Source organism: Pseudomonas sp. NFX5, from assembly GCF_049132125.1.
In the GTDB taxonomy this organism is placed as follows: Bacteria; Pseudomonadota; Gammaproteobacteria; order Pseudomonadales; family Pseudomonadaceae; genus Aquipseudomonas; species Aquipseudomonas marginalis.
Genome location: NZ_JAFMZG010000030.1, coordinates 1 through 109223, shown reverse-complemented (window position 1 = coordinate 109223; position 109223 = coordinate 1). Strand labels below are relative to the sequence as shown.

At 59.4% G+C, this 109223-nt stretch carries 133 protein-coding genes (1 of these 133 running past the window's edge); 57 read left to right on the top strand and 76 right to left on the bottom strand.

The window, feature by feature from the left end:
* Positions 1 to 320, bottom strand: the beginning of a protein-coding gene (locus J1N02_RS19975; RefSeq protein ID WP_027604535.1) for a potassium transporter Kup. It extends 1582 nt beyond the left edge of the window; only the first 320 of its 1902 coding nucleotides appear in the window; its start codon is at positions 318 to 320; the stop codon falls past the left edge of the window.
* 413 nt (positions 321 to 733) lie between these two features.
* On the opposite strand from J1N02_RS19975, the gene J1N02_RS19970 reads away from it, so the two are divergent.
* From J1N02_RS19970 to tsaA, 7 genes are all read left to right on the top strand, one after another.
* The gene (locus J1N02_RS19970; RefSeq protein ID WP_027604536.1) at positions 734 to 1057 is read left to right on the top strand and encodes a type II toxin-antitoxin system RelE/ParE family toxin; all 324 of its coding nucleotides are present in this window, start codon (positions 734 to 736) and stop codon (positions 1055 to 1057) included.
* Entirely contained in the window at positions 1054 to 1389 is a 336-nt protein-coding gene (locus J1N02_RS19965) for an addiction module antidote protein (protein ID WP_043293399.1), read from the top strand. Before J1N02_RS19970 ends, J1N02_RS19965 begins: the two co-directional genes overlap by 4 nt.
* Positions 1390 to 1569: 180 nt before the next feature.
* On the top strand, positions 1570 to 2910 hold the full coding sequence (rimO, locus tag J1N02_RS19960) for a 30S ribosomal protein S12 methylthiotransferase RimO (protein WP_005785474.1): 1341 nt from the start codon (positions 1570 to 1572) through the stop codon (positions 2908 to 2910).
* Between the two features lie 99 nt (positions 2911 to 3009).
* Positions 3010 to 3483 carry a GNAT family N-acetyltransferase gene (locus J1N02_RS19955; RefSeq protein ID WP_027604538.1) on the top strand — a complete coding sequence of 158 codons (474 nt, stop codon included), beginning with the start codon at positions 3010 to 3012 and terminating at the stop codon, positions 3481 to 3483.
* Positions 3484 to 3554: 71 nt separating this feature from the next.
* Entirely contained in the window at positions 3555 to 4265 is a 711-nt protein-coding gene (locus tag J1N02_RS19950; RefSeq protein ID WP_092356391.1) for an rRNA pseudouridine synthase, read from the top strand.
* Between the two features lie 69 nt (positions 4266 to 4334).
* A complete protein-coding gene (locus J1N02_RS19945) occupies positions 4335 to 4796 on the top strand; it encodes a DUF1456 family protein (RefSeq protein WP_027604540.1) in 462 nt (153 codons plus the stop codon).
* Between the two features lie 3 nt (positions 4797 to 4799).
* Entirely contained in the window at positions 4800 to 5495 is a 696-nt protein-coding gene (gene tsaA / locus J1N02_RS19940) for a tRNA (N6-threonylcarbamoyladenosine(37)-N6)-methyltransferase TrmO (RefSeq protein WP_098480292.1), read from the top strand.
* 117 nt (positions 5496 to 5612) lie between these two features.
* Here tsaA and fpr read toward each other — a convergent pair whose 3' ends face one another.
* Complete coding sequence (fpr, locus tag J1N02_RS19935) at positions 5613 to 6392, bottom strand: ferredoxin-NADP reductase (protein ID WP_003172178.1); 780 nt, start codon at positions 6390 to 6392, stop codon at positions 5613 to 5615.
* Positions 6393 to 6516: 124 nt separating this feature from the next.
* On the opposite strand from fpr, the gene J1N02_RS19930 reads away from it, so the two are divergent.
* Positions 6517 to 7443: a LysR family transcriptional regulator gene (locus J1N02_RS19930; RefSeq protein WP_027604543.1), complete on the top strand. Its 927-nt coding sequence runs from the start codon at positions 6517 to 6519 to the stop codon at positions 7441 to 7443.
* Positions 7444 to 7446: 3 nt separating this feature from the next.
* Here the strand turns inward: J1N02_RS19930 and J1N02_RS19925 are convergent, their stop codons facing one another.
* The 3 genes from J1N02_RS19925 to J1N02_RS19915 all read right to left on the bottom strand — a co-directional run bounded on the left by J1N02_RS19925 (position 7447) and on the right by J1N02_RS19915 (position 9507).
* Positions 7447 to 7809 carry a diacylglycerol kinase gene (locus tag J1N02_RS19925; RefSeq protein WP_065938722.1) on the bottom strand — a complete coding sequence of 121 codons (363 nt, stop codon included), beginning with the start codon at positions 7807 to 7809 and terminating at the stop codon, positions 7447 to 7449.
* Positions 7810 to 7884: 75 nt separating this feature from the next.
* Complete coding sequence (erdR, locus tag J1N02_RS19920) at positions 7885 to 8535, bottom strand: response regulator transcription factor ErdR (protein ID WP_027604545.1); 651 nt, start codon at positions 8533 to 8535, stop codon at positions 7885 to 7887.
* Between the two features lie 252 nt (positions 8536 to 8787).
* Positions 8788 to 9507, bottom strand: coding sequence for a tRNA-uridine aminocarboxypropyltransferase (locus J1N02_RS19915; RefSeq protein ID WP_421147652.1), 720 nt, complete (start codon positions 9505 to 9507; stop codon positions 8788 to 8790).
* A gap of 179 nt (positions 9508 to 9686) precedes the next feature.
* Here J1N02_RS19915 and J1N02_RS19910 point away from each other — a divergent pair, with 179 nt between their 5' ends.
* Both J1N02_RS19910 and J1N02_RS19905 read left to right on the top strand, forming a co-directional pair.
* Positions 9687 to 10127: a PA3611 family quorum-sensing-regulated virulence factor gene (locus J1N02_RS19910; protein WP_027604548.1), complete on the top strand. Its 441-nt coding sequence runs from the start codon at positions 9687 to 9689 to the stop codon at positions 10125 to 10127.
* Positions 10128 to 10504: 377 nt separating this feature from the next.
* Positions 10505 to 11617, top strand: a complete 1113-nt coding sequence (locus J1N02_RS19905; protein WP_368962209.1) for a TIGR00730 family Rossman fold protein — start codon at positions 10505 to 10507, stop codon at positions 11615 to 11617.
* 202 nt (positions 11618 to 11819) lie between these two features.
* Here J1N02_RS19905 and recX read toward each other — a convergent pair whose 3' ends face one another.
* From recX to J1N02_RS19795, 22 genes are all read right to left on the bottom strand, one after another.
* Positions 11820 to 12287 carry a recombination regulator RecX gene (gene recX, locus J1N02_RS19900; RefSeq protein WP_016977936.1) on the bottom strand — a complete coding sequence of 156 codons (468 nt, stop codon included), beginning with the start codon at positions 12285 to 12287 and terminating at the stop codon, positions 11820 to 11822.
* A gap of 8 nt (positions 12288 to 12295) precedes the next feature.
* The gene (recA, locus tag J1N02_RS19895) at positions 12296 to 13354 is read right to left on the bottom strand and encodes a recombinase RecA (protein ID WP_003189042.1); all 1059 of its coding nucleotides are present in this window, start codon (positions 13352 to 13354) and stop codon (positions 12296 to 12298) included.
* An 83-nt stretch (positions 13355 to 13437) separates the two neighbouring features.
* Positions 13438 to 13938, bottom strand: coding sequence for a CinA family protein (locus J1N02_RS19890; protein WP_027604550.1), 501 nt, complete (start codon positions 13936 to 13938; stop codon positions 13438 to 13440).
* An 81-nt stretch (positions 13939 to 14019) separates the two neighbouring features.
* Positions 14020 to 14520, bottom strand: a complete 501-nt coding sequence (locus J1N02_RS19885; RefSeq protein ID WP_043293401.1) for a lysis system i-spanin subunit Rz — start codon at positions 14518 to 14520, stop codon at positions 14020 to 14022.
* Positions 14508 to 15065: a glycoside hydrolase family 19 protein gene (locus J1N02_RS19880; protein WP_098480294.1), complete on the bottom strand. Its 558-nt coding sequence runs from the start codon at positions 15063 to 15065 to the stop codon at positions 14508 to 14510. Before J1N02_RS19880 ends, J1N02_RS19885 begins: the two co-directional genes overlap by 13 nt.
* A gap of 22 nt (positions 15066 to 15087) precedes the next feature.
* Entirely contained in the window at positions 15088 to 16098 is a 1011-nt protein-coding gene (locus tag J1N02_RS19875) for a phage late control D family protein (RefSeq protein WP_421147651.1), read from the bottom strand.
* 9 nt (positions 16099 to 16107) lie between these two features.
* The gene (locus J1N02_RS19870; RefSeq protein WP_027604555.1) at positions 16108 to 16320 is read right to left on the bottom strand and encodes a tail protein X; all 213 of its coding nucleotides are present in this window, start codon (positions 16318 to 16320) and stop codon (positions 16108 to 16110) included.
* Positions 16313 to 16696, bottom strand: a complete 384-nt coding sequence (locus tag J1N02_RS19865; protein WP_027604556.1) for a phage tail protein — start codon at positions 16694 to 16696, stop codon at positions 16313 to 16315. The genes J1N02_RS19870 and J1N02_RS19865 overlap by 8 nt, the downstream gene beginning before the upstream one ends.
* Positions 16696 to 17835 carry a hypothetical protein gene (locus J1N02_RS19860; protein WP_098480296.1) on the bottom strand — a complete coding sequence of 380 codons (1140 nt, stop codon included), beginning with the start codon at positions 17833 to 17835 and terminating at the stop codon, positions 16696 to 16698. The genes J1N02_RS19865 and J1N02_RS19860 overlap by 1 nt, the downstream gene beginning before the upstream one ends.
* A 128-nt stretch (positions 17836 to 17963) precedes the next feature.
* Entirely contained in the window at positions 17964 to 18536 is a 573-nt protein-coding gene (locus tag J1N02_RS19855) for a phage tail assembly protein (RefSeq protein ID WP_421147650.1), read from the bottom strand.
* Between the two features lie 50 nt (positions 18537 to 18586).
* The gene (locus J1N02_RS19850; RefSeq protein WP_027604559.1) at positions 18587 to 19093 is read right to left on the bottom strand and encodes a phage major tail tube protein; all 507 of its coding nucleotides are present in this window, start codon (positions 19091 to 19093) and stop codon (positions 18587 to 18589) included.
* Positions 19093 to 20259, bottom strand: coding sequence for a tail protein (locus tag J1N02_RS19845; protein ID WP_027604560.1), 1167 nt, complete (start codon positions 20257 to 20259; stop codon positions 19093 to 19095). Before J1N02_RS19845 ends, J1N02_RS19850 begins: the two co-directional genes overlap by 1 nt.
* A gap of 2 nt (positions 20260 to 20261) precedes the next feature.
* On the bottom strand, positions 20262 to 20453 hold the full coding sequence (locus J1N02_RS19840; protein ID WP_092356365.1) for a hypothetical protein: 192 nt from the start codon (positions 20451 to 20453) through the stop codon (positions 20262 to 20264).
* Positions 20454 to 20538: 85 nt separating this feature from the next.
* Entirely contained in the window at positions 20539 to 20967 is a 429-nt protein-coding gene (locus J1N02_RS19835; protein ID WP_175472303.1) for a phage tail assembly chaperone, read from the bottom strand.
* Between the two features lie 9 nt (positions 20968 to 20976).
* The gene (locus J1N02_RS19830; protein ID WP_092356362.1) at positions 20977 to 22398 is read right to left on the bottom strand and encodes a phage tail protein; all 1422 of its coding nucleotides are present in this window, start codon (positions 22396 to 22398) and stop codon (positions 20977 to 20979) included.
* The gene (locus tag J1N02_RS19825; protein WP_092356359.1) at positions 22399 to 23028 is read right to left on the bottom strand and encodes a phage tail protein I; all 630 of its coding nucleotides are present in this window, start codon (positions 23026 to 23028) and stop codon (positions 22399 to 22401) included. It abuts the gene before it with no gap.
* Positions 23025 to 24020 carry a baseplate J/gp47 family protein gene (locus tag J1N02_RS19820; protein WP_421147649.1) on the bottom strand — a complete coding sequence of 332 codons (996 nt, stop codon included), beginning with the start codon at positions 24018 to 24020 and terminating at the stop codon, positions 23025 to 23027. Before J1N02_RS19820 ends, J1N02_RS19825 begins: the two co-directional genes overlap by 4 nt.
* On the bottom strand, positions 24017 to 24349 hold the full coding sequence (locus tag J1N02_RS19815; protein ID WP_421147648.1) for a phage baseplate protein: 333 nt from the start codon (positions 24347 to 24349) through the stop codon (positions 24017 to 24019). Before J1N02_RS19815 ends, J1N02_RS19820 begins: the two co-directional genes overlap by 4 nt.
* Positions 24350 to 24358: 9 nt before the next feature.
* Complete coding sequence (locus tag J1N02_RS19810; RefSeq protein WP_281112294.1) at positions 24359 to 24970, bottom strand: phage baseplate assembly protein V; 612 nt, start codon at positions 24968 to 24970, stop codon at positions 24359 to 24361.
* 3 nt (positions 24971 to 24973) lie between these two features.
* Positions 24974 to 25489, bottom strand: coding sequence for a hypothetical protein (locus J1N02_RS19805; RefSeq protein ID WP_027604568.1), 516 nt, complete (start codon positions 25487 to 25489; stop codon positions 24974 to 24976).
* Positions 25490 to 25509: 20 nt separating this feature from the next.
* Positions 25510 to 25854, bottom strand: coding sequence for a phage holin family protein (locus tag J1N02_RS19800; protein WP_027604569.1), 345 nt, complete (start codon positions 25852 to 25854; stop codon positions 25510 to 25512).
* 594 nt (positions 25855 to 26448) lie between these two features.
* The gene (locus J1N02_RS19795; RefSeq protein ID WP_169899530.1) at positions 26449 to 27192 is read right to left on the bottom strand and encodes a LexA family transcriptional regulator; all 744 of its coding nucleotides are present in this window, start codon (positions 27190 to 27192) and stop codon (positions 26449 to 26451) included.
* A 164-nt stretch (positions 27193 to 27356) separates the two neighbouring features.
* Between J1N02_RS19795 and J1N02_RS19790 the strand changes: the two genes are divergently transcribed.
* The 4 genes from J1N02_RS19790 (at position 27357) to J1N02_RS19775 (ending at position 29212) form a co-directional block, all read left to right on the top strand.
* Positions 27357 to 27533: a hypothetical protein gene (locus J1N02_RS19790; RefSeq protein WP_421147671.1), complete on the top strand. Its 177-nt coding sequence runs from the start codon at positions 27357 to 27359 to the stop codon at positions 27531 to 27533.
* Between the two features lie 152 nt (positions 27534 to 27685).
* Positions 27686 to 27901 carry a hypothetical protein gene (locus J1N02_RS19785; protein ID WP_421147647.1) on the top strand — a complete coding sequence of 72 codons (216 nt, stop codon included), beginning with the start codon at positions 27686 to 27688 and terminating at the stop codon, positions 27899 to 27901.
* A gap of 135 nt (positions 27902 to 28036) precedes the next feature.
* Positions 28037 to 28363: a DUF2388 domain-containing protein gene (locus tag J1N02_RS19780; RefSeq protein WP_027604572.1), complete on the top strand. Its 327-nt coding sequence runs from the start codon at positions 28037 to 28039 to the stop codon at positions 28361 to 28363.
* A 489-nt stretch (positions 28364 to 28852) separates the two neighbouring features.
* The gene (locus J1N02_RS19775) at positions 28853 to 29212 is read left to right on the top strand and encodes a hypothetical protein (RefSeq protein ID WP_421147646.1); all 360 of its coding nucleotides are present in this window, start codon (positions 28853 to 28855) and stop codon (positions 29210 to 29212) included.
* 11 nt (positions 29213 to 29223) lie between these two features.
* Here the strand turns inward: J1N02_RS19775 and J1N02_RS19770 are convergent, their stop codons facing one another.
* Positions 29224 to 29649 carry a cell wall hydrolase gene (locus tag J1N02_RS19770; RefSeq protein ID WP_421147645.1) on the bottom strand — a complete coding sequence of 142 codons (426 nt, stop codon included), beginning with the start codon at positions 29647 to 29649 and terminating at the stop codon, positions 29224 to 29226.
* A gap of 102 nt (positions 29650 to 29751) precedes the next feature.
* Positions 29752 to 30402: a hypothetical protein gene (locus J1N02_RS19765; RefSeq protein ID WP_421147644.1), complete on the bottom strand. Its 651-nt coding sequence runs from the start codon at positions 30400 to 30402 to the stop codon at positions 29752 to 29754.
* 380 nt (positions 30403 to 30782) lie between these two features.
* On the opposite strand from J1N02_RS19765, the gene J1N02_RS19760 reads away from it, so the two are divergent.
* Positions 30783 to 31685, top strand: coding sequence for a hypothetical protein (locus J1N02_RS19760; protein ID WP_421147643.1), 903 nt, complete (start codon positions 30783 to 30785; stop codon positions 31683 to 31685).
* Between the two features lie 24 nt (positions 31686 to 31709).
* Here J1N02_RS19760 and J1N02_RS19755 read toward each other — a convergent pair whose 3' ends face one another.
* The 35 genes from J1N02_RS19755 to J1N02_RS19585 all read right to left on the bottom strand — a co-directional run bounded on the left by J1N02_RS19755 (position 31710) and on the right by J1N02_RS19585 (position 57716).
* On the bottom strand, positions 31710 to 31982 hold the full coding sequence (locus J1N02_RS19755; RefSeq protein ID WP_421147670.1) for a tail fiber assembly protein: 273 nt from the start codon (positions 31980 to 31982) through the stop codon (positions 31710 to 31712).
* Between the two features lie 80 nt (positions 31983 to 32062).
* On the bottom strand, positions 32063 to 33319 hold the full coding sequence (locus J1N02_RS19750) for a hypothetical protein (RefSeq protein ID WP_421147642.1): 1257 nt from the start codon (positions 33317 to 33319) through the stop codon (positions 32063 to 32065).
* 3 nt (positions 33320 to 33322) lie between these two features.
* Positions 33323 to 33913: a YmfQ family protein gene (locus J1N02_RS19745; protein WP_421147641.1), complete on the bottom strand. Its 591-nt coding sequence runs from the start codon at positions 33911 to 33913 to the stop codon at positions 33323 to 33325.
* A 9-nt stretch (positions 33914 to 33922) separates the two neighbouring features.
* Positions 33923 to 34981, bottom strand: a complete 1059-nt coding sequence (locus J1N02_RS19740) for a baseplate J/gp47 family protein (protein WP_025858876.1) — start codon at positions 34979 to 34981, stop codon at positions 33923 to 33925.
* Positions 34981 to 35448, bottom strand: coding sequence for a phage GP46 family protein (locus tag J1N02_RS19735; protein ID WP_421147640.1), 468 nt, complete (start codon positions 35446 to 35448; stop codon positions 34981 to 34983). The genes J1N02_RS19740 and J1N02_RS19735 overlap by 1 nt, the downstream gene beginning before the upstream one ends.
* Entirely contained in the window at positions 35448 to 35981 is a 534-nt protein-coding gene (locus tag J1N02_RS19730) for a phage baseplate assembly protein V (protein WP_421147639.1), read from the bottom strand. Before J1N02_RS19730 ends, J1N02_RS19735 begins: the two co-directional genes overlap by 1 nt.
* Complete coding sequence (locus tag J1N02_RS19725) at positions 35974 to 37092, bottom strand: phage baseplate assembly protein (protein ID WP_421147638.1); 1119 nt, start codon at positions 37090 to 37092, stop codon at positions 35974 to 35976. The genes J1N02_RS19730 and J1N02_RS19725 overlap by 8 nt, the downstream gene beginning before the upstream one ends.
* Entirely contained in the window at positions 37085 to 38335 is a 1251-nt protein-coding gene (locus J1N02_RS19720) for a DNA circularization protein (RefSeq protein ID WP_421147637.1), read from the bottom strand. The genes J1N02_RS19725 and J1N02_RS19720 overlap by 8 nt, the downstream gene beginning before the upstream one ends.
* Before the next feature lie 12 nt (positions 38336 to 38347).
* The gene (locus tag J1N02_RS19715) at positions 38348 to 40033 is read right to left on the bottom strand and encodes a hypothetical protein (RefSeq protein ID WP_421147636.1); all 1686 of its coding nucleotides are present in this window, start codon (positions 40031 to 40033) and stop codon (positions 38348 to 38350) included.
* Positions 40034 to 40133: 100 nt separating this feature from the next.
* On the bottom strand, positions 40134 to 40436 hold the full coding sequence (locus J1N02_RS19710; protein WP_025858882.1) for a hypothetical protein: 303 nt from the start codon (positions 40434 to 40436) through the stop codon (positions 40134 to 40136).
* A complete protein-coding gene (locus J1N02_RS19705) occupies positions 40436 to 40804 on the bottom strand; it encodes a phage tail tube protein (protein WP_033901755.1) in 369 nt (122 codons plus the stop codon). Before J1N02_RS19705 ends, J1N02_RS19710 begins: the two co-directional genes overlap by 1 nt.
* A gap of 23 nt (positions 40805 to 40827) precedes the next feature.
* Positions 40828 to 42300, bottom strand: coding sequence for a phage tail sheath subtilisin-like domain-containing protein (locus J1N02_RS19700; RefSeq protein ID WP_421147635.1), 1473 nt, complete (start codon positions 42298 to 42300; stop codon positions 40828 to 40830).
* Positions 42297 to 42485 carry a DUF2635 domain-containing protein gene (locus J1N02_RS19695; RefSeq protein WP_025858885.1) on the bottom strand — a complete coding sequence of 63 codons (189 nt, stop codon included), beginning with the start codon at positions 42483 to 42485 and terminating at the stop codon, positions 42297 to 42299. Before J1N02_RS19695 ends, J1N02_RS19700 begins: the two co-directional genes overlap by 4 nt.
* Positions 42482 to 43036, bottom strand: a complete 555-nt coding sequence (locus J1N02_RS19690) for a hypothetical protein (protein ID WP_033901757.1) — start codon at positions 43034 to 43036, stop codon at positions 42482 to 42484. Before J1N02_RS19690 ends, J1N02_RS19695 begins: the two co-directional genes overlap by 4 nt.
* 2 nt (positions 43037 to 43038) lie before the next feature.
* On the bottom strand, positions 43039 to 43371 hold the full coding sequence (locus J1N02_RS19685; RefSeq protein WP_421147634.1) for a head-tail joining protein: 333 nt from the start codon (positions 43369 to 43371) through the stop codon (positions 43039 to 43041).
* Positions 43372 to 43386: 15 nt separating this feature from the next.
* A complete protein-coding gene (locus tag J1N02_RS19680) occupies positions 43387 to 43740 on the bottom strand; it encodes a DUF2190 family protein (RefSeq protein WP_213553101.1) in 354 nt (117 codons plus the stop codon).
* 83 nt (positions 43741 to 43823) lie between these two features.
* A complete protein-coding gene (locus tag J1N02_RS19675; protein ID WP_421147633.1) occupies positions 43824 to 45806 on the bottom strand; it encodes a prohead protease/major capsid protein fusion protein in 1983 nt (660 codons plus the stop codon).
* A gap of 7 nt (positions 45807 to 45813) precedes the next feature.
* Positions 45814 to 47334, bottom strand: coding sequence for a phage portal protein (locus tag J1N02_RS19670; RefSeq protein WP_421147632.1), 1521 nt, complete (start codon positions 47332 to 47334; stop codon positions 45814 to 45816).
* Positions 47331 to 47540, bottom strand: coding sequence for a phage head-tail joining protein (locus J1N02_RS19665; RefSeq protein WP_421147631.1), 210 nt, complete (start codon positions 47538 to 47540; stop codon positions 47331 to 47333). The genes J1N02_RS19670 and J1N02_RS19665 overlap by 4 nt, the downstream gene beginning before the upstream one ends.
* Entirely contained in the window at positions 47540 to 49486 is a 1947-nt protein-coding gene (locus J1N02_RS19660) for a phage terminase large subunit family protein (RefSeq protein WP_421147630.1), read from the bottom strand. The genes J1N02_RS19665 and J1N02_RS19660 overlap by 1 nt, the downstream gene beginning before the upstream one ends.
* Positions 49458 to 50003 (bottom strand): terminase small subunit, encoded by a 546-nt coding sequence (locus J1N02_RS19655; protein ID WP_065890650.1) that lies wholly within the window; start codon positions 50001 to 50003, stop codon positions 49458 to 49460. The genes J1N02_RS19660 and J1N02_RS19655 overlap by 29 nt, the downstream gene beginning before the upstream one ends.
* 152 nt (positions 50004 to 50155) lie before the next feature.
* Entirely contained in the window at positions 50156 to 50896 is a 741-nt protein-coding gene (locus J1N02_RS19650; RefSeq protein ID WP_033901763.1) for a hypothetical protein, read from the bottom strand.
* A gap of 17 nt (positions 50897 to 50913) precedes the next feature.
* The gene (locus J1N02_RS19645; protein ID WP_033901764.1) at positions 50914 to 51144 is read right to left on the bottom strand and encodes a DUF7681 family protein; all 231 of its coding nucleotides are present in this window, start codon (positions 51142 to 51144) and stop codon (positions 50914 to 50916) included.
* A 56-nt stretch (positions 51145 to 51200) separates the two neighbouring features.
* Positions 51201 to 51386, bottom strand: a complete 186-nt coding sequence (locus J1N02_RS19640; protein WP_033901765.1) for a hypothetical protein — start codon at positions 51384 to 51386, stop codon at positions 51201 to 51203.
* Positions 51349 to 51735, bottom strand: coding sequence for a hypothetical protein (locus tag J1N02_RS19635; protein WP_421147629.1), 387 nt, complete (start codon positions 51733 to 51735; stop codon positions 51349 to 51351). Before J1N02_RS19635 ends, J1N02_RS19640 begins: the two co-directional genes overlap by 38 nt.
* Positions 51732 to 52055, bottom strand: a complete 324-nt coding sequence (locus tag J1N02_RS19630; RefSeq protein WP_421147628.1) for a phage holin, lambda family — start codon at positions 52053 to 52055, stop codon at positions 51732 to 51734. Before J1N02_RS19630 ends, J1N02_RS19635 begins: the two co-directional genes overlap by 4 nt.
* 226 nt (positions 52056 to 52281) lie before the next feature.
* Positions 52282 to 52845 (bottom strand): hypothetical protein, encoded by a 564-nt coding sequence (locus J1N02_RS19625; RefSeq protein WP_421147627.1) that lies wholly within the window; start codon positions 52843 to 52845, stop codon positions 52282 to 52284.
* A 3-nt stretch (positions 52846 to 52848) separates the two neighbouring features.
* The gene (locus J1N02_RS19620) at positions 52849 to 53172 is read right to left on the bottom strand and encodes a hypothetical protein (RefSeq protein ID WP_421147626.1); all 324 of its coding nucleotides are present in this window, start codon (positions 53170 to 53172) and stop codon (positions 52849 to 52851) included.
* A 2-nt stretch (positions 53173 to 53174) separates the two neighbouring features.
* The gene (locus J1N02_RS19615) at positions 53175 to 54470 is read right to left on the bottom strand and encodes a tyrosine-type recombinase/integrase (RefSeq protein WP_421147625.1); all 1296 of its coding nucleotides are present in this window, start codon (positions 54468 to 54470) and stop codon (positions 53175 to 53177) included.
* Positions 54467 to 54676: a hypothetical protein gene (locus J1N02_RS19610; RefSeq protein ID WP_421147624.1), complete on the bottom strand. Its 210-nt coding sequence runs from the start codon at positions 54674 to 54676 to the stop codon at positions 54467 to 54469. The genes J1N02_RS19615 and J1N02_RS19610 overlap by 4 nt, the downstream gene beginning before the upstream one ends.
* The gene (gene dnaB, locus J1N02_RS19605) at positions 54676 to 56046 is read right to left on the bottom strand and encodes a replicative DNA helicase (protein ID WP_421147623.1); all 1371 of its coding nucleotides are present in this window, start codon (positions 56044 to 56046) and stop codon (positions 54676 to 54678) included. The genes J1N02_RS19610 and dnaB overlap by 1 nt, the downstream gene beginning before the upstream one ends.
* Positions 56039 to 56746: a helix-turn-helix domain-containing protein gene (locus J1N02_RS19600; RefSeq protein WP_421147622.1), complete on the bottom strand. Its 708-nt coding sequence runs from the start codon at positions 56744 to 56746 to the stop codon at positions 56039 to 56041. The genes dnaB and J1N02_RS19600 overlap by 8 nt, the downstream gene beginning before the upstream one ends.
* Positions 56743 to 56967 (bottom strand): hypothetical protein, encoded by a 225-nt coding sequence (locus J1N02_RS19595; RefSeq protein WP_421147621.1) that lies wholly within the window; start codon positions 56965 to 56967, stop codon positions 56743 to 56745. Before J1N02_RS19595 ends, J1N02_RS19600 begins: the two co-directional genes overlap by 4 nt.
* A 63-nt stretch (positions 56968 to 57030) precedes the next feature.
* A complete protein-coding gene (locus tag J1N02_RS19590) occupies positions 57031 to 57453 on the bottom strand; it encodes a phage regulatory CII family protein (RefSeq protein ID WP_421147620.1) in 423 nt (140 codons plus the stop codon).
* Positions 57454 to 57536: 83 nt separating this feature from the next.
* Positions 57537 to 57716 (bottom strand): Cro/CI family transcriptional regulator, encoded by a 180-nt coding sequence (locus J1N02_RS19585; RefSeq protein ID WP_421147619.1) that lies wholly within the window; start codon positions 57714 to 57716, stop codon positions 57537 to 57539.
* Positions 57717 to 57804: 88 nt separating this feature from the next.
* On the opposite strand from J1N02_RS19585, the gene J1N02_RS19580 reads away from it, so the two are divergent.
* A complete protein-coding gene (locus J1N02_RS19580) occupies positions 57805 to 58653 on the top strand; it encodes an XRE family transcriptional regulator (protein ID WP_421147618.1) in 849 nt (282 codons plus the stop codon).
* A gap of 50 nt (positions 58654 to 58703) precedes the next feature.
* Here the strand turns inward: J1N02_RS19580 and J1N02_RS19575 are convergent, their stop codons facing one another.
* Positions 58704 to 59021, bottom strand: coding sequence for a DUF1654 domain-containing protein (locus tag J1N02_RS19575; protein ID WP_421147617.1), 318 nt, complete (start codon positions 59019 to 59021; stop codon positions 58704 to 58706).
* Between the two features lie 384 nt (positions 59022 to 59405).
* Between J1N02_RS19575 and J1N02_RS19570 the strand changes: the two genes are divergently transcribed.
* From J1N02_RS19570 to fdxA, 20 genes are all read left to right on the top strand, one after another.
* On the top strand, positions 59406 to 59894 hold the full coding sequence (locus J1N02_RS19570) for a DUF1566 domain-containing protein (RefSeq protein WP_421147616.1): 489 nt from the start codon (positions 59406 to 59408) through the stop codon (positions 59892 to 59894).
* 527 nt (positions 59895 to 60421) lie between these two features.
* Entirely contained in the window at positions 60422 to 60784 is a 363-nt protein-coding gene (locus J1N02_RS19565; protein ID WP_421147615.1) for a hypothetical protein, read from the top strand.
* Positions 60781 to 61095 (top strand): hypothetical protein, encoded by a 315-nt coding sequence (locus tag J1N02_RS19560; protein ID WP_421147614.1) that lies wholly within the window; start codon positions 60781 to 60783, stop codon positions 61093 to 61095. The genes J1N02_RS19565 and J1N02_RS19560 overlap by 4 nt, the downstream gene beginning before the upstream one ends.
* 81 nt (positions 61096 to 61176) lie before the next feature.
* Positions 61177 to 61542: a hypothetical protein gene (locus J1N02_RS19555; protein WP_421147613.1), complete on the top strand. Its 366-nt coding sequence runs from the start codon at positions 61177 to 61179 to the stop codon at positions 61540 to 61542.
* 56 nt (positions 61543 to 61598) lie between these two features.
* Positions 61599 to 62075, top strand: coding sequence for a hypothetical protein (locus tag J1N02_RS19550; RefSeq protein ID WP_421147612.1), 477 nt, complete (start codon positions 61599 to 61601; stop codon positions 62073 to 62075).
* Positions 62076 to 62194: 119 nt separating this feature from the next.
* Positions 62195 to 62782 (top strand): DUF1566 domain-containing protein, encoded by a 588-nt coding sequence (locus tag J1N02_RS19545; protein ID WP_421147611.1) that lies wholly within the window; start codon positions 62195 to 62197, stop codon positions 62780 to 62782.
* A 57-nt stretch (positions 62783 to 62839) separates the two neighbouring features.
* Positions 62840 to 63193, top strand: a complete 354-nt coding sequence (locus J1N02_RS19540) for a four helix bundle protein (protein WP_421147610.1) — start codon at positions 62840 to 62842, stop codon at positions 63191 to 63193.
* 212 nt (positions 63194 to 63405) lie between these two features.
* Positions 63406 to 64563, top strand: coding sequence for an RNA-directed DNA polymerase (locus tag J1N02_RS19535; RefSeq protein ID WP_421147609.1), 1158 nt, complete (start codon positions 63406 to 63408; stop codon positions 64561 to 64563).
* Between the two features lie 64 nt (positions 64564 to 64627).
* Positions 64628 to 64885: a hypothetical protein gene (locus J1N02_RS19530; RefSeq protein WP_421147608.1), complete on the top strand. Its 258-nt coding sequence runs from the start codon at positions 64628 to 64630 to the stop codon at positions 64883 to 64885.
* Positions 64882 to 65127: a hypothetical protein gene (locus tag J1N02_RS19525; RefSeq protein WP_421147607.1), complete on the top strand. Its 246-nt coding sequence runs from the start codon at positions 64882 to 64884 to the stop codon at positions 65125 to 65127. Before J1N02_RS19530 ends, J1N02_RS19525 begins: the two co-directional genes overlap by 4 nt.
* Complete coding sequence (locus J1N02_RS19520; RefSeq protein ID WP_421147606.1) at positions 65124 to 65849, top strand: hypothetical protein; 726 nt, start codon at positions 65124 to 65126, stop codon at positions 65847 to 65849. Before J1N02_RS19525 ends, J1N02_RS19520 begins: the two co-directional genes overlap by 4 nt.
* 44 nt (positions 65850 to 65893) lie before the next feature.
* The gene (locus J1N02_RS19515; protein ID WP_421147605.1) at positions 65894 to 66421 is read left to right on the top strand and encodes a hypothetical protein; all 528 of its coding nucleotides are present in this window, start codon (positions 65894 to 65896) and stop codon (positions 66419 to 66421) included.
* 10 nt (positions 66422 to 66431) lie between these two features.
* Positions 66432 to 66947: a hypothetical protein gene (locus J1N02_RS19510; protein ID WP_421147604.1), complete on the top strand. Its 516-nt coding sequence runs from the start codon at positions 66432 to 66434 to the stop codon at positions 66945 to 66947.
* Between the two features lie 80 nt (positions 66948 to 67027).
* Positions 67028 to 67615, top strand: a complete 588-nt coding sequence (locus J1N02_RS19505) for a hypothetical protein (RefSeq protein ID WP_421147603.1) — start codon at positions 67028 to 67030, stop codon at positions 67613 to 67615.
* Between the two features lie 49 nt (positions 67616 to 67664).
* Positions 67665 to 68534, top strand: coding sequence for a hypothetical protein (locus J1N02_RS19500; protein ID WP_421147602.1), 870 nt, complete (start codon positions 67665 to 67667; stop codon positions 68532 to 68534).
* Between the two features lie 49 nt (positions 68535 to 68583).
* Positions 68584 to 68964, top strand: a complete 381-nt coding sequence (locus tag J1N02_RS19495; RefSeq protein ID WP_122426058.1) for a hypothetical protein — start codon at positions 68584 to 68586, stop codon at positions 68962 to 68964.
* 86 nt (positions 68965 to 69050) lie between these two features.
* A complete protein-coding gene (locus J1N02_RS19490) occupies positions 69051 to 69245 on the top strand; it encodes a DUF4224 domain-containing protein (RefSeq protein ID WP_005785292.1) in 195 nt (64 codons plus the stop codon).
* 10 nt (positions 69246 to 69255) lie between these two features.
* Positions 69256 to 70245, top strand: coding sequence for a tyrosine-type recombinase/integrase (locus tag J1N02_RS19485; RefSeq protein WP_421147601.1), 990 nt, complete (start codon positions 69256 to 69258; stop codon positions 70243 to 70245).
* 51 nt (positions 70246 to 70296) lie between these two features.
* The gene (mutS, locus tag J1N02_RS19480; RefSeq protein ID WP_421147600.1) at positions 70297 to 72876 is read left to right on the top strand and encodes a DNA mismatch repair protein MutS; all 2580 of its coding nucleotides are present in this window, start codon (positions 70297 to 70299) and stop codon (positions 72874 to 72876) included.
* A 142-nt stretch (positions 72877 to 73018) separates the two neighbouring features.
* Positions 73019 to 73342 (top strand): ferredoxin FdxA, encoded by a 324-nt coding sequence (gene fdxA, locus J1N02_RS19475; RefSeq protein ID WP_027604581.1) that lies wholly within the window; start codon positions 73019 to 73021, stop codon positions 73340 to 73342.
* A 496-nt stretch (positions 73343 to 73838) separates the two neighbouring features.
* Here the strand turns inward: fdxA and apbC are convergent, their stop codons facing one another.
* Positions 73839 to 74933: an iron-sulfur cluster carrier protein ApbC gene (gene apbC, locus J1N02_RS19470; RefSeq protein WP_027604582.1), complete on the bottom strand. Its 1095-nt coding sequence runs from the start codon at positions 74931 to 74933 to the stop codon at positions 73839 to 73841.
* A 172-nt stretch (positions 74934 to 75105) separates the two neighbouring features.
* Here apbC and metG point away from each other — a divergent pair, with 172 nt between their 5' ends.
* The 4 genes from metG to J1N02_RS19450 all read left to right on the top strand — a co-directional run bounded on the left by metG (position 75106) and on the right by J1N02_RS19450 (position 79300).
* Positions 75106 to 77157 carry a methionine--tRNA ligase gene (gene metG / locus J1N02_RS19465; RefSeq protein ID WP_421147599.1) on the top strand — a complete coding sequence of 684 codons (2052 nt, stop codon included), beginning with the start codon at positions 75106 to 75108 and terminating at the stop codon, positions 77155 to 77157.
* Between the two features lie 114 nt (positions 77158 to 77271).
* Complete coding sequence (gene rsxB / locus J1N02_RS19460; RefSeq protein WP_098480305.1) at positions 77272 to 78234, top strand: electron transport complex subunit RsxB; 963 nt, start codon at positions 77272 to 77274, stop codon at positions 78232 to 78234.
* A 137-nt stretch (positions 78235 to 78371) separates the two neighbouring features.
* Positions 78372 to 79010 carry an endonuclease III gene (nth, locus tag J1N02_RS19455; protein WP_027604585.1) on the top strand — a complete coding sequence of 213 codons (639 nt, stop codon included), beginning with the start codon at positions 78372 to 78374 and terminating at the stop codon, positions 79008 to 79010.
* 107 nt (positions 79011 to 79117) lie between these two features.
* The gene (locus J1N02_RS19450) at positions 79118 to 79300 is read left to right on the top strand and encodes a PA3496 family putative envelope integrity protein (RefSeq protein ID WP_027604586.1); all 183 of its coding nucleotides are present in this window, start codon (positions 79118 to 79120) and stop codon (positions 79298 to 79300) included.
* 84 nt (positions 79301 to 79384) lie between these two features.
* Here J1N02_RS19450 and J1N02_RS19445 read toward each other — a convergent pair whose 3' ends face one another.
* The 3 genes from J1N02_RS19445 to J1N02_RS19435 form a co-directional block, all read right to left on the bottom strand.
* The gene (locus J1N02_RS19445; protein WP_027604587.1) at positions 79385 to 80017 is read right to left on the bottom strand and encodes a response regulator transcription factor; all 633 of its coding nucleotides are present in this window, start codon (positions 80015 to 80017) and stop codon (positions 79385 to 79387) included.
* A 590-nt stretch (positions 80018 to 80607) separates the two neighbouring features.
* On the bottom strand, positions 80608 to 81825 hold the full coding sequence (locus J1N02_RS19440; protein WP_012722490.1) for an argininosuccinate synthase: 1218 nt from the start codon (positions 81823 to 81825) through the stop codon (positions 80608 to 80610).
* Positions 81826 to 81954: 129 nt separating this feature from the next.
* Positions 81955 to 82863, bottom strand: coding sequence for a flagellar protein MotY (locus J1N02_RS19435; protein WP_092356347.1), 909 nt, complete (start codon positions 82861 to 82863; stop codon positions 81955 to 81957).
* Between the two features lie 156 nt (positions 82864 to 83019).
* Here J1N02_RS19435 and pyrC point away from each other — a divergent pair, with 156 nt between their 5' ends.
* Positions 83020 to 84066 carry a dihydroorotase gene (pyrC, locus tag J1N02_RS19430; protein ID WP_027604589.1) on the top strand — a complete coding sequence of 349 codons (1047 nt, stop codon included), beginning with the start codon at positions 83020 to 83022 and terminating at the stop codon, positions 84064 to 84066.
* A complete protein-coding gene (rnt, locus tag J1N02_RS19425; protein WP_027604590.1) occupies positions 84063 to 84737 on the top strand; it encodes a ribonuclease T in 675 nt (224 codons plus the stop codon). Before pyrC ends, rnt begins: the two co-directional genes overlap by 4 nt.
* Before the next feature lie 65 nt (positions 84738 to 84802).
* Here the strand turns inward: rnt and J1N02_RS19420 are convergent, their stop codons facing one another.
* Complete coding sequence (locus J1N02_RS19420; RefSeq protein ID WP_003172097.1) at positions 84803 to 85405, bottom strand: peroxiredoxin; 603 nt, start codon at positions 85403 to 85405, stop codon at positions 84803 to 84805.
* Between the two features lie 244 nt (positions 85406 to 85649).
* Here J1N02_RS19420 and J1N02_RS19415 point away from each other — a divergent pair, with 244 nt between their 5' ends.
* Both J1N02_RS19415 and bfr read left to right on the top strand, forming a co-directional pair.
* Complete coding sequence (locus J1N02_RS19415) at positions 85650 to 85868, top strand: bacterioferritin-associated ferredoxin (RefSeq protein WP_074844072.1); 219 nt, start codon at positions 85650 to 85652, stop codon at positions 85866 to 85868.
* A 201-nt stretch (positions 85869 to 86069) separates the two neighbouring features.
* Positions 86070 to 86540 carry a bacterioferritin gene (bfr, locus tag J1N02_RS19410; RefSeq protein ID WP_012722487.1) on the top strand — a complete coding sequence of 157 codons (471 nt, stop codon included), beginning with the start codon at positions 86070 to 86072 and terminating at the stop codon, positions 86538 to 86540.
* A 71-nt stretch (positions 86541 to 86611) separates the two neighbouring features.
* Here the strand turns inward: bfr and grxD are convergent, their stop codons facing one another.
* The gene (gene grxD, locus J1N02_RS19405) at positions 86612 to 86950 is read right to left on the bottom strand and encodes a Grx4 family monothiol glutaredoxin (protein WP_027604591.1); all 339 of its coding nucleotides are present in this window, start codon (positions 86948 to 86950) and stop codon (positions 86612 to 86614) included.
* A gap of 86 nt (positions 86951 to 87036) precedes the next feature.
* Positions 87037 to 89145, bottom strand: a complete 2109-nt coding sequence (locus J1N02_RS19400; RefSeq protein WP_098480307.1) for a molybdopterin oxidoreductase family protein — start codon at positions 89143 to 89145, stop codon at positions 87037 to 87039.
* Between the two features lie 431 nt (positions 89146 to 89576).
* Here J1N02_RS19400 and argF point away from each other — a divergent pair, with 431 nt between their 5' ends.
* Together argF and J1N02_RS19390 are read left to right on the top strand one after the other, a co-directional pair.
* The gene (argF, locus tag J1N02_RS19395; protein ID WP_027604593.1) at positions 89577 to 90497 is read left to right on the top strand and encodes an ornithine carbamoyltransferase; all 921 of its coding nucleotides are present in this window, start codon (positions 89577 to 89579) and stop codon (positions 90495 to 90497) included.
* Positions 90494 to 91603, top strand: a complete 1110-nt coding sequence (locus J1N02_RS19390; RefSeq protein ID WP_065926527.1) for an ABC transporter ATP-binding protein — start codon at positions 90494 to 90496, stop codon at positions 91601 to 91603. The genes argF and J1N02_RS19390 overlap by 4 nt, the downstream gene beginning before the upstream one ends.
* A 63-nt stretch (positions 91604 to 91666) precedes the next feature.
* On the opposite strand, the gene ybaK is transcribed toward J1N02_RS19390, so the two are convergent.
* Positions 91667 to 92137, bottom strand: coding sequence for a Cys-tRNA(Pro) deacylase (gene ybaK / locus J1N02_RS19385; protein WP_092356341.1), 471 nt, complete (start codon positions 92135 to 92137; stop codon positions 91667 to 91669).
* A 326-nt stretch (positions 92138 to 92463) separates the two neighbouring features.
* Here ybaK and J1N02_RS19380 point away from each other — a divergent pair, with 326 nt between their 5' ends.
* From J1N02_RS19380 to J1N02_RS19330, 11 genes are all read left to right on the top strand, one after another.
* A complete protein-coding gene (locus tag J1N02_RS19380) occupies positions 92464 to 93318 on the top strand; it encodes an MIP/aquaporin family protein (protein ID WP_421147598.1) in 855 nt (284 codons plus the stop codon).
* A 76-nt stretch (positions 93319 to 93394) separates the two neighbouring features.
* Positions 93395 to 94900 (top strand): glycerol kinase GlpK, encoded by a 1506-nt coding sequence (gene glpK / locus J1N02_RS19375; RefSeq protein WP_027604597.1) that lies wholly within the window; start codon positions 93395 to 93397, stop codon positions 94898 to 94900.
* A 95-nt stretch (positions 94901 to 94995) separates the two neighbouring features.
* Positions 94996 to 95751 (top strand): DeoR/GlpR family transcriptional regulator, encoded by a 756-nt coding sequence (locus J1N02_RS19370; RefSeq protein WP_027604598.1) that lies wholly within the window; start codon positions 94996 to 94998, stop codon positions 95749 to 95751.
* 222 nt (positions 95752 to 95973) lie between these two features.
* Entirely contained in the window at positions 95974 to 97512 is a 1539-nt protein-coding gene (gene glpD, locus J1N02_RS19365) for a glycerol-3-phosphate dehydrogenase (RefSeq protein WP_092356338.1), read from the top strand.
* A gap of 312 nt (positions 97513 to 97824) precedes the next feature.
* A complete protein-coding gene (locus J1N02_RS19360) occupies positions 97825 to 98751 on the top strand; it encodes a glutamate/aspartate ABC transporter substrate-binding protein (protein ID WP_027604600.1) in 927 nt (308 codons plus the stop codon).
* 194 nt (positions 98752 to 98945) lie between these two features.
* Positions 98946 to 99692 (top strand): amino acid ABC transporter permease, encoded by a 747-nt coding sequence (locus J1N02_RS19355; RefSeq protein ID WP_024073702.1) that lies wholly within the window; start codon positions 98946 to 98948, stop codon positions 99690 to 99692.
* On the top strand, positions 99692 to 100363 hold the full coding sequence (locus J1N02_RS19350; protein WP_027604601.1) for an amino acid ABC transporter permease: 672 nt from the start codon (positions 99692 to 99694) through the stop codon (positions 100361 to 100363). Before J1N02_RS19355 ends, J1N02_RS19350 begins: the two co-directional genes overlap by 1 nt.
* Complete coding sequence (locus tag J1N02_RS19345) at positions 100360 to 101094, top strand: amino acid ABC transporter ATP-binding protein (RefSeq protein ID WP_027604602.1); 735 nt, start codon at positions 100360 to 100362, stop codon at positions 101092 to 101094. Before J1N02_RS19350 ends, J1N02_RS19345 begins: the two co-directional genes overlap by 4 nt.
* Positions 101095 to 101160: 66 nt before the next feature.
* On the top strand, positions 101161 to 103062 hold the full coding sequence (locus J1N02_RS19340; protein WP_368962184.1) for a sensor histidine kinase: 1902 nt from the start codon (positions 101161 to 101163) through the stop codon (positions 103060 to 103062).
* Positions 103059 to 104396: a sigma-54-dependent transcriptional regulator gene (locus J1N02_RS19335; RefSeq protein ID WP_065926532.1), complete on the top strand. Its 1338-nt coding sequence runs from the start codon at positions 103059 to 103061 to the stop codon at positions 104394 to 104396. The genes J1N02_RS19340 and J1N02_RS19335 overlap by 4 nt, the downstream gene beginning before the upstream one ends.
* On the top strand, positions 104396 to 104734 hold the full coding sequence (locus tag J1N02_RS19330) for a GlpM family protein (RefSeq protein WP_421147597.1): 339 nt from the start codon (positions 104396 to 104398) through the stop codon (positions 104732 to 104734). Before J1N02_RS19335 ends, J1N02_RS19330 begins: the two co-directional genes overlap by 1 nt.
* Before the next feature lie 122 nt (positions 104735 to 104856).
* On the opposite strand, the gene J1N02_RS19325 is transcribed toward J1N02_RS19330, so the two are convergent.
* The 3 genes from J1N02_RS19325 to J1N02_RS19315 are packed head-to-tail and all read right to left on the bottom strand — an operon-like array spanning position 104857 to position 109137.
* Positions 104857 to 106254, bottom strand: coding sequence for a sigma-54-dependent transcriptional regulator (locus J1N02_RS19325; RefSeq protein WP_421147596.1), 1398 nt, complete (start codon positions 106252 to 106254; stop codon positions 104857 to 104859).
* Entirely contained in the window at positions 106244 to 108013 is a 1770-nt protein-coding gene (locus J1N02_RS19320) for an ATP-binding protein (protein WP_421147595.1), read from the bottom strand. Before J1N02_RS19320 ends, J1N02_RS19325 begins: the two co-directional genes overlap by 11 nt.
* Positions 108013 to 109137, bottom strand: a complete 1125-nt coding sequence (locus J1N02_RS19315) for a GNAT family N-acetyltransferase (protein ID WP_098480931.1) — start codon at positions 109135 to 109137, stop codon at positions 108013 to 108015. The genes J1N02_RS19320 and J1N02_RS19315 overlap by 1 nt, the downstream gene beginning before the upstream one ends.
* Positions 109138 to 109223: the final 86 nt, after the last annotated feature.

The following is a 109223-nucleotide window of genomic DNA, read 5'->3' as shown; positions in this document are numbered from 1 at the left end:
TTGCGCTCCCCCGCCGCCCTTCGCGCCAACGCGGTCAGAGCCATGATGCCACCTTCGCCCTGGTTATCGGCGCGCAGCACGAACAGCATGTACTTGATCGACACCACCCAGATCAACGACCAGAAGATCAGCGCCAGGATCCCCAGCACACCGTCATGGTTGACCTGCACCCCATAACCACCGTTGAACACCTCTTTGAGGGTATAGAGCGGGCTGGTACCGATATCGCCGTAAACCACCCCGACCGCTGCCACCAGCATGCCGATCGGCTTTGCGTTGGAATGCTCGGCACCTGCTGCCTGACTACTTGCCTGACCCATCAACCACTCCTGCCCTTTGACCTGAGGTCTCTTATAAACAGCGCGTCTAAGCTGACCCTAGCATGCGCTGTTTTACTTCTCGTAACAGACGTTTTATTGACCCAAGGGTTTTCCCCGTGCGCAACGGCGCGAAGCATAGCGCAGCGGTCGTCGTATTTCCCTGCTCAAGTGATTCGGGTATCGATTTACACCGTCAGTCGTAGATGAAGCGGCATTTTGGAGCCTTTTTGCCTGCATTGATCACATTTACGGCCAACCGTATATTTTCCGCCCGGCTCAGTAGCGCAGCCTCAGCGGTGTATGCGCAAGCTCCTTGGCCACCTTGCCTGATCAATAAATCGCGCGCCTGCATCACCTGCGTAGTCGATATAAAAACTCAATCATTGCCCTGTCTCTTTTAAGGTACATTCCGCATGTACGAAGTGAAACACGTACTTTCAGTCAACGGGGTGGATATCTACCAGGCTTGGCTGGACACCGTGCAAGACACGCGTTCAAAGGCAAGAATCACCACCAGAGTGGATCGAGCTTCCCTTGGCCACTTTGGTGTTACCGAGTCGGTGGGTGACGGGGTCTTTGAGATGAAACTCGACTTCGGGCCTGGGTTTCGTGTGTATTACGCAATCCAGGATCGAAAAATTGTTTTCCTGTTGGGCGGCGGCTCAAAGGTCAGGCAGCAGAACGACATTGATCAGGCCAAGGCCCTCTGGAAATCTTACAAGGTGCAGCAAAAATGACCATTCGTACTCGTTCTCATGAAGATAGTGTTCTTGAAATGCTCCGAGACGACGAAGCATTTGCCTTGGAATATCTATCTGTCGCGCTTGAGGAAATCGATGAAGCGGGTGGGGAAGACGCGTTCCTTGTCGCTATCCGTCGAGTGGCGGACGCTCGCGGCGGGATGCTCAGTCTGTCGCAGAACACGGGCCTCAATAGAGCAAATCTCTATAGGTCCCTCGGCGTCGGCGGCGACCCAAAGCTTTCCACTCTCCTGAAAGTGCTTCAGGCGTTAGGTGTGGGCATGTCTAAAGTTGTAACGCACCGCACAGAGCAGGACGTCCGGGCTTAAGAACGTGTAAGGGCTGGGCGATTCACCCAACACAGCACTCGTCGCATTTCCCTGCATAAAGCTGGTCAAGTGCGTTGCCCGTCGCTAGAATTGCGCACTTTTTGATCAGAGGCGCAGCAAGCGCCCGTCCGCAGCCCTGTCGTGCCCGACTGGCGGCGTCATTCAATACCGAGGTTAGACATGTCCACCACCATCGCAAAAGCCAACCCCAAGGTTGGCTTTGTTTCCCTGGGTTGCCCGAAGGCTCTGGTCGATTCCGAACGCATCCTCACGCAACTGCGCATGGAAGGCTATGACGTGGTGTCCACTTACCAGGACGCCGATGTGGTGGTGGTCAACACCTGCGGCTTTATCGACTCGGCCAAGGCAGAGTCCCTGGAAGTGATCGGCGAAGCCATCAAGGAAAACGGCAAGGTCATCGTGACCGGCTGCATGGGTGTGGAAGAAGGCAATATCCGCAACGTGCACCCCAGCGTACTGGCCGTGACCGGCCCGCAGCAGTACGAGCAGGTGGTCAATGCCGTGCACGACGTGGTGCCGCCGCGCCAGGATCACAACCCGCTGATCGACCTGGTACCGCCCCAAGGCATCAAGCTGACCCCGCGTCACTATGCGTACCTGAAGATTTCCGAAGGCTGCAACCACAGCTGCAGCTTCTGCATCATCCCGTCGATGCGCGGCAAGCTGGTCAGCCGTCCGGTGGGTGACGTACTCGACGAGGCCCAGCGCCTGGTCAAGTCCGGCGTCAAGGAGCTGCTGGTGATCTCCCAGGACACCAGCGCCTACGGCGTCGACGTGAAATACCGCACCGGCTTCTGGAACGGCGCGCCGGTGAAAACCCGCATGACCGAACTCTGCGAAGCCCTCAGCAGCCTGGGCGTGTGGGTGCGCCTGCACTACGTCTACCCGTACCCGCACGTGGACGAGCTGATCCCGTTGATGGCCGCCGGCAAGATCCTGCCGTACCTGGACATCCCGTTCCAGCACGCCAGCCCGAAAGTGCTCAAGGCCATGAAACGCCCGGCCTTCGAAGACAAGACCCTGGCACGCATCAAGAACTGGCGCGAGATCTGCCCCGAGCTGATCATCCGTTCGACCTTCATCGTCGGCTTCCCCGGCGAAACCGAAGAAGACTTCCAGTACCTGCTGGACTGGCTGACCGAAGCGCAACTGGACCGTGTGGGCTGCTTCCAGTACTCGCCCGTGGAAGGTGCCCCGGCCAACCTGCTGGACCTGGCCGTGGTCCCGGATGACGTCAAGCAGGACCGTTGGGAGCGCTTCATGGCGCACCAACAGGCAATCAGCTCGGCGCGCCTGCAACTGCGTATCGGCAAGGAAATCGAAGTGCTGATCGATGAAGTCGACGAGCAAGGCGCAGTCGGCCGTTGCTTCTTCGATGCACCGGAAATCGACGGTAACGTGTTTATCGACGATGCCAGCGGCTTGAAGCCAGGTGACAAGGTCTGGTGCACGGTGACCGACGCCGATGAGTACGATCTGTGGGCTGAAAAGCGCGACTGATCGAAAAAACTTGAAAAGCCCTGCCTCTGGACAAGATGCGGGGCTTTTTTAGGTCTATCTTTTGCCCATCAGCACCCATCATCGCAAGGGGCAGCGGGCATGCGTCAGCATTCGGTTATCCACACACCTAAAGCCAGCGACTACGCAGAGCTGGCGCGCATCTGGGAGGCCTCGGTGCGGGCCACCCATGATTTTTTGCCGGACAGTTACATCGTATTGCTGAAAAACCTGCTGCTGACCCGCTACCTGGATTCGGTGATGCTGATCTGCACCAAAGACACACGCCAGCGTATTACCGGGTTTGCCGGGGTGGCGTGCGGTAAGGTGGAGATGCTGTTTATCGACCCGCAATACCGCGGGCAAGGCCTAGGCCGGCAGTTGCTGCGTTATGCGATCGAGCGCATGAACGCCGATGAACTCGACGTCAACGAGCAGAATCCCCAAGCCTTGGGGTTCTATTTCAAGCAGGGTTTCGAAGTGGTCGGACGCACCGAACATGACGGCCTGGGGCAGCCCTATCCGTTGCTGCACCTGCGCCTGCGCCAGCAACAACAAAGCGCCCGTCAGGGCTAAATGAAATGGGGCCGGGATTAACCGCGCCCACACAGGTACAATAGCCGCCCCCTTTTGTTACGGCCCTTGTCATGACTGACCCCATACGCCTCTCCAAACGCCTTATCGAACTGGTCGGTTGCTCCCGTCGGGAGGCTGAGCTGTTTATCGAAGGCGGCTGGGTCTCGGTGGACGGTGAAGTGATCGACGAGCCGCAATTCAAGATCACCACCCAGAAGGTCGAACTGGACCCGGAGGCCAAGGCCACCGCGCCAGAGCCGGTGACCATCCTGTTCCACGCCCCGGCCGGTGTCGATGCCGAGACGGCAATGGCCTCGATCAGCGCCGAAACCCTGTCCGAAGAACACCGCTTCAGCAAGCGTCCGCTCAAGGGCCACTTCCTGCGCCTGACCGCCAGCGCCGACCTGCAAGCCAAGGCCAGCGGCCTGCTGGTGTTTACCCAGGACTGGAAGATCCTGCGCAAGTTGACCGCCGATGCCGCCAAGATCGAGCAGGAATACGTGGTGGAGGTTGAAGGCGACATGGTTGCCCACGGCCTCAACCGCCTGAACCACGGCCTGACCTACAAAGGCAAAGAGCTGCCAGCCGTAAAAGCCAGCTGGCAGAACGAAAATCGCCTGCGCTTTGCGATGAAAAACCCGCAACCAGGCGTGATCGCCCTGTTCTGCGAAGCCGTTGGCCTGAAAGTCGTCGCTATCCGCCGCATTCGCATCGGCGGCGTGTCCATCGGCAAAGTGCCGGTTGGCCAATGGCGTTATCTGTCCGGCAAAGAAAAGTTCTAAACAGCCTCCCCCTTTCCAGGCTCCGCCCCCCCCGGCGGCGCCCACCGTTGAAAACCAGGATTGCCCACCATGATTCACAACGACGTACTGCGCAGCGTGCGCTACATGCTCGACATCAGCGACAACAAGATGGTCGAGCTTATCAAGCTCGGCGGCATGGACGTGACCAAGGAAGACCTGCTGACCTACCTCAAGAAAGACGAGGAAGAAGGCTTTGTGTTCTGTCCGGATGAGGTCATGGCCCACTTCCTCGATGGCCTGGTGATTTTCAAGCGCGGCAAGGACGAAAGCCGTCCGCCGCAGCCGATCGAAACCCCGGTGACCAACAACATCATCCTCAAGAAACTGCGTGTGGCCTTCGAACTGAAGGAGGACGACATGCACGCCATCCTCAAGGCTGCCGAATTCCCGGTGTCCAAGCCTGAGCTGAGCGCGCTGTTCCGCAAGTTCGGCCACACCAACTACCGCACCTGTGGTGACCAGTTGCTGCGCAACTTCCTCAAGGGCCTGACGCTGCGGGTTCGCACGTAAGCCATGGGTTACCAGGTCTCGCCGGTCGGTTTCGTACGCTCCTGCTTCAAGGAGAAGTTCGCCATCCCGCGCCAACCGCAACTGGCGCCTGCCGCGCGGGGCGTGCTGGAGTTGGTGGCGCCGTTCGACCAGGGCGAGGCGGTACAGGGACTGGAGCAGGTCAGCCACGTGTGGCTGTTGTTTCTGTTCCACCAGGCCCTGGAAGACAAGCCCCGCCTGAAAGTGCGCCCGCCCCGCCTGGGTGGCAACACGTCCATGGGGGTGTTTGCGACCCGCGCGACTCATCGGCCCAACGGGATTGGCCAGTCAGTGGTCAAGCTGGACAAGGTGGAGCCGGGCCGGCTGTGGATCTCCGGGATCGATTTGCTCGATGGCACCCCGGTATTGGATATCAAGCCGTATGTGCCCTACGCCGACATCATCGACACAGCCACCAACAGAATCGCCAGTGGTGCGCCGCAGCTGATTCCCGTGCAGTGGCTGAAGACGGCGCTGCAGCAGGCACAAGGCCACGCCCAGCGCCTTGGGGAACCGTTGGTGGAGTTGATCGACCAGTGTCTGGCACAGGATCCACGCCCGGCGTACCAGACGCCTGGGCCTGAACGCGAATACGGGGCGCAGTTCTGGGATGTGGATGTGCGCTGGCACTATCCAGAGGCCGGGATGATTTGTGTGCTGGAAGTGGTGCCGGCGGGATAAACCGGAAACCCAATGTGGGAGGGGGCTTGCTCCCGATGGCAGTGGATCAGTCAACGTGTATATCGACTGATCCACCGCCATCGGGAGCAAGCCCCCCTCCCACATTTTTTACCGCAGTTATTTCTCGACGAACGCGCGCTCGATCAAGTAATCACCCGGCTCACGCATGCGTGGCGAAACTTTCAGGCCGAAGCTGTTCAGCACTTCGCTGGTCTCGTCCAACATGCTTGGGCTGCCGCACAACATGGCGCGGTCGTCCTCGGGGTTGATCGGTGGCAGGCCGATGTCGCTGAACAGCTTGCCGCTGCGCATCAGGTCGGTCAGGCGGCCTTCGTTTTCGAACGGCTCGCGGGTCACGGTCGGGTAGTAGATCAACTTCTCACGCAGGGCCTCGCCGAAGAATTCGTTCTGCGGCAGGTGCTCGGTGATGAATTCGCGGTAGGCGACTTCGTTGACGTAGCGCACGCCGTGGCACAGGATCACTTTTTCGAAACGCTCGTAGGTTTCCGGGTCCTGGATCACGCTCATGAACGGAGCAAGACCGGTACCGGTGCTGAGCAGGTACAGGTGTTTGCCCGGCTTCAAATCGTCAAGCACCAGGGTGCCTGTCGGTTTTTTGCTGATGATGATCTCGTCGCCTTCCTTCAAGTGCTGCAATTGGGAAGTCAGCGGGCCATCCGGCACCTTGATGCTGAAGAACTCCAGATGCTCTTCCCAGTTCGGGCTGGCAATGGAGTAAGCGCGCATGAGCGGGCGGCCGTTGGGCTGTTGCAGGCCGATCATCACGAACTGACCGTTCTCGAAGCGCAGGCCCGGATCGCGGGTGCACTTGAAGCTGAACAGAGTGTCGTTCCAGTGATGAACACTGAGGACACGCTCGTGGTTCATGTTGCTCATGTACGGGGGACTCCTGGAAATGGGTCTGCGCCAAAGATGAAGTGCGCAATTGCACAGCATTCTAATGGCGGCGACAATATCTGTTAACTGGATTATTAAGATAAGGGTTATCGGTTATATCGATATGCGATTTACTCTCCGTCAACTGCAAGTCTTCGTCGCCGTCGCCCAGCAGGAAAGCGTCTCTCGCGCTGCTGGCCTTCTGGCCTTATCTCAATCCGCCGCCAGCACCTCGATTACCGAGCTGGAGCGTCAATCCAGCTGCCAATTATTCGACCGTGCCGGCAAGCGCCTGAGTCTCAACGCCTTGGGCCATCAGCTGTTGCCTCAAGCGGTGGCGCTGTTGGACCAGGCCAAGGAGATCGAAGACCTGCTCAACGGTAAGTCCGGCTTCGGCTCCCTGGCGGTCGGCGCGACCCTGACCATTGGCAATTACCTGGCCACCCTGCTGATCGGCAGCTTCATGCAGCAGCACCCCGAAAGCCAGGTGAAGCTGCATGTGCAGAACACTGCCAATATCGTGCACCAGGTTGCGCACTACGAAATTGACCTGGGTCTAATCGAAGGCGACTGCAGCCACCCCGATATCGAGGTGCAAACTTGGGTGGAAGATGAGCTGGTGGTGTTTTGCGCGCCCCAGCACCACTTGGCCAAGCGCGGCGTGGCCACCCTGGAAGAGTTGACCCATGAGGCCTGGATCCTGCGGGAGCAAGGCTCCGGCACGCGCCTGACCTTTGACCAGGCCATGCGCCATCACCGCAGCGCGCTGAATATCCGCCTGGAGCTGGAGCACACCGAGGCGATCAAACGGGCGGTGGAATCGGGTTTGGGCATCGGGTGTATTTCCCGGCTGGCGCTGCGCGATGCATTTCGCCGTGGCAGCCTGGTGCCCGTAGAAACCCCGGACCTGGACCTGGCCCGACAGTTCTACTTCATTTGGCATAAACAGAAATACCAGACCTCCGCGATGCGGGAGTTCCTGGAGCTGTGCCGCGCCTTCACCGCCGGGGTTCAGCGCAGCGACGAGATCGTGCTGCCGAGCATTGCCTGATCGTCAGATCAGGATCACGGCCCACACCAGGGTGATCATGGTCAACGCCACGAATTGCGCGGCGCTGCCCATGTCCTTGGCGTTTTTCGACAAGGGGTGGCGGTCGAGGGAAATACGGTCGATCGCCGCTTCTACCGCCGAATTGAGCAATTCAACGATCAAGGCCAACAGGCACACTGCAATCAGCAGCGCGCGCTCAACACGGCTGACGTGCAGGAAAAAACTCAGCGGGATCAGGATGACGTTCAACAAGACCAGTTGACGGAACGCCGCCTCACCGGTGAACGCCGCGCGCAGACCATCCAGGGAATAGCCCCCTGCATTGAAGATACGTTTGAGACCGGTTTGACCCTTGAAAGGCGACATAGACGTAGGCAACTGAACCAAAGAAGTGGGGAAACTAGATCACGCAAAGTCAAAAAAGCGTGAATCGATAACAACTTAATGCTGAGCAATTGACTCAAGTTGTTGCAAGAGCAGCGCCGCCTGGGTCCGCGTACGCACCCCCAATTTGCGAAAAATTGCCGTGACATGCGCCTTGATGGTCGCTTCCGACACACTCAGCTCATAGGCGATCTGCTTGTTCAGCAAACCTTCGCAGACCATGGTCAGCACTCGAAACTGCTGGGGCGTCAGGCTGGCCAAGCCATCACGGGCGGCCTTGGCTTCGTCGGACACGTTGATGTGTTCGAATGCCTGCGGCGGCCAGGACACATCACCGTCCAACACTGCGCGCACGGCCTTCTGAATATCTTCCATCGCGCTGGACTTTGGAATGAAGCCGCTGGCGCCAAACTCCTTGGAACGCACCACCACGTCGGCGTCTTCCTGGGCAGAGACCATCACCACGGGGATCTGCGGGTATTGCCCACGCAGGAGCACCAGCCCCGAGAAACCGTAGGCGCCGGGCATGTTCAGGTCGAGCAGCACCAGGTCCCAATCGGATTTTTCGGTAAGGCGGGTTTCCAGCTCGGCAATGCTGGCCACTTCAACCAGGCGCACGTCGGGGCCAAGGCCCAGGGTCACGGCCTGATGCAGCGCACTGCGAAACAGCGGGTGGTCATCGGCTATCAGGATTTCGTATGTGGCCATTGATTAAATGATCCTGTTTTTTATGGCAGCCCCGATGGGTTCGGGGTTCACCAATACACAAGGCGACAGCCAGGCAGCCATCGCCACAGGGTACGTTCAACGTCAAAAGCACTTGGAACGACGTCGAAAACTCACGGTTGCACCCCAATCGGCGCTCAGCATGCCCAGCGCAGCCTGGGGGGTCAAGCACTACGCCCATGGGCATTTTAGCGGGGTGCAGGTTTACGGTGCCATCATGCAAACGTCGTCTGGCTATAGCGTGGCTATATAGGGTGCAAGACGAGTATGGACGCTGTCGGTCGGGTCCAGTGGCAGCTGGAACTTGGCGGCCAGGTAATGGGTGCTGAATACGTCGAGGTAGGCGTCCAGCACTTCGCTGGCAGCAGCGTCATCGGCCAGTTCCAGGCACAGGGCGGCGACTTCGGCGGTGCAGAAATGGTCGTCACGCTTGGAGCGGCGCAGTTTGTAGCGCGAAAGCTGCTCAGGCGCCAGGCTCAATACCGGCAGATGCTCCAGATAGAGACTCTTGCGAAACATCTTGCGCGCTTCGCTCCAGGTGCCATCCAGCAGGATGAACAGCGGGCGCCTGCCTTCTGCCACCGTCACGGTACTGACGACACGCTCGGGCGCCACGAATTCGCCGGGGAACACGATGTAGGGCTGCCACTGCGGGTCAGCGAGCAGGGTAAGCAAATCCGGGTCGACTTCGGTGCGCGACCAGGCGAATGCCGTGGTGTCCTCGACCACGTCGGCGATCAGCCAGCCGGTGTTGCTGGGTTTCATGGGTTCGACATCGTGCATCAGCAGGCACATGGCGGACCTGGCCGCGACCTGGGGGCGCCAGGCACACAGGCAGTATTCGGGGATGACCCGGCAGCCGGGGCAGCGTTCGGCACGGGAGCCTCGATTGACGAAGGGCTTGATCGCGCGTGCCAGGCGCTGTGTACGCAGGCGAGAGACGGCGTGGCTCATCGGATGCGCCGTACAGAGGGGTAGATCGACACGGAGAAAACTCGTGGAAGGCTGAAGTGACCGCAGTTTACCAGCGATACGCCTGGCTGTAGTGGCAAGGGGTCACCTATAATTGCGCGCCACTGAACGCACAGCGCAGTGGCTGGTCTATGCACCAGTAACCGAATCAGGAGAGTTTCATGCTGCGTTCCATGCTGCGTCTTGCCGCCCCATCCATCGCACTTGCGCTGGTACTGCCCGTGGGCGCCCAGGCGGCCTCGCTGCTGGAGGCCCAAATGAACCGGAAGCTGCAAAGCGTCGCGACTGAAAGCAACAAGGACCTGCCGCGAGAAATCGACGAAAAAACCCTGGAAGTGGCCTACACCGTTGAGGGCATGCAACTGATCGATCACCTCAGCGTATTGCCTGATCGCGCCGAACAGATGCGCGCCAACCCCAAGGCGGTGTATTTCCAGCTGGGGCAAAGCGTGTGCCTGAACAAAGGTTATCGCGAGCTGATGGCCAAGGGCGCAGTGATGCGCTATGAAATCACCGAGAACAAGACCAATCGTCCTGTGGCATCGGTGAAATTCGTGGAAGCGGATTGCCCGGCACCAGCTGCCGCCAAGAAGAAAAAGTAATCTTCGCTTGCCCTTCGCGCGCTGCTGTCCAGTAGCGCGCACTCCCCTGCTTCATTTCCCTGCAGGCGGCTAAACTCCCTGCTGAGTGACCAATAAGCGGTTGCCAGCCAAGGGTTTTTCGGCCCATGATCAAGTCATCCTGATCGCCCGTTCATCACGGCTTCCACGCCGTTCTGTAACATTTCCAGGGCAAAAGAGGGTTGCCCTCCTGCGACGTGCAGTGCAAAGGTTTTTTAAATCACAAGGAATATACAGAGCCCGTTTGCTGCCTGGCGAACACGTGCAATGCCTTGGGTGTGCAGCGACACATGCAGTGTCGTGGCCCCCGGACGAATCTCTCGCCGCTGGCCCAGCCTCTGTGAAGAAGGAGAAGTTGAATGCCTTACGAACCGAATGACCACCTGCTCCGGCATTTTGAAGAAAACGGGGCCGACCTTACGCAACAGGTTGAAGCTCAGCTCCAGCAGATCGCCCCCAACAGCCCGAATATCCCCTTGTATCGCGACATGATCCTGACCGTGCTGCGCATGGCCCAGGACGACCGCAACCGCTGGAACGCCAAGATCACCTTGCAAGCCATTCGCGAACTGGACCACGCCTTCCGCGTACTCGAACAGTTCAAGGGGCGCCGCAAGGTCACGGTGTTCGGCTCGGCCCGCACCCCGGTGGAAAGCCCACTGTACGCCTTGGCCCGCGAGGTGGGTGCCGCACTGGCCCGTTCGGACCTGATGGTAATCACCGGTGGTGGCGGCGGCATCATGGCGGCGGCCCACGAAGGGGCAGGCCTGGAACACAGCCTGGGGTTCAATATCACCCTGCCGTTTGAACAGCATGCCAACCCGACCATCGATGGCACCGAGAACCTGCTGTCCTTCCACTTCTTCTTTACCCGCAAGCTATTCTTCGTCAAGGAAGCCGATGCGCTGGTGTTGTGCCCGGGTGGTTTCGGCACCCTGGATGAAGCCCTGGAAGTATTGACCCTGATCCAGACCGGCAAAAGCCCGCTGGTGCCGGTAGTGTTGCTGGATGCGCCCGGTGGCGGTTTCTGGCAAGGCGCCCTGGACTTTATCCGTAGCCAGCTGGAAGCCAATCGCTACATCCTGCCCACCGACCTCAAGCTGGTACGCCTGGTGTACAGCGCTGAAGAGGCAGTGGAAGAGATCAATCAGTTCTATGCCAACTTCCATTCCACACGCTGGTTGAAACGTGAGTTTGTGGTGCGCATGAATCACCCGCTCAGCGATCAAGCGCTGGCTCATTTGCAGAGTGAATTTGCCAGCCTGCGGTTGAGCGGAGAATTCCAGCAACTGGCCTATACCGGTGAGGAGCATGATGAGCCGAAGTTCAGCCATTTGACGCGGTTGGTGTTCAACTTCAATGGCCGCGACCAGGGCCGGTTGCGGGAGCTGGTGGATTACATCAACTTGCCGGAGAACTGGGCGCAGGCTCAGGGGAAGACGCAACATCGGGTAGCGCCGCAGCCGGCGTGAAATTCAGACATGCAGAATCCAGAAACGCAAAAAGGCCCGCTATTTTCATAGCGGGCCTTTTTGGGGCTTCAGGTTTGGTGTTTCAGGTTTAGATCGAAGGGGAGGCCATTGGGGCTGCTTCGCAGCCCAGCGCGGGGCAAGCCCGCTCACCACAAACAAGCCCGCTCACCACAACAAGCCCATTCACCACACAACAAGGTGTTCAGTCATCCATGTCTCGGCCACTTAATAAGCGGCTGATCATTTCCATCGAAAAACCGCGATAACTCAAGAAACGCCCCTGCTTGGCGCGTTCCCTGGCATCAATGGGGAGATGACCCGAGAATTTGCGGCGCCAGGTGTCTTCCAGTTGCGCCTGCCAACTGATACCGCACTCACGCAAGGCAAGGTCGATATCGGCGCGCTGTAAACCGCGCTGGCTCAGCTCTTCGCGAATACGCGCCGGGCCATAGCCGGACCGGGCTCGGTAGGAGACAAAACTTTCGAGATAACGGGCTTCCGAAAGCAGCCCCTCTTCCGTCAAACGGTCAAGGGCGGTTTCGATCATCTCAGGTTCCGCGCCGCGTTGACGCAGCTTACGCGTCAGCTCGACTCGACCATGCTCGCGGCGAGCGAGCAGGTCCATTGCGGTACGCCGAACGGCGACGAGTGTATCCAGTACAACGGTCATCGTTTATTTCAGATGTCAGTATCGGCTTCTTCTACTTCTTCAACCGGCTCGCGGTTGGCGGCAGCTTTCACGTCTGGTGCTGCGGTCAGCAGTTTGTCGCGGATCTGCTTCTCAAGCGTGGCAGCGATATCCGGGTTGTCCGCGAGGAACTTGGCCGAGTTGGCCTTGCCCTGACCGATCTTGCTGCCATTGTAGGCATACCAGGCACCGGATTTTTCAACGAAGCCGTGCAGCACGCCCAGGTCGATCATCTCGCCGTTCAGGTAGATACCCTTGCCGTAGAGAATCTGGAATTCAGCCTGGCGGAAAGGCGGAGCCACTTTGTTTTTCACGACCTTGACGCGGGTTTCGCTACCGACCACCTCGTCACCCTCTTTCACCGCGCCGGTACGGCGGATGTCCAGGCGGACCGACGCGTAGAACTTCAGCGCGTTACCACCGGTGGTGGTTTCCGGGCTACCGAACATCACGCCGATCTTCATGCGGATCTGGTTGATGAAGATCACCAGGCAGTTGGCGTTCTTGATGTTACCGGTGATTTTACGCAGCGCCTGGGACATCAGGCGGGCTTGCAGGCCCACGTGCATGTCGCCCATTTCGCCTTCGATTTCAGCCTTGGGTACCAGGGCTGCAACGGAGTCGACCACGATCACGTCGATGGCGTTGGAGCGCACCAGCATGTCGGTGATTTCCAGGGCTTGCTCACCGGTGTCCGGCTGGGACACCAGCAGGTCGTCAACGTTGACGCCCAGCTTGCCGGCGTATTCAGGATCCAGGGCGTGCTCGGCGTCGACGAACGCGCACGTAGCGCCCATTTTTTGCGCCTGGGCAATCACCGACAGGGTCAGGGTGGTTTTACCGGAAGATTCAGGACCGTAGATTTCAACGATACGGCCTTTTGGCAGGCCGCCAATGCCGAGCGCGATGTCCAGACCCAGAGAGCCAGTGGAAATAGCCGGGATCGCCTGACGGTCGTGATCGCCCATACGCATTACGGCACCCTTGCCGAATTGACGTTCGATCTGACCCAGGGCCGCAGCCAAGGCTTTCTTCTTGTTGTCGTCCATTAAAGTCCTCACGTAATCAATAAGGCCTGACGGCCAACACCTGTATAAGTAGACAGTATTGTTCCACAAAGATCGGAGATCGCCTACCCCTGATTTTCTATTTCTGCTGCAGCTCGTCGCAACAAGCCCTCCAGCGCGGCCTTCACCGTTTGTCGGCGGACCTCGTCGCGGTTGCCAGGGAAGTGCTGAAGCTCGGCCGTGACCTCCTCGCCAACGCCAAAGGCCAGCCACACGGTGCCCACCGGCTTGTCCACCGAACCACCATCGGGCCCCGCCACACCGCTGACCGCCACGGCAAAGCGCGCCAGGCTTTTCTCCTGGGCGCCGCGCACCATGGCCTCCACCACTTCCTGGCTGACCGCCCCAACCTTTGGAAACAAGGTTTCCGGCACATTCAGCTGCCGGGTCTTCTGCCGATTGGAATAGGTGACATACCCCGCCTCGAACCAGGCCGAACTCCCCGGGATCCGCGTAATGGCCTCGGCGATACCGCCACCGGTACAGGATTCCGCGGTGGTGACGTGGGCATTGAGCACCTGCAGGCGGCGGCCCAGGTCAGCGGCAAGTTGAGTGATTTCCTTCACGACGGTCTCCAGAAGTGGGCGGGGGTTTGCCTACCCTACAGGAGCAAATCACTCATGCAAGCGACAGGCTGGAACAAGAGATCAGCGGGCGACAGCGCGCACATATGCCTGGCAAGCGCGCAGCGCGATCAGTCCCTGGTCGCCGGCATCGGTGATGCCGATAATTCGCTGAGCATGCGCCGGGTCAAGTCGGGCTCGTGCGGCTGCATGAACCAGGCCGGTGGTGGCGGTGGCGGTTGGCATTGCACAGCCACGGGCAGGTTCGGTGGCGTCGAGAAGGACTGACAACCGCACATCAGCAGTGGCCAGACGGTCGCGCAGAGCAGCCTGGTTATGTTGGGCATCGCGCAATTCCCGGGCATGATGTTGGTCGCTGGCACTGAGCTGTTGCTCCAGGGCCAGTCGTTTGTCTTGTTCAGCCTGTTGTTGATGCAAGGCCGCCTGGCGTTGCTGGCTGAGCGCCTGCGCATGGGCAGAAGCCTGGCGCTCAAGCTGTCCCCCCAAGCGCCAGGCCTGGACCTGCCAGGTCACCGCCACCAACAGGCAAGCACCGATCAGTTGGTAGGCCCCTAGGAAACGCATAACACCGCCTTCGCCCGCGCCCACAGCCGCAAGCGATCCTCCAGCCCATTCAGCCCGCCATTGATACGCCGTGTAATGCTGGTGAACTGGTCCTTGTCGGCCAGCTCATTCAGGCCATTGACCTGCCAGAACCAGGCGGCCGACTCAACCGCCCATTGCGGTTGCTCCAGCAACATCGGCTCCCGTAACAGACGGTCATCACCAAACAGCGCCTGGCTGCATGCCAGGTAATTGCGCCGACCGGTGATCTGGATCAGTCCTCGGCCCCGGTACAACTGGCCGTCGCCATCCGCTTCGGGGCTATTGCCCAGGCGTGCGGCCAGGCTGCCGGTGTCGTATTTGCCCAGGTAGTGATCGCTGCCCAGTTCGCGCACGTAACGCAGCTCACCGGATTCGTGGCCGATCTGGGCGAGGAAGGCGGCAATGCGCCTGGCACGGTTAATCTCGAAGCGAACGAACGCCGCATTCAAGGGCATTAAAAAAACGCCCGCTCTAAGGCGGGCATCCGGCATGACGCCAAGCAGTTGGGGGAGTGTTATCACCATTGGTTTTACTCTCGAAAAGTAGCTATATCGACAACCCACCCGCCGTGATCGAACTGCGGTATCCCGTCACCGGATCGCCGACATGAACCACCTGCTTTATCGACCAGCGCCCCTGCATATAGGACGGCCAGCTCTCATCCAGCACTAACAACCCTTCCGCCGCCAACAATGGATTGCCCGGGCAATCGATCAGCAACTTCAAATTTTCACGCCCCACACGGCGTAGCTCACCTTCGGCAACAGCGCGGGCTTCGGCTTCGTTCTGGCAGCGTTGGCGCAAGGTCTTGAACGGCGCATTCCCCACCTGGACGACGCGCTGCTTGCCGGCGGAGGCATCCCACCAACTGGCACGGCAGCCTTGGTATTTCGAGCGGGATTTTTCGTCGAGCTTGGCGGTGATAAAGCTTTGTTCACCGGGGCGATTGTCATCCGTCACGGACAGCTTCACTTCCGGCAACAGCTGGCCGGAGAGCGACTTGACTTGGCCGGCTTCGGCCAATACATAGAGTTCGTTGAACGGTTTGGTGACTGCACTATAAAGTCGGGCAAGGCGCGAAATGAACGCCATGTCACTTTCGTTGGACTGGTCAATGTGCGCGATCGCAATCCCCTCCAGCGCCGGCGCCACTCGCGGTGAATAGCCGTGACGACTGACCAGTTGGCGAAACAGCGCGCCCAGGGTGGTCGGACCGTAGCTGGCGGATCGACGCTGGCGGTAACCCGTTGCATCGACCACGCTGAAGGGCGCCGCGGTGGCCACGATCATCAAGCGCATGGGAAACAGCACCGGTGTGCGTTGGGTGACGACAAACTCGCCCTTTTCCACCAACCCCGATTCCAGGTAACCGGCACGCAAGCCGATCTTGCCGTTCAGCGTGGGCAGGCCGTCCAGGCCCTCGATATTCAGGGTCAGCTCCAGCCGGTCGGTCTCAATGCCCGCGGCGTCGGTGTGGCTCCAGTGCATCAAGCGTTGATTGAGCAGCGCCGCGTTGGCGCCATAAAACTCCACGATAGGCGTAAATCCCTGTGCCATGCAGCCTCCTTAATCCCAGGCCAAAACGGGTCGCACAGCTCCGGGCCGAGCGTGCAGTTCAGGTACGATCACCCACACGCCGGCCGGCAGCACCGGGCCATATTCGGCAAGCTCGGGGTTCAGGCGCCAGAGGGTTTCTTCCGCCGTGTCGTCGCAACGGCCCACCTCCCGATAAAGCAACAGGTTGACCGAATCACCGGCAATACTTCGTACTCTACGCATTGGCGAACTCCTCCAACTCCAGCGTCCAGGCCATGACCATGGCAGTGCCGTCATCGATGACATTGCTCTGGGTTTCCACAATCGAATTGATCCGCCACAAGCCCCAGTTACGACCGATGCCGTCAACCAGGGGCAATGGCGCCCGCGCATTTTGCAGCGCGCGCAATTGGTCCAGGCGCTGCATGCCTACGCCGTACATGGCCGTGCCGCCGAATGTGAGTTTTTCCAGCTTCTGACCGCTCTGCCGCGACTGCGACTTGCTGGCAATAATCGCCAGGTCACTCCAGCCGCCATCGCTGGCACGGACCAACGAGGAATAGGCGAATCCTCGAGACAAGCCGAAAATAAAGTCGCCGAGTACCATTTGTTGTCGCATCAATCACCTCCTGGAGGATCGGCCAGTGCCGCGTTGCGTCGGATGCCCAGGGTGTCGGTGAGCATCGGCAGACACTGAAACTGCAGCGCCTGGATCACCTGGTTGACGACCTGCTGGGCATCGGCGGGGTTTACACCGGTGATCTGGATGCTCGGGGCGAGGGTCACTTGCACGTTGTCCGTGCGTGCACCGCTGAGTTCCTTGCTCACCGCACCGGGCGTTGGCAGGCGATCACTTGAGCCGAACAACTGGTTACCGAGCCAGGCTCCCGCCTCACTGCCCAGCAAACCACCGATTGCCCCCCCGACAGCAGTACCAACACCAGGAAAAACCATCGTGCCAATGGCCGCACCTGCGGAGGCACCGGCCCAGGCGCCACCGGCGGTGCTGAGGCCTGAGCCGACGGCTTTTGCGTCGCCATTGCGGACACCTTGGATCACGTCAGTGGCGACGGAGGCATATTTCAGAGGGCCAAGTCGGCGAACGCCGGTTGACTCAAGTTTGGCAAGTACTCCGGTTAGTCCACCGGCGGGGATATTCGACGAGCTGGGCACTGCACCGACAAAGGATTGCAAGCCTTGCAAGGGGGCTCCCGAATGAAAGCCCATTTGCGAGCCCCCTACCCAGTTACCGGTGCGTTCGGACACACGACGAAGCGGTGAGCCGCGCCCACCGATTTTTTTACGGCCTTTGATCATCTTGCCAATCTTGTCGATAGCAAGATCAATAAGTTTATCCGCGGCTTTGCTCTTGGCAGAGTCCCATAACGTATCCAAGGCCGACTTGCCCGCGTCGGCAGAAGGATCGGCAGGCGGCGCCTTCGGCTCATTTTTCAACGCGCCCGCAGTGACACCAGCCTCTCTCGGTGCCAAAGAGTTGCTGTTGATGAACAACGTACTATTGAGCGTTTCCAACGTCTCACGCAGCCGCACTTGCTCCTGCGTCAGGGCATTGATATCCACACTCAGCGTGGCCAACGTAGAGCCGAGCGTAAACTGCGGGTGCGATGCAGCCTCCAGGCTTACAGGCGCCACAGCACGTGTGGAAAACGGGGCGAGTGCATTGCCCAGATCCGCCTCGCCGAACATCCAGCGCAGGTCTTCCTGGACGAGCTTGATCCCGTATTTAGTCTCTTGCATCCCGCTCTACTCCTGTTTAACGCCAAGCCGAGTGATCGCGATGTCGTAGCGGCGTAATGCTTTTGCGGCGTCCCAAGCAAGGATCTCCGCTTCATTGACCGAATACACCAGCGGCACCACATCGAGGATTACATCGATGTCGCGTTGCGAAAGAAGGCCGCCGGTTGATTTAAAAAATCGTCGATACGCTCCTGCAGCTGCGTCCAGTCGGGCACGGTCAGGCCGGCCAGGTCGGGGATCATCAAGCCGGTGCAATGCGCAGTGATGAACTCGGCGCGCTCTTTGTTGGTGGGGAGTTTTTTCATCACCTTGGTGGCGCGCAGGGCGGGCATTTCCAGTGGCAGAACGGTGAGGCTGCGACCCGCAGCCTCGAGGGGCAGCAACAATCGGACCGGCTGGTCGTGGGCCGATTCCTCAGCCTCACCGCGGAAAAACGACGCAGGGCGCGTCGACATCTCATGTACGTATTGGGCGATGGTCACGTAGTCCGGGCGCTTGAGCTGGTCGAGCTCTTTTTCCGACAGGCCGGTGGCGAGTTTCGCCAGTTCGAAAAACTGATCGTCCTCGTCGTCACCGGCCCGGGCCAGCGCTTCTTTTTGCGCGGCGTAGTACAGCGGCTTGAGTTGCACCTGCTGGATCGTCGCGCCGGTGTCGGCGGTGATCGGAGACAGCAGGAGGTGCAGCGGTGGCATCCAGGCCATGGGGCAATTCCTTGATGAAGTAAGGGGCGAGCACGCCCGCCCCCGGGGAGTTACGGCATCAGCACCGCACGGCGGGCATCGCCGAGGATGTCGACACCATTGAGCACGAACTTCTGGGTGCGCACGTCGATGTCGATGACCGGGATGCCGTTTTCCAGGCGGTTGTAAGTGCGGCAGGAAAGCTCAAGCGTGGTGAGAGCCTTGTCGCCCATCTTCAACTTGGCTTCGACCAGGGATTTCAGCTTGCCGCCGACCGTGTGATAGGTGAAGTAGGTCTTGCCGTCCTGATCCTGGCCGGCTTCCCGCACGTTCAGCAGGATGTCATCCCCCAGGCGCACGCCCAGGGCCAGCATGATTTCCGGGCCGGCACCTTGCAGCACCAGGGTGGCATTGAGCACCTTGCCGCTCTTGGCCATTTCTTCGGCGATAAAGCGCCCGCCGGACATGGACTCCATGTCGAACTCGATCTTCGGCGGAGTGAACTCCTCGACCGTCGCGGACAACGGCAGGCCTTGAAGGGTGGCCGCAATGGCCTGTCTGACTCGATTGGTAAACATTAGAGAACGTCCTCCAGGAACTGCTCGATGATTTCATCGCGGGCGTTGAGTTGATAAATCATGTGTTCGTTCGGCGCATAGCGGCCGTAATCGATAACGATGAACCAGGTGCCGTTCTTGTACTTCTCGACACTGTTGAGCTCCGGGTGCAGGTACACGCTGCCGCCGGGAATGGTTTCGTCGGCGACCAGGGTTTGCAGCCAGTCGTTGATGCGCTTGACCTCCTGGTCCATGAAGGACTTGGTGAGGTTCTTGGCCATGGCTTTCTGGCCCGCCTTGACCAGCTTGCGGCTGATGGCATCTTCCAGCCCGACATAGCTGATGAACTTGCCGGTGATGGAGCGGTTACCCAGCAGCGAAAAACCGCCGAGGATGGTGCGGGCGTAGTAGCTCACGCCGTAACGGTTGAGCAGGTCGCCTTCGGTGGAGGTGTCGAGGATGTTGTACTCGACCACGCGGGAAACGTCCTCGGCGAACGTCACCTGGTTACCCGGGCTTTCCCATTGCTTGACCTTGGCCAGCGCAGCGATCGCCAGGGACGACGGCGCAAGGAACACGTTTTTCTTCGCCGCCTTGGAGTACACCGACGGCATGTTGTGCACCAGCAGGCAACGGTCGAAACCAAGCTCGGCACCGCCCAGTTCGCCGCTGTAGGTCACCTGGTCGGCCACCGCCGCGTCCTTGCCATCCAGCACCACACGGGCCTTGATGCGCTTGCCGAAGGCCGCGAACTCACCCGCCACAGCCTTGGTACCGGTGAAGCCTGGGGCGCCGATAATGGTCAGGTCTTCCGGCACGCTGGCCAGTGCCGCCAGGCCCAGCTTGCGACCGGTGACCGGCTCGTTGCCGCCGATTACATTATTGAGGGTGTCCGCCGGGGTGGCGCCCTCCTCCACGATCACCACGTAGACCGGCACCTTGACCACTTTGAGGATCTGGTAGACCGCGTGGAACAGCGTGCCAGACTCCGCACCGGTAGGGTCCAGCAGCGCCTGGGTGGTGAAACTGTTGATACGGAATGGCGCGTTTTTCGGGATCGACGCATGGGCATTCGGCGCGGTGCCGACCAGGCCGATCACGTTATCGCCGAGGCCACCCATGGCCTCGGGGGATTCGGTGGCATTGACGGTGATGCCGTTGTGCTCGAAGTTCAGAACCTCAGCCATGGTTAGTCAGCCTTCTTGGTAGTGGCCTTTTTGGCCGGGGTGGCGTTGAGGACGCTGGTCAGTTCCAGGCGGCCGGCGGTGCGCAGGGCGGATGCTTCGACGTCCAGCAGGTCCAGTTCCTCGCCGACGGTGGACCAATGGCCACCTTCGGTTGGGAATGGGATGAGGACGGTGTAGGTTTGGCGGTGGGTCATAGGTGGGATCTCCAGGCACAAAAAAACCGCTCAGGGCGGCGGGTCATTCAACTCGGGAAAGAAAACGCCCCGTCAGTGCAGGGCGTTATTTGGTTAGTTCGGCAATCCAGGGCGCAGCTATGGGACGGTGCTCGCTATCCGGGAAGGCGGATGATTGCGGCCAGTCGCGCAGAGATTGCACATACAGCAGCAATTCAGAAAACTGCTCATCCTTCAGCGTGGTTTCAGTGCCAATTTCAAGTTGATCGCGATGACGCTCACGCAGCCATTTAACTCGTTCAATTTCCGCGTCTCTCCACATGCGCTCAACACCTTCAAGCTCGACCTCAAAGACCGGGGCATTGATCAAGTAGGGCTGCCCGTTGTTATCGTGCGCCCGGACCTTCCCTCGTTCTGGATTTGCTATGACCCGTAGAAAAACTTCATCCGAGATTTCCACTGCATCGCCCGGAATACTCTCGCCATGCATCGCTGGCAAGTACGTGCAGCCTGTTGATGGACTGTAAAAACGCATAGATTCTCCTTATCTGCCGAATGCAAACCAGCGCGCGACAACGGTTGCCACAGATGAAACTTGCTTATCGCACGTCAAGTACATGCCTTTTTTCGTCACCTGATGCACATAAGACCCGATCACGGAACTCAGAATGCCGCTCTCTACAGTCCAGTCGGCATAGAGCACAGAAATTGGGAACTCAACAGGAAATGAAACGGCCAGTAAGCTATCGCCATCTGTCTGATATTCAACGGCGCCCCATTGAATAACCAAGCCGCCTAACCAACTTGGGAAAACGAAATAACCCGTTGGGGTAAAACTTGCGGCAAAACCCAGGCGCAGCTTTTTTGGTGTAACCATTACCAAATCATTTGCGCTATCAAGCATTTGCACAGCAGTGGCGACCTTTGCGGTGCCTTGGTTGAGTTCGGTCGCTTGGGCAGCCAATGCCGCGAGGGCTGCAATATTAATACTTCCCTGATTGATGGGGGCGTTCCAGGCCTTGATGCACCACATCACTGCAAGGTTCCGCGGTCGGGTCTCAGTATCACCTGTAAAGCCCACGTTGTAGAGCGTGTCGTAAGTATTGCCGCCGAGAGACTTGGCACCTGTCGCGATTGCGGCAGAGTTGATACCTGTTTGATTAGGCGGAGTATGGGTATGGCTCTTGAATGCATCGGCCTGGTAACCACCGATAGTACGGCCTGGGTCTATGCCTCGCCCATGATCCCAGCCTCGAAAAAACTCTCCGCGTGATTCAGGCAATCGCGTGTAATCCGCCGCATCCCCCGCAACGTTGAATTTCCTCGCCAAATACGCAGCAAGATCCGGATAAAGGTCATCCTTGAACAGACTGTTATCCAGCTCCAAATACCCAGGCGGAACAGCCCCCAAGGGAAACGGCACCATCACCCCAACCGGCAACGCCGAAGCCTTGGCAATCATCGCCTCAATCTCAGCCTTGGAATACGTCCCCTTCGCCAGGTAGTCCATCACCCAAGCCCGAGTTGCCTTCACCACCGTGTCATCAATCAACAACGTCACGATCGACGCATTACTCGTCTCAAAGATCGAGCGAATATAAAACTCTTTCCCCGATCCCGACGTCGCCAGCACCGGTTTATACGACTCCGGATATTTAACGACGGCATACAAGATCCCGGTGTCCGTCCACAGTCCGGCTTCCCGCACATACCAGCCGCCGACATCCGATGGAATGGTGACTTCGGCCATCAGCCAGTTGGCGTTTTTCTCGTCCTGGAACAGCGCATTCAGCGGCCCGCGCCAGACTTCGCGCTTGAGCGCCTTGGCGTTGGCGTCGGGATTGTAGACGGCACCGTTGCCGTCACCGACGGAAATCTGCGCCAGTTTGATCGGCACGCCAGCCGCCTTGCAGGCGGTTTCGTAGGCGATCCCCGCATTCGTGAGCAGGGTGTAATAGTCAGCCATTTAGTGCTCCTGTGGATAAAGGGTGGTGGTTTCGACGCTGTACAGACCGGCCGCCATAAAGGCGCGGCCCGAGGCCTCGACGCCCGCCAGCACGTTTGGGTAGATCATGGTGAGTTCGCCGCACAGCGTGGCGGCGCCAATGCTGTGACGGCCGAAAGCGCTCAGTCCCACGGAGATCGACAGGATGTCGCGTTCGCTTTTGGCATCGGCCAGGCGGCGGTCGAGTCGGGCATCGATGGTTTCGCTGTAGGGCAAATCGGTCCAGGCGCGTACGGCAAAGCTGTAGGGCACGCCCGGTGGTTTCTGTTCGTACCAGGCGCGCACTTCAGGGCTGAGTTGCAGGCCCTTGGCGGCATTTTCCAAGGCCTGCCGGGTGCCGGCCCGGCGCGCGGTGGGCCAGGCGAGTTTGACGGTCAGGCGCTTCTCGGCCTCAGGGGCTGTGGCGCCCCACTCGTTGACCGCCCGGTCCGCCGCTAGGTAGGGCAAGAACGCCGCGGGTGTACGATCCGGGTCCATCAGTTCGGGAAACGGTGGGGTGACCCGCTCCAGCAACGTACCAAACCCCAGGTCCAAAGCCTTCTCCAGCGGTGAGCTGTTGGCAGGCAACAAGCTCGCTTTGGGTTCACTCATAGCGTGCGCACCTCCACCTCGACGCCCCTGCAATACGGGGCCTGGAATGCCGTGCTGATGATCGGCGCCAGCGGCTCGAGGATCTGCAATTGCGCGGCGCCGGCGCTGTGGATCGCATAGTCGATCCAACTTGGATCCACCCGTCCTTCCAGGCGATGGCAGGACTCTGCATAGTCTTGCAGCAATTTCTGCGCGGCGACTTGGGTGAGTCCGGAATCGGGACCGGCGTTGATCCTGGCCACTACGCGAATTTTGTACGGCAGGATTTGCGCACCTTGGACGGTGACCAGGTCGGTCTCAGGCCGTACATCGGGCCGTGCGAAATGTCGCCGTACGCCGTCAAGCAAATCGTCGCACGGCGTGCCATCTCCTTCCCTTGAAAGCACGGTGACCCTCACTTCGCCAGGCGCCGTGCGCCGTCCGTTGCCATCCTTGACCCGGGCCGCGTAGCCATCCGGATCGAAGGTGTAGCTGACGGTCACCACGCCCGGTGTGGCGCTTTGCACCTTGACCGACGGCCGCTCGCCGAGGGTGAAGACTTCGCGGCGATACTGCATCCGCGAACCCGCCGCCGGCGCATGGGGTGCCAGGTAATAGCGCAGGCGCGCGTCGTCGTCGCTTTCCAGGGTGGGTGGCACCGGTGGGAAAGCCGCCGGGTCGCCGGGGTCGAGCACTTGGCGCTCCAGGCACATATCGGCCAGGCGCGCATCCAGGTTGCTGCCGGTGGCCCACCACGCCAGCATCTGCTTGATGCGGGCGTTGTATTTACGTTCGTGGGTTTGCAGGCGTACGCAAAAAACTTCCAGGGCCAGTGTCAGCAGCTCGCTCTCGTTGTCGAGGCTGACCTTGAGTCTGGCCGCGCTTTGCGGCGCACGGGCGGCGACGTAGTCGACGACAAACGCCTTGAATTCCGCCAGCAGCGGTTCGAACTCATCGACCGCGATAATCGCCGGCTCCGCCAGTTGGTTCTGGCCTGGGATCAGCATGCTCATGTCACGACCTCGAAGGATTGTTGGCGGTTTTTCCAGGTGCCGGCAAAACGCAGCAATAACCCGGCGCCCTGGCGGGTGGCGACGATGACCTGGGGCTGGAAGTCGGCAATGCCGTTCTGGCTGTTGTAGAACGCTTGCGCGGCGTGGCTTTGGGCGAGGATCAACAGGTCATCGCCAAGGTTCTGGCCGAGCAGTTGCGGGATCATCGAGCCGTACAACGGGCGCTTCTGGCGAGTGCCCAAGGGGGTGGTCAGCGCTCGGGTGGCACGCTGTACGAATTGCAGCCAGTCATCCACGGCTGCCCCGGTCTTCCTATCGATTCCGATCATGGCAAATCCTTATGCGCGGCTGATCACGCGGCCCTGGTGATCCACCAGCGGGCCGCTCAAATGCACGCCGGCGGCATCCAGCGAGAGGCCGGTGGCGCCGAGTTGCAGGGTGATGCCCTGGGCACTCAGGATCAGGCTGGCAGCGCCGACCTTGATGTCGACCTGTTCGCGGGATCCGCTGAACGTGGTTGGGCCGTTAATCCAGTTGAAGGTGTGGCTGGCATCGTCGTAGTCGCTTTGGGTGCCATCCTGATGGCGCCGCCGGGTCAGCGAGGCGACGCTGGACACGGGAGGAAACAGACTGCTGTTCAGCCCGAACAGCGCCACCGACTGCGTGCCCCCTTCCCCGCCGCCGTAGTTGAGCAACAGGCATTGCTCGCCCACCGACGGAATACGGGTTTCGGTCTGCGCACCGGCGCTGGGGTTGAAGAACCGAATCGCCGGGGTAAGCAACTCACCATGGCTGACCTTGCAGGTATTGCTGGCGGCGTCGACCTCCTGGCACACGCCAATGCGGCAGAAACTGTCCGCGCGTCGATACAGGTCTTCGAGCTGGGCTTCCATTTCCGCCAGGCGCTCGACAATCGGCCCCAATTGCATGCGTAACAATGCGTCGAACATGGACTACTCCTGCAGGGGCCGATATTGATCCGGATCGTCGATGTCCGAGACTTCCCAGGTGCGGGCAAACAGCGGTGTGCCGGTGGGATCCTCGATCAATGACGGGCCGAGATAGAGGGTTTGGGTGAAAGACACGGTCCAGGTGTCGTAGTCCGTTTCGGCGCTGGCGAGCCCAGAGGGCGCCGCGACGACAGCCGTGGGTAAATCGCACTGGTCCGACGGCAGGCCCCAGCGGTTATCCAGGGCCAGGTCCATCAATTGGCTGGCCAGGTCACACGCGTCAAAAGGCGCCGCCGCGCTGGCGACCGTAACCCTGAGTGATACCGACAAGGCATGCGCCTTGCGCCCTTCGCGGGAACGCACGCCGGGGCCGTTGCGTTCCACGCTGATCAGCACGCCGGTGTGATCCCCGGCGCCGCCAACGTCCTGGTGGTTGCCTACCTGCAGTTGCGGGAAGGCACGCTTCAGCGCCCCCTCAATGGCTACAGGCAGTTGGGAGGGTTTTTCGATAAGTGTCATCAGTTGCGTCCTTGCAGCAGTTACTGCTGATCCGAGCGGGATGTGGGCGCTTCGTTGACCCCGATGCGCTTGGCCGCCCAGCGTTCATAAAGGCCGATGGCGACGTCCGCGCCGGCCATGGCCGTCAGGCAACCAATGGCGCCGGCGGTCCAGATCGACATGCCGGCGGCGTAGCACAGCATCAATGCCGAGACCCCGCAGACCATGCACGCCCCAGACCGCAGGGCCAGGCGCCGGACCAGCGACCAACCGCGGGCGCCCTCCTTGTCGGCGCGCCACATTTCGCCGGATACACCGCCAATCAGCGCCAGTGCGATCACCAGCCAGATAGGCATTTCCGCTAACGCTTGCTGCTCGTTTGTCATGTCACGCCTCCTGGCTGAGTAACGCCGGCAAACACCGGCTTTTGGGTAAATCCATGTATAGGTAGGCATTCCAAAAAGCCCGGTTGCCCAGGCTTTTCAGTAATGCGGTCCAGCTTCGATCTTTCGGCGCTACTGGCGCGGTACGGATCTTTCCTCGATGTTTTTCCGACCACGATCCCTGTCTGCCGGATAACTGCTTCTGGTGCTTTACGCTGCACACCCGGGTCAGTTGCCAACCCTCTGAACCGTTAAGGCCGGTTCATCGCTGCCTGTTGCTGAAGCGGTGTCACTAAAGAGCGTCGGCATCCTTGCCGGTGTTGGCTGGCGTCCCTGCCATCGCTCTGATGGCGTCCCTGCCGATGTTGCGTGCCTTCCTTGTCTTCCTTGGCAGCATCCTTGCCGCCTCCACCACCTTATTGGCTGGCTTGAGATGAAGGATATGCATGTATGCATATACAGTCAATGCACTAGTGCATTTATTTTCAGCCAACTCATGCACAAATGCATTTTCGACCTTGCAGGCAAAGGGTTTGGCGATTTTCTACAGACGAAAAAAAGCCCGCTCGATGGCGGGCTCTCTCTTACGCAAGGAGGTCAACGGGCGTACATACCCCACCAGAACACATGCCCAAGGATGCTGATCTGCTCATCCTGGATATCCTGGAAGCTGTAGTCCTCATCCGGGTGTTCATCGCGATTGAAACTGCGCAGGCGAATCCCGGAAGGCAGGCGATAGAGCTGTTTAACCCGCAGCTGGCCATTGTGATTGATGGCATACAAGTCGCCATCGACGATGTCGCCGATGCCACTTTTGCCAGCATTTACGCCGACCGTCGCGCCGTCGCGCAGTACCGGCAACATACTGTTGCCGCGCACCGTTACACACTTGGCCTGGTCGAACTGCACACCGTTATGCCGCAGGCTGCGCTTTCCAAAACGCAGGCTGGCCTTCTCGCTTTCCTCGATGACGAATCTTCCTGATCCAGCAGCCAATTCAACCTCGCGCAGAAAGGGGATCGACACCTCGTCATCATTAACGGGGGTGTCATCGTCCCACAGGCTTATATCCTTGAGTTCCGAATGCATCGGGTCGCGCCCGTCATCGCGCAAAGCCCCCACCGCCGCGCGCCCGCGCAGTTGATCGGTGCTGACGCGGAAGTACTCGGCGATGCGCGAGATGTGTTTATCCGACGGATCAACGATCTTGCCGCTGAGAATCCGGGACAACGTGGATTGAGGCACGCCAGTACGCCGGTGAAGCTCCGTGGGGGAGATCCGGTCGCGGTCCAGCAGTTCTCTTAAGACGATAGAAACGTTGCGTTTTTGCATAGCGGCGATAGTGACGGGAGTTTTTGGGGTTGGCAAATGCTAATTTGCATATTCCATGCACATCTGCGGAACTTCCGGGCAAAATAATGTCAATTTGGCATGATCACCGCGGTACTTGATGCGATGCGCTCAAACAGCGCCAGGCTATTCCTGGCGAGCCAAGGAAGAAAACAATGAAACTCGTGCTTGCCATTTTGTTGATGTTCAGTGGGTACACCTTTGCGGCAAGTTGCACCAGCATCAGCGACTCTGACCAACGAGCCTACTGCAACGCCCAGCAAAGTGGCTCCAGCTGCGAAAACATCAGCAATAGCGATTTGCGCACTCAGTGCAACGCAATGAAGCGTTGATCAGGATGGGCTAAGGGACAAAAAGGGTCGCCCGCACTTTTATTTACGTTCTACCTATCCGTTCATGACCTGCGAAGCCCCCAACCTTGCGTGCTAACCTTGCCGCCAACACCCATTCACCTCAATTTAAAGCGGTATGCGGAAGACCACGAATGACCGAATGGAGAAATCAGAGCTTCTGGGGCAAGGCGTGGATATACGCCGTGCTGGCGCTCCTAATGTTGATTTCCGACGGCGCAGACTTAAGCTCGCTGGGCAGCGGGGGCTCTAATCGCAAGCGGGTCTTCAGCCCCGGGTTCATTGTGCTGTGCTGTTTCGTCGCGGTGATTGAATTGATAGTGCTGAACCATTTCTATGGGGCGAACTGATGAGTCGAGAGCACAGCGTTAAAAACCACCCCGTCAAGCATGGCAACCCGCCCCAGTGCCGACGGCGCCTTATATCTGCAAAGTGACCAGCTCTGCTATCGTGCCCCCCTCTTATAGAAATGGAAGCTTCGAAGAATGGACTCATGGAAGACTCTGGCAATCGCTGTCATGGTATTGATCGGCGCCCCAGCAGTGGCCGCAGAAAACGCCAACCCTTTCGATAAAGCGCTGATGTACACGACGTTCGTGCCCACCATCCTGATTGGGGGAGCCAGCGCTCTCACGACCGATGCGCCAAAGCTTTTCACATCGTCCAAAACCGATGCCCTTGCCTTTATCGGTTCGGACGGCGAGATCCGCGGTGCTGAGTTCGAACAGGCATCTCGGTACTATCGCTCGACCTACGCCTCGCCTCTTATGTCCGACATGCAACTGGCCAAGGCGATCGCCTCATCGTACTGAGGGAGGTATTTTCGGCTGCGTGCCAACAGCGACACGTCCCTGCAGAAGCGTTGCGCATTTAAACAAATGCGCCATCCCACTTTGCGTTTTACCTATCCGTTTGCGACCTGCGAAGGGCCGACCTCGCGTGTTAACCTTGCGGCCATTGCAAAATCAGCAGGGCCGAGTGCCCCACCTTTGCCCCACTCCTTTCAACGAATTTGCCTATTATCCAATGAGTAAAAACACGTCCGATCTGTCCTCCCACACCCCGATGATGCAGCAGTATGGGCTTGATGTGGCCTTGGGCCTTTCCATACGCGGCTTTCAGCCCAACCCTGTCTAAAACTCTGGCGTCATTCCTGAAGCTTTAAGGCCAATGAAACCGGATTAGACACAGGTAGTATTAGACAGCAAGCCACCCTCCCCGGCGTCCTGCCGACGAACACCACTCCCAAATCCTTTGCACCTCGATTACTGTATACGCATACAGCATTTGAGTTTCCCACCATGAACATCGACGAAGACACCTCAGCGTGGCTTGGCTGCCACACGCCTCTGGAAATGTACCAGCACCAGTGCGCGCTGCTCGAGGATGAGCTCATTCAGACCCAGGCTATGCTACGAAAGGCTCGCGCCAATGTCGCAGGCCTGGTGCAGATGAACGACCTGCTGGCCACGGGGAAGGCCAAGGCTGAAACAGAACTCAGGCTGGCTATTGCAAACCTGAGTAGCGCGAACCTCCAAAACTCAGAAATGAGCAAAGAGATCATGGGCCTGAAGATGATCGCGAGTCAGAACGAGCATTTCCGCGTTGAGAACCAGCGCCTTCGGCTGGAGCTTGGGGTGCTCAAGGGGCCGCAGCCCTGACTTAGTATGGATCACGGAACGTCCTTGAAAAAGACATGGCGACCCAGGCGCAGAGTCTCCTTTGCCTTCGCTGCCCATGCCGGCGGCTTCGGCATGGTAGTGGCGTAATAGTGGGTAGCGCCGCCGGTTGGATCTGGCACCGTGCCGGACATCACCTGGTCAGCCGCCTTCTGAGCCTGGGCGAACTGCGCGGCCGGGATCGGCTTAGCGCCACTCAGGTAGGCGTAGTTCGGGTCGTTCTGGTTCCAGCAGCTGAACTGCCACGGCTTCAGGCAAACCCCGGCATAGCCCTCCCCCCACCAGGACTTGGCCTTGCCGTCGAACACCCGATTGCGAATGGTCCAGGCAACTGCGATCTGTCCGGCCAGGCCTTCCCCGCGCGCCTCGCCCCACAGCGTGCGGGCCAACACGTCATGATCTTTCTCAGCTGTGCTCATAGTTTTCTCCAGGCAAAAAAAACCGCGTAAGCGGGCTAATAAATTTCACTTAACAATACTAATCCGGCAACTGCTGCTGGGTGATCGGCATAGCGTTCTGCCTCAAAAGAATTCGTCGTATAACTGGGCCATAGTCCCGTCATAGTGAAACGTATTTCGCCTGGCGATTGTTTGTTGATCGCCAGTCAAGTAGACGCCGTAGACTTTTCCATCAAATTCAACCATGGACAGGTCACTGGTATTTTTACCCTCAGTGCCAGGTTCTGCATCAAGTAAATAGCTGCCTGCCGGGTTTTGCCCCTTGCTGGTGAAATAGCTGAACGTAAAACAGTTATCAGATGACTTCGCCGCGCGCGTGACGAATTTACCGGATACTGATTTCAAGAACGTCAGCAGGAATGCGTTGCGATCGGGCACCCAGTGGATACTTGGGCAGCCTACGTATTCCCCCGGAGCGCCGAGGCGGCCACCCTTGTAAACCCAGCTCACCAGATCTGGAGATTCCGCAAAGTAAATAGCTGGGCCTTGATCATTGGATATCTCAACAATGGCGCGCCACTTGCTATCGCTCTTTGTAATGTCCAAGTTATAGAATTTGAACGGCGAGTTGACCAGTAGCGCGTCAATGGGGGCAGATGGCGCAAAGGTGATAGGGTCAAGCGTGGACTTTATGATTTTGTTGTTATACGACGCCCAGTTCGTATTGCCGAACACGTGGATAACCTGCGCATCGTCAACCACTACAGTACCCATGCCGCCTGACCATGGGTGTGATGCTAGCAATTGGTCTGTAAAATAATCCCGGATTTCGAGCGTGTGCGCGAATGTCGAAAACCAGTCTCGCCTGAATGCTGCTTCTAGCAGCCTTCCTTGGTGAACGAAAAGCGCACACTCCAAACGACTATCTAGCTTGGTTTTTTCGATTGAGCTTATTGTAGTCAAAAGGTTAATCCTCTCGCGTTAAAGATATGGTTTAATCTTTGTAACTAAAGCGCATTTCGCATACTTTCAAAATGTATTACGCCAACATAATTTAATTGCTAAATTATTCAGCAATATTTTCTCGCACGCATGATTTGCAAAATCAGATTTATTTCGAGAGAATGCGCCTTATCACTAAAAGGATTTTAACTGTGTCCATACCTAGAATCTTGGCAGCATTGGCATTTATCTGTGTATCCGCTCACACCCAGGCCTCAAGTTCAAGCCACCCACCGCTGGTTGATTTTTCACTACAGAGCGGAAATTACAAAATATCTGAAGCGGCGCTAGGGGGTGGAAGTTATGTGGTTGAGGTCCACCTCGTTAAAAATGGCGATGGGTACGATCTCTTTCATCAGTGCGAAATAAACAAGGTTTGTCTGATAAAAAATGCGCAGATTAGTACATCACCGCAGAAGTCATCACCACCAATAATGAAGGAATCTTGCAGGTTTCCTTATTTCTTTACTTATAAAGAAACATTTTATTTAACTTGTGGAAAATCAGAAGGCTCCGATGATATGTATCTGTATTCATCGAAGGATCAAAAAAATTGGCTCCCGGCAAATGGGGGCGAGCCAATTGTCAAGCAATTCCCTGGTACAAACTGGGGGCATATCTGGAATGTAGCAATTTTACCTGTCGGCAATAGATGGCACATGCTTGCAGAAACGTCGATATCTTTAGACAGAATGGATATTGCATACAGCTATGTTGACTTCGGTGAAAAAATAGACTTCACACCAAATCAATCTGGTGTCGTCATAAAGAACGGTGGCAACCCCGAGCTAATCATGAAAGAAGGAAAAATGATTGCCTTGCATGGGCTTTATCACGATAGGAGTTCAGAAGATGCTTGGTATGTCACCATGAGCACAGCCTCCCCTGAAAAACCTCTTGAGTGGACTACTCGCCGCGACAAGCTTTTAATCGAACAAAAAGGAATCCACATAGCGGACCCAACTTACATAGAGTTCAATGGCAAGGGCTTACTTGGAGTAAGCTACAACCAAAACAGAGTTCTTATGTTAGAGGGCCCGCCAATAGAGCCTTAATGCAATTTATTTAGTGGCCAATGTCTAATCTGGAGATACTGGCCACGTTATATCAAGCGGGTACCCTGGCGCGCTTGATATCCGGTTAACAGCTACTCTATATCTCTTCCAGAGATTTAGCCTTTCGACATCATCCTGGGAGGCCAAGTCCAGATCAATTGCGTCCTGCAAAGGTGCAATTCTGAGCGCCGCAACTGCCAAAAGCTCATCGCGTTTTAGGTCGGCTGAGGCTTTCGCTTGCTCTTCAGTAAGAGGTAGCGCGATAGGCTCTGGTGGTGGCCCATCGGCTGTAGCCATATAACGTTCAAATCCTTTAATGACATCTTCTGGAGAGTCCACCGACCTGCAGCCGGCGCCGTCTAATCTTATTGCCCAACTCATAAGCCGTCCTCCCAGCCAAAAACTTGCGTAAAATTGGTCGATGTTTGTTGTGCGACGTACACGCTCCCAGACTCAAGAGCCATGGAAATAAATCCAGTGTTTGTTGTGCCTGTTCCAGACTGTCCAACTACTAATGGCGGTGGATTGGTTGCAGAGTTGGAAGCTCCAAAAGAGTTATTTGGAGCGACCAGCAGCGTGCCTGTGCCTGTGCCAGTAGTGGCGACAATGCAGATTTTACAGGCGGTAGGCGGAACCAGGGCAGACACAGATACAGGAACATAGGTAGGGGTGTTGATAGCCCCCTGGATACCACTGGCAATCAATGGGAGTGCCGGCAAGTTTGAGCCTGTAGCTACCTTATATTGCGCATACTTTCCGTATTGGATATATGAAATTGGGTATTTATTCGCCGTTGAATCTGTTTTCACCCAGGCAACCCGTGCCGCGTGTGTGTAACCGGCTGGCAACGTTGGAGCTGTACCGCTCAAGGAAAGCAGTCCGGCCTTGGTGGTGCCGTTCCAGATCACCCAAACCGCGTACCAAGTCGAGACCGTTTGTGAGTTTGCAGCGCCTACGTCCAGGCCATCCACACCAGCAGTCGCGAACGATGGTGCCACGGCTACCGAGCGAAGAGTCGCGTAGGCATTGCCTGTGCTTTCGACCACGAGCTCGTCAGCGGACACAGTAACGACCGCACTTGTGCCGGTGGTCGAAACCCTCAAATTCTTCGCTGAGCCTGCGATACCAACCAAATTGTTTGTAGTGGTGGGCAGCTGGTCCAGCAGCACCCAGTCTGTTCCGTCGTAAACCACATCACCAACTTGGTCGGCGAAGAAAACTGCAGCAACCTTGGCGCCTGTTGCACTGTATTGCTTGAGCGACTTCACCCCTTTTGCCGAGGCGTTCAGCGTTGGATTTGCGCCGCTGTCCACATGAAACTTGACGCTGAACCGCTGGTTCGCGGCGTATGCTGAAATCGCAGGAGACGGCGTGAGGGTAAGCGCCGTTCCAGTCCCGGCCGTGGTAAAAGCCTGCGCAGTCTGATTCTGGGCCAACTTAGAGACGGCCTGAAGAACTTGGTTTTGGGTGCCTTTAACGGGCGCTACGCCGGCGGCGGTTAAGACGCTCATCAGTTCTTCCTGAACATCATTCAGGAAGTCATCGGTGACCACGGTTGCCTGGATGCCGCCGACCGGATCGCCTTCCGTGAAACGGTTGTCGACCGTGGCGCCCGGGCCGTCAATTCTGTGCATGCGTCAATCTCCGTAGGCGAAGAGCGCGATCGTGTGCGCTGGCTTCAATTGATTTATTTTGCATTCGAGGGTGTCGTTACCCCAGGTGCGCAGCCGCTCGCCTACAGCAGACACGCCAGCCCTGAAAGAAATGACTGATGTCTCTGGGGCGCGAATCAGCCAGGTGAAGACCCAGTCGCCGTTGGTGAGCGCGTCCCCGGCGCGAGAAAGCCCCGCGCGGAACGGTCGGTACTCTTGGATCGTCACGGCGTAACCCAGCACCCCGGCCAACTCGATGAAGTAGGCGGCGGACTGCCCGCCAGTGCTGGATAGTTTCGCCAGCAGAGCGTTCTTCCGGCCTTGCAGCGTTTCTTCGAGAACACCGGAGCATTTGTCGGGGAGGCCTGCGACCCTCTCCCAGTCGCTCAGCATCTCGCTGGTGCTGGATGGGTTGGCCTCCATAGGAAGCGCTTCGCCTCGACCATCTACCCGAGCCAGTTCAATCGACATGCCATCAAGCAGGCTGTGAAGCGTGGTTCCAGATTCCCGGGGGAATGCTTGTCCAGGAGGCAGCAGCGTTTTCAGCTGCTCCAGGTAGTCGGCAGCTGTCGGCATTACGCCTCCTTAAAAGCTGGAGAAGGTTATGGTGCCTGGCACCGCCATGTGACCGGTGGCGTGGGTGACATCTGCGGTAGGCGCCGTTATCTGGTTGTCCGCTTCGCCTGCCGCGATAGAGACAGCTTCGCGCAGGCGGCTGATCAATATCGGGCTTCCCGGTTTCGAGTCGCGGACAATCAGGTCGGCAACTTCTGCCCGCACCGCGGACTGGACAGCCGCGGTGTTCGGCGAAAGCTTCACCGCCAGATTGAGCGGATCGGCGATAGGAGCCGCCACAAACACCTCTGCGGTCACCGGGCGACGGGCGTCAATGTAAGCCTGAACCTCTGCGACTTTCGCCACGTCCGGGATGATGTCGGTCTCACCATCACAGACGAACAACACCGTCACGGTCCCGACGCCCATCTGAAGCGGATAGACCCACACACGGGTGACGCCTGGGACCTCAAGAGCCCAGAGCTCGTAATCTGAGGCAGCACCACCATGGGGTGGCTGCCTGATGCGCTTCAGCAGACGGTTAAGCAACTGAGCATCCGTCTCAACATCAAGACCGCCATCAATGTCCGTGGCCGCAGAGCCGGTCGATTGAACACCGGCAACGGGCGACAACAGAAACAGTGGCGTTCCGGCCGGGGCATCGCCGGCGGCACCAGCCTCTAATGCAACAACAGTAGGCTGGAGCGTGATGTCGGTGAACACCGCATCAGACACGACCCGGTACTGCACACCATCTTGCCGCTGAAGGATCGTCCCGGACGGAAGCGTTGACCCGATTGCACCGGCAAGCAGCGCGGCGCCGGTCGAATAATCAGCGGCCTTGCGAAAGACTTTCCAGATCGCCGCCCACCGCTCGAGGTATTCCTTTTCGGCCGTATCAATAATCGCCTGCTTGGCTGCCCACTCAAGGAAGCCGTACAGCATGTGCACTGCGCCAGCCTCAGACCGGGCGAGGATCCCCAGCAGCGAGCGGCGCAGCACTGCGCTTTGGACGCCGGTAACGCGCCCGCTGATGTCGGTGGTAACCCGGTCAATGAGCTCCGGCAAGGTTGGTCTAGCAAATGGCATCAGGCAGCCCTCTTGCCGGCCTGGGCCGACCATTCATAGTTGTATCGGTAGCGAACGGCCGGGCCGGTCGGGCGATAGATGTCGATAACGAGCAGCATCACGCCACGCGAGTGATATGAAGCGGCGACCTCGATCGTCGTGGCCACCACGTCATCAATCATCCAGGCCAGGGCGTCTCGGCAATATTGCTCGGCGCGGCTCAACGTTTGCGGCAGTTCTTTTTCCCTGGCCAATAGCCAGAGCAGCGAGCCCGTCTGGTCGGTCGCCGAGGCGTTTGTGAGATCTCCCCAGTAGCCGCGCAAATCGTCCTGCTCATATTCGGGCGGGATCTGCTCAGCACTGGCGCGACGATCGGCGAATAGGCTGATGATTACGGCAGTTTCAAGGCCGTCATCGCGCTCAAGGTCGAAACCAAACAGCACCAGGTCTCCACCGAACTCGGTCATTACCATTGCGGCGTCAGCCATTAAATTGGTGCTCCCGTGTTTGCGGATCCCACCAACACCCCGTTATGTTGGTGGGTGCTGCCGATGTTCTTGCCGTTGTTCGTGACGGTGCCGGTGGAGTCAATATTCCCCTGGATTTTTACGTTACCGACCATCTCAATCTCTCCGATCATCTTGATGGTCGGGGCTTGAACCTCTGCATGCTGAACAGCCGTGACCTTTACCATTTCGCGCAGCAGCTCAACTTTGTTGCCAAGGTCGTCGTACATTGCGACCTCACCAGCCTTCAGGGTGATGCGATAGCGCCGGTCATCAACTGCGAGAACAATCCCCTGCTCGCGGTTGCCACCAATGAAGGCCACCGCTACGTCTCCACCTGTTGCGTGGCTGGTGAAACCGTAGTTCTGCATGTGTTCGATATCGTCTCGCAGCTCGTCCTTGAGCAACTCCACCTGCAACTGCTGCCGTCCGTTCGTGTCGGTGACGCGGCGCACAACACCACGGGCAAACATCATCATCACGCGGTTGCTTAGATCGCGAAGTGGGTTACCCATCTTTTTTGTCCTCTTCCCCGATGGCTTCCGCCCAAATATTCCGACCGCCCTTTTTCCCTGCCTTGCCTTTCTTCGAATCAGGAGGCTCCGGCGAAAAGGCTTGCGGGCTGACGATGTCGAGCTTGGTAGTGGTACCGCCCTCCCCCCGCTCGTAGGTGGCCTGCCGAATAATCATCTGACCGTCCATCCGCAGCCACGGCGACTTGACCTGCACCAGCATTCCTGGCTCCCAGATTGGCCCGCCCGGGCTTTGCCGCCAGCCTTGGACGGTTATGGAAGCGGAAGCTGATTTTCCCAGCCGGCTGTTGGCCTCCCAGGTAGCTCGCTCCTGGGCGCTGCCGTTCGATCCACCGGACTCAGCGACGATCAGCATTGGTCGATAACGCCTGACTCCGCTGTCGCTTGCCCCGCCCTCGACGTGCGCCTCAGTGCCTCCATCACTGTTTGGGTTATATCCAGCCTGCCCTTTAACCAGGTAATTGCGGAAACGCTGGCTGTGATCAATGCTTCCGGTGGCACTGAGGATGTTTTCACCCTGAACCAGTCCGACGGCGGCCCGCTTGTTACCCGCACGGGTGATTAATAGGCCGCCGGCACCATCCGTCGTCAGCAATAGGCGTCTCTGCTTGGCGTAACGCTCAATTGCTTCGAACGCTGTTTCGCCCTGCTGCAGTTTGCAGACCGTGAATGGAGTGCCCACCGGGACATCAGCCGAAACACCGACGCCGAATGGCTGAGCCAGGACCTGAGCGAAGCGCAATAGATCGATGTTCTTCCACTCATCCGGCGTGTGCACGGCACTACAGTCGATCAGGTCCGATGTCCGGTCGCGGCCTTGAATATTGATGGTGTGATCATTCGCACTGAACGAAGGCTTGAAGATGTCGACATAGCCGACCACCATCGTTATCCCGCCGAGACGGATCTCACACTTATCGCCAGGGAGAATGGGCCAGGGCTCAACCTGAGCCCCCCTGCCCTCTTGCCCTTCCCAGCGCTCCGTCAGGGTCACAGTGAACGCGCCAGAGGAAGCATCAACAGCGCGCGTTACTCCAACCTGGGTCCATCCCGCGTAATTCATGCCGTTGACCAACAGCTCAAGGTCATCCATTTGCGAGAACCTCAAGCTGTTGGCCGCCAATCAGAAAGCCTGGGCGACGGGGGTCATTGCGCAACACGATGTCTTCCGCTCTGCCGGCATCGCCATAGAGCTGGTATGCAACAACCAGAGATGGCAGCGTCTGTCTCGGTGAGAACTTCGAGAGCCTGGGCAAGTCCTGCTCGGGATCCGGAACGGCCTGAACCACGGCCGTCCTTAAATCGGTAACCGCGACATGCACCAGGTCGTTACTGGTCGACTCGCTCTCCTCGTCGAGCCTGTCGGAAAGCTCAGTGCGCACCGCAATGGCCGCCTCGTAGCTATCGTATTTAGTCGGCTCAGAGGTAGTTTTTGTGCCGCCGTTGGAAACATCCTCGGTTGTCTGCGTGACCACTGCGGCGACAGCTGCCTCAGAAATGGCGGCCTGACGAACGAGCGCGGAAACGGCGCTGGTGTTCCTCACGACCTGCTGTCGGCTAGCGGTAGCGGAAGAGGATGTATCGTCGGAGCTTGGGAAATACTGGCTGTAAAGACTCATCAGCATTCCGAACGCGCTGCTGCCGAAGGCTGACCGGATGCTGCTGATCGCGTCAACGACCTGGCCAGCGAACTCGAACGGCGCCTGGATCAGATTGAACGCATCAGAGCCGATGCCTTTGACCTTGTCGTAGTAGTCGGATACTGCCTGTATGTCGCTTGAAACGATGAACTCAGGCGAGCTCAAAAAATCGCTCAACCCTTTTATCTGCGTAGTGGCCGCCTCGGCCACGAAAGACGGGTAACCCTTGGTGAGGAAGTCAGCAACGAAGTTTTCCTTGCTGGCCTCGGTGACCTCGCCCGCCTTTGCGCTGATCGCATTGACGCTGTCGACCTTGGCAGATGGGTAAGACGCCTCGCCCGCCTCGAGGAAAGTCATCGAGATCGTGCATTTACCGCCCTCGTCCGAGGATTCGCTGACGGTGAGCCCCCGGCAGACTACAGTCAGCTCACCCCTGTACGGGTGAACCAACACACCAGGGCCCGCTTGTTCGCAGACCTTGATCAGCTCTTCACGGGCGACGTCGTATTCTTTGCCCAGCAGGTAGCCGGTGATACCGAACTCCCGCGACTTACGGCCAAGGTCTTCTGTGTAGGGAATATCGCGCTGGGCCGCCTCGTGTACCGCCTGGCGCCGGCCGTGACTGCTGTCTGCCGTAGCCACAAAAAAGCCCACGCCGCGAAATGTCGCGGCGCGGTAGTTGTCTCGCCAAGCCATAGGGAACTCCGGTTACGGGGCCATCATCGAGTAACCGATGTCGGTATCGAATGTCGCTCCCTGGCTGCCCTCAGTTTTCACCTTGGACCCTGCGGGAAGGTTGTTCAGGTCGACCTGCACCCTTACTGCTTGCTCCGGCGGGGCCAACTGTTGAACGGCATCCCTGCCGATCTTGGCAGCTCGTCGACCAAGGTCAGTATCGGCACCGCCAGTGGCAGCCGACGGCGAACCACCCTCAGCGCCGCCGTTGACCCCGGCACCATCAATGCCAAGCAACTTCTTAGCCCAGTCGGGCAATCCGTTCTTGATGGCAGCAACGGCCTCGGTGATCTTGCTGCCGAGGATTGCGCCCAGGTCCCAGCCTGTCAGGTACTTGATCAGTCCATTGAAGCCTTCCATCATCAAAGTGATGGGGTTGTATTCCTTCCACAGCTTCCAGATACCGTTGATTATTCCGTCACTGAAGGCGGCCTTGACGCCCGCCCATTTGTCCTCGAAGAACCCGACGATGTTGTCCCAGTTCTTGTAGATGACATAGGCCGCGGCGCCGATGGCCACGATGGCCGCCAGGAACCAGCCGACCGGCGTGAGGGTGATCGCCAGCCCCAGCCCCTTCAGGGCCAGTGCCAGGTTCAGCACCGCCATTATGAAGCCGCCCCCGATGTACAAGCCGAGCGCCGTAAATATCAGGTTGGCCGTGCCGAAGGTTTCGGAAAGCGAACTGAATATCTCGATCACCGGCTGAACACCGTCGTACAGGTCACCAAGAAAGCCGGTGACTCGTTCGATGTTCCCAGGCAGGTTTTCGGCGAACGCCGTGGCGAATGCTTCGATTTGGGGGCGGTACTTGATGATCGTCTCGATCAACCGCTTGCCCAGCATATTCAACTGCGGCACCAGGGAGCTTCCGATGCTATTGCTGACACCGCCGAGTGCGGCATGGATCGTGTCAAGCGTATCCCCGAAATCCTCGCCTTCACGAACCGCACTGTCAGAAATGACGACACCTAGGCGGCGCGCCTCGTCTGACATCTCCTTGAGCCCTGCACTACCGCCGCGGATCAGTGGGAGTAGCTCGGTGGCACTCTTGCCGAAGATCTTCACCGCCGCCTGTGCTTGTAGGGACGGGTCTTTGATCTTCGAGATTCGATCAACGAAGGTGTCGAACAAAGCATCGGAGCTTTTCAGCTTCCCGGACGAATCCTTGATGTTGATGCCGAGGCCTTTGAACATTTGCGAAAGTTCTTTCGAGCCCGACGTCGCGGCGCCTATATTGATTTGCATCTTCTGCAGGGCGCCGCCTAGCGCTTCCGCAGATGAACCGCTGAGCTTCGCTGCAAAGCTTAGTTCCTGGAACCGTTCGCGACTAATACCGGTGCGCTCAGCAGTATCACCAATCGCACCAGTAGCATCAGCGAAGCCCTGAAAAAACATGTTCAGCGCCGCGCCCGTGATTCCCAGTGTCGCCCCAAGCCCGAGAAGCTTTTTGGTACTTGAGGCAACCGCGCTGCCCACGCCGCCAATCGCGCCACCAACGTTCTTCAGGCTATTCGCGAAAATCGGCAGGCCGGTACGATCAAGCGCACCTGCAATGCCGGCACTCGCGGCTTTGACCTTGCCGAAAATCCCACGCAGTGGCGCCGTAATCTTGTCCACGGCCGCGATGATGACGTTTAGGGAGTATCCTTTGTCTGCCATCCAACCCACTCCTCGGTGCGCTCAAGCCACCAGTTCAGTTCGTCGAAATCCATTTCCATGACTTCCGACGGCTGAACGCTCATAACTTTGACGACGACGGTTACGCCTCCTTCCCACCCCCGAGGTGCTTCAGCAAAAAATCCCGGGCCTCGCCGATGACGGCGGCTTGATCGTCCTCGCTCAGCTCGTCGAGCAACGCAGGGGGGTGGCCAACCATCTTGGCCCCGAGGTCAATCAGCGTAGCGAAATCCATGTCCGCGCCGCCGTTGCCCTTGCCATCCGAAGTGATACGCAACGCATGACCGCGCAGGTATTTCAGCTTGCGGGTCACGGTCAGCTCAGTGAACGTGTCCTTGCCGAACGTGATTTGCTCGGCTAGTTGAATCGTTTTTTCCTTTGCCATTACGAGATTTCCTCGGCAGAGATGCCTTCGAAGCGGCAAGCGATGTTGCCTTCTTCGGTGTTGCCGGTGCCCTCGCCTGCGTACCAGGCCTCACTCAGGGTGATGACCTTGCCGTTGGCGAGTTCCAGCGTGATGGTTGCGTCATCGAGCGTGACCAGATCTTCGAGACTCAGCTCGTTGCGATCGGTGATCTCACCCTCAATAAATGGAATCTGAGGGGTTTCCTTGTAGCCGTGGACAACGTCGGAGCCCACCACGCCCTCGCGCTTGGGCTTGCCGAGGTTGTAAGTGAAAGCGCCTTTGGCGAAGTAAATGTCGCCGTTTACCTTCAAGGCGATGAGTCCGCCAATACGGTTTTTTCCTGCCATTTTCTTTCTCCTGGCAATCGCCGTTACAGGCGGAACTGAATTTTGCTGCCCACGATTCGCAACTGGTTGACCAGGTCAGGCGGCAGTAAGTCGTTGAGGCGGTTGGGATCGCTAACATCGCGTTCCATGATTAGATTCGCCTTGAAGTCGGCCATGTTCTCCACCAGGCCCAAGCGCTCCCATTCCCTGAATTTTGAAATGGCCTCGCCCTTCATGACCACGGGAGTAACAACCGGCTGACCAAAACCGTAGCGCGTGCCGTCGTCGGCCAGCTTGTGCCGCGGGTACTTGCGTAAGATGTAGTCGCGCCAGTCGTGACGGATGTACATCAGGGTGAACAGGGTTTCGCTGTCCAGATAACTGATGTCGGGGCCGCCGGCGGTGTTGGTTTTGTAGGTGGTGATCAGTCGCTCAACGACCATGGTGCCGTCGTTGTTGACCTTGCTGGTCGCGATACCGTCGAACAACAACAGGTTCCGTTCCTGGTTGGTGAGCTTGTCCGCCGTGGCAGGCGCCAGGCACCAGGCGTACTGAAGATTCTGGATTGGACGGGCCGGATCGATGGCGGCATACAGGGCCGCAATGGCCATGGTCTCAGCGGCCTTCTCGTACGTCGGCATCGGCTCGTCGTTGGCCATCATGATGACCAGGTGCTGACTGTTGTGGCTGTCGCCAAGGGTTCCAAGGGAGCCTTGAGTGCCGCGCGCTGCTGTGAAGGCGTGGGCCTCGATTTCACGATCCCAGGCAAATCGGCTGTTCAGTTCAGTCTTTACGGTCGCCAGGGTGGCTGCGTCGGTATATGCCAGCCCCCATACCTGGAACCACTCATCACCCAGAGCCGCCAGCGCCGAACCCAGGTCGGGGTTTCCAGAGCCGCCCGTGAAAGCGCTGATGGTGACCGCGACACCGGTAGGCAGTACCTGGCCGGTGTAATAGTTCACACGGGCATTCAAGCTGTTGCCGGCCTCGCCTTTGTGGCGGCTGGTCAGCGTAACGGTGCCTGTCGCTGCGGTGGCCGTTACTGGCATGTCATCTGCGGCGGTGATAGCGGCGACTACAGATGCCGCGATCACAGTGGCGGTGTCGGCACTGATCACACCGACAGACACACGGCGGCCAGCAATCATCAGCTCGATGGTGCCGGATGCGGTGGCAGGACCAGTGAACGCCAGCGTGGCAGCAGCAGCTACCCCTGCGGCATTGTCGACAACCGGGAGAACCTGTAGCTCGGTGTAGGTATCGATCGCCATGGCCGCGCGAACCATGCCAGCCAGCATTGAGCCCTTCCCGAACTGAACGTCTGCCTGGGCCGGGCTGGTGATGCGGATCAGGGTGTTGGCAGCGGCAGCGCCGGCGGCCAGCTTCTGACCAATCAGCAGGCGACGGTAGCTGACCGGCTGAGGGCCGCGCACCGCCTTGCTGTTGTCGATCTCGCTGTAGACACCAGGCTTGCGAAGCGCGCCGGCACCAGGAATCGTATCCATTCCGATGGTCATTGTTTTTCACCCTTGGTTTCGGCCGGTACTACAGCCTCTTTGATGACGACGTCACCGGCCTTTTCCTTGCGGATCCAGTAACTGTTGAGTTCCACAGGCAAGCCTTCTGGCTTGATCTGCTCATAGGTGTCGGGGTGACGCACCAGGCGGCCCTCGGCCGGTTTCACGAGCACGCGCGTGGTCATGGATTCAGGTCCTCGATGATGGTTTTTGCGCGATCAGCCGGATTCGGCTGCGCGTTGCCCAGGCTGTATTCGGTCTTAACCGACTTCAGATCTGGCAGGCTTTGGTTGAACAGGTCGTCAGGGTGACGATCAAAATATTCAGCGTCGAAGATGAGGCGGCACGCGCCCGTCAGGTGCTCCGACTGGTCCAGCAGAACCATGCGGGAGCGCACGTACTGCAGGTCATTCACCGTATCGCCGAGCGTGTCGTCCATAAGCAGGAGGCGCTCTACCTGGCGGGCCAGCGTATCGAGCGTGTCGTCCAACGCTTCGTTGCCTTCGGCGTGTATTTCCACCACCAGCTCTACGCGGCGCCTGTATTCCCTGGGCGCCTGGTTAAAGATCTCTGCCGTTTCGTCCATCGTGTAAACGATGATCGCCGGCAACTCGCTCTGCCAGCCGTTGGAAATGAGCGGCGCCACCCGGCTGGCATAAACGCTCGCCCCCGCATTGGTGGCACCCAGCAGCACCGCGACGGCCTGCTTGCGGATCAGTTCTCGTGGGTGAGCCATATTCAAACCTTGCGAAGGAACAGCGTCACACCCGCCACGCCGTCGGCCTGCACGTCATGGATTTTGTATAAAATACCCCGCGCCTGGACGCGATCCCGGTTCGTGGGTTCGTTCGGCAAGTCAATGACCCGAACCCCGAGGACGGGGTTGTTAGAGGACACCGGCGCGCCAGTCTCAGGCTCGACGGTAACGTGGGCACTATCGAACACCGCCTGTGCCAGCGGCACACCAGGCGCAACACCATCTGTCAGCCAGTACACAGCGCCCAATGGATCAAGCGCTGCTGTCGGCTCACTGAAGGTGCGGATCGAAACGCCGAGCATGCGCTGGGCCATTGAGGCCCAGCCCATTTACGCCACCGCCGCCGGCGCGGATACGCCGTTCAGGCGGCAGGCGCCGGTGGCGGATGGGTTAGCAGCAACCTCTGTCGCCATACCCACCAACACCAGGCCGGTGGCCGACACGTTCGTCAGAGCACGGCTGGTGGTGTTCATGTAGATCGGGTCACCGATTGCCCAGGCCTGGGCGCTGATTTTGTTCAGGCCGAACACGCCGTCGAGCTTGAGCACCACCGGTGCACCGGCTGCTTCGGTAGTAGCAGCCACGCCGACAATCGAACCGACTTTGTAGAGCTCGCCCGAAACAGTGCCGCCGGCTGGTGCTGGAACAGTCAGGCAGTCGCCGTGCTGGATGAAAGTCTTCATGCAAGGTCCCCTTTAGAGACAAGAACTGAAAAACAAAAAGGGCGCCACACGGCGCCCTTTTGGGTTTGGATCGAACGCCTGGGTTACGCGCCCGGGTTCTTGTATGCGCCGCGGTAGTCGATCCAGCCGGCGCCGAACACCAGGCGGGCTTTGATTTCCATGCCGTCTACTTCGAAGCCCTCGCGGGTTTCGGTGAACACGCCCTGCTCGCCTTCGAGGTAGGCATATTCAAAGGTGTCGATGGAACCTGGCGCAGCGAACAGGTACCACTGGTTACCAGTGATGCGGGCGTCGACGATCACAGTCAGCGAGGCGTTGCGCACATCGTTGATGTCAGCGTTCTTCGCCGGCACGTAAACCGAGCTGGTGAACTGGAAGGCTTCCAACTCCTTATCTGGACCAACCACCAGGAACTCCGGCGACAGGTTGAGGAACTCGCCAGCTTTGGATTTCTGCTTGCGCATGGCGGCGCGAGCGGCAGCCAAGGTAGTGGTGTTGATTGCACCGCCACCGCCCGCAACGTTGCCGTGGCTTGCGTCGTAAAACGGTACGCCGTCAGCGAAGTTCGGGTTACCCAACAACAGGGCCCAAACCACATTCGACTCAGTCGCGGCCGCCGCATTACCCAGCGCAGCCGGGATGCGGGTGAGCGCGCCAAGGTCATCGTTCACGATGGTTTCCCATGTGAGTGCGATGATCTTGCCGAACTTGGCGACTTTGATAGGCGCACCATCCTCGGACAGCGTGCCGTACTTGTACTCGCCGTGTTCTTTGACGGCTTCCAGTGCGGAAATATCCCCCAGAGCTGCGCGGGTTACGGCGCGGAAGTCCGGTACCGTGGTCTGACGGCCCAACGGGCGCCAGGTTTGAGGGGCATTGGCGTAAGCATCACGCAGAGTGCGGTTCACAGTGCTGCCGAGCAGCAGCGGGAAGTCGCTGGTGCTGTGCATGCCGGCGGCGCGCACTGCTTGGCGATCACAGCCCAATGCTGCGCGGGCCAGTTCCTGCGGTGTCATGCCCCGCGCGTTACCGCCAGCCATCTCGACGAACTCGCGAGCCATGTCCACCAGGCGCATACCGCGGAACTCGCGGCCGGCCTCTTCCAGCTTGACGGTGGTGTCGCAACGGTGCAGCAAAGCGTTCTGCATGGCAGAGCGCTTGGCGTTCAGGATGGCGACATCCTGACCACCGTTCACGATAGTCGGCTGGCTGTTGCGGGTTTGTGGCTGGGTGCTGTTCTGAGTTTCAGCGATCTTGTCGATCAGCGCTGCGCTGGCTTCAGCAACAGAAACGCCGCGGGCAACCAGGTCTTCGACGAAGGCCTCGTCGTTCAGCTTCACTTTCTGCGCCATGCTACGAATAGTCAGGCTGCGTTTACGCTCCGACTCTTCCGCCTGGCGGCGAATGGTTTCCTCGGCTGCGCGTTTTGCTTCTTCCGCCGCGCGCTTCTCTTCTTCGGTCATTGCATCATCCTCTGGGGTCGTAGGCACGGCGGCCGTTTTTCCGGTTGGCTGATTTGCCTCCCGAACTTCAAAAATGGTGTGGAATCTTTGGCCTTCGTACTCGGCCGGGGTTTTGGCGCTGCGCACCTTTGCGCCGTCATCGAAGCCGATCGGGACGAGAGACAGCTCCAAAGGCTCCCAATCGACAGCGCGGTAAGTGGGGAGCTTGTCGTCTTCCTCCTCCACGACTTCGTACCGGTGCACCGCATAGCCGACGCTGATGTTTCGAAGGATGCCGTCAACAACGTCCTTGAAGACCACGTCAGCGTCTTCACGCTTGCTGAACCGAACCAAAGCGTGACCTTCGCCGCCATCGAGCCAAGCTCGCTCTACCACGGCGAGTACCGCACTCAGCTGGTACTGGTTGTGGGTGTCGAGCAGTGGCGCGCCGTTGTTGAGCCGATCAAGGCGAACCGCACCCTCGCTGACATCAAGCTCTTCCATGTAGCTGCCGACATCCCATGACCAGCGCCGGCCTTTAGCACCGGTCGTCCAGGTCAGTTCGACAGTTCGCGCGTCAATATCGACCGAGCCAGGCCGCACGGCAGCACGCAGGCTGAGCATCGGCGTCTCATGTGTCTTGCGTGTCATCACCTGGTTCGGAGTTGGCATCGTCTGGTTTCTCTTCGTTTGATGGTGGCTGACTCGGCGAACCTGCGGCCGCTACTCGGCGCGGGTCGCAGTCCAGCACCAACCCGTACTCGTCGATCATGTCGTTTGCTTTCTTGATTTGTTCGGCGTGCCGCTTGGGGTCGGTGATGCCAAGTTCGCGCAGCGCGTCTGGCCAGGTAGTGAGGCCGTTGCGCACGCGAGTGATGACGTTCTCTGTTTCCGCCTTCGGGTCGACCATGTCGCGGCGAGGCGGAACCCAATAGGCCTTCACGTCGTCGGTGACTCCACCAGGGAGAAGCACCTGCGCTTCCATAAACCAGCGCCAAACCTGATCGCACAGCTGAGGGATCAACATGCGCCACTGCCAAACGTCGACCCGCCGCGCGAAGTTCAACCACCCCATTCGACCGCTGGAGAAGTTGACGCCCTTTAGGTCACCGGTGAGCAACTCATAGGGAACACCCAAGCCGACCGCCATTGCGTGCAGCTGTTGCCAGGAATACGTGGTGTACCCATTGAACGTTGGCGGTGTGCCGAAGCTGACGCTTTCCCCGAACCCAAGCTCCTGAACAATGCCCGGCTCTACCCGGTCAATGAGCGGTGGCTTCTTGCCGCCAGGTGTACTGGTGTTTTCGTCCTTGGTGACGAACGCGGCGAAGCAGGAGGCTATCTTCGCCTGCTCCATCACCGCATCTTCCATTTCGTCGAAGTTGCGCATTCGCTGGATGACAGGAGCCAGCCAGCTATAGCCGCGCGCTTGGCCTGGGCGTTTGCGGAGGAAGACGTGAATCACATCCTCGGCGGGTACCCGGCGCGATTGCAGGGAGCCCCACACAGCGTTCGCACCAGGATGCTCATCGAACAACCAGTACGCGACGCGGCGGCCGAGGGCGTCGAACTCTACGCCCTGAATAATCCGGTTGAGCCCGACAATGTCCGCCTTAGACTCATCGAGAAAGTCAGCCTCAAGCACTTGCAACTGGACCGGGACCGGCAACCCGTCAGAACTGAAGCGCCGGCGCCGGCGAACCAAGCACTCACCGCTTTCTGCAACGGCCTCCATGATCATGTGCTGCAGGCCGTAGAAATTATCCAGCCCGTCAGCATCACAAACGGTGGTCTCGGCCCAGGCCTTCCACAGATCCATAAGCCGTAGTCCATCGCGATCCCGCTTCGCCAACGGCAACGGCACAATGCCAGCGCCTACAGCGTTGTCAGCAATGCCCGTGATGCCGCGCTCACCGAACGGATTGTTGCGCCGCTGATCACGCGCGCGGTTGCGAAGCTTGGCCAGGGCTGGAGCGTTCTCAACGTTCGCATCGGCACCGGTGGCGCGCCATCCATCATTGCGCCGGCCGCCTGCCGCACCCTCAAACCGTCGCTCGATCATTTTCAGCGCTATGTCCGTGCGCGCTTTCTTCAGCCGCATCTCGGAACGTTTCGCTGCATACCCAGGGAACAGGCTGTCGAGCATGCTCATGGGCAGTATCCTTTGGAGAATGAGGTGTAACGGCGACCGCCGTCGTTGCAGGCGTTCAGCCCCAGGTCGGCGGCCATCAGCTTAAGGATGCGCATCATCTCGTCGAGAGACCGGTAAGTGACGCTCTTATCGGCATACCTGACCGACAACGCCCCTTCAGCGATTGCCGCCTGCAGGGCGTTGTATTGCTCGATCGTGTAGGCCATCAGTTTTTATTCCAGTGAGAGGATTTCTTGCGCGGCCGTTCTTCGGCATCCGGCTCATTGCCGCCGGTGACAGCGCCAACCAACAGATCGAGATCAAGCCCGAACCGTTGCTGGCAGATGCGCAGGGCGGCGAGCGCGTACACGAAGCAATCGAGCGCCTCGTTTCGGCGGCCACCGCTGTCCCAGCGCATCACGCGCTTGCCTTTGGATATGGCTGCTTTTTTCTTTTCCGAGGTGAGTTGCTTGACCTCCGACTCATCGCAGATCGTGTCATTGGCCGGTAGGTGAACAACGCCTGGTTGAGACACGCCGGCCTGTGAGGCAGCCGTATCGACAGGAAGCACCATGCGGCTGTACAGCAACTCTTTAGCGTTGTCGGTGCCCACCTCGGTGAGGAAGACCTTGTGCACCTTGTTCTTCGTGCGCGGGAAGTTCGCGATCGGCTTGCCGTAGATGGTCGCACCACGGATTGGCACCACCCAGTGCACGCCATGCTTACGGCTTTCTGCGTACACCTCGTCGGCATAGTGGCCACCGGCGTCCCACGTCCAGCGCTCAACCTTCATTACGGTGCCGTCCACGCGAGTGAACTGCCTGTGCAGCTCAAGCCCCACCTTGCGGCGAAGTTCTTCGCTGGCCGGGTCTCCCATCAGAATGAAACGATGGACCAGCCAGGCCTCCTCGCCTGGGCCGAACGCCCATACACGCCCCTCGAAACGGTCGTCCTGGGTATCGATGCCACCAACAAGAACAAGGCCAAGTGCTGGGACCTGCGGATAAACTTCGCGGCGACCGTACAGAACTTCGGAGTCGAGCTTCTCGCCCTGGTCGTCGTCCCACGTCTCGCCGCGCGTGGTGTTCATGAAGGTGATCAGCTTTGAGACATCGCCTTTCACCTTCAGCCATTCTTCCGCCAGGCTGAGCCAGGTACTCCAGGTGCTGTAAATCGCCCAGATGCTGAAGCTGACAGAGCGCGGGGTGCGCATGATTTCCCCGTCAACGCCAAACCAGTCCATCCCATCGCGAGTCCATATGCCGGTGTGCTCGCAGATCCAGCGACCAGTCTTAGAGGCCTCGACCATCTCGTTGTGCCAGATCACGCAGGCCGCGTGCTCGCACAAATACCAGGCCTTTTCAGCTTCGCCGAGCGCGTTCTTTTCCCACTTCAGGCCGAACTCGCAATCCTTGCCGCCCCACTTGAGCGTCTGCTCCTGGTTGCAGTGCGGACAGTCGATGTGAAACTTCAGCAGGTATGGCGACTCCTCAACCGCCTTGGTGATCTGGCAGGAGCCAACACGCTTTGGCGTTGAGCCACGAATCGACTTAGGGTAGATCGCACCATTGAGGCGCTTGTCACCCAGGGTGATCGGCGAGCCCTCACCTTCGACGCTCTCGTCGAAGTTGGACAACTCGTCGTAGATCACCTCGTCGGCTGACTTCTCGCGGTAGTTGCGCGAAGCCTTGCCGCCCCGGATCCAGAGTGTCCGGCGGTTGGCGAATATCTTCTGGTCGAGCGTGTTGTCGCTGTGCTTGCGGCCGAACCACGGCGCCAGGTCACCCACCGCAGGTACGTCTCGGATCATGCCGTTGACGTGGCTCTTGCTGATGTCCTCGGCGTCTGGGTCCGTCGGACTCCACATCATCACGTTGCGGCGCTTGTGCTGAATCTTGTAACCGATGTTCGCCATCAACAGCTTGGTGTAGCCGATCCGCGCCGACTTGATGAAGTTGACGACGTTGATCAGGTCGTTGCCCATGCTGTTCAGGATTGCGACCTGGAACGGCTCGGTCGTCCACTTGCCCTCGTTGTAGGAGGACTCAGCCGACATGTAGAAATTCTTATCCGCCCACTCGACGGCGGTTTGCGGTGGTTCTTTATAGAGCGCCTGGAGTCCTAGCTTGATCGACTTGCGCAGATCATTCAGCCACGGACTCAGCGTACTCATCTAATAATTCCGGAAGTTGCTCACCAAAGCTGGCGGCAATATTTCGAGCAAGCGCGATCTCCCGCTCGACCGACTCGATGATCCGAGGGTCAACCTCGGGGTGGCGTCGAGTGACGGTCTTTCCGACGGTGTCCAGTTTCGAGCCGATCTGAGCGGCGATTTTTGCCAGGGCAAATGTGGCGAATGGGACAGGCACGAGCTGTTTGTCGAGCACCAGGTTCTTCTTCTCCTGGGCTATGCGCTGAGCGGCGGTGAGGCCTCGGCGCTCTTCGAGCAGCTTGTACTCGATCAGCGGGTCGAGACCTTCGGTTCCATCCCCCGTCGGTTGTTGTTTCCGTTGCGCGTGTTCAACGCGGTTTTCCACCACGTTCTGCACGGTATAGAACGCCTCTCGACCGATGCGTGCGACAGGCGCAACTCCCCATTTGTCAAAGGCTTGCGGGGAAATCCCGAGGCTCGAAGCCATCTCGGATTTGTTCAACCACCCGCGCTGTTTGGTTGTTTCGTTTTTGGCCATGATTAAACAACAACCAACCGTGGGAAAAAGGTCATACATATTTGGCGCGCGGGGCCCGAATTACCCGCATGGGGCTGGGGGCCGGGGAAGGACCCAAAGGGGGGGGTGGGTGCACCATCCAGGGGCGCCCACCACCCTCCACTCAAGAACTCCTATCGTTTCGTCGCCAGTGCCGTGTCCATTGCGCTTTGGAACTCACGAACCCTGTTCGCTTTCACGATGTTGTCGGCGATCTTGTAGAACGGGAGGATGACCCGGTAGCCTGGCTCGCCATCACTGAAGATGAACACCGGCCGAACCGCATCCCCCCACGCCGTCTTCTTCCGCTCCCAAACACCTTGGGTGCCGTCGACTTCGCCGGCGAAATACTTCTGGGCATTACCCTTACGCTTACTGCGTTTGCTGCCCGTAGCGTTGGCCTGCACACCACTAACAGTCTCGGCCGCACCAAGGCCCGACAGGATCTTCATGATCGTGCCGCGGGGAACGTTGCCGAACTGATTGAGTGCTGATGCTGCTGGAAGTGCGTACTGCCCAGGCTTCATGATCCCTTTTGCGATCAGTGCTTTCTCGAAACGCTTATGAGGTCGACGACCGCCCTTCACTGCCTGCTGCAGGTATGTGTCGGCGGGAACGCCTGATGTCCATGCATCCTTGAAGAACGTGCGGGCTTCCGGCTTACCCTTCGTGGCGGGCTTCACATAAAGGCTATTCAGGGTCGTTGTCGTCGGCCGATCAATACGCGCTTTCAATACCGACAACTCGCCCTTCTTCACCAGCACGGCCAGGCGGGTGGCCATCAGCGCAAAGGCGAATGGCAGTTGTTTTTCACCAACCGTTCGAAGCGCCTTCGATAGCTCTTCGATATTGGTTCGAGCATCGATCTGGAACATCTGAAGTCACCAACTCTTCAGCTGAAGGGGTCAGCCGGCTTAGCGATCGAGCGCACGAACCACATAAAACCTTGCTGCAGGTTGGTCTTTGCCAGTGCCAGCAGTCGAGGGTCGACCCCTTCAATCTGGCCGATCTGCTTGAACAGCTCACCGGTATCAGCTTCCAGCGCCTTGATGGAGTTCATGCCGTCGATCTCGGACTGAGAAAGGTCTCGGTAGCCGGTGATTTTCTTGTGCTGGTTGTCCATGGTGGCTCCTCATGATTGCGCGCCACGATTTGACGCATTCGGATACGTGGCCCGGATTACTTGCTCTGGCTGCGCTTGATCTGGGCGTCTACCTGGTCGGCGCACGTGTCGAGCAGGTTGATTGCCCTGTCCTTCAGCTCCCACACATCGCCATTCAGGCGAAGGTCGGCTGCATCCTCATCTACCCGTTCGCACGGGATCAGCTCAGGGGCTTCCAGCCTTACGGCGTGGGTCTTTGTCACTACCGCCGGCTTTGCCGCGCAGGCCGTCAGGCAGAGGCTGAGCAGCCCAGTCACGAACAGGCTTGCTGTTGCGCTTGAGGTCTTCAAAGTTCTTCTCCGCCTTTTTCGCCTTGTCCTGACTGGCCTTGAGGCGCTTTGCCAGATCGGCCTGGTATTCGGCATTGCGCTTTGCTTCAGCGCGCAGGGTGGTGATGGTGGCTTGGCTCTCGGTGTTGGCCTTGATGGCGTCATCCTTGGCCTGGGTCTCGACGCGCTTCTCTTCGCGAAGGTCTTCAACCCGTAGCTGTTGAATGCCGAGCAACAGAAGGCCCACCAAGACGATGATGATTGCCGCAGCGATCGCCTTCATGCCGAGTCCACCTTCTTGCCCAGGAATCGGATGATCATGTCCCTGATCGCCGTTACGCCAATGAAACCAATGGCACCACCAGCAGCAACTGACAAACTCGGGGGCCAGGTCATCCACTCAATAATGCTGCTGGCGGACAGGCTGAGAGCACCGCAAATCAGCGCCTCCAAGATGATCCGCCACTTGTTTGGCTCTTTCGCTTCGTACAACACCCGAAGAAGAGTAATCGTGACGGCCATGATTGCGCCCTGCCATAGCGGGTTCGAGAGGGCCTGCCAGATCTGGGCCCACGTGTCTGGCTTGTCTGGCATGGGTGGCATCCGGATTTCCTCCCTCTCGGGGAGATTGATAAATCCGGCCCCATCAGCACTCCCGGCCATAGCAACGGGTGTGGTGGAGCCGAAAACGAAAAAGCCCCGGCGAATGCCGAGGCTCAATGAATTGCAGAAAGCAAAAAGCCCAGCAATGGGCTGGGCTTTAATCGTCGTCTCTCATACGCGCAAGATCGACATGATGGGGTTAATTTACGGCCAGTCGGCCAACTGGTCAAGCGGCATCTACAAAGATTTGCTCACTGTCGAATATCTCGGTTGCGTGGATCACGGCCTGCTCTTCGAGCTGCTCCAAACGCTTGTGGATTCCACCTCGCCAGTTGCGACGGGTGCGCTCCGGTGAGCCCGCCAGGTCCCAGGTGTTCATGTCGTAGAACTCTGCGGGCAGAACGATCATATCCGTGGAGCGCTTGCCAACCTGCACGCCCTTCAGCTTCGGTATGGCCCAGGCCGTCAGCGCCTTATAGATGAACAGATGAGGCGCCGGAGACACCATTCGAGCTACCAGGCGGCCGATGGCATTAACCTTGTTGCCCTTGTGCGTCGAGTACTTGGCCACCAGCACATCCCACTGAGCCGGGTCGAGCTGACGGTGCAGCAGCGCGTAAAGGCAGCAGTCATAATCGAACTTGTCGCGCACTGACAACGTGCTGCCAGTACCGCCCTGGCGAAGGTCGGCGTCAATCAGCTTCTGCCATGACTGCTTGGTGCTGTTGTCGATGTTGTCGGCTGCCAGCACCCGCACCAGGGTGCCCATCACGTCTTTGTACATAGCCATGGATCAATCCCCTGTGAAGTTGGTGGCGCCTGGGCCACGGCGGTTGTTCTGGTTGTACTGGGCGGCCGGGCCAAGCATCGGCACTTGGCGCTTCAAGGCTTCGATTTCTCGCTGTGCCAGTTGAAGCCGAAGGCTCAGTTGACCAACGAGATCTTGGAGTTCCAGCGGCTTAGCTGTGCCCGCTTCGACGAGACCGGAAGAGTGGCAAGAACCGCAATCTATCTGATAGAAAACCCCGTTGGTGAACCCCCGACCCTGGCAGTCAGGGCACTTGTCGAGCAACTTCAAATCCTTTCGAAAGGCGGGGCCATGCTGCTTTTTCATCATTTTTAAACCTCGCCCTTAACAAATTGTGGTTCTGGCTCGCAGGCCCCGTCGTTCAGGGCGTCTACGAGGTTTTGCGAATCTTCATATCTAACGCCTGTCTGCGCGTGAATCGCCTTGAAGCCACGCTCATCTAACCAGTTGTGCCACTTCACCAAGGCCAGTCGGCGCTGCTCCTTGGCCTGGGTGTTGATGTAGGTGGAGGCGATCTTGCCCAGGGAGTGGTTGAGCAGCATCTCGCCGATGTGACCGTCGACGCCAAGGTCGGTCCACGCGGTGCGGGCCACCTTGCGCAGGTCGTGACTCGTCCAAGCGCCCTGCCCCAATCGGGTGAATACCGCGCTCGCCTGGTTATCGCTGAGTGCCTTGCCACGGCGTGACGGGAACAGGAACGGCCCTTCGTAGCCTTGCGCGTTTTGCCGGGTGCGGTATAGCTGTAGGAGCGAGCACACCTGATCGGTCAGTGGCACACGCAGCTCAGTCTTGGTCTTGGTGTGTTCTGCCGGGACGAACCACTCACGCTCTGGTAGCGCGATGTCGGCCCAGCGGGACTGGCGGGTCTCACCGATCCGGGTGCCGTGGCACAGCATCATCAAGGCCAGCATGGCGTCACCCGGTGCACTGTCGAAGCGCTCGGCCAGCAGGCTCACCAGGCCCTGCAACTGCACATCACGCAGCCGCGCCGGCTTGGGCAGGATCCGCGCCGTGGTGAAGTTGACGAACTTCATTTCCGCCATCGGGTTGACCGGGATCAGGTCCAGCTTGCGGGCCTGACGGAACGCCACCGCGAGCAGGCGGTACAACTGCTGCACATACGACAGCGACAGCTCGGCCTGGGCCGGCCACATCAACAGTTTGTCGAGGGTCTGGGCGCTGACGTCGCGCAGCAGCAGATCGTCCAAGCGAGGCTTGAGCTGGCAGCTGATAGCTGACTTGCCCGCAGCCCGACGCTTGTCTGACAGCGAACGCGACTTGGCCATGCGATCGCCGAACCAATCAAGCAGTTCGCCCACAGTCACCCAACCGGAAACACTGGCCGCGCCCTCGGCAGCAACTCGCAGACGCACGGCCGGCAGGGCGGCGATCACCTGCTTGGTATTCAACTCGGGAAAGCCGCCGATGCGATGCCATTTGCGCTTGTTGAGCAGGTACCAGGAGCCGCGCGTGCGATTCTTGGCGAAACGGAAGTGCAGCGCCGGGTGGCCTGCATCCCGCAGGTCGCGCACATGCTCAAGTTTGGCATTGCGGGCGACCTCGGCATCCGACAGCTTCACCGTCAGGGTTTTGATTTGGGTGTTCAAAACGCGCCCTCCTCCGGATTAAGGAGGTCGATAACCTCGAACGTCGACGGCCACATCTGGCCGCCGTATCGAACTGCCATGGCCTTATCAAAAAAGAGCGCAAGCGCATGATCTGGTGCATTCCCCAGGTCTATCTTGGAAGAACAGCAAAACACCGCGTAGCGGTACAAGTCAGGCTCGGGAACGGCGAGGCGGGGATTTGCCATTAGAATTGATCCTTTTGTTTGTAGCGGTCAGCCATGCTGGTGACCTTTGCAGGCTTGGACGGCTCAACCCATCCAGCAGCCAGTTGTTCAAATCGGCTGTACTGCCCAAGGAAGGCGGCCCGCACGGTGCCACCGGCAATATCCCGGCCCTTGCCGATGATGATTTCGGCAATGCCTTTGGCCTCACTGTGTTCGTGGTAAACCTCGTCGCGATAGACGAAGAGGATGATGTCCGCGTCCTGCTCAATAGCGCCGGATTCGCGCAGGTCAGAACACATAGGTCGTTTGTTTGGGCGCTTCTCGCACTCGCGGGAAAGCTGGCTGAGCAAGATGACTGGAATGCCAAGCTCACGAGCCATCAGCTTCGCCGTCCGCGTCATATGGCTGACTTCCTGTTCACGACTGAAGGTGCGCGAATCTGATTCGATCAATTGCAGGTAATCGATCACCATCAGATCCAGTCCGTACCGGCGCTTGTGACGGCGTGCGGCAGCCCGCATACGGTTCATCGACATTGACGCACGGTCCGACAGGTAAAGGCTGGAGTGCTTGAGCTTGCCGGCCGCACTCATCAGCTCCGCGCCGTGGCTGTGGGGAGCCTTTCCGTTCTTGATCAAGTGCAGGGGGATACGCCCTTCGGACGCCATGAAACGGTCCATCAGGCCGGTGTTATCCATTTCGAGACTGAACGCCATCACGCTCTTACCCTCACGGATAGCGGCGTTGGATGCGATGTTCATGGCCAGGGTGGTTTTACCCATGGCCGGGCGGCCCGCAATGATGATCAGTTGGCCAGGCTTCAAGCCCTGCAGCTTCTCGTCCAGATCGGGAATGCCGGTGGATAGCCCGTCAATCTCGTCACCCCGGTCGGCACGGGCCTGAAGCACTTCGATGTAGTCATCCAGGATGTCCTCAGCCTTGATCACCTCGGACGTGGCCGACTGGCTGTCGACCGCCTGGGCCTCGGCCTGCACAGCTGCCACCTTGTCCACGGTGGTCTGGTCGCCGTAAGCGATATCGTTGATCCGAACGCTCAATGCGATCAGTGATCTATCCAGGCTGCGCTCACGAACGGTTCCGGCGTACGAGGCAGCGTTCGCAACGCTTGGAGTGTTACGGGCGATATCGGCGGCGTACGCGAAGGCGGGAGAACCGCAAGGCAGGTCCCCGACACGAGCGCCGATAGTCACGATATCCACCGGCTGGCCTGCACCATGCAAGTCCAAGATGCCGCGATAGATGGCGGCGTTGTCCTCGTAGTAGAAATCCTCGACCGACAGGTCAGCACTGAGCAAGTCGATCAACTCAGGGCGCAGGAACATGGCGCCCAGCACACCGTGCTCGGCCTCAAGGCTGTATGGGTCACGCATTGAAATTACCCTCGATGACCTTCACGAAGTTGGTCGGTGCAATGAGCCAATCGAACACCGCGCGGAACGGTTTGCCGGCTCGCCCTTCTGTCTGGCCCATCAGGAATGGGCTAGCTGCGACCAACTTGAAGAAGTCCGACCAGAAATCGAGATCTTGGTGAACCACACTCTCATTCCACCGGGCGTTGAGCGTAGCTACACGGCTCTTGGTGATCATCACTACCCGAGGAAGCCCAGGAAGGGTTTCGTTGAACAGATCGACGATGGCCTGAGTTGGGCATTTCGGCTTCGAGGCTTTCGCCGGATTTGCAGAAACTCGAGAAGGTGATGGTTCACTTGATGGTTCTATTACGGTTCTGGGTGCGGCTGCTGCGGGGGGGGTGTGCTTCTCCTGCGGGGGTGGTGGTGAATCTGCTGCGGGGTGCATCTGCTGCGGGGGTGCGTATGCTGCGGGGGTAAGGGTGTACATAGTTGAGCGTCCCATGCGCTCGCGGAATGACAGAATCCCAGTTGCCCCCAGCCACTTAATTGCCGACTGAACCGTGCGCTCACCCAAGCAGGTGCGCTCAGCGATACGAGCAACAGAAGGCCAGCAAACACCCTCGTCGTTTGCGTTATCAGCCAGCGATATCAGGACAGCCTTTTGCGGGCCGCTCATTCCTTGCAAAGGCCAGCACAGGCTCATGATGATGGTGCTCATGCGGAAACATCCTGGGCAGGCGCCAGGGATGCCTTCAGGTGACTGAGGCATTCCCGGCGAAATTTGGATTTAGACGCGTGCGAGTACTGGCCGCTGATCATCAGCGCGGCATCCATCGCGGCGGATTGATTTATGGTGAGGTGTCGTGACACGTTTTCAGAGGCGTAGGAAAGTGTCGAGACATCGCTCGAACTGTTGACTGCGGGGGGGTTATTGATCATTATTCACCTCGAAATACAGATGTACTAAGCCGCCCTGCCAGGCGGTTTTTTTATGCCTGCGATTCAGGCGGCCTTAACCGAACTTTCCAGAACCGAAAGGCTGTCTCGGACGTGGGAAATTTCAGTGAGAATCTCGAACTTCTCAGAGCTGGATACGTGGCTATCGTCTAGCGCTTCGTGGATCGCGATCGTCAAGTCCGCAACTTCTTTACCCACGTGAATAAGCGAGGCGGTCAGCGCTTTCGGCGCCGGCGCCACTTTTGCGACCAGCTCAAAACCGAACTGGTCAGCAAGGGTTTTCAGAGGGCGCATATCGCCGGTGTGCAGCAGAACGCCAAACAGATGCTCGATGGTCAGGTGGTGAGCAGAGTTGTCTGGGTTCGAGCGCTGCAGCAGGCTCACATGCGCAAGACACATTTTCCCCGCCAACTCCTCTGCCCCACTTTCCTTGATGGTGGTGTGGCAAGCCCTCAAGAAATCTTCCATTCGTAAAACCTCAAATTTGTTTCCGTGGTAGCGGCCGCCTGGTCCGGCGATCATTCGCTCAACAGATCAATGACAAGGACGCCTTATGCAGCGGTTTTCTTTTTGTCGGCCTTCAATTGGCCGTCGGTTACAAGTTCAAGCTGGTACTGACGTAGCTCAGGAATCTCCTCTCCCCACTGCCGGACTGCCTCGTATGTGATGCCGAGCGCTTTGGCGAGGGGGGCGATCCCTTGGAAATGTTTAATTGCGTCGGCACGGTTCATGGCTGACTCCTTTGGGTATACGGCAATTCAAGCATGCTTGTGTTTACTAAGCAAGCATGCTTGCCAAGCTAACTTGTAGATTGCTTGCATGAAAATTACTGATCGGATTGCGAAACTTGTCCTGGCGCGAAAGCCTGAGATCGGGCCGCGAGGATTCAAAAGGGACATAGCGACCACCTGCGGGGTCAGCTACGAAGCTGTTCGTCAATGGTTTGCCGGTGATACTGGCAACATAAAGAACGAAAACCTTGTCGCGATCGCTGAAGGCTATGACACGACGGTCGACTGGCTGTTGTCAGGCAAGGGTGAGCCGCCAAGCCGGAAGGCCGCGGATGCTCCAAAAGCTGGTAATTATTCTTCGGCGGACCTGGTCAAGCAGATGCTCGCGAAGCACGGTCGGGGCTTATCGGAAGAGGCGAGAGCGCGAATCGCCGAAGTGGTAGAAGAAGTTGCGCTTGAGTCGAAGTCGACCAATGTAGTGAAAGTCGACTTCACCAGGGCGGGACAAGTCGGTGACGAGGTATGGATTGCCCACTACGACGTGCGCGCTGCGATGGGTGGCGGGCAGATCCCGCACGAATACCCAGAGATGCTTCAGGACATACGGGTCAGCCCAAAGCACCTGCGCGACCTTGGCGTCACGTTCAAAGAGCACTTCCATCTCAAGATGATCACCGGGTGGGGTCAGTCGATGGCACCGACGATCAAGGATCGCGACCCGCTGCTGGTAGACATCACGATCCGGGAATTTACCGGGGATGGGATATACCTCTTCTCGCACGACGATATGCTGTACGTGAAGCGCTTGCAGAAGAAAGGCAAGGATCGCTTCAAGATGATCTCCGACAACAAGCATCACGACATAGAAGAAATCCGCGTGGATGACACGCACATCTTGGCCCGCGTGCTTTACGTGTGGAACGGCCTGCCGGTATAAGACCACGCCCATCATCAAAGCCCGGCCAGCGCCGGGCTTTTTATTGCCTGCTAGAAAGGAGCCGCCTCTTCTTCCTGCTCAAACTCAGCCACGCCCCTCCCCGCTGCCTCAACCTCTTGCTGCTCCCACCTCACGGTCACGCTGCCGTCATCATTGAGCGTCAGCTCAAGCTCGTCGGTTTCGGCGATCACCCCTAGAACCTCTTCCCACTCCCGATCTCCATCAGTATCCAGGCGATGAATCGTCACCCAGCGCTGCGCCTGCGCCACGGGGTGGTTGATCATTGATGAAACCCTCAATCCCAGCCGCTCCATGCCCGTCATTTCTCCCCGCGGCGAGCCTGCCGGGCCTCCTTTCTGCTTAGCCATATTCACCTCCCAAGAGTGCTGTACATACATACAGTAAGCAAAATATACACAAGCGTGCTTGCATTCAATACACAAGCATGCTTTTATAAATGCAAGCCGACTTGTGCTTCTGAGCAAGTACAGGACGACCACGCTCTTTAAGAAACAGCGCAACAAACAACAGACCGCATTGCCTCTACCGGCGACCGGCGAGCAGACAGGCCCGAAAGCCTGCCAACGACAGGGAAAACCTTGTACGGCTGCTCGATGGTGAAACGCCAGAACCGAGTGAATGACCCGGCATGCAATGCGCCCCGCCCCTTCCGGCGGCAATAGGACGGACAGCATCACTGCTGCACCTTGGCGACAGGGTGCAGCGGGATGACAACCAACGAGGAATCAGACATGCAAGCAGCACAGCAAGAACAAATAACCATCCCTGCAATCGGCGCCGTATGGCCTGGGCAGGGCGGAATCTACGGCGGCCTTCGCCAGTATCCAGAAGGCCTTTGCCACATCATATACGCAGATCAGGACGTTCCTGGGCGCCACGCTTACGGCGACTACGGCGTGGATGTCGAGGCAGTAAGCCGAACCGATGGTCGCGCCAATACCGAGATCCTGATCAGTCGAGACGGCAAGCACGCCGCCGCGATCGCAGTCACTGCTTACACCGCCGACGGGCATGCCGACTTCTACCTTCCTTCCATTGGCGAGCTGCACCACGCCTGGCAGTTCGCTCCTGAGTCGTTCAGTGAGGAGTGGTACTACCTGTCGTCAACGCAGCGCTCCGCCGACTACGCCTACAACATGGTCTTTGAAGATGGCTGGCTCAACGACTACGGCAAGAGCGGCGAGCGGCTCGCGCGCCCTGTCCGCAGATTTCTTCAGTAATTCATTCCTTCAATTCTTTCCGAACAACCAGCGCCACGACAGCCTGTCGTTAACTGCCCGATCCTTTCCATGAGAGCGCATCGGGGTGTGATCGGAGCGTGCCCAAGTGGGCTGCAGCGCTAGGATCGCAAAGACCCGTAAATGTCCTGAGCCGGTATGAGCTAGACGGCCAATACTACAAACGCGGCGGGAACCAAGCAGGGGTAGCGCCCTGGTGTTCCGATCACACCCCGATGCGGACGAAAACGCGGCCTATAACCGCCCACCTGCATGCAACACCCCTTGAGAACGGTGGCCACTGCCAACCCAGTGAGCGAACAGCGAGGGATACAGCCATGAAATAGCCTGAATGAGTTGACACCCCTGCGTGACATAGGGAGGTCTATGTAGCGCAACGAAAAGCCCAGTCCCTACTGGGCTTTTTTACGGATCGCCTTTATTCGTCAGCACCCTCCCCTGGGCCCACCGGCACTCACCAGGCGGTCAGCCTGCTGACGAACAAACGCAACCACAACCAAGGAGTCGGCATGAACCCAGCCATCCAACAAAGCCAAGCCGTTCTGCAGGCCCTGCGGGAACGTGTTTCGCTTTCCACTTCGGAGATGTACATGAAGATCGGTCGCGAAGAGCCAGTGAAGGTGCCCCGCTTCAACGTGGTGCCGCTCGGCAAGAACCTGTTCGATGTAGTGGAGCGATCCACCGGTGTTTCCCGCGGCGCACGCACCGGTCACGATGGCGCCTGTCAGTACGCTGATCAGCTCGAGCGCAACGCTGACTTCTTCGCCGCCGCCAAGGCATCGTCACGCCGTTTCGGCTTCCGCATGCTGCGCTGGACGGCCGGCTTCGCGGCGATGCTGGTCGTGTTCGCCTACTACGGTGCGCAGCAATGATTGGCGTACCAATGCCCGACCCAAGGCAGGCGGTGATAGCAGATCTACACCGCCAGATGGACGCGTTCTTCGGTTCCGGCAAGAAGGCCCAGATCATCCCGAGCGGCATCGGGGCCAACACGCCGATCATCTCCGCCAATGCTCACCAAGAAAAGCTGCGCGCCCAGCGGGATCGCCTGACGCCGATGGTTAGGGCTCAGGCAGAAGCCGGCGCAACCGCAGCCGAGGCGGCGAAGGCGACAGGCATGCATGTAAAGCGCGCCAAGTTGATTGCCCAGGAGAACGGATTCAAGTTCGCTGACACCCCATGAAGCGCATCAGCAACCAGGTGCGACAGCGCCGGCGGCAGGCATGGCTTGATTTGCCAGCACATGAAATCGAAGAGGTAGGCCATGGCCGAGGAACAGCAGGAGCCAACGGCGGAAGCCCTGAAGCAGCGCCGCAAGCGCGAGAAGGCGAACGAAAAGAACGCTGCATTGGGCGTCGAAAAGTTTACGGTTGAGGTGGCCGGCGTGTTCAAGGCCGACCTCAAGCGCCTGATGAAGCAGCACGGCTTCAACAACCAGCAGGAGGTATATCAAACCCTGCTGCGTAACGTGATCGCCGCCGACTTTGAAACGGCAGCGCAGATGCTCAAGTGTGTCACGACACCTTTTGTTGTTACTGAAAAGGTGTCGCAGATCATCAGGGCCGCGGGCATGAAGTCGCTCGCCGACTACCCGCCAGAGCCTGGCGACGAAATCGAAAGACCAGCATAACCCACCCTACTCGCTGCATCCGGTAACCGGAGGGCGGCGCTTACCCGGAGTACCCCATGACCAAGCAAGCACAGCAAGCAGTACTCGCCGCCGAACTCCCCGAGCGCGGCCAACCCCTGGCCGGCGGTGTGTTCGTCACCCGCTACTGGCTCAACGGCGTCGAGCGCGCCCTGATCCTTCTGCCTGACGAGCTCAGCGGCCCATGGGGCGAGTATGGCGTCGAGATCAAGGGCGCGGGCAGCTACAGCGACGGCGACGCCAACACCCGATCAATGGCCGAGGCTGGCAGCGTGATCGCCAGCAAGGCCCTGGAGCTGGATGGCTTCATCCCGTCTTGCCTGGAAGGCCAGCTGCTGATGGCGGCCAAGGCCGAGGGCCTGGTGGATTTGCGCGAAGACCGTTGGCACTGGCTGAGCACGCAGCGCTCCGCCGACAGCGCCTACCGCATGGCCTTTGAAGGTGGCTGGCTCTACTACAACGGCAAGTTCAACGAGCGGCTCGCGCGCCCTGTCCGCAGCCTCCCTATTCAGTAATTCATTCCTTCAATCGTTTTTCGCAGGTGATTCCCGGGAGCGCCAGGACGGCGCTCAGACCAGAAGCTCGTCGGGAAGCGCCGGCTACCTGCAACTTATCTCGCTCACAGGAGCATCCCATGCAACTGATTACAGTAACCGATGGAACAACAAGCATCTCAACGCCCAACCATCAATTGGCGCTGCAGGTGCTCGCAGAGATGGGTGGTAAAGCCACGCCCATGGCGGCTGCATCATCCGCCCCGCCTATCGGCGAGTACTGGCCCGGCGAAGGCGGCATCAACGGTGGCCTGTTCCCCGGCGGCGACAAGCCCTACTACCTGATCGTGCCAACGGGCGCAGATGCCGAGGCCAATCTCGAATGGGGCGGCTATGGCGAAGAACTCGACGGCGCCAAATCTCCATGGGATGGCCAGGCCAACACCGCTTACCTCGCAAGCAGCAACCGGGAGCACGACCACCCGGCCGCCCAGTTCTGCGCAGCCTTCGAGCGCGACGGTCACAACGACTTCTACTTGATGGCGCGCCGTGAGGCGTCCTTCCTCGAGATCACAGTGCCCGAGGCGTTTACCCAGGCCTACCACTGGACCAGCACGCAGCGCTCCGCCGGCAGCGCCTACTTCATGGGCTTTGAAGATGGCTGGCTCATCTTCCTCGTCAAGGGCCACGAGCGGCTCGCGCGCCCTGTCCGCAGAAAGTTTATTTGATCATTCAATTCTTCATTCATGGGTGCGATAGCACCCTTGCTTTTCAGGAGGCCAGGGATGGCACTGCATACGGATTTGGAAATCCACAAGGTGGCCGAGGAGTTGCTCGGGCTTTCGCTTGACCTGGTGCGGAACATCCCGCGCGACCTGAAACAGGTTGTCGGGGCAAAGATCCGGGACGAGTGCTTGCAGGTCCTGGTGCTGATCGGCCGGGCCAACATGACCCGCGAGAAGATGCCTCACATCAACCTCCTGCTAGAAAGCATCTGGATGCTCAACTACTTGCTGCGCGCCCTCACCAACAGAGGGTTGATCAGCAAGGGGCAGCACGCCAAAGCAATGAAGATGACGGCCTCCGTAGGCCGACAGGCAAATGCCTGGAAGAAGTCCGCAACCGCGCCCGCTGCTTGAGGGTCAAGGCCCTCTTGCCTGTGCGCCAAATCTGGTCGAGCCGCTGACCTCTGGGTCACCGCCATGCGCACAACAGATACCGCCGGTCTAAAGCGTCCGTGTAGGTCTCGCGCAGTTTCCAAGCTGATCGGCACGGCCTTCGGTTTGGCGATGTAGATAGCTCGACAGGTCGCAGCGCTCCGCCAACAACGCCTACAACATGGACTTTGAAGATGGCTGGCTCAACAACAACGACAAGAACAACGAGCGGCTCGCGCGCCCTGTCCGCAGATTTAAGTGTTGCCCCCTTCCAGTTCGAGGATCTCGTCCAGGCTTACTACGACTGCCGACGCAACAAGCGGAATTCCGCGAGCGCCCGGCTGTTCGAGAAGGACATGGAGATCAACTTGCTGGAGCTGCACGACGACCTGATTGCCGGCACTTACCGGCCAGGCCGATCTATTTGTTTCGTGGTCACCCGGCCGAAAGCCCGCGAAGTTTGGGCGGCAGCCTTTCGGGACCGCGTCGTCCACCACCTCATGTACAACCATGTGGCCCCGCGCTTCTACGCCAGCTTCATAGCGGACAGCTGCGCATGCATTCCAGGGCGCGGCACGCTGTACGCCGCGACCCGGCTTGAGTCGAAGATACGGAGCGCCAGCGAGAACTGGTCGAAGCCGCTCTTCTATCTCAAGTGCGACCTCGCCAACTTCTTCGTCGCCATCGACAAGGCCGTTCTGCGCAAGCAGCTGGAGGCAAAGATCACCGAACCCTGGTGGTTGGCCCTGGCTACGCAGATCCTCATGCACGACCCGCGCGAGGATTACGAGACCCGCAGCCCGGCGCACTTGTTCAACCGGGTACCGCAGCACAAGCGTCTGGTGGCCCAGCCCGCGCACTTCGGCCTGCCGATCGGCAACCTGTCATCGCAGTTCTTCGCCAACGTCTACCTCGACGCGCTGGACCAGTTCGCAAAGCACACGCTGCGCGCCAAGCACTACATCCGGTACGTCGATGACTTCGTGTTCTTGCATGAGTCGCCGCAGCAGCTCAACCAGTGGCTGGCAGAGGTCGAAGCGTTCCTACCCAGGCTCGGCGCCAAGCTGAACCCCACGAAGACGATCCTGCAGCCCGTGGATCGCGGCGTCGACTTCGTTGGCCACGTCATCAAGCCCTGGCGGCGAACCACCCGCAAGCGATCCTTGGCCCAAGCACTGAAGCGCACCGCCGCGGCGCCGGCCGAGGATCTGCGCGAGACAGCCAACAGTTACTTCGGCTTGCTCGGCCAGGCCAGCCACAGCCACACGGACCGGGCGGCACTCGCTCGCGTCGTGCTGAAGCGCGGCAACAGCGTCAATGCGGCGCTGACCAAGACCTTCCAGAAGAAGTAACCCCGAACCCACTTTTAACGAATCACGCCAGCCGGCGAGGCAGTCGGCTGTACGGAGATAAGCCATGCCGAAATTGAAGCTTCCGCGTTCGATCAAGCGCATCCATAAAATATGGCGTGAGTTGGGATCCCAGGACGGATGGACTATTTGGCCTGGTGGAATGCCACCCGTAAGTCCTGACGATGAAGTAGGAATTAAGTTCAAAAACCAAAAACTGAGACCGGATTGCGTGAAAGCCCGGGGACTGGACTGGAAACACTGGGGCAGCGGTACGGATATCACCGCATACAAAATTATATTCAAGGCCAGGAAGAAAAAATGAATATCTACCGGCACACCTTCACCGCCTCATGCCCTTCGGATGGCGAAACCATCGTCTACAACCTGGAGATTCGGTCGCTGGGTGTGATCATGGTCGAGCACATCAAAACGGCCACAGCGCTCATCAAGTCCGACTACCACGAGCGCATTGCCGACGAACTGGCTGATCGATTCGGCGGCGATCAAACCATCATTGCTACCCACCAGGGCGTCGAGATCGAAACAGTGAGGCTTAGCGGATGATCCATTACCACGGCACGCCTGTCGGCGGTAGGCGAGAGGATGCGGCAAAGTTCCTCGCGGGCCGGCACGCGCTGGTGCCATTCCCTCGCAAGGACGATCTAGGAATCGTCGCCGATGTGTGCAAATCGTTTGTTTTCGATAACGGCGCGTTCACGGTGTGGAAAAAAGGTGGCCAGGTAGACGTCGAGGGCTACACGCGCTGGGTAGAAGACTGGCATCGACACCCTGGATTCACCTGGGCGCTCATTCCAGATGTCATCGATGGTGATGAAGAGGCCAATGATGATCTTGTTCGGCAGTGGCCAGAGGAGCTTCGCGGCGTGCCTGTCTGGCACTTACACGAATCAACTGAGCGCCTGCAGAGGCTGGCGAGGTGTTGGCGAACGGTAGCCCTTGGCAGTTCTGGGCAATGGGCTACACCGGGCACCGGGTCATGGTGGAAGCGGATGGGCGCCGCTATGGACGCTGTCTGCGACGACCAAGGCCGGCCAATGTGCAGGCTGCACGGGTTGCGGATGCTTGACCCCGCGATATTCCAGCACCTGCCCTTCGCCTCAGCAGACTCCACAAATGCCGCAGTAAATGGCGGGAGTATCAGCCGGTTCGGTATGTATGCCCCACCAACTGCCGGCCAGCGCGCCAATGTGATCGCCGACAGAATCGAGTCGCACAACAGCTCGCCTACCTGGCAGCGAGAAACCCAGGTCGAAATGGCCTTGTAACTCCCCCACTCCACCGCCCGGGCATGGCCCGGCAAGGACTCCCCTTGATCAACTTGTTCTGGGGCCTGGTCGCCAAGCTGCTTGCGCGCCCGGCGGTTGCCGCCTGGCTTATCGCCCGCGCCCAGCGCACCCCATACCAGCACATCATGTCCGCCGACGGCGCCGAGATGTACATGGGACGCTGGTGGCTGTTCAACCCCTACTCCCGCGACACGCACAAGCCGGCGCTGTGGTGGTGCCCGTGGTCGTTCCGCATCCACCACATCATGCGGCACGACGAAGACAGGGACCTGCACGACCATCCGTGGAACGCCCGCACGATCATCCTGCGCGACTGGTACAAGGAGCAGCGTCGGCATACCTGGGAATCCGGAGGACACACCGACATCGATTACTGGCGAGAGCCTGGCGATACCGCAAGCCTGCGGCACGGCGAGTACCACCGAATCGATGAGGTCTCGCCCGCCGGCGTCTACACCCTATTCATCACCAGCAAGTGGCGTGGTGACTGGGGCTTTCTGGTCAACGGCGTGAAGGTGCCATGGCGCACCTACACCGACACCGACAATTGAGGTTCTGAGCATGAGCAAGGTAATTCAAACGGCTGAAGAACTGGACGCCGTGCTGCACTGGCGCGGCAAGCACGCTCAGGCGATCCTCGAGCGCGACGCTTTGCAACAGCGCCTGACCGCAGCGGATGAGCGCTGGGACGAGTTGGTCAGTGCGGTACGGTCAATCAACCGTAGCCCGCACTACATAGTCAAAGCGATTGACGATGACCAACCGCAGTACAGGCAGCGCAAGGAATGGATTGATTGGGTGCTTGGGCTTTGCGATGCAGCGCCTACCTCCGGCGAGCGATCCAACAAGGACTACGCCATCGAGCACGCCGAATACATGGCCAAGTCAGCCGATGACGTGCTGGCGAAGTTCCAGGCATACGGCCTGGCTCTTCTGGCCGGCGATGAGGGCGGCGACGACGGCAAAGGTGAGTTGCTTGAGAATATCGACTCCACCCGCAGCGATCTGCAGGAAGCTCTCGTAGATCTGCGCGGCATGGTTTACGAGTTCCGCAAGCGTGCCGCCAAATCCCGATAGGAGTACATCCGTACTCCACCCGCAAAACCTGTAACCCCTCCCCCTTCAAAGTCAGCCGCTATAGCGGCAAGGACGAAGTCATGACTGCGCAAAAGCCAATCATCATGTACGACGCACCAGAAGCAGCAAGCCTCAAAACGGTAACCGGCTGGGTTTCTGCTGATGGCCGTTTTTTCGGCGCGGACGAGAATCTTGCCCGCTACTGCGGAGCAACTCATCGCCGCTGCGACGTGAACCCCGAGCATAAAATCTATGAGGTGAACAGCTACTGCAAGGAATGCCACCAGGAAAGGCGCCAAGCGAAGTTTGCGGCGATGCCCATCAAAGAGTGGTCAGGGGAACCGCTGGTTTTCTTTGACAGCGACCAGTACTTCTTCGATGTGGACAGCTTGCGCGACTACCTGATCGAAAGCGATATCGATCTGGCCGACCTGCAGCTCTGCATCTGCGAGCCAAACTACCCCAGTCAAATCGACCCGGCGGACCACTTCTGTGACGAATTGCCGGAGGACGGCGAGATCCGCGACGACCAGGTGCTTGCGGCATTCGAGCTGCTGAACGAGATGATCCGCCAGTCAGAGCCTCTTTCGTGGTCGGAAGGCGAGTACGTCGTGCAGCTCCCGCAATCCCTCATTGATGAAATTGCGGCTGCTCGGGTGACGCCATGATCGCCACCCTCTGGTTCGCCTGCGTGTTCATGTACAAGGGGCCGAGGCCATGAATCCTTATTTCATCACGGGCCCGGCCCAGATCGGCGTCAGTGGAGGCCGCACCAGCGGAGAGATGCTACGGAAGATTCTAGACGCCCACGGCGGAAAGCTCCCTGCTGATGTTCATGCCTTCTTCCAGAATACCGGCAAGGAGAGCGAAAAAACGTTGGTATTCATTGATCAGATCGACAAGCGATGGAACGTCGGCATTGTCTGGATGGAGTGGTGCCGGGTGTACGGCCAGCCTGACGATGCGCCTTGGTACAAGCTGGTGAATTTCGAGACGGCCAGCCGCAATGGTGAGCCCTTCACGATGATGCTTGAGTACTACGCGGCATACCGAAAAGACGTCAAGAACCTTCCGCCGGTGTTGCCGAACTTCTCGAACAACATGTGCACGGCTTACCTGAAGGTGAAAATCGGCGAGAAGCACATGCGCGCCCTGGGCTACGACGAGTGGGACTGTGTTGTCGGCATCCGCTACGACGAGCCTAAGCGCTATCACCGCATGATGGCCGCCAACGACCGCGGCGGCACACGATGGGACAACCTATGCCCCTCTTACACCGCAGGCGTCACGAAGGAGGACGTCGCAGAGTTCTGGAAGGCCCAGCCGTTCGATTTAGGCATGGATTCAGACTTTGGAAACTGCGACCTGTGCTGGAAGAAAAGCGAAGGAAAGCTGATCAAGACCATCATCGAAGACCCGTCCCGGGTGATCTGGTGGTCGGGTACCGAAGAACGCTTCGGCCAGGTATTCCGCCAAGACCGAGCAGATTACAAAACGATGGGCTGGTCGGCTGAGCAGCGCGCCAGGCAAACCGACTTCGATTTTGACTATCTCGCCGAAGACATCGACTGCTTCTGCGGCGATTAACCCCAATCCCCCTACATGCCTGCCGGTGAGCGGCGGGCGAGGTATTCGTATGCCTGAAATAAAGTGTTCCCAGGGCCACACCCAAAGCATCGGCACAGACGATTGGGTCGCCACGCTTACCCTTGACCAGATGCGCTACGCCCGTTCCGCAATGGACGAAAAGATCAAGGCGGCTGAAGCACAGCCAAAGCGAACTGTCTGGCGTGTCTGCCGATCAAGTATCTGCGTTGCCAACTACCGAGAAGATGAATACGAGAAAGCGGCGGACCACCTGCTCCGCATCTTCAAGGAAAAGTTCATGGAAGAGGCAGCGGGCTACGTGCGGAAACCCTACGGCACCGAGACTTTCCGGCGAGAACTGCCAAGTATCGAAATCGCACGCGTTACCCAGTTCGAATACGACACGGAGTGGTTCCCCGCCAAACCCTAACCCACCTTCTGCCGCCCAGCGCGGCAAGGACACCAAGTTAAATTGATCAAGAAAGCGCGGCCCAGAAGGGACTGCGGGAGGTAGGTATGTTTTTGACAGCAGAGGAAGTTGCCGACCTGACCGGATATAAAAAGCCAGGGGCACAGATAAAGTGGCTGACCGCCGAACGATACGGGTTCGCGGTAGGTGGTGATGGGCACCCAAAGGTGCTGCGCCAAGTTGTCATTGGGCGGCTGGGTGGTATTCAATCAAGGAAGGGGCCGGAGTTGCGGCTGTGCTGAGGTGAGATAGATGCGACCGCGCAAGAAGGACCGGCACCTGCCGGCGTGCATGTACCAGAAGCACGGCGCGTACTACCTGGTCCGCAAGGGCAAGTGGTTGCGCCTCGGCACAGAGTTTCAGGCGTCCCTCGCTGAGTACGCCATGCTGCTGGACAAGCGCAGCCTGGGCGGGATGCCCAAACTGATCGACGACGCGCTCGAGCACATGCGCACCAGGACGAAGCCGGCGCTGAAACCGAACACGCTCAAGCAATACGAGGCGGCGGCCGAGCGGTTGAAGGAAAACTTTGCCGACTTCGAGCCACGCGAGGTGCTGCAGCGTCACGTCGTTGCGCTAAAGCTGCACATGGCGGACACACCGAACATGTCGAACCGGGTGATCTCGGTGCTGCGGGCAGTCTTCACCTACGCCCTGGAGCAGCAGATTGTCGACTCAAATCCGTGCATCGGCGTGCGCCGGCACCTGGAGCACAAGCGCGACAGGTACATCACTCACGGCGAGTTCCAGGCGATCTGCGCCAACTCAAGCGACAACATGCGCGTCATCTACGAGATGTGCTACCTGACCGGCCAGCGCATCGGTGACGTGCTGGCCATCCGGCTGGCCGACATCAGCCATGAGGGCATCGCCTTCAAACAGGAGAAGACGAATGCGAGGCTGCTGGTGCAGATGACGCCAGACCTGGAGGACCTGGTGGCCCGGGCAAAGGCGCTCCCACGGAAGATCCGCGGGCTAACTTTGTTCTGCTCGCCGCGCGGCGGAAAACCGGTGCACTACAGTTCGGTTAAAGATGCGTTCGCGATCAGTTGCAAGAAAGCTGGCGTCGAAGATGCCAGTCTCCACGACCTGCGCGCGAAGTCGCTTTCCGATACCGATGACCAGGGCAACGACGCACAGAAGCTCGGTGGCCACACCGACGCCAAGATGACGCAACGTTATCTGCGCCTGCGCAAAATCAACGTGGGCCTGCCGCCAACAATGCCCAAAAAATCCCTGTAGTATTAGACAGATGTGAATTGTCAAATAGACAGGTAGAGCCGAAAGCCCCGTATGACAGACCTTTCAAGTCACACTCCAATGATGCAGCAGTACTGGCGCCTGAAAAACCAGCACCCTGATCAATTGATGTTCTATCGCATGGGCGACTTCTACGAGATCTTCTATGAAGACGCGAAGAAGGCCGCCAAGTTGCTGGACATCACCTTGACCGCGCGCGGGCAGTCGGCGGGGCAGTCGATTCCGATGTGCGGGATCCCTTATCACTCGCTGGAGGGTTACCTGGTCAAGCTGGTGAAGCTGGGCGAATCGGTGGTGATCTGCGAGCAGATCGGCGATCCGGCCACCAGCAAGGGCCCGGTGGAACGCCAGGTGGTGCGCATTATTACGCCGGGGACGGTGAGCGATGAGGCGCTGCTGGATGAGCGTCGCGATAACCTGATCGCCGCGGTGCTGGGCGATGAGCGCTTGTTCGGGCTTTCGGTACTGGATATCACCAGCGGCAATTTCAGCGTGCTGGAGATCAAGGGCTGGGAAAACCTGCTGGCGGAACTGGAGCGCATCAACCCGGTGGAGTTGTTGATCCCGGATGATTGGCCGAAGGATCTGCCTGCGGAAAAACGCCGTGGGACCAAGCGTCGCGCGCCGTGGGATTTCGAGCGTGACTCGGCACTGAAAAGTCTATGCCAGCAGTTCTCGGTGCAGGACCTTAAAGGCTTCGGTTGCGAAACCCTGACCCTGGCCATCGGCGCTGCGGGTTGCCTGCTCAGCTATGCCAAGGAAACCCAACGCACCGCCCTGCCGCATTTGCGCAGCCTGCGCCACGAGCGCCTGGACGATACCGTGGTGCTCGATGGTGCGAGCCGTCGCAACCTGGAACTGGACACCAACCTGTCCGGCGGGCGCGATAACACCCTGCAATCGGTGGTCGACCGCTGCCAAACCGCCATGGGCAGCCGTCTGCTGACCCGCTGGTTGAACCGTCCGTTGCGGGATTTGACGGTGCTCCAGGCGCGCCAGACGTCGATTACCTGCCTGCTGGACGGCTATCGCTTTGAAAAGCTGCAGCCGCAGCTGAAGGAAATCGGCGACATCGAGCGCATCCTGGCGCGGATCGGCCTGCGCAATGCGCGGCCCCGTGACCTGGCGCGTCTGCGCGATGCCCTCAGCGCCCTGCCGCAACTGCAAGTGGCAATGACCGAACTGGATACGCCGCACCTGCAACAGCTCGCCGTAACGGCCGGTACCTACCCGGAACTGGCAGCGCTGTTGGAAAAGGCCATTATCGACAACCCGCCGGCGATCATCCGTGACGGCGGCGTACTCAAGACCGGCTACGACAGCGAACTGGACGAACTGCAGTCCCTGAGCGAAAACGCCGGGCAGTTCCTGATCGACCTGGAAGCCCGCGAAAAAGCCCGCACTGGCCTGGCCAACCTGAAAGTGGGCTACAACCGCGTGCACGGCTACTTTATCGAGTTGCCGAGCAAGCAGGCCGAGTCGGCCCCCATCGACTATCAACGCCGCCAGACACTCAAGGGAGCCGAGCGTTTTATCACCCCGGAGCTGAAGGCGTTTGAAGACAAGGCGCTGTCGGCCAAGAGCCGTGCCCTGGCCCGGGAAAAGATGCTCTACGAGGCGTTGCTGGAAGACTTGATCAGCCAGTTGGCGCCGCTGCAGGACACCGCCGCCGCCCTGGCGGAGCTGGATGTGCTGAGCAACCTCGCCGAACGGGCGCTGAATCTCGACCTGAACTGCCCGCGGTTTGTCAGTGAGCCGTGCATGCGCATCGTGCAGGGGCGCCACCCGGTGGTGGAACAGGTGCTGACCACGCCGTTCGTCGCCAACGACCTGTCGCTGGACGACGATACGCGCATGTTGGTGATCACCGGTCCGAACATGGGTGGTAAATCCACCTATATGCGTCAAACCGCGTTGATCGTACTACTGGCGCATATCGGCAGTTTTGTGCCGGCAGCCAGTTGCGAGCTGTCCCTGGTGGATCGTATCTTCACCCGGATCGGCTCCAGCGATGACCTGGCCGGTGGCCGTTCGACCTTTATGGTGGAAATGAGCGAGACCGCCAATATCCTGCACAACGCCACCGAGCGCAGCCTGGTGCTGATGGACGAAGTGGGTCGCGGCACCAGTACGTTTGACGGCCTGTCCCTGGCGTGGGCGGCGGCCGAGCGGTTGGCGCATCTGCGTGCCTATACGCTATTTGCCACCCACTACTTCGAACTGACGGTGCTGCCGGAAAGCGAGCCGCTGGTGGCCAACGTGCACCTGAATGCCACCGAGCACAACGAGCGCATCGTATTCCTGCACCACGTGCTGCCAGGGCCGGCCAGCCAGAGTTACGGCCTGGCCGTGGCGCAATTGGCCGGCGTGCCGAACGACGTGATCACCCGAGCCCGCGAGCACCTCAGCCGCCTGGAAACCACGGCCCTGCCCCACGAAACCGTGGTAGCTAGCCCTGCCAAGGCCAGCCGCAAACCTGCTGCGCCGCACCAAAGCGATATGTTCGCCAGCCTGCCCCATCCGGTGCTGGATGAGTTGGCAAAGCTTGACCTGGACGACTTGACGCCGCGAAAAGCGCTGGAAATGTTATATGCACTGAAGACTCGGATATAACGCTCGCGCTTGCAAGCTGATAGACTCTCGCGCGGTTTGGGATGCTGCTGGCTCTTAGCCTGGCCTGCAGACTATCGCTCCCGAACCTCGCGAGCCCTACCACAAAGGGTTTCGCTGCCGCCGCCTGAGGAGAGAATTAGAAATGACCTTCGTCGTCACCGACAACTGCATCAAGTGCAAGTACACCGACTGCGTAGAAGTGTGTCCGGTGGACTGCTTCTACGAAGGCCCGAACTTCCTGGTCATCCACCCGGACGAGTGCATTGACTGCGCCCTGTGTGAACCTGAATGCCCGGCCGTCGCCATTTTCTCCGAGGACGAAGTCCCGGCGGGCATGGAACAGTTCATTCAGTTGAACGTTGAATTGGCTGAAATCTGGCCAAACATCACCGAGAAGAAAGACTCGTTGCCGGATGCCGCCGAATGGGATGGCAAACCCAACAAGATTGAGCAACTAGAGCGCTAAAAGCGCCGCTGCCCAACAAAAAAAGGCCCTTCAAGGGCCTTTTTTGCGCTCAGGGGAACGCATTCACTTTTCTATAGACGAAAAAAGGGGCGGTATGACCCGCCCACATTTTTTCCCTAGTCCCTGTGTTCCTTTTCATCATCCTGATGAATCGCATCCTGCGACGTTCCTTCAACCATCGTTCCTTGATGGCTGTGTCAATCCGTGGACACAGGGCTGATGTTAGAGAGTTCCAAGGGAAGTTCAACGGGATCCAAACCGGGCACTGACAGGCTCCAGCCCCCAGACAAAGATAATTAATTTTTATCTTTCAAATAGATAGAAAACTCCTTCAAAGATTCGAGACGCACACACCCAGCAAAAAAACCAAACACTTACGAGAAAGTAAGCGAATGCTTACGCGCGCCATTGCGTAAAAGCGTAAAAGAACCCCATTGACCGATCTCCAGGCAAGAAAAAGCCCCGACAAGTCGAGGCTTCTTGTCCTTCAGCGAGTTCAGTCGTCGCTGACGGTAATGGTCGGCATTGCCGGGGCCGCCGCTTCCTGCAGGACGATCCGTGCGCCCACATGGCGAGCCAATTCCTGGTAGATCATGGCGATCTGGCCATCGGGCTCTGCCGCTACGGTGGGCTTGCCGCCGTCGGCCTGTTCACGAATGCCCATCGACAATGGCAACGAGGCCAGTAGTTCAACGCCGTACTGGGTCGCCAGCTTCTCGCCACCGCCTTCACCAAACAGATGCTCTGCGTGGCCGCAGTTGGAGCAGATGTGCACCGCCATGTTTTCCACCACACCCAACACCGGAATGTTGACCTTGCGGAACATCTCCACGCCCTTCCTGGCGTCCAGCAAGGCCAGGTCCTGGGGCGTGGTCACGATCACCGAGCCCGCCACCGGGACTTTCTGTGCCAGGGTCAGCTGGATATCGCCGGTGCCTGGCGGCATGTCGATCACCAGGTAATCCAGGTCGCCCCAGGCGGTCTGGGTGACCAACTGCAGCAACGCGCCGGAGACCATCGGCCCGCGCCACACCATCGGCGTGTTGTCATCGGTCAGGAACGCCATGGACATGACCTCCACGCCCATGGACTCGATCGGCACGAACCACTTCTGGTCCTTGACCTTCGGCCGCGTGCCTTCGGCGATGCCGAACATCACGCCCTGGCTCGGGCCGTAGATATCGGCGTCGAGAATACCCACGCGCGCGCCTTCACGGGCCAGGGCCAGGGCCAGGTTGGCTGCGGTGGTGGATTTGCCCACGCCGCCCTTGCCGGAAGCGACTGCCACCACGTTCTTGACGTTGGCCAGGCCCGGGATCTGCGCCTGGGCCTTGTGCGGGGCGATCACGCACTGGATGTCGACCTTGGCGGCACGCACGCCGTCGAGGCCCTCGATGGCCATTTGCAGCATCTGCGCCCAACCGCTCTTGAACAGGCCGGCGGCATAACCCAACTCCAGTTGGACCGAGACCTGGTCACCCTGGACCTCGATGGCACGTACACAGCCGGCGCTGACCGGATCCTGGTTCAAATAGGGGTCGGTGTACTGGCGAAGAACGGCTTCCACCGCTGCGCGATTGACGGCGCTCATGGGCAACTCCCGAAAAAAGACTGACTGAAACAGGCGGCTATCCTAACCGTTCCAGCCGCGTTACGGCATGCTTTCGCAGGTGCGGAAGATTCTGAAACAGCACCACGGGGTGAAATAAATTTCCCGGCGCTTTATAGTGGCCGACCTCCGTTTCATCAAGTAGCCGAGCCCCATGTCCGAGCCACGCAAGATCCTCGTCACCAGCGCCCTGCCCTATGCCAATGGTTCCATCCATCTTGGCCATATGCTTGAGTACATCCAGACCGATATGTGGGTGCGCTTCCAGAAGCATCGCGGCAATCAATGCATCTATGTCTGCGCGGACGACGCCCACGGTTCGGCCATCATGCTGCGCGCCGAAAAGGAAGGCATCACCCCGGAACAGCTGATCGCCAATGTGCAGGCTGAACACAGCGCCGACTTTGCCGAGTTCCTGGTGGATTTCGACAACTTCCACTCGACCCACTCCGCCGAAAACCGCGAGCTGTCGAGCCAGATCTACCTGCGCTTGAAGGACGCCGGGCACATCGCCACGCGCTCGATCACGCAGTATTTCGACCCGGAAAAGAAAATGTTCCTGGCCGACCGCTTCATCAAGGGCACCTGCCCGAAATGCGGCACTGAAGACCAGTACGGCGACAACTGCGAAAAATGCGGTGCCACCTACGCACCGACTGACCTGAAGAACCCGCGCTCGGCGATCTCCGGCGCCATCCCGGTACTCAAGGACTCCCAGCACTTCTTCTTCAAGCTCCCGGATTTCCAGCAGATGCTGCAAACCTGGACCCGCAGCGGCACCCTGCAGGACGCCGTGGCCAACAAGATCGCCGAATGGCTGGATGCAGGCCTGCAACAGTGGGACATCTCCCGCGATGCGCCGTACTTCGGCTTCGAGATCCCAGGCGAGCCCGGCAAATACTTCTATGTATGGCTGGACGCACCGATCGGCTACATGGCCAGTTTCAAGAACCTCTGCGACCGTACGCCGGAGCTGGACTTCGATGCGTTCTGGGGCAAGGACTCCACCGCCGAGCTGTACCACTTCATCGGCAAGGACATCGTCAACTTCCACGCCCTGTTCTGGCCAGCCATGCTCGAAGGTTCGGGCTACCGCAAGCCCACCGGCATCGCGGTACACGGCTACCTGACGGTCAACGGCCAGAAGATGTCCAAGTCCCGTGGCACCTTTATCAAGGCACGCACCTACCTGGACCACCTGTCGCCGGAATACCTGCGCTACTACTACGCCTCCAAGCTGGGTCGTGGCGTCGACGACCTGGACCTGAACCTGGAAGACTTCGTCCAGAAGGTCAACTCGGACCTGGTGGGCAAGGTGGTCAACATCGCCAGCCGCTGCGCCGGTTTTATCCACAAGGGCAACGCCGGCCTGCTGGTGGCCGAGAACGCCGCGCCGGAACTGACCGACGCGTTCCTGGCTGCCGCGCCAAGCATCGCCGACGCCTATGAAGCCCGTGACTTTGCCCGTGCCATGCGCGAGATCATGGGCCTGGCCGACCGCGCCAACGCCTGGATTGCCGACAAGGCCCCCTGGTCGCTGAACAAGCAGGAAGGCAAGCAGGCTGAGGTCCAGGCGATCTGCGCCACCGGCGTCAACCTGTTCCGCCAGCTGGTGATCTTCCTCAAGCCCGTGCTGCCATTGCTGGCCGCCGACGCCGAGGCGTTCCTCAATGTCGCCCCGCTCACCTGGAACGACCACGCCACGTTGCTCAGCAACCATCAGTTGAATGAATTCAAGCCTCTGATGACCCGCATCGATCCGGTCAAGGTCCAGGCAATGACCGACGCCTCGAAAGAAGACCTGGCCGCCAGCCAGACCGATACCGGCGAATCGAAACCGGCCGGTAACGGCGAGCTGGCCAAGGACCCGCTTTCCCCGGAAATCGACTTTGACGCCTTTGCTGCCGTGGACCTGCGCGTGGCGCTGATCATCAAGGCCGAAGCCGTGGAAGGGGCCGAAAAACTGCTGCGCCTGACCCTGGATATTGGTGACGAACAACGCAACGTGTTCTCCGGAATCAAGAGCGCCTATCCGGACCCGTCCAAGCTCAATGGTCGTCTGACCATGATGATTGCCAACCTCAAGCCGCGGAAAATGAAGTTCGGTATCTCCGAAGGCATGGTGATGGCGGCCGGTCCCGGCGGCGAAGAGATCTACCTGCTGAGCCCTGACAGCGGCGCCAAGCCGGGTCAACGTATCAAGTAAGCGCCGCAAAACAGCCCTGTCGTTTCGGCGACGGGGCTTTTCAACTAGTCCCCCCTTCTCGCTTGCCGGATAATCAAACCCTGTTTGTTCAACCGGCACGCCAATGATCACTCCATGAATCTGATTCAACGTATCGACGCACTGCTGCCGCAGACACAATGCGGCAAGTGTGGGCACCCGGGCTGCAAGCCTTACGCCGAGGGTATCGCCCGGGGCGAGGCAATCAACAAATGCCCACCCGGAGGACAGGAGACGATCACCGGCCTCGCGCTATTACTGCGTGTACCCATTCTGGAGCTGGATACCAGCCGTGGGGACGCCCCGGCCCAGGTCGCCTACATCCGCGAGGCCGAGTGCATCGGCTGCACCAAATGCATCCAGGCCTGCCCGGTGGACGCGATTGTCGGCGCCGCCAAGTTGATGCACACCGTCATCGTCGATGAGTGCACCGGTTGCGACCTGTGCGTCGCGCCCTGCCCCGTCGACTGCATTGAGTTGCGCCCAGTGGTCACAGGGCTGCCGATCATCGGCGGCCTGGCAGCGAACGAAAACGAACGCCGTGAACGAAACTTCAAGCGCGACCGTGCCCGGCAACGCTTTGAACAACGCAATGCACGCCTGCAACGGGAAGAAGAGCACAGGACTGCCCAACGTGTGGCGCGGCCTCAGCGCTCAGCACCAACTCCCCCTTTGCCATTTGACGCAGCGCGGGCCGCCCAGGATGCGGAGGTGAAAAAAGCCAAGATCAATGTGGCCATGAGCCGCGCCCAATTGCACAAATCCTTGCAGGCTTTTGGGCACCCGCCGACCTTTGAACAACAATCCCAACTGATCGCCCTGCAACAGCAATTCGAGGCAGCGGAGCAGGCGTTGGCAGCCCTGGGCCAGCATCACACACCCGCGACACCGCTGCCTGCCGTCAACAACGCCGACCTCAAGCGCGCCAAAATCCAATTGGCGATGCGCCGGGCCGAGTTGAAGAAAGCCCTGGACCAACAGGCGGATCCGCAACAATTAGCCGACGCGCAACACAAGCTCGATGACGCGCAGCGCCAAGTAGACGCCCATGGCACATGACTGATAATCCTGGGGGGGTTGTTACAGTCCATCGCCGACACCACATTGATACCGTCGGGTTATCCTTCTCGCAGGACTCCGTGCCTGGACCCACTATTCAACACTACGCTGACTGCCCGAAAGGAACCTTCCGCCTCATGAACGCCGCAAAACGCCTGGAAATTTTCCGCAGGCTTCACGAAGACAATCCGGAACCCAAGACCGAACTGGCCTACTCCTCGCCGTTCGAGTTACTGATTGCGGTGATCCTGTCGGCCCAATCCACGGACGTCGGCGTCAACAAGGCCACGGCCAGGCTGTATCCCGTGGCCAACACGCCAGAGGCGATTTACGCCCTGGGCGTGGACGGGCTGTCGGAGTACATCAAGACCATCGGCCTCTACAACAGCAAGGCCAAGAATGTCATCGAGACCTGCCGCTTGCTGATAGAACGGCACAATAGCGAAGTGCCAGAAACCCGCGAAGCACTGGAAGCCCTGCCGGGGGTGGGCCGTAAAACCGCCAACGTGGTGCTCAACACTGCATTCAGGCAACTCACCATGGCCGTGGATACCCATATTTTTCGGGTCAGTAATCGAACCGGCATAGCACGCGGCAAGAACGTGGTCGAAGTGGAAAAGCAGCTCATGAAGTTCGTACCCAAACCGTACCTGCTTGACTCCCACCATTGGCTGATCCTGCACGGACGCTATGTTTGCCAGGCCCGCAAGCCGCGCTGCGGCAGCTGCCGCATTGAAGACCTGTGCGAATACAAGGACAAGACGTCGGACGATTGAGGCTTCATTGGTTTTCTCGATCAGTCGATTGAAAAAATCTTTTTTACCCATTCATGGATTATCGTTATAAGGAGCGCCAACGGCAGTCTTACTCCGGAGTTAACGTTATGAGCACTGACAAAGAACAGTTGGATGTGGAAGACGACCTCGTTGAATCGGAGGACGATGGCGTGGAAGCACCTGTGGCAGAGGTCGCCAAGACCAATCTGAGCAAACGCCGTACTATCGACAACCTTCTGGAAGAACGACGCTTGCAAAAACAACTGGCCGACTACGACTTCGACCTCTGATCAAGCGGTCGACGGCCGGAAGCCTCCCTGTCGGAGGCTTTTTTCTGCCGGTTGTGCGGCCTATGCGCAGTGCTGTGCCCTCACCTATACCAAGCCGTTACGCTGGGCCAGCTCGATCAGGTCCACGAGAGAGCGGGCATTGAGCTTGAGCAGCAGACGAGTCTTGTAGGTGCTGACGGTCTTGTTGCTGAGAAACATACCGTCGGCAATCTCCTTGTTGGTCCTGCCCCGAGCCAATTGCTGCAACACCATCATTTCCCGGCCGGACAGACGCTCGACCATATCGGCCTCACTGGCATTACCCATGGTGGAGCGTACCGAGTTGAGTGCCTGGTTTGGAAAATAGCTGTAGCCCGACAACACCGCCTTGATCGCACTCAGCAACTCGGTCAGGTCCTGTTGCTTGCACACATAGCCCGCAGCGCCGGCCTGCATGCAACGCATGGAAAAGTGACCTGGAGCCTGGGAGGTGAGCACCAGTACCTTGAACGGGACAGCCTGCTTGGTAGACGAAAGCCGGCAAATAACTTCCAGGCCATCGAGCTTGGGAATCCCAATATCCAGTATGACAATGTCCGGCATATGCTCCCGCGCAAGTTGCAACGCATCGACACCGTTATTGGTCTCTGCAACGACCTCATAACCATGACGCTCCATTAGCATACGCACAGCAAGACGAATGACGGGATGATCATCTACGATCAGCACTTTATTCATGAGAAAGTCCAATTTCGCTGTTCGAATTATTTAGAGCAAACACAATAGCCTAGTCGTTTCCTAGTTGGCATAGCGTTCCCCCCCGAGCAACAGCAAGCAGAGACCCAACCCACAGAGATAAAGGAAACGCCCTACAAAAAAACACCGATACAGATGTTTCCAGTTTTATGGGGCCCTTCAGAACTTTCCGGGACCTCACATATTTTGAGTGAAATTTCCAGCCCCTCCAGGGGATAAGGTAAACGTGCCGCACGCAACTATCAGGAAATGCCCCTTGCCTGTCGACTGCAGGTAGCGGAGCCGGCAGAGAAAAATCGGTAGTTTCAGTTCCATTTAACATATTTACTTACATCCTTATTTCCTACAGAATTTTTGGCTTCTTACATACTCCTCGCACCTACATGAGTGAATTATCTGTAAGACTGGTTCCTACATAAATGATAAAAAACATTCCCCCGACAAAAAAAACAGCGCCCCAATAATCAACAACACTGATTAAACAAGTTTAAACAAAGTGGACTTAATCAAGAATTCAAGACAAAAAAAATGGCCCCTTGAACAAGGGGCCATTTTTACAACCGGCTTGACACTCAGAACAACGAACGACCTTTGTTGGCAGCAATGCGCATGCGCAATGCATTCAACTTGATAAAGCCCGCTGCGTCAGCCTGGTTGTAGGCACCGCCATCTTCTTCGAAAGTGGCGATGTTGGCGTCGAACAGCGAGTCATCCGACTTACGGCCGGTAACGATCACATTGCCCTTGTACAACTTCAGACGCACAACGCCATTCACGTGGGCCTGGGAAGCATCGATCATCTGTTGCAGCATCAGACGCTCAGGGCTCCACCAGTAGCCGGTATAGATCAGGCTGGCGTACTTGGGCATCAGCTCGTCTTTGAGGTGAGCCACTTCACGGTCCAGGGTGATGGACTCGATGGCGCGGTGGGCACGCAGCATGATGGTGCCGCCCGGGGTTTCGTAGCAACCACGGGACTTCATGCCCACATAGCGGTTCTCGACGATGTCGAGGCGGCCGATGCCGTGTTCGCCACCGATACGGTTCAGCGTCGCCAATACGGTGGCCGGGGTCATTTCCACGCCGTCCAGCGCGACGATGTCGCCATTACGGTAGGTCAGTTCCAGGTACTGCGGCTTGTCTGGAGCGTTCTCCGGGGAGACGGTCCATTTCCACATGTCTTCTTCGTGCTCGGTCCAGGTGTCTTCCAGCACGCCGCCTTCATAGGAGATGTGCAGCAGGTTGGCGTCCATCGAGTACGGGGACTTTTTCTTGCCATGACGCTCGATCGGGATCGCGTGCTTTTCAGCGTAATCCATCAGCTTTTCACGGGACAGCAGGTCCCATTCACGCCACGGGGCAATCACTTTTACGCCGGGCTTGAGCGCGTAGGCACCCAGTTCGAAACGCACCTGGTCGTTGCCCTTGCCGGTGGCGCCATGGGAAATGGCATCAGCGCCGGTTTCGTTGGCGATTTCGATCAGGCGCTTGGCGATCAGCGGACGTGCGATGGAAGTACCCAGCAGGTACTCGCCTTCGTAGACGGTGTTGGCGCGAAACATCGGGAAGACGAAATCGCGGACGAATTCTTCGCGCAGGTCGTCAATGTAGATCTCTTTCACGCCCATGGCTTGCGCCTTGGCACGTGCAGGTTCGACCTCTTCGCCCTGACCCAGGTCAGCGGTGAAGGTCACCACTTCACAGTTATAAGTATCCTGCAGCCACTTGAGGATCACCGAAGTGTCCAGGCCGCCGGAATACGCGAGAACGACCTTGTTTACGTCGGCCATGCCATCACTCCACGGGGTTGTACGGAAAGGCGTCGATTCTACCGATCAAAACCGTGGATTTACAGGGGCGCGACAGCAAATGAAGATAAAGCGACAGATTATGTCGAGCGAGCGACCGATGGTCGCACGTCAGGAGGTGTGTGCCGGGTTGCTCGGCCCCGTGGCCTGGGGGGCCGGTTTCTCAGGGGCAGCCACGCGTTCGAGCTGAATATTCACACGGCGGTTACGGGCCCGGTTGGCGGCAGTGGTGTTGGGCGCCAAGGGGTAGCTTTCGCCATGGAACCGCAGGGTGATCTGGGACTCCGGGATACCGTTGGCCTTGAAGTAGTCCATCACAGCCAGCGCGCGACGGCGTGAAACGTCACGGTTGCTCAGGCGATTGCCGCTGTTGTCCGAGTGGCCGTTCAATTCGATATGGTTGACGGTTGGGTCCGCCTTCATGAATTCGAGAATCACCGCCAGCTTCTGCTTTGCCGCAGCGTCCAGCTCGATGCCGCCACCGGGGAAGCCCACTTCGGTCTGCTTGACCTGATCGTAATTCATCGGCAGCAGCTTGGCGGTGCACAGCTGATAATCGCTGTAGGCCTTGTTGAATTTCACCGGCAGCAGGCGAATCTCCGAATAACCACCCTCACGTCCATAGTGCCGCACCGTGGGCGAGCGTCCATCGAGCAAACCGTTGAAGAGACGCCCGGCCTGGGCCTGAGAGCTGTTGAACAGCACATCACCGCTGCCGGCACGTACGGCGCCGAGATTGATGTCACCCCGACCGGGCTGCCAGGGGGCTGCGGCGGCCAACAAGGTGGCCGACCCTGCGCCCAGCGACCCGTTATAGGCTTTAAGGCGAAACGTCGCCTGCTCGCCGGCCCGGCGCACGAACTCACCCGAACCGAAGTCGGTGATCGGTTGGCTCAGGCGGCACTCGAACTTGTCCCCCTCTACCTTCCACTCAATGTTCTCCAGACGTGTCTGGAACGTGAGGGCCATAGCAGGCAGGCTGGCGAACACACTGAGCAGGGCTAGATAATGCTGGCGCACGGGAGGCTCCACTGGTTTCTACAACACTTCAAAGCGTCATACATCGATAAGGCATACGAAAGGCTATCGGATGCATCCTGCAAAACTTGATAGCGAGTGCCTGCAAGAGTCTTTTCCGGTAGCATTCCCACCAGATTGACCCGCCTGGAATCCCCAATGTCCGACCGCCTGACCCTGCTGCGTCCCGACGACTGGCATATTCATCTTCGCGATGGTGCTGCGTTGCCCCAAACCGTGGCCGATGTAGCGCGTACGTTTGGCCGCGCCATCATCATGCCTAACCTGGTACCACCGGTGCGTAACGCCGCCGAAGCCGACGCCTATCGCCAGCGCATCCTCGCTGCACGGCCGGCCGGCAGCCGCTTCGAACCATTGATGGTGCTCTACCTCACCGACCGTACCCAGCCCGAAGAAATTCGCCAGGCCAAGGCCAGCGGTTTCGTGCACGCCGCCAAGCTGTACCCGGCCGGCGCGACCACCAACTCCGATTCCGGCGTGACCAGCATCGACAAGATCCTGCCGGCCATCGAAGCCATGGCCGAAGTCGGCATGCCGCTGCTGATCCACGGTGAAGTCACCCGTGGCGACGTGGATGTGTTCGATCGCGAGAAAATCTTCATCGACGAGCACATGCGCCGCGTGGTCGAGCTGTTTCCGACCCTCAAGGTGGTGTTCGAGCACATCACCACGGCCGATGCCGTGCAGTTCGTCACCGAGGCCTCGGCCAACGTCGGCGCAACCATCACCGCCCATCACCTGCTGTACAACCGCAACCACATGCTGGTGGGCGGGATTCGGCCGCACTTCTATTGCCTGCCGATCCTCAAGCGCAACACCCACCAGGTTGCCTTGCTGGATGCCGCGACCAGCGGTAATCCGAAGTTCTTCCTCGGCACCGACTCTGCGCCCCACGCCCAGCACGCCAAGGAAGCGGCATGCGGTTGTGCCGGTTGCTACACCGCGTTCGCCGCCATCGAGCTGTATGCCGAAGCGTTCGAACAGCGCAACGCCCTGGATAAACTCGAAGGTTTCGCCAGCCTCAATGGCCCGCGATTCTACGGCCTGCCGGCGAATACCGACCGTATCACCCTGGTCCGTGAAGACTGGACCGCCCCCGCCAGCCTGCCATTTGGCGAGCTGACCGTTATCCCGCTGCGCGCCGGTGAAACACTGCGCTGGCGCCTGCTGGAGGAAAGCAAGTGAGTGAAGACCATTACGATGACGACCAGGAACACGGTGGCGGTGGTGGTTCGCGCCACCCGATGGCCGAACGTTTCCGCGGCTACCTGCCTGTCGTTGTCGACGTAGAAACCGGCGGCTTCAATTGCGCCACCGATGCACTGCTGGAAATCGCCGCAACGACTATCGGCATGGACGAACAGGGCTTTGTGTATCCGGAGCACACCCACTTCTTCCGCGTCGAGCCGTTTGAAGGTGCCAATATCGAAGCGGCAGCCCTGGAGTTCACCGGGATCAAGCTCGATCACCCCTTGCGCATGGCCGTCAGCGAAGAGGCGGCACTCACCGATATCTTCCGTGGCGTACGCAAGGCCTTGAAGGCCAACGGCTGCAAGCGCGCGATCCTGGTCGGACATAACAGCAGCTTCGACCTGGGCTTCCTCAACGCCGCCGTGACGCGGCTGGACATGAAGCGCAATCCGTTCCACCCGTTCTCCAGTTTCGACACCGCCACCCTTGCTGGCCTGGCCTATGGCCAGACCGTCTTGGCCAAGGCCTGCCAGGCGGCCGGCATCGACTTCGACGGTCGCGAAGCCCACTCGGCCCGCTACGACACCGAGAAGACCGCCGAGCTGTTCTGCGGCATCGTCAACCGCTGGAAGCAGATGGGCGGCTGGGAAGACTTCGGCGACTGAGGTCAAATCCCGCGCACAAAAAAACCGGCCTTCTCAGGCCGGTTTTTTTGTCCCGCGAATCCGGCTTACAGCTTGCCAGCGTTCTCGGTCAGGTAAGCCGCAACGCCTTCTGGCGAAGCGTTCATGCCTTTGTCGCCTTTTTTCCAGTTGGCAGGGCAGACTTCGCCGTGCTCTTCGTGGAATTGCAGGGCGTCGACCAGACGGATCAGCTCTTCCATGTTACGGCCCAGCGGCAGGTCGTTGATGATCTGGGAGCGCACAACGCCCTTGTCATCGATCAGGAACGCGCCACGGAAAGCCACGCCGCCTTCGGATTCAACGTCATAGGCCTTGGCGATGTCGTGCTTCATGTCGGCAGCCATGGTGTATTTGACTTTGCCGATGCCGCCATCGTTGATGGCCGTGTTGCGCCAGGCGTTGTGGGTGAAATGGGAGTCGATGGAAACGGCAACCACTTCAACGTTACGTGCCTTGAAATCGTCCATGCGGTGGTCCAGAGCGATCAGCTCCGAAGGGCAGACGAAGGTGAAGTCCAGCGGGTAGAAGAACACCAGGCCGTATTTGCCTTTGATGGCTTCAGACAGTTTGAAGCTGTCAACGATTTCGCCATTGCCGAGCACGGCAGGTACGTCGAAATCCGGGGCTTGTTTGCCGACGAGTACGCTCATTGGGTATCTCCTGATGTAAGGGTGACGATTGAAGTAAAAGGACCGGCCTTGAGTCTGCCGCATTCAAGCGACAGCCCTGTGACGCAGTCACGCTTCGTGAAGACCGACCATCATACACTGAAAAAACCGTTCGTCAGCGTGAGGGCGGTGCAGGCCAATACCCTACGAATCTACTTTGACAATCATTCTCGTTAACATTAAGATCCATCGCACTTAAGCCTTAAACCCGCGACGGTTCTCCCTTATGTATGTGTGCCTGTGTACCGGCGTCACCGACGGACAAATCCGCGAAGCAATCTATGAAGGTTGCTGCAGCTACAAGGAAGTGCGTGAAACCACCGGCGTTGCCAGTCAATGTGGTAAATGTGCTTGCCTCGCCAAGCAAGTGGTACGGGAAACCCTGACGCAACTGCAAACAGCCCAGGCCGCTGTTCCCTACTCAGCAGAATTTACACACGCTTGAATAGGCGTGTTTTGAAGAACCGGACCGAGTGTCCGGTTTTTTTATGCCTGTAATTCAATTAGTTAGCGCTAAGACGCGGAACACAAACATTCTTATTCCGATTAATTTTCATTTATTATTCAATAACTTAGGTTTGACACTAGGGTTTTCGCCGCTCAAACTCCGCCTTATACACAGCTACTACAGGGCAGGACCCCAGTCATGAAAGGCGACATCTCAGTCATCCAGCAACTCAACAAAATCCTTGCCAATGAACTGGTCGCGATCAATCAGTACTTCCTGCATGCGCGCATGTACGACGATTGGGGCCTGGAAAAGCTTGGCAAGCGTGAATACAAAGAATCCATCAAGGCCATGAAGGACGCCGACGCGCTGATCAAGCGGATCCTGTTCCTCGAAGGCCTGCCGAACGTACAGGACCTGGGCAAGCTGAACATCGGCGAGCACACCCAGGAAATGATCAGCAGCGACCTGGGCTTTGAACGCAAGAGCCACAGCGACCTCAAGGCCGCCATCGCACATTGCGAGACCAAGGGCGACTTCGGCAGCCGCGAGCTGCTGGAAGACATCCTTGAAGACCAGGAAGAACATATCGACTGGCTGGAAACCCAACTGGGCCTGATCGACAAAGTCAGCCTGGAAAACTACCTGCAATCGCAGATGGGCGAATAATCCCGTCGCTCTCTCAGGTACAAAAAAGCCCCGCTCTCTCACGAGAAGCGGGGCTTTTTATTGCAGGCGAATCAAGCGTCGGTCTTGGCCGCCGCGTTTGCCGCTGCATCTTTGATCAACGCCTGCAACGAACCATCAGCTGCCATTTCGGTGATGATATCGCTACCGCCGACCAGCTCGCCGGCTACCCACAGTTGCGGGAAGGTAGGCCAGTTGGCGTACTTCGGCAGGTTGGCGCGGATTTCCGGGTTTTGCAGGATATCCACGTAAGCGAACTTCTCGCCACACTGCATAACAGCCTGGGAAGCCTTCGCGGAGAAACCGCACTGAGGAGCGTTAGGTGCGCCCTTCATGTAAAGCAGAATGGTGTTGTTGGCAATCTGCTCTTTGATCGTTTCGATGATATCCATGGAACACCTCGGCTGGAACTTTGCGACTCACAGGTCGGCACGGTGGCGCATTGTAACGCAAAATTCCAACGCGGTGCTCGGGCTCCTTATGCGGCAGCGACTTGGACCGGTACGCCATTCAATGCCGCATTGCCCGATAACTCATCCAATTGCCGCTCGTCGGTCAAGTCATTCGCGCTCGCCCCCGGTTGCTCGCTGGCGATGGTCATCTGGACGCCAGGACGGGCGTGGCCCCAACCATGGGGCAGGCTGACCACGCCGGGCATCATGTCCAGGCTGGCGACCACCTCCACCTCGATCATGCCGATACGTGAACTGACGCGCACCCGCTGGCCGTCTGCCAACTGGCGACTGGCCAGGTCGTCGGGATGCATATGCAACTGGTGCCGAGGCTTGCCCTTCACCAGCCGGTGATAATTATGCATCCAGGAATTATTACTGCGCACATGGCGACGGCCGATCAGCAGCAACTCGTCAGCCACAGGCATCGGCTGCGCCGCAAAGCGCGCCAGATCCGCCAGAATCACTGCCGGTGCCGCCTGCACCTTGCCATCCACGGTTTTCAAGCGCGCTGTGAGATTTGGCTTGAGCGGCCCCAGGTCCATGCCATGGGGATGATCCGCCAGCTTCGCCACCGACAACTGATGGCTCGACGCATCACCATAAGCGCCGGCGCGCAGGCCGAAGTCGATCATTTGCGCAGGCGGCATGGTGGGCTTGAGCGCCATACCGGTGTGCGCAGCGAATGCCGTGGCCAGGCCGACGAAGATCTCCCAGTCATGCAACGCCCCCTCAGGCTTGGGCAGGATCGCGCGATTGAAACGGGTGACATTGCGCACGGCGAACATGTTGAACGTGGTGTCGTAGTGGTCGTTTTCCAGCGCCGAAGTGGACGGCAGGATCAGATCGGCATAACGCGTGGTCTCGTTGATATAGAGGTCGATGCTGACCATGAACTCCAAGCCGTCCAGGGCCTGCTCCAACTGGCGGCCATTGGGGGTCGACAGCACCGGGTTGCCCGCCACCGTCACCAGCGCGCGGATCTGTCCTTCGCCGCCGGTGAGCATTTCTTCGGCCAATGCAGACACTGGTAACTCGCCGCCGTACTCCGGGCGCCCGGACACGCGGCTCTGCCAGCGATTGAAATGCCCGCCACCGGTGGACGCGACCAAATCCACCGCCGGACTGGTGCATAACGCGCCGCCCTCGCGGTCGAGGTTGCCCGTGACCAAGTTGATCAACTGCACCAGCCAATGACACAGCGTGCCGAACGCCTGGGTCGACACCCCCATGCGCCCGTAGCACACCGCTTTATCCGCAGCAGCGAAATCCCGTGCCAACTGGCGAATCTGCCCGGCGGGTACGGCACACTGGCGGCTCATGGCTTCGGCGGTAAAGCCGAGGATCGCACGGCGCACCTCCTCAAGGCCCTCTACCGGCAAATGACTGTCACGCATCAGGTTCTCGGTGAACAGTGTGTTGAGTACCCCGAACAGCAACGCCGCATCCCCGCCAGGCCGCACGAACAGATGCTGATCAGCGATCGCCGCTGTCTCACTGCGCCGAGGATCGACCACCACCACCTTGCCGCCCCGGGCCTGGATAGCCTTGAGACGCTTCTCCACATCGGGCACGGTCATGATGCTGCCGTTGGAGGCCAGCGGGTTGCCGCCCAGGATCAGCATGAAGTCGGTGTGGTCGATGTCCGGAATCGGCAGCAACAGGCCATGGCCGTACATGAGGTGGCTGGTGAGGTGATGGGGCAACTGGTCTACGGAGGTGGCAGAAAACCGGTTGCGCGTCTTGAGCTGGCCGAGGAAGTAGTTGCTGTGGGTCATCAGCCCATAGTTGTGCACGCTGGGGTTACCCTGATACACCGCCACTGCATTCTGCCCATGCCGCGCCTGGATGCCCGCCAGCCGCTCGGCGACCAAGGCAAACGCCTCATCCCACGGGATTGGTTGCCATTCGCTGCCCACCCGCAACATGGGCTGGTGCAGGCGGTCAGGATCATTCTGGATGTCCTGCAACGCCACGGCCTTGGGGCAGATATGGCCGCGACTGAAGCTGTCCAGCGTGTCGCCCTTGATCGAGGTGATCGCCAGGCTGCCGTCTTCGGCCTGGGTGGTTTCCAGGGTCAGGCCACAGATGGCTTCACACAGGTGGCAGGCACGGTGGTGGAGAGTCTTGGTCATGGCCAGTCTCTTTATTGGGCTTTGGCCTGACTATGGGCCGTGACCATGACAGGCGCCAGCATCGTTCGTCCTGTGAATCGATAGCCATCAGGCCAGGCCATGCGCAAACATGAGCAAATGTTACAGAACCTGTCATCAACCTCTGAAACCGACGCAGCCTGATCCAGGCCCGCCCCCGCGCATTGCAAAAGGTGATGGCGTCAGTGTACAAATGGCCCGCTGCTGTCAGGAAATCGTCTTCAAAAGCGCTCTCGCGCCCTTCTTGAACACCCCTAAAAACGTAGCCCTATTGGTAAGACGCGACATTTAATGTCAATATCGCGCCTTCCCCTATTTCGTCGCCCCGTGCGGCTTTCGCCGCAGGTCTCGCCCGTTGTCACAATAAACAAGGCTTTGAGTATCTGCGGTCTGTTGCAAAAAGGTAGTTAATGATGAGCGCAAGGCACTTTCTCTCCCTGATGGATTGCACGCCCGAAGAGCTGGTCAGCGTGATCCGTCGAGGCATTGAGCTTAAAGACCTGCGTAACCGCGGCGTACTGTTCGAGCCTTTGAAAAACCGCGTGCTCGGGATGATTTTCGAGAAGTCGTCGACCCGCACTCGCCTGTCGTTCGAAGCCGGCATGATCCAGCTGGGTGGCCAGGCCATCTTCCTGTCGCCGCGTGACACCCAACTGGGCCGTGGCGAGCCGATCAGCGACTGCGCGATCGTCATGTCGCGCATGCTCGATGCGGTGATGATCCGTACCTTTGCCCACAGCACCCTGACCGAATTCGCCGCCAACTCGCGCGTGCCGGTAATCAACGGCCTGTCCGATGACCTGCACCCATGCCAGTTGCTGGCCGACATGCAGACCTTCCTTGAGCACCGTGGCTCGATCCAGGGCAAGACCGTGGCCTGGATCGGTGACGGCAACAACATGTGCAACAGCTATATAGAAGCGGCGATTCAGTTCGACTTCCACCTGCGCATCGCCTGTCCGGAAGGCTTCGAACCGGCCGCCGAGTTCCTGGCCAAGGCCGATGGCCGTGTGCAGATCCTGCGCGATCCAAAGGATGCAGCGATCGGCGCCCACCTGGTCAGCACCGACGTCTGGACCTCCATGGGCCAGGAAGACGAAACCGCCAAGCGCCTGGCCCTGTTCGCGCCCTTCCAGGTGACCCGCGCCCTGCTCGACATGGCCGCGCCGGACGTGCTGTTCATGCACTGCCTGCCCGCCCACCGGGGTGAGGAAATCAGCCTCGACCTGCTCGATGACCCACGCTCCGTGGCCTGGGACCAGGCCGAGAACCGCCTGCACGCGCAAAAAGCCCTGCTCGAATTCCTCGTCGAACCGGCGTACCACCACGCATGAGCCAGCCATTACTGCTGAACTTGCGCAATCTGGCATGCGGTTACCAGGATCAACGGGTGGTGCAGAACCTCAATCTGCACCTCAACGCGGGCGATATCGGTTGCCTGCTGGGTTCTTCGGGCTGTGGCAAAACCACGACCTTGCGCGCGATTGCCGGTTTTGAGCCGGTGCACGAAGGCGAAATCAGCCTCGCGGGCGAAGTGATCTCCAGCGCCGGTTTTACCCTGGCGCCGGAGAAACGTCGCATCGGCATGGTGTTCCAGGACTACGCGCTGTTCCCCCATCTCAGCGTGGCCGACAACATCGCCTTCGGCATTCGCAAACACCCGCAAAAAGACCGTGTGGTCGCCGAACTGCTGGAGCTGGTCAACCTCAAGAACCTGGGCAAGCGTTTCCCCCACGAACTGTCGGGCGGCCAGCAACAACGCGTCGCCCTCGCCCGCGCCCTGGCGCCGGAGCCGCAGCTGTTGCTGCTGGACGAACCGTTCTCCAACCTCGACGGCGAACTGCGGCGCAAGCTCAGCCACGAGGTGCGCGACATCCTCAAGGCACGGGGCACCAGTGCGATCCTGGTCACCCATGACCAGGAAGAGGCATTCGCCGTGAGCGATCACGTCGGGGTGTTCAAGGAAGGCCGCCTGGAGCAGTGGGATACCCCCTACAACCTCTATCACGAACCCCTGACGCCTTACGTCGCCAGCTTTATCGGCCAGGGTTATTTCATTCGTGGCCAGTTGAGTTCGCCCGAGTCCGTCCACACCGAACTCGGCGACCTGCGCGGAAACCGCGCCTACACCTGGCCTACGGGGGGGGCGGTGGACGTCTTGCTGCGCCCGGACGACATCGTCTACGCGCCCGACAGCGCCTTGAAAGCGCGGATTGTCGGCAAGACCTTCCTCGGCGCGTCGACCCTGTACCGCCTGCAACTGCCGACCGGTGCGCAGTTGGAGTCGATTTTCCCCAGCCATGCCGACCATCAGGTGGGCGCGCAAGTGGGCATTCGCGTGGCCGCTGAGCATCTGGTGCTGTTCCAGGCCTCAGGCAGCGTCGCGGCGCAGGTTCCTCACGCCGAATCCGGCGTACGACGCTACAGCCCGGCTGGCTGAGTCAATGATCAACGTGTGGGAGGGGCAAGCCTCCTCCCACATTGGTTATCCAGGATACCGGGATTACGGCCGGCCAATTTCTGCGAATTTGGCCTGGGTATGTTCCGCCAGCACTGCGGCGGACAACTCCACTTCCAGTCCCCTTCTCCCCGCACTCACAAAAATTGTCGCAAACGGCTGCGCCGTTACATCGATAAATGTGCGCAGCCGCTTCTTCTGCCCCAGTGGGCTGATACCTCCCAGCAGGTAACCGGTGGAACGCTGCGCCGCAGCCGGATCAGCCATTTCGACTTTTTTAACCCCCGCCGCATGAGCCAGGGCCTTGAGGTCGAGACTTCCGACGACCGGCACCACAGCCACCAGTAATTCGCCTTTTTCACTGCTGGCCAACAAGGTCTTGAACACCTGCGCCGGGTCGAGGCCCAATTTCTCTGCGGCCTCCAGGCCATAGGAGGCCGCCTTGGGGTCGTGTTCATAACTGTGGATGCGATGTTCGGCGCGAACTTTTTTCAACAAATCCAATGCGGGGGTCATGACCTCTCCGAGCGTGGCAAACTGACGGCCAATTCTAGGCCAAGCCCGCATAAAACGCTCTAGTCCGCCCTCCCCGTCCACAATACTTAACGTGGCGAGCGTGATCATTCATCAAACCAATAGTTGGAAAGTGACCGACAGTTCACTTTCGACCTTTGACAGCCGTCATTCTTGTCTATATTTTTTCGTTTCCGAATACTGTAGGAATACACCTGCAGCGTTCCAGCAGTAAGCCGTGTCTTGGATGGGGATCCTCGTCACGGTGAAAATCGCGCAACCGTCCGTTGAGGCAGTGCGCCAGACAAGAACAACAATCGAGGTTTTCCATGACAACTGCTCTTCAACAGCCTTCACTTTCGAGCCAATGCATGGCCGAGTTCCTGGGGACTGCGCTTCTGATCTTTTTCGGTACAGGCTGCGTTGCTGCGCTCAAGGTCGCGGGTGCCAGCTTCGGGTTGTGGGAAATCAGCATCATCTGGGGGATCGGCGTCAGCATGGCGATCTACCTGAGCGCCGGTATTTCCGGGGCTCACCTCAATCCGGCGGTCAGTATCGCCCTGTGTATTTTTGCCGACTTCGACAAGCGCAAACTGCCGTTCTACATCCTGGCCCAAATCGCCGGAGCCTTCTGCTCGGCGGCGCTGGTGTACACGCTTTATAGCAATCTCTTTTTCGATTACGAACAAACCCACCATCTGGTACGCGGCACCCAGGCCAGCCTGGAATTGGCCTCGGTGTTCTCCACCTACCCCCATGTACTGCTGAGCACGGCGCAGGCCTTCCTGGTGGAAATGGTCATTACCGCGATCCTGATGGGCGTGATCATGGCCCTGACCGATGACAACAACGGCCTGCCGCGCGGTCCGCTGGCACCACTGCTGATTGGCCTGCTGATTGCGGTCATCGGCAGTGCCATGGGCCCGCTGACCGGCTTTGCGATGAACCCGGCGCGGGATTTCGGGCCCAAGCTGATGACCTTTTTCGCTGGCTGGGGTGAAATGGCCTTTACTGGCGGCCGCGATATTCCTTACTTCCTGGTTCCGATTTTCGCGCCGATTGTCGGCGCATGCCTCGGTGCTGCGGCCTATCGCGGGCTGATTGCTCGCCACTTGCCGAGCGCCGCACCTGCTATAGCGGAAACAACTGACACGGCTGTCAACGGCAAGACTCGTATTTCCTGAAAGCGCCAGCCTGGTCCTCTGCCCTTCGCGGCCCCGGCTGATTTCTGACTTCCTTATTTCGTCCAAGGCAATAGACATGACCGATATCGAGAATAAGAACTACATCATTGCCCTTGATCAGGGCACCACCAGTTCCCGGGCAATCATCTTCGATCGCGACGCCAACGTGGTCTGCACCGCCCAACGTGAATTCACCCAGCACTACCCGCAAGCCGGCTGGGTCGAGCATGACCCGATGGAAATCTTCGCCACCCAGAGCGCGGTGATGGTCGAGGCCCTGGCACAAGCCGGCCTGCACCATGACCAGGTCGCCGCCATCGGTATCACCAACCAGCGTGAAACCACCGTGGTATGGGACAAGATCACCGGCCGCCCGATCTACAACGCCATTGTCTGGCAATGCCGCCGCAGCACCGAGATCTGCCAGCAGCTCAAGCGCGACGGCCACGAGCAATACATCAACGACACCACCGGCCTGGTCACCGACCCGTACTTCTCCGGCACCAAGCTCAAGTGGATCCTCGATAACGTCGAAGGCAGCCGCGAGCGTGCGCGCAACGGCGAGCTGCTGTTCGGCACCATCGACAGCTGGCTGATCTGGAAATTTACCGGCGGCAAGACCCACGTCACCGACTACACCAACGCCTCGCGCACCATGCTCTTCAACATCCACACCCTGGAGTGGGATGCGAAGATGCTGGAGATCCTCGACGTTCCGCGGGAAATGCTGCCGGAAGTGAAGTCTTCCTCCGAGATCTACGGCCGCACCAAAAGCGGCATCGCCATCGGCGGTATCGCCGGTGACCAGCAAGCGGCACTGTTCGGCCAGATGTGCGTGGAGGCCGGCCAGGCCAAGAACACCTACGGCACCGGCTGCTTCCTGCTGATGAATACCGGCGACAAAGCGGTCAAGTCCAAGCACGGCATGCTCACCACCATCGCCTGCGGCCCCCGTGGCGAAGTGGCCTATGCGCTGGAAGGCGCGGTGTTCAACGGTGGCTCCACCGTGCAATGGCTGCGTGACGAGCTGAAAATCATCGCCGATGCCACCGACACCGAATACTTTGCCGGCAAGGTCAAGGACAGCAACGGCGTGTACCTGGTCCCGGCCTTCACCGGCCTGGGTGCCCCCTACTGGGACCCGTATGCCCGTGGCGCACTGTTTGGCCTGACCCGCGGCGTACGCGTGGATCACATTATTCGTGCCGCCCTGGAGTCGATTGCCTACCAGACCCGCGACGTACTCGACGCCATGCAACAGGACTCGGGCGAACGCCTCAAGGCCCTGCGTGTGGACGGCGGTGCGGTGGCCAACAACTTCCTGATGCAATTCCAGGCCGACATCCTCGGCACCCAGGTCGAGCGCCCGCAAATGCGCGAAACCACTGCACTCGGCGCCGCCTACCTGGCAGGCCTGGCCTGCGGCTTCTGGGGCAGCCTGGACGAGCTGCGCGGCAAGGCCGTGATCGAGCGCGAATTCGAACCGCAACTGGAAGAAGCCGCCAAGGAAAAACTCTACGCCGGCTGGCAAAAAGCGGTGAGCCGCACCCGTGACTGGGAGCCCCACGAAGGCGCCGAATAAGCCATGCGCCGGCCCCATATCGGGTTGTAACTGGCAGGGAGCAGATTCCTGCGTCATCATGGGCCACTTTTGTATGGCAGCCCAAAGGACGCCCCATGAATCTGCCTCCCCGCCAGCAGCAAATCCTCGAACTGGTCCGCGAACGCGGCTACGTCAGTATCGAGGAAATGGCGCAGCTATTCGTTGTCACCCCGCAAACCATCCGCCGCGATATCAACCAGCTGGCGGACGCCAATCTGCTGCGCCGCTACCACGGCGGCGCGGCCTATGACTCCAGTGTCGAGAACACCGCCTACGCCATGCGTGCCGACCAGATGCGCGACGAGAAACAGCGCATCGGCGAAGCCATCGCGGCACAAATTCCCGATCACGCCTCGTTGTTCATCAATATCGGTACCACTACCGAGTCCATTGCCCGTGCGCTGCTCAATCACAATCACCTGAAAATCATCACCAATAACCTCAACGTCGCCACCATGCTCAGCGCAAAGGACGACTTCGATGTGTTGCTGACCGGCGGTAATGTGCGCCGTGACGGCGGCGTGGTGGGCCAGGCCAGTGTCGACTTCATCAACCAGTTCAAGGTCGACTTCGCGCTGGTGGGTATCAGCGGCATCGACGAGGACGGCAGCCTGCTGGACTTCGACTACCAGGAAGTCCGGGTTTCCCAGGCGATCATCGCCAATGCACGCCAGGTGATCCTGGCGGCGGACTCCAGCAAATTCGGGCGCAATGCCATGATTCGACTGGGGCCGATCAGCCTGGTGGACTGCCTGGTGACGGATCAGGAGCCGGTGCCGGCCCTGGTGCAGTTGCTGAACCAGCATAAGGTTCGCCTGGAAGTCGTATAGCGTCTGCACTGAAGCCATCGGGGGCAAGCCCCGATGGCGATTTATCCAGCGCCTTTTTCTCGAGCCTGCCCAGGCTTATGTTCACAAATTTTCCTTTTCCCGCCCTTCGATGAGTTTTTTCAATCGAAGTCGACTGGCTGTGCCCACGTTTATCAGCTACCATTTTCGCAAATGAACATTAATGTTCGAATTCCAATACGAAAAAGCTCCCGAGGCCAGTCGATGAACCCTTCTACCTTGCCTGCTCCACCGCTTGCCGAAGTCTATGACGTTGCCGTAATCGGTGGCGGGATCAACGGCGTCGGCATTGCAGCAGACGCAGCCGGTCGCGGTTTGTCGGTATTCCTTTGCGAAAAGGACGACCTGGCCAGCCACACCTCCTCCGCCAGCAGCAAGCTGATCCACGGCGGCCTGCGCTACCTCGAACATTACGAATTCCGCCTGGTACGCGAAGCCCTGGCCGAACGTGAAGTGCTGCTGGCCAAGGCCCCGCACATCGTCAAGCAGATGCGCTTCGTGCTGCCACACCGCCCCCACCTGCGCCCGGCGTGGATGATCCGTGCCGGCCTGTTCCTCTATGACCACCTGGGCAAGCGCGAGAAACTCGCCGGCTCCAAGAGCCTCAAGTTCGGCCCTGACAGCCCGCTGAAAAGCGAAATCACCAAAGGCTTCGAATACTCCGACTGCTGGGTCGACGACGCCCGTCTGGTCGTCCTCAACGCCATGGCCGCCCGTGAAAAAGGTGCGCATATCCATACCCAGACCCGCTGCATCAGTGCCCATCGCAGCAATGGCATGTGGGACATGAACATGGAACGCGCCGATGGCAGCCTGTTCTCGATCCGTGCCCGCGCCCTGGTGAACGCCGCCGGCCCGTGGGTCGCCAAGTTCATCAAGGACGACCTGAAGCTGGACTCGCCCTACGGTATCCGCCTGATCCAGGGCAGCCACCTGATCGTGCCGAAACTGTATGAAGGCGCCCACGCGCACATCCTGCAGAACGAAGACCAGCGCATCGTCTTCACCATTCCGTACCTGAACCACCTGACCATCATCGGCACCACCGACCGCGAATACACCGGCGACCCGGCGAAAGTGGCGATCACCGAAGGTGAAACCGACTACATGCTCAAGGTGGTCAACGCGCACTTCAAGAAACAGCTGAGCCGCGACGACATCGTCCACACCTACTCGGGTGTGCGCCCACTGTGCAACGACGAGTCGGACAACCCGTCGGCCATCACCCGTGACTACACCCTGTCGCTGTCCGGTGGTACGGGCGAGGCACCGATCCTGTCGGTGTTCGGCGGCAAGCTGACCACCTACCGCAAGCTCGCCGAATCGGCGATGGCGCAACTGGCCCCGTACTTCACGCAGATGCGTCCCAGCTGGACCGCCACCGCCAGCCTGCCCGGCGGCGAGGACATGACCACGCCGCAAGCCCTGGCCGAGGCCATTGGCAGCAAGTTCGACTGGTTGCCGAGCGAAATCGCGCGCCGCTGGTCCACCACCTATGGCAGCCGCACCTGGCGCCTGCTCGAAGGCGTGCAGTCGCTGGCTGACCTGGGTGAACATTTGGGCGGCGGCCTCTACACCCGCGAGGTCGACTACCTGTGTGCCGAGGAATGGGTAACCCAGCCCCAGGACGTGCTGTGGCGCCGGACCAAACTCGGCCTGTTCACCACCCCACAGGAACAGGACAACGTGCAACGCTACCTGTCCAAGGTTGAGCAGACCCGCAGCAAGATCGAAGCCGCCTGACAGGCCCGTCGTAAAAAAGCCCCTGCGCCGTAAGGCCCAGGGGCTTTTTTATAGCGCCTGGCATTCGGTTTTCCGAACGCCACAGGCAAGCCTATTCGGTTTACCGGATCAAACGGTTACATATTTGTCGTCATACAAAATTAATCCTCATGTAAATCAACTTGTTAAGCTTTTATTTCCGGTCTGGCACGACTCATGCTCTACACTCCTAGACGATTGCCTGGGACGCTTCAGGAGCCGTCACGGGCATTCGCTGTACAAGAGAGCCGTCTAGCCGGCTTCATAAAAAAAACAAATGTCGAGGAAGTATTGATGCGCATCGTTCCCCATATCCTGGGCGCAGCTATCGCTGCTGCTCTGATCAGCACTCCAGTTTTTGCCGCCGAACTCACCGGCACACTGAAGAAAATCAACGACTCCGGCACCATCACCCTCGGGCACCGCGACAGCTCCATTCCGTTTTCCTACATTGCGGATGGTTCGGGCAAACCTGTGGGCTACTCCCACGACATTCAGCTGGCCATCGTCGAAGCCCTGAAAAAAGACCTGAACAAACCCGATCTGCAGGCCAAGTACAACCTGGTCACCTCGCAGACCCGTATTCCGCTGGTTCAGAACGGCACCGTCGACATCGAGTGCGGTTCCACCACCAACAACGCCGAACGCGCCCAGCAAGTCGCCTTCACCACCAACATCTTCGAAATCGGCACTCGCCTGCTGGTCAAGAAAGACAAGGAAGGCAAGCCTAGCTACGCCGACTTCGCCGACCTGAAGGGCAAGAACGTCGTGACCACCGCCGGCACCACGTCCGAGCGCATCATCAAGGCGATGAACGCTGACAAGCAGATGGGCATGAACGTCATCTCCGCCAAAGACCATGGCGAGTCCTTCCAGATGCTGGAAAGCGGCCGTGCCGTAGCCTTCATGATGGACGACGCCCTGCTGGCCGGTGAAGAAGCCAAGGCCAAGAAGCCGGATGACTGGGTCATCACCGGTACTCCACAGTCCTTCGAAGCCTACGCGTGCATGGTTCGCAAAGAAGACCCTGCCTTCAAGAAAGCGGTGGATGACGCCATCGTTGGCCTGTACAAGTCCGGCGAAATCAACAAGATCTACGCCAAGTGGTTCGAAAGCCCGATCCCACCAAAAAACCTGAACCTGAACTTCCCAATGAGCGACAAGGTTAAGGAACTGATCAAGAACCCGACCGACAAGCCGGCGCCTGAAGTAAAAATCTGATTCCTGACTAACCTTATCGCCTGAGGGAGCCAACCCTCCCTCAGGCGTCTGTTACTACCTGCTGGCTATACTTTGGAACACTCGACCGGGCGGTTTTCGAGCCGATCGCGTGTGCCTGGCGTTCATCGCCAGGCGGGAATGGACTTTCCCCAAGCGGGTGCTTGTACATCGATCGATCTCGAGGGGAGACCCTAATGAATTACAACTGGGACTGGGGCGTGTTCTTCAAGTCCACCGGCGTGGGCAGCGAGACTTATCTCGACTGGTACATCGCCGGCCTGGGCTGGACCATCGCCATCGCTGTCGTGGCATGGATTATCGCCTTGCTGCTGGGCTCCATTCTGGGGGTCATGCGCACTGTGCCAAACCGCCTCGTATCGGGCATCGCGACCTGCTACGTGGAACTGTTTCGTAACGTGCCGCTGCTGGTGCAGCTGTTCATCTGGTACTTCCTGATACCCGACCTGCTGCCGCAGAACCTGCAGGACTGGTACAAGCAGGACCTCAACCCGACCACCTCGGCCTACCTGAGCGTTGTCGTGTGCCTGGGCCTGTTCACCGCTGCCCGTGTGTGCGAGCAAGTGCGTACCGGTATCCAGGCGCTGCCACGTGGCCAAGAGGCCGCTGCACGTGCCATGGGCTTCAAGTTGCCGCAGATCTACTGGAACGTGCTGCTGCCCCAGGCCTACCGGATCATCATTCCGCCGCTTACCTCGGAATTCCTCAACGTCTTCAAGAACTCCTCCGTGGCGTCCTTGATCGGCCTGATGGAACTGCTGGCGCAAACCAAACAGACCGCCGAGTTCTCGGCCAACCTGTTTGAAGCCTTCACCCTGGCCACGCTGATCTACTTCACCCTGAACATGAGCCTGATGCTGCTGATGCGCGTGGTCGAGAAGAAAGTCGCAGTGCCCGGCCTGATCTCCGTGGGGGGTAAATAATGGAACTCGATTTCAGCGGCATCATCCCCGCCATCCCGGGCCTGTGGAACGGCATGGTCATGACCTTGAAGCTGATGGTCATGGGCGTGATCGGCGGTATCGCGCTGGGTACGATCCTGGCACTGATGCGCCTGTCGTCCAGCAAACTGCTGTCCCGGGTGGCCGGCGCCTATGTGAACTACTTCCGCTCGATCCCGCTGCTGCTGGTGATCACCTGGTTCTACCTGGCGGTGCCGTTCGTGCTGCGCTGGATCACCGGCGAAGACACCCCGATCGGCGCGTTCACCTCCTGCGTCGTGGCGTTCATGATGTTCGAGGCCGCGTACTTCTGCGAGATCGTGCGGGCCGGCGTGCAGTCGATCCCCAAGGGCCAGATGGCGGCGGCACAGGCAATGGGCATGACCTATGGCCAGACCATGCGCCTGATCATCCTGCCCCAGGCGTTCCGCAAGATGACCCCGTTGCTGCTGCAACAGTCGATCATCCTGTTCCAGGACACCTCGCTGGTCTACACCGTGGGCCTGGTGGACTTCCTCAACTCCGCCCGTTCCAACGGCGACATCATCGGGCGCTCCAATGAGTTCCTGATCTTCGCCGGTGTCGTCTACTTCATCATCAGCTTTTCCGCCTCGCTGCTGGTCAAGCGTCTGCAAAAAAGGTTTGCCGTATGATCTCGATCAAGAACATCAACAAGTGGTATGGCGACTTCCAGGTGCTGACCGATTGCAGCACCGAGGTTAAAAAAGGCGAAGTGATCGTGGTGTGCGGGCCATCGGGCTCGGGCAAGTCCACCCTGATCAAGTGCGTCAACGCGCTGGAACCGTTCCAGAAAGGCGACATAATCGTCGACGGCACCTCCATCGCCGACCCGAAGACCAACCTGCCGAAACTGCGTTCGCGCGTGGGCATGGTGTTCCAGCACTTCGAGCTGTTCCCGCACCTGACCATCACCGAAAACCTGACCATCGCACAGATCAAGGTGCTCGGCCGCAGCAAGGAAGAAGCCACCAAGAAAGGCCTGCAACTGCTTGAGCGCGTCGGCCTGTCGGCGCACGCCCACAAGCACCCGGGCCAGCTTTCCGGTGGCCAGCAGCAACGTGTGGCGATCGCCCGCGCCCTGGCCATGGACCCGATCGTCATGCTGTTCGACGAACCGACCTCGGCCCTCGACCCGGAAATGGTCAACGAAGTACTGGACGTGATGGTGCAACTGGCCCAGGAAGGCATGACCATGATGTGTGTCACCCACGAAATGGGCTTTGCCCGCAAAGTGGCCGACCGCGTGATCTTCATGGACGCCGGCAAGATCATCGAAGACTGCCCGAAGGAAGAGTTCTTCGGCGACATCAGCGCCCGCTCCGAGCGCGCGCAGCACTTCCTTGAGAAAATCCTGCAGCACTAAGTACCACCCAGCTGTGGTGAAGGGGCCACCCCCTTCGCCACAACTGGTTGACCCAAGGCATCTGTGATGAAATGCGACCCCAACCTCTATCGCGCCGCACCGCCATCACTTGCCGTGAAACCTCGTCTGATTCGCCAACTGTTCCTGCCGCCGTTGATCATCGCCCTGATGATCGGCCTGGGTTATATCGGCTTCTGGATCAGTGAGTACTACGGCATCCGCACCCTCAGCGACAACGGCGAACGCCAGCTGGAGCTGCATGCCCGCACCGTCGAGAGTGAAATCAGCAAATACACCTACCTGCCCAGCCTGCTGGAGCTGGAGTCGAGCGTCTCCAAGCTGCTGGCCGATCCGAACCAGGAAACCCGCAAAACGGTCAACGACTACCTCGAAGGCCTGAACCGACGCAGTCGCAGTCGGGCCATCTACGTGATGGACACCACCGGCCGTGTGCTGGCCACCAGTAACTGGCGCGATGCCGACAGTTACCAGGGTGAAGACCTGTCCTTTCGCGCCTATTTCCAGAATGCCGTGCGCGGCCAGCCCGGGCGTTTCTACGGCATCGGCAGCACCAACGGCGAACCCGGCTACTACCTGGCCCACGGCCTGGAAGAACACGGCAAGATCATCGGCGTGGCGGTGGTCAAAGTGCGCCTCGAAGCCCTGGAAGAGCGCTGGCAACGCGCGCGCCTCGAAGCCTTTGTGAGCGACGAGAACGGCATCATCATTCTCTCCAGCGACCCGGCTCGACGCCTCAAGGCGGTGCGACCGCTGAGCGACGAGACCAAGGATCGCCTGGCCCACAGCCTGCAATATTACTGGGCCACGCTCAACGAACTGGAACCCCTGGCCCGTGAGCGCTTGAATGACCGCAGCGAGAAGCTGACCTTCCCGGCCAACACTGAAGTGGTCAACGACGAGCACGAAGTCAGCTACCTGGCGCAAACCCGCCCACTCAATGACACACCGTGGAATTTCACCCTGCTCACCCCGCTCAACGACCTGCGCCGCGCGGCGATCAACCAGGGCATCCTGGTGGCTGTCGCGTTTGGCCTCGTCGCGTTTTTGCTGATTGCCTGGAACGAGCGGCGCAAAGTCATCGCCACCCGCCTCGCTGCGCGGGAAGCCTTGCAGGAAGCCAACAGCCAGCTGGAACGGCGGATCGCCGAACGCACCGCCGACCTGCGCGCCAGCAACGAGCGGCTCAAGGGCCAGATCCGCGAACGGCGCCAGGCCGAGGAAACCCTGCGCCGCGCCCAGGATGAACTGGTACAGGCCGGCAAGCTGGCGGCCATCGGCCAGATGTCCACCAGCATCGCCCATGAACTGAACCAGCCGTTGGCCGCGCTGCGCACCTTGTCCGGCAACACCGTGCGCTTCCTCGAACGCGGCGCGCTGGACACCGCCAGCGCCAACCTCAAGACCATCAACGAGCTGATCGACCGCATGGGCCGCATCACCGCCAGCCTGCGCTCCTTTGCCCGACGCGGCGATGACCAGGGCGAAGCCAGCCTGGCCAAGGCCGTGGACGCCGCGTTCCAGGTCCTCGGCCCACGCCTGGACAGCCTGCCGCTGAGCCTGCACCGCAACTTTGCCCCGGCCCAATTGCAGATCGACCAGACGCGCCTGGAACAGATCCTGGTCAACCTGATCGGCAACGCCCTCGACGCCATGCAGGCACAACCGGCTCCCGAGTTGTGGCTGGAAGGCAGCGCCGCCGAGGGCAAATACCGCCTGCTGGTGCGCGACAACGGCCACGGCATCGACGCCGAGGCGCGCAAGCATCTGTTCGAACCCTTCTTCACCACCAAACCCGGCGAGCAAGGCCTGGGCCTGGGCCTGACCCTCTCCGCCAGCCTCGCGGCAGCCACCGGCGGCACCCTCGCCGTGGAGCACCCGGCCGGCGGTGGCACTGCCTTTGTCCTGAGCCTGCCGCTGGTGGGCGCTCAACAAGCTGAGTCGACATGAATATTGATCCTCAAGACCTCACCGTGCTGATCGTCGAAGACGACCCCCATGTGCTGCTCGGCTGCCAACAGGCCCTGGCGCTGGAAGACATCCCCAGCGTGGGCGTGGGCAGTGCCGAAGAAGCGTTGAAACGCATCGGCGAGAACTTCGCCGGCATCGTGATCAGCGACATCCGCCTGCCGGGCATCGACGGCCTGGAACTGCTCACCCGTCTCAAGGCCCTGGATAAAAGCCTGCCGGTGGTGCTGATCACCGGGCATGGCGACATCTCCATGGCGGTCGGCGCCATGCGCAATGGCGCCTACGACTTCATGGAGAAACCCTTCTCCCCCGAGCGCCTGGTCGACGTCGCCCGCCGCGCCCTGGAACAACGCGGGCTGGCGCGGGAAGTCTGGTCGCTGCGCCGCCAGTTGGCTGAGCGGGATTCGCTGGAAGGCCGCATCATCGGTCGCTCGCCGGCCATGCAGAACCTGCGCGAGCTGATCGCCAACGTCGCGGACACCTCGGCCAACGTGCTGATCGAAGGCGAGACCGGCACCGGCAAGGAACTGGTCGCGCGTTGCCTGCATGATTTCAGCCGCCGGCACGCCCACCAGTTCGTCGCCCTCAACTGCGGCGGCCTGCCGGAGAACCTGTTCGAAAGCGAGATTTTCGGCCACGAAGCCAACGCCTTTACCGGCGCCGGCAAGCGCCGTATCGGCAAGATCGAACACGCCCATGAAGGCACGCTGTTCCTCGATGAAGTGGAAAGCATGCCGATCAACCTGCAGATCAAATTGCTGCGAGTGCTGCAGGAGCGCACCCTGGAGCGCCTGGGCTCGAATCAGAGCGTGGCCGTGGATTGCCGGGTGATCGCCGCCACCAAGTCCGACCTCGACGAACTGAGCCGCGCCAGCCAGTTCCGCAGCGACCTGTACTACCGCCTCAACGTGGTGACCCTGGAACTGCCGCCCCTGCGCGAACGCCGCGAAGACATCCTGCAGCTGTTCGAACACTTCCTGCAGCAGTCGTCGCTGCGTTTTGACCGCACCGCGCCGGAACTGGACAACCAGACCCTCTCCAGCCTGATGAGCCACGACTGGCCCGGTAACGTACGCGAACTGCGCAACGTCGCCGAACGCTTCGCCCTCGGCCTGCCCGCCTTCAAGAAAAGCGGGGCCAGCAGCGGCAGCCAAGGCCTGGCGTTCACCGAAGCGGTGGAAGCCTTTGAACGCAACCTGCTCAGCGATGCCCTGCAACGCAGCGGCGGCAACCTGACCCAGGCCAGCCAGGAACTGGGCATGGCCAAGACCACCTTGTTCGACAAGGTCAAGAAATACGGGTTGAGCCACTGATGGATCTTTTTTTGAAAGCCGCCCTGGGCGCGGCGGTGGTGCTGATCCTGGCGGCACTGGCCAAGACCAGGAACTACTACATCGCCGGGCTGGTGCCGCTGTTTCCGACCTTTGCGTTGATCGCCCATTACATCGTCGGCAAGGGCCGCTCGCTGGACGATTTGAAGACCACCATCCTGTTCGGGATGTGGTCGATCATTCCCTACTTTGTGTATTTGGCGACGTTGTATGTGATGGTGGACCGCATGCGGCTGGAGGCCTCTTTAGCCATCGCGGCGGTAGCGTGGCTGATGGCCGCGACGGTGTTGGTGAGCGTGTGGGTACGCGTCCACGCCTGACACCACTCAATCCAAATGTGGGAGGGGGCTTGCCCCCGATAGCGGTGTATCAGTCACCTTATCTTTAACTGACCCACTGCCATCGGGGGCAAGCCCCCTCCCACACTTTTAATCGAGGCGTGTCAGCGGACTATTTTGTCGACCTGGATGCCCAGCTTCTTCAACCGATACCAGAAGCTTCTCTCGGAAATTCCTATCTTCGCCGCCGCCGCAGCCTGCACGCCGTTGCTCTCCTGCAAGGCGGCCAGGATGTAGGCTTTCTCCACCTCCGCCAGCGCCGCATCCAGGTCCTGGGGAATCCCCGGCCCTTCGCTGAGGATCGCGGTCACGCCGCCTTCGCTGGGTTTGGAAGCAAACAGATAACCCGGTAAATCAATGTCTTCGATCACAGGCGTGGCGGCCACGATGGTCGCGCGCTCCACACAGTTTTGCAGCTCACGGATATTGCCCGGCCAGTGATACGCGGCCATGGCCTGCAACGCCTCAGGGCTGAAGCCGGTAATCCGCTTGCCGGCAGTGGCGCTGAGGGTCCGGGCAAAGTGGCGGGCCAGGGGCGCGATGTCTTCCACACGCTCACGCAGGGCCGGCAGCGGGATCGGGAACACATTGAGGCGGTAATACAGGTCTTCGCGAAACTCCTTGTTAGCCACCGCCTCCAGCAGGTTCTTGTTGGTGGCCGCGATCACCCGCACATCCACCTTGCGCTCGCGGGGGTCGCCCACCGGCTCGATCACCCGCTCCTGCAAGGCGCGCAGGATCTTGGCCTGCAATGCCAGGGGCATATCGCCCACTTCATCGAGAAACAGCGTGCCCTTGTCGGCCTGCTGGAAGCGCCCGACCCGGTCAGACACGGCGCCGGTAAACGCGCCCTTGCGATGGCCGAACATTTCGCTTTCCAGCAACCCTTCGGGGATCGCCGCGCAGTTGACCGCCACAAACGGCTTGTCGGCACGGCTGCCGTGCTTGTGGATGGCGCGGGCGACCATTTCCTTGCCGGTGCCGCTTTCGCCGGTCAGCAGGATGGTGGTGCTGCTGTCGCGCACCGAATCCACCGCCTGCAACACTTTGCGAAACGCCGGGCTGTCGCCCACCAGGCTGTCGAACTGCGCCTGCTCATCCAGTTCGGCGCGCAGGCGCGCGTTGTCGCGCATGATGTCGCGAAACTGCAGGGCCTTGGCCACGGTGATGTCCAGCTCGTCGATATCGAACGGTTTGGCAATGTAGTCGTAGGCACCGTTGCGCATCGACTGCACGGCGTTTTTCACCGTGCTGTAGGCGGTCATCACGATCACCGGCACGTGGGGATAACGCACCTTGATCTCGGCCAACAAGGCCGGCCCGTCCATGCCCGGCATGCGCCAGTCACTGATCACCAGGTCGATGTCTTCCTGCTCGAGTACCTTGAGCGCATGCAGGCCGTTGCCCGCAATGAACACCTGCACGTTGTTCTGGCCCAGGGCCGACGCCAGCAGGTCGCAGAGTTTGGGTTCGTCGTCGACTACCAGAATGTTATGCGTCATGACTGTCCTCGTCGTCTTCGCCTGTCGCTGGAATGTACAGGCTGAAGGTGGCGCCGGCATCGTTTTCGCTGGCGCATTCGATGCTGCCGTCGTGACTTTCCATGATCGAATAGACTTTGGCCAGGCCCAGGCCCGTGCCCGAGGCCTTGGTGGTGACGAATGGCGTAAAGATGCGCTCGATCATCTCCGGCGCGATGCCCTGGCCGGTGTCGGCGATGGCGATGACGGTGTTGTCGCCCACGCTGCGGATGCCCAGGGTCAGGCGCCCGCCTTCAGGCATGGCATCGATGGCGTTGAGAATCAGGTTGAGGCAGGCCTGCTTGAGTTGCTTGGCATCGGCGTAGATCGTCGCCCCCGGCGCCTGGTCGTCGATCTGCGCGTCGATGTTATGGCTGGCCAGTTCCGGCGCGCAGAAGCCCAGGATCTCCTCCACCAGCGGACGGGCCGGCTGCAGCACGCGCAACGGTGGGTTGGGTTTGGCAAAGTCGAGGAACTCGGTGATCAAGTCATTGATGCGGCTGACTTCGCTGATCACATATTCCAGGTGGCGCTTGTCGGCGTCCGGCAGGTCAACGCGGCGGTGCAACAACTGGGTGGCCGTCTTGATGATGCCCAACGGGTTACGGATCTCATGGGCCAGGCCCATGGCGACTTCACCCAGGGCATGCAGGCGATCGCGCCGGCGCAGTTGGGCCTCGAGGTGGTGCAGCTCGCCCAGGCGCTCGGTCATATGGTTGAAGGTGCTGCTCAATTGCGCCAGTTCATCGCCGCCACTGACCAGCACGCGGTGCGTGTAGTTGCCTGAGATCACCGCACCCACGCCTTCGGACAAGTCCCGCAACGGCTTGGTCAGGCGCCGTGACACCAGCACCCCCGCCGCCAGGGACAGCGCCGAGCTGAGCAGGAAAATCAGCACGAACAGATTGCTCTGGTTCACCAGCCCCACCAGGCTGGTATGGCGCAGCAGGCCGCTGAAAATCACGCCTTGGAGGTCACCGGCGTCATTGAAGATCGGCCAGTACAGCCCGCTGTAGCTGTTGGTGAACTGCTCGCTGGGCTGCTTGGTACTGCGCATCGCGGTCTCGACACTTTTCGGAATGCGCGCAGGATGGTCCACGAAGCGCTGGGTCGAAAATATCTCCGAGAACCCCTCGGGGTTGGCCAGGTACAGGCGCAGGTCGAGGGAATGCACATCGGCCACGCTGGTGAGAAAGCTGCTGTCCAGGTAGGTCGCCACCAACAGGCGGTAGTCGACGCCGTCCTGGCTGGTTTCGAAGGTCGAGACCACAATCCCGGTGCTCACCCCTGCCACTTGCACGGTCTGCAGCACCGCGTTGCTGGTCAGGCTGATCTGTTTGACAATGTCATCGGAAGCCGTGCTGAACACCACCTTTTGATCGCTGGTGCGGATCAGCGCCACCACGTCGATGTCGGTGGCATCGGCGATGTCCGCGGTCAGCCGGTCATGCTTGGCCGCCTGCCGGCTCGAGGGCGGGCTGGTGTAGCGCAGGAACAGCTTGGCCATGCGCGCGTTGTCGTGAAGGATGTCGCCGATCTCGTCCTTGACGATCTTGGTTGATTCCTGCAGCCAGATGCGCACGTTGCTGTCGAAAATCTGCGACAGCGTGGTCGCCGCCAGCTCCGCCGCGATCATGGTGGGAATCACGCTGACCAGCCAGAACGCCAGCACCAGCTTGCGCTGGACGCTCCAGCGCGAAATGGCAAAGGGGCGGGCTTTCTGGCGGGTCTTGGTGATCATCAGGTTTCGCTTATCGCAGCAGCCATGGCAGGGTCGGAACGATCCGGTCGAATAAACAGTTTTACAAGCGTGAGCAGGCCGTTGACCAGCCGGTTGCGGTGGCGGAAAAACACACTGTTGCCCTGGAACTCGCAACCCAGGCGCAGCTTACTGGCATACCCGGCCTGGCCGCACTCATACACCGCAATATTGTGTTGAATACAGTAGTCGACGTTGGTCAGCCAGCTGCGGAAGTACAGGTTGTAGTCACGGCTGAACGCAACGTCATGGGCGAAAAACTTGTCCACCAACCGGTGCTCGTCCAGCAGCAGCAGGTTGAACGCCACCAACTGCTCGTCGACCCAGTAAAGAACACAGACGGCGCGATCGCCAAGGCGTTCCAGCACGCCGGTGAAATAGCCGGCAGGCAGGCGTTCGAACTGCAACTCGGCGCGCGTCAGCGTGGCCTCATACAGGCGCATGACCTCGGGCAGCACGTCGTCGATATTGCCGCGCCACTCCACCCGCGGTCCAGGTGCACGCAGCTTGCGGCGCAAGTCCTTGCGGGTGGATTTGCCCAGCGAGCCGAGGTAGGCGTCCACCGAGCCGTACGGCAGCGGCAACACCCCGGTGGGCAAGCCCGGCATGCTTTGAAAACCCGCCACCCGGCAACTGTCGAGCCAATGGGGATCCTGGCTGGGTGCATCCTTGACCGCCAGCAGGCCGATACCGAAGTCATCGGCATCCTGGCGCGCGGCTTCCAGCAAGTGTTTGAGCAACAACGGGCGACGCGACTCGGGCACGCCACTGGCCACCCCGGCATCGCAACGCTCGGCCACCGGGGAGCCAATGGCATACAGGCCCAATTGCAAAACACCCGGCCACAGCCGTTCCACACGTTCGGCCAACCGCTTGCCGGCGCCCGACACCGTGGTGTCGAGGCGATAATGGGTGATGAACGCGGCAGCCACGGCCACCAGCGTTCCGTTGTCATAAACCGCCAGGTAGCGCCATTGGAAATCATCGATGGCGGCGTTTTCCACGGCGACGTAATAGTCCCAGTCTTCCAGGGCACCGGGAAAACAGTCGTTCCAGGCGCTACGCTGGAGGGCCCGGATGGTCGGGAAGGCTTGGGTGGTGATCACATCGTTTCCCTTGTTATGGCTGGCGAGCTTGCTGTGGTGAGCGGCTTATTGTGGTGAGCGTGCTTGCTGTGGTGAGCGGGCAAGCC

Coding starts and splice junctions, on each gene's coding strand:
- J1N02_RS19970 (WP_027604536.1), top strand. CDS start 734: ATGTACGAAGTGAAACACGTACTTTCAGTCAACGGGGTGGATATCTAC.
- J1N02_RS19965 (WP_043293399.1), top strand. CDS start 1,054: ATGACCATTCGTACTCGTTCTCATGAAGATAGTGTTCTTGAAATGCTC.
- rimO (WP_005785474.1), top strand. CDS start 1,570: ATGTCCACCACCATCGCAAAAGCCAACCCCAAGGTTGGCTTTGTTTCC.
- J1N02_RS19955 (WP_027604538.1), top strand. CDS start 3,010: ATGCGTCAGCATTCGGTTATCCACACACCTAAAGCCAGCGACTACGCA.
- J1N02_RS19950 (WP_092356391.1), top strand. CDS start 3,555: ATGACTGACCCCATACGCCTCTCCAAACGCCTTATCGAACTGGTCGGT.
- J1N02_RS19945 (WP_027604540.1), top strand. CDS start 4,335: ATGATTCACAACGACGTACTGCGCAGCGTGCGCTACATGCTCGACATC.
- tsaA (WP_098480292.1), top strand. CDS start 4,800: ATGGGTTACCAGGTCTCGCCGGTCGGTTTCGTACGCTCCTGCTTCAAG.
- fpr (WP_003172178.1), bottom strand. CDS start 6,392: ATGAGCAACATGAACCACGAGCGTGTCCTCAGTGTTCATCACTGGAAC.
- J1N02_RS19930 (WP_027604543.1), top strand. CDS start 6,517: ATGCGATTTACTCTCCGTCAACTGCAAGTCTTCGTCGCCGTCGCCCAG.
- J1N02_RS19925 (WP_065938722.1), bottom strand. CDS start 7,809: ATGTCGCCTTTCAAGGGTCAAACCGGTCTCAAACGTATCTTCAATGCA.
- erdR (WP_027604545.1), bottom strand. CDS start 8,535: ATGGCCACATACGAAATCCTGATAGCCGATGACCACCCGCTGTTTCGC.
- J1N02_RS19915 (WP_421147652.1), bottom strand. CDS start 9,507: ATGAGCCACGCCGTCTCTCGCCTGCGTACACAGCGCCTGGCACGCGCG.
- J1N02_RS19910 (WP_027604548.1), top strand. CDS start 9,687: ATGCTGCGTTCCATGCTGCGTCTTGCCGCCCCATCCATCGCACTTGCG.
- J1N02_RS19905 (WP_368962209.1), top strand. CDS start 10,505: ATGCCTTACGAACCGAATGACCACCTGCTCCGGCATTTTGAAGAAAAC.
- recX (WP_016977936.1), bottom strand. CDS start 12,287: ATGACCGTTGTACTGGATACACTCGTCGCCGTTCGGCGTACCGCAATG.
- recA (WP_003189042.1), bottom strand. CDS start 13,354: ATGGACGACAACAAGAAGAAAGCCTTGGCTGCGGCCCTGGGTCAGATC.
- J1N02_RS19885 (WP_043293401.1), bottom strand. CDS start 14,520: ATGCGTTTCCTAGGGGCCTACCAACTGATCGGTGCTTGCCTGTTGGTG.
- J1N02_RS19880 (WP_098480294.1), bottom strand. CDS start 15,065: ATGGTGATAACACTCCCCCAACTGCTTGGCGTCATGCCGGATGCCCGC.
- J1N02_RS19875 (WP_421147651.1), bottom strand. CDS start 16,098: ATGGCACAGGGATTTACGCCTATCGTGGAGTTTTATGGCGCCAACGCG.
- J1N02_RS19870 (WP_027604555.1), bottom strand. CDS start 16,320: ATGCGTAGAGTACGAAGTATTGCCGGTGATTCGGTCAACCTGTTGCTT.
- J1N02_RS19865 (WP_027604556.1), bottom strand. CDS start 16,696: ATGCGACAACAAATGGTACTCGGCGACTTTATTTTCGGCTTGTCTCGA.
- J1N02_RS19860 (WP_098480296.1), bottom strand. CDS start 17,835: ATGCAAGAGACTAAATACGGGATCAAGCTCGTCCAGGAAGACCTGCGC.
- J1N02_RS19855 (WP_421147650.1), bottom strand. CDS start 18,536: ATGGCCTGGATGCCACCGCTGCACCTCCTGCTGTCTCCGATCACCGCC.
- J1N02_RS19850 (WP_027604559.1), bottom strand. CDS start 19,093: ATGTTTACCAATCGAGTCAGACAGGCCATTGCGGCCACCCTTCAAGGC.
- J1N02_RS19845 (WP_027604560.1), bottom strand. CDS start 20,259: ATGGCTGAGGTTCTGAACTTCGAGCACAACGGCATCACCGTCAATGCC.
- J1N02_RS19840 (WP_092356365.1), bottom strand. CDS start 20,453: ATGACCCACCGCCAAACCTACACCGTCCTCATCCCATTCCCAACCGAA.
- J1N02_RS19835 (WP_175472303.1), bottom strand. CDS start 20,967: ATGCGTTTTTACAGTCCATCAACAGGCTGCACGTACTTGCCAGCGATG.
- J1N02_RS19830 (WP_092356362.1), bottom strand. CDS start 22,398: ATGGCTGACTATTACACCCTGCTCACGAATGCGGGGATCGCCTACGAA.
- J1N02_RS19825 (WP_092356359.1), bottom strand. CDS start 23,028: ATGAGTGAACCCAAAGCGAGCTTGTTGCCTGCCAACAGCTCACCGCTG.
- J1N02_RS19820 (WP_421147649.1), bottom strand. CDS start 24,020: ATGAGCATGCTGATCCCAGGCCAGAACCAACTGGCGGAGCCGGCGATT.
- J1N02_RS19815 (WP_421147648.1), bottom strand. CDS start 24,349: ATGATCGGAATCGATAGGAAGACCGGGGCAGCCGTGGATGACTGGCTG.
- J1N02_RS19810 (WP_281112294.1), bottom strand. CDS start 24,970: ATGTTCGACGCATTGTTACGCATGCAATTGGGGCCGATTGTCGAGCGC.
- J1N02_RS19805 (WP_027604568.1), bottom strand. CDS start 25,489: ATGACACTTATCGAAAAACCCTCCCAACTGCCTGTAGCCATTGAGGGG.
- J1N02_RS19800 (WP_027604569.1), bottom strand. CDS start 25,854: ATGACAAACGAGCAGCAAGCGTTAGCGGAAATGCCTATCTGGCTGGTG.
- J1N02_RS19790 (WP_421147671.1), top strand. CDS start 27,357: ATGAAACTCGTGCTTGCCATTTTGTTGATGTTCAGTGGGTACACCTTT.
- J1N02_RS19785 (WP_421147647.1), top strand. CDS start 27,686: ATGACCGAATGGAGAAATCAGAGCTTCTGGGGCAAGGCGTGGATATAC.
- J1N02_RS19780 (WP_027604572.1), top strand. CDS start 28,037: ATGGACTCATGGAAGACTCTGGCAATCGCTGTCATGGTATTGATCGGC.
- J1N02_RS19775 (WP_421147646.1), top strand. CDS start 28,853: ATGAACATCGACGAAGACACCTCAGCGTGGCTTGGCTGCCACACGCCT.
- J1N02_RS19770 (WP_421147645.1), bottom strand. CDS start 29,649: ATGAGCACAGCTGAGAAAGATCATGACGTGTTGGCCCGCACGCTGTGG.
- J1N02_RS19765 (WP_421147644.1), bottom strand. CDS start 30,402: ATGGGTACTGTAGTGGTTGACGATGCGCAGGTTATCCACGTGTTCGGC.
- J1N02_RS19755 (WP_421147670.1), bottom strand. CDS start 31,982: ATGGCTACAGCCGATGGGCCACCACCAGAGCCTATCGCGCTACCTCTT.
- J1N02_RS19750 (WP_421147642.1), bottom strand. CDS start 33,319: ATGCACAGAATTGACGGCCCGGGCGCCACGGTCGACAACCGTTTCACG.
- J1N02_RS19745 (WP_421147641.1), bottom strand. CDS start 33,913: ATGCCGACAGCTGCCGACTACCTGGAGCAGCTGAAAACGCTGCTGCCT.
- J1N02_RS19740 (WP_025858876.1), bottom strand. CDS start 34,981: ATGCCATTTGCTAGACCAACCTTGCCGGAGCTCATTGACCGGGTTACC.
- J1N02_RS19735 (WP_421147640.1), bottom strand. CDS start 35,448: ATGGCTGACGCCGCAATGGTAATGACCGAGTTCGGTGGAGACCTGGTG.
- J1N02_RS19730 (WP_421147639.1), bottom strand. CDS start 35,981: ATGGGTAACCCACTTCGCGATCTAAGCAACCGCGTGATGATGATGTTT.
- J1N02_RS19725 (WP_421147638.1), bottom strand. CDS start 37,092: ATGGATGACCTTGAGCTGTTGGTCAACGGCATGAATTACGCGGGATGG.
- J1N02_RS19720 (WP_421147637.1), bottom strand. CDS start 38,335: ATGGCTTGGCGAGACAACTACCGCGCCGCGACATTTCGCGGCGTGGGC.
- J1N02_RS19715 (WP_421147636.1), bottom strand. CDS start 40,033: ATGGCAGACAAAGGATACTCCCTAAACGTCATCATCGCGGCCGTGGAC.
- J1N02_RS19710 (WP_025858882.1), bottom strand. CDS start 40,436: ATGGCAAAGGAAAAAACGATTCAACTAGCCGAGCAAATCACGTTCGGC.
- J1N02_RS19705 (WP_033901755.1), bottom strand. CDS start 40,804: ATGGCAGGAAAAAACCGTATTGGCGGACTCATCGCCTTGAAGGTAAAC.
- J1N02_RS19700 (WP_421147635.1), bottom strand. CDS start 42,300: ATGACCATCGGAATGGATACGATTCCTGGTGCCGGCGCGCTTCGCAAG.
- J1N02_RS19695 (WP_025858885.1), bottom strand. CDS start 42,485: ATGACCACGCGCGTGCTCGTGAAACCGGCCGAGGGCCGCCTGGTGCGT.
- J1N02_RS19690 (WP_033901757.1), bottom strand. CDS start 43,036: ATGGCTCACCCACGAGAACTGATCCGCAAGCAGGCCGTCGCGGTGCTG.
- J1N02_RS19685 (WP_421147634.1), bottom strand. CDS start 43,371: ATGGCCCAGCGCATGCTCGGCGTTTCGATCCGCACCTTCAGTGAGCCG.
- J1N02_RS19680 (WP_213553101.1), bottom strand. CDS start 43,740: ATGAAGACTTTCATCCAGCACGGCGACTGCCTGACTGTTCCAGCACCA.
- J1N02_RS19675 (WP_421147633.1), bottom strand. CDS start 45,806: ATGCTCAGCCTGCGTGCTGCCGTGCGGCCTGGCTCGGTCGATATTGAC.
- J1N02_RS19670 (WP_421147632.1), bottom strand. CDS start 47,334: ATGAGCATGCTCGACAGCCTGTTCCCTGGGTATGCAGCGAAACGTTCC.
- J1N02_RS19665 (WP_421147631.1), bottom strand. CDS start 47,540: ATGGCCTACACGATCGAGCAATACAACGCCCTGCAGGCGGCAATCGCT.
- J1N02_RS19660 (WP_421147630.1), bottom strand. CDS start 49,486: ATGAGTACGCTGAGTCCGTGGCTGAATGATCTGCGCAAGTCGATCAAG.
- J1N02_RS19655 (WP_065890650.1), bottom strand. CDS start 50,003: ATGGCCAAAAACGAAACAACCAAACAGCGCGGGTGGTTGAACAAATCC.
- J1N02_RS19650 (WP_033901763.1), bottom strand. CDS start 50,896: ATGTTCCAGATCGATGCTCGAACCAATATCGAAGAGCTATCGAAGGCG.
- J1N02_RS19645 (WP_033901764.1), bottom strand. CDS start 51,144: ATGGACAACCAGCACAAGAAAATCACCGGCTACCGAGACCTTTCTCAG.
- J1N02_RS19635 (WP_421147629.1), bottom strand. CDS start 51,735: ATGAAGGCGATCGCTGCGGCAATCATCATCGTCTTGGTGGGCCTTCTG.
- J1N02_RS19630 (WP_421147628.1), bottom strand. CDS start 52,055: ATGCCACCCATGCCAGACAAGCCAGACACGTGGGCCCAGATCTGGCAG.
- J1N02_RS19625 (WP_421147627.1), bottom strand. CDS start 52,845: ATGGCTATGTACAAAGACGTGATGGGCACCCTGGTGCGGGTGCTGGCA.
- J1N02_RS19620 (WP_421147626.1), bottom strand. CDS start 53,172: ATGATGAAAAAGCAGCATGGCCCCGCCTTTCGAAAGGATTTGAAGTTG.
- J1N02_RS19610 (WP_421147624.1), bottom strand. CDS start 54,676: ATGGCAAATCCCCGCCTCGCCGTTCCCGAGCCTGACTTGTACCGCTAC.
- dnaB (WP_421147623.1), bottom strand. CDS start 56,046: ATGCGTGACCCATACAGCCTTGAGGCCGAGCACGGTGTGCTGGGCGCC.
- J1N02_RS19600 (WP_421147622.1), bottom strand. CDS start 56,746: ATGAGCACCATCATCATGAGCCTGTGCTGGCCTTTGCAAGGAATGAGC.
- J1N02_RS19595 (WP_421147621.1), bottom strand. CDS start 56,967: ATGATCAATAACCCCCCCGCAGTCAACAGTTCGAGCGATGTCTCGACA.
- J1N02_RS19590 (WP_421147620.1), bottom strand. CDS start 57,453: ATGGAAGATTTCTTGAGGGCTTGCCACACCACCATCAAGGAAAGTGGG.
- J1N02_RS19585 (WP_421147619.1), bottom strand. CDS start 57,716: ATGAACCGTGCCGACGCAATTAAACATTTCCAAGGGATCGCCCCCCTC.
- J1N02_RS19580 (WP_421147618.1), top strand. CDS start 57,805: ATGAAAATTACTGATCGGATTGCGAAACTTGTCCTGGCGCGAAAGCCT.
- J1N02_RS19575 (WP_421147617.1), bottom strand. CDS start 59,021: ATGGCTAAGCAGAAAGGAGGCCCGGCAGGCTCGCCGCGGGGAGAAATG.
- J1N02_RS19570 (WP_421147616.1), top strand. CDS start 59,406: ATGCAAGCAGCACAGCAAGAACAAATAACCATCCCTGCAATCGGCGCC.
- J1N02_RS19565 (WP_421147615.1), top strand. CDS start 60,422: ATGAACCCAGCCATCCAACAAAGCCAAGCCGTTCTGCAGGCCCTGCGG.
- J1N02_RS19560 (WP_421147614.1), top strand. CDS start 60,781: ATGATTGGCGTACCAATGCCCGACCCAAGGCAGGCGGTGATAGCAGAT.
- J1N02_RS19555 (WP_421147613.1), top strand. CDS start 61,177: ATGGCCGAGGAACAGCAGGAGCCAACGGCGGAAGCCCTGAAGCAGCGC.
- J1N02_RS19550 (WP_421147612.1), top strand. CDS start 61,599: ATGACCAAGCAAGCACAGCAAGCAGTACTCGCCGCCGAACTCCCCGAG.
- J1N02_RS19545 (WP_421147611.1), top strand. CDS start 62,195: ATGCAACTGATTACAGTAACCGATGGAACAACAAGCATCTCAACGCCC.
- J1N02_RS19540 (WP_421147610.1), top strand. CDS start 62,840: ATGGCACTGCATACGGATTTGGAAATCCACAAGGTGGCCGAGGAGTTG.
- J1N02_RS19535 (WP_421147609.1), top strand. CDS start 63,406: ATGGCTGGCTCAACAACAACGACAAGAACAACGAGCGGCTCGCGCGCC.
- J1N02_RS19530 (WP_421147608.1), top strand. CDS start 64,628: ATGCCGAAATTGAAGCTTCCGCGTTCGATCAAGCGCATCCATAAAATA.
- J1N02_RS19525 (WP_421147607.1), top strand. CDS start 64,882: ATGAATATCTACCGGCACACCTTCACCGCCTCATGCCCTTCGGATGGC.
- J1N02_RS19520 (WP_421147606.1), top strand. CDS start 65,124: ATGATCCATTACCACGGCACGCCTGTCGGCGGTAGGCGAGAGGATGCG.
- J1N02_RS19510 (WP_421147604.1), top strand. CDS start 66,432: ATGAGCAAGGTAATTCAAACGGCTGAAGAACTGGACGCCGTGCTGCAC.
- J1N02_RS19505 (WP_421147603.1), top strand. CDS start 67,028: ATGACTGCGCAAAAGCCAATCATCATGTACGACGCACCAGAAGCAGCA.
- J1N02_RS19500 (WP_421147602.1), top strand. CDS start 67,665: ATGAATCCTTATTTCATCACGGGCCCGGCCCAGATCGGCGTCAGTGGA.
- J1N02_RS19495 (WP_122426058.1), top strand. CDS start 68,584: ATGCCTGAAATAAAGTGTTCCCAGGGCCACACCCAAAGCATCGGCACA.
- J1N02_RS19490 (WP_005785292.1), top strand. CDS start 69,051: ATGTTTTTGACAGCAGAGGAAGTTGCCGACCTGACCGGATATAAAAAG.
- J1N02_RS19485 (WP_421147601.1), top strand. CDS start 69,256: ATGCGACCGCGCAAGAAGGACCGGCACCTGCCGGCGTGCATGTACCAG.
- mutS (WP_421147600.1), top strand. CDS start 70,297: ATGACAGACCTTTCAAGTCACACTCCAATGATGCAGCAGTACTGGCGC.
- fdxA (WP_027604581.1), top strand. CDS start 73,019: ATGACCTTCGTCGTCACCGACAACTGCATCAAGTGCAAGTACACCGAC.
- apbC (WP_027604582.1), bottom strand. CDS start 74,933: ATGAGCGCCGTCAATCGCGCAGCGGTGGAAGCCGTTCTTCGCCAGTAC.
- metG (WP_421147599.1), top strand. CDS start 75,106: ATGTCCGAGCCACGCAAGATCCTCGTCACCAGCGCCCTGCCCTATGCC.
- rsxB (WP_098480305.1), top strand. CDS start 77,272: ATGAATCTGATTCAACGTATCGACGCACTGCTGCCGCAGACACAATGC.
- nth (WP_027604585.1), top strand. CDS start 78,372: ATGAACGCCGCAAAACGCCTGGAAATTTTCCGCAGGCTTCACGAAGAC.
- J1N02_RS19450 (WP_027604586.1), top strand. CDS start 79,118: ATGAGCACTGACAAAGAACAGTTGGATGTGGAAGACGACCTCGTTGAA.
- J1N02_RS19445 (WP_027604587.1), bottom strand. CDS start 80,017: ATGAATAAAGTGCTGATCGTAGATGATCATCCCGTCATTCGTCTTGCT.
- J1N02_RS19440 (WP_012722490.1), bottom strand. CDS start 81,825: ATGGCCGACGTAAACAAGGTCGTTCTCGCGTATTCCGGCGGCCTGGAC.
- pyrC (WP_027604589.1), top strand. CDS start 83,020: ATGTCCGACCGCCTGACCCTGCTGCGTCCCGACGACTGGCATATTCAT.
- J1N02_RS19420 (WP_003172097.1), bottom strand. CDS start 85,405: ATGAGCGTACTCGTCGGCAAACAAGCCCCGGATTTCGACGTACCTGCC.
- J1N02_RS19415 (WP_074844072.1), top strand. CDS start 85,650: ATGTATGTGTGCCTGTGTACCGGCGTCACCGACGGACAAATCCGCGAA.
- bfr (WP_012722487.1), top strand. CDS start 86,070: ATGAAAGGCGACATCTCAGTCATCCAGCAACTCAACAAAATCCTTGCC.
- grxD (WP_027604591.1), bottom strand. CDS start 86,950: ATGGATATCATCGAAACGATCAAAGAGCAGATTGCCAACAACACCATT.
- J1N02_RS19400 (WP_098480307.1), bottom strand. CDS start 89,145: ATGACCAAGACTCTCCACCACCGTGCCTGCCACCTGTGTGAAGCCATC.
- argF (WP_027604593.1), top strand. CDS start 89,577: ATGAGCGCAAGGCACTTTCTCTCCCTGATGGATTGCACGCCCGAAGAG.
- J1N02_RS19390 (WP_065926527.1), top strand. CDS start 90,494: ATGAGCCAGCCATTACTGCTGAACTTGCGCAATCTGGCATGCGGTTAC.
- ybaK (WP_092356341.1), bottom strand. CDS start 92,137: ATGACCCCCGCATTGGATTTGTTGAAAAAAGTTCGCGCCGAACATCGC.
- J1N02_RS19380 (WP_421147598.1), top strand. CDS start 92,464: ATGACAACTGCTCTTCAACAGCCTTCACTTTCGAGCCAATGCATGGCC.
- glpK (WP_027604597.1), top strand. CDS start 93,395: ATGACCGATATCGAGAATAAGAACTACATCATTGCCCTTGATCAGGGC.
- J1N02_RS19370 (WP_027604598.1), top strand. CDS start 94,996: ATGAATCTGCCTCCCCGCCAGCAGCAAATCCTCGAACTGGTCCGCGAA.
- glpD (WP_092356338.1), top strand. CDS start 95,974: ATGAACCCTTCTACCTTGCCTGCTCCACCGCTTGCCGAAGTCTATGAC.
- J1N02_RS19360 (WP_027604600.1), top strand. CDS start 97,825: ATGCGCATCGTTCCCCATATCCTGGGCGCAGCTATCGCTGCTGCTCTG.
- J1N02_RS19355 (WP_024073702.1), top strand. CDS start 98,946: ATGAATTACAACTGGGACTGGGGCGTGTTCTTCAAGTCCACCGGCGTG.
- J1N02_RS19350 (WP_027604601.1), top strand. CDS start 99,692: ATGGAACTCGATTTCAGCGGCATCATCCCCGCCATCCCGGGCCTGTGG.
- J1N02_RS19345 (WP_027604602.1), top strand. CDS start 100,360: ATGATCTCGATCAAGAACATCAACAAGTGGTATGGCGACTTCCAGGTG.
- J1N02_RS19340 (WP_368962184.1), top strand. CDS start 101,161: ATGAAATGCGACCCCAACCTCTATCGCGCCGCACCGCCATCACTTGCC.
- J1N02_RS19335 (WP_065926532.1), top strand. CDS start 103,059: ATGAATATTGATCCTCAAGACCTCACCGTGCTGATCGTCGAAGACGAC.
- J1N02_RS19330 (WP_421147597.1), top strand. CDS start 104,396: ATGGATCTTTTTTTGAAAGCCGCCCTGGGCGCGGCGGTGGTGCTGATC.
- J1N02_RS19325 (WP_421147596.1), bottom strand. CDS start 106,254: ATGACGCATAACATTCTGGTAGTCGACGACGAACCCAAACTCTGCGAC.
- J1N02_RS19320 (WP_421147595.1), bottom strand. CDS start 108,013: ATGATCACCAAGACCCGCCAGAAAGCCCGCCCCTTTGCCATTTCGCGC.